The sequence below is a fragment of the Stappia sp. G46H5W genome (assembly GCF_058448995.1).
Window position 1 is genome coordinate 169,129 of the sequence record NZ_JBZFLL010000004.1, and the last position, 113,310, is coordinate 282,438.

At 67.0% G+C, this 113,310-nt stretch carries 100 protein-coding genes, 1 tRNA gene and 1 other RNA gene (2 of these 102 cut by a window edge); 55 read left to right on the top strand and 47 right to left on the bottom strand.

The genetic code is table 11. The annotated features are described in order from the left end of the window. From ACVJ6E_RS13715 to tkt, 5 genes are all read right to left on the bottom strand, one after another. Nucleotides 1-262, bottom strand: partial view of a class I fructose-bisphosphate aldolase gene (locus ACVJ6E_RS13715; RefSeq protein ID WP_120269598.1) — the start only. It extends 770 nt beyond the left edge of the window; the window shows 262 of its 1,032 coding nt (coding positions 1-262); it begins with the start codon at nt 260-262; its stop codon lies beyond the left edge, outside the window. 109 nt (nt 263-371) lie between these two features. Beyond that, entirely contained in the window at nt 372-1,565 is a 1,194-nt protein-coding gene (locus ACVJ6E_RS13720) for a phosphoglycerate kinase (RefSeq protein ID WP_120269597.1), read from the bottom strand. Between the two features lie 66 nt (nt 1,566-1,631). Next, a complete protein-coding gene (gene gap, locus ACVJ6E_RS13725; protein WP_120269596.1) occupies nt 1,632-2,639 on the bottom strand; it encodes a type I glyceraldehyde-3-phosphate dehydrogenase in 1,008 nt (335 codons plus the stop codon). Nucleotides 2,640-2,833: 194 nt separating this feature from the next. Next, on the bottom strand, nt 2,834-4,384 hold the full coding sequence (locus tag ACVJ6E_RS13730; RefSeq protein ID WP_120269754.1) for an adenylate/guanylate cyclase domain-containing protein: 1,551 nt from the start codon (nt 4,382-4,384) through the stop codon (nt 2,834-2,836). Nucleotides 4,385-4,569: 185 nt separating this feature from the next. Continuing rightward, a complete protein-coding gene (tkt, locus tag ACVJ6E_RS13735; protein ID WP_120269595.1) occupies nt 4,570-6,552 on the bottom strand; it encodes a transketolase in 1,983 nt (660 codons plus the stop codon). A gap of 401 nt (nt 6,553-6,953) precedes the next feature. Here tkt and ACVJ6E_RS13740 point away from each other — a divergent pair, with 401 nt between their 5' ends. The 22 genes from ACVJ6E_RS13740 (at nt 6,954) to serA (ending at nt 28,104) form a co-directional block, all read left to right on the top strand. Further along, entirely contained in the window at nt 6,954-7,304 is a 351-nt protein-coding gene (locus tag ACVJ6E_RS13740; RefSeq protein WP_120269594.1) for a DUF4164 domain-containing protein, read from the top strand. A gap of 12 nt (nt 7,305-7,316) precedes the next feature. After that, the gene (locus ACVJ6E_RS13745; protein ID WP_067218725.1) at nt 7,317-7,694 is read left to right on the top strand and encodes a cell division protein ZapA; all 378 of its coding nucleotides are present in this window, start codon (nt 7,317-7,319) and stop codon (nt 7,692-7,694) included. A gap of 94 nt (nt 7,695-7,788) precedes the next feature. Beyond that, nucleotides 7,789-7,944, top strand: a non-coding RNA gene (ssrS, locus tag ACVJ6E_RS13750) — 6S RNA. Between the two features lie 74 nt (nt 7,945-8,018). Next, entirely contained in the window at nt 8,019-8,642 is a 624-nt protein-coding gene (locus ACVJ6E_RS13755) for a 5-formyltetrahydrofolate cyclo-ligase (RefSeq protein WP_491676475.1), read from the top strand. Next, nucleotides 8,639-9,466, top strand: coding sequence for a TIGR00282 family metallophosphoesterase (locus ACVJ6E_RS13760; protein WP_120269593.1), 828 nt, complete (start codon nt 8,639-8,641; stop codon nt 9,464-9,466). Before ACVJ6E_RS13755 ends, ACVJ6E_RS13760 begins: the two co-directional genes overlap by 4 nt. 224 nt (nt 9,467-9,690) lie before the next feature. Continuing rightward, on the top strand, nt 9,691-10,440 hold the full coding sequence (locus ACVJ6E_RS13765) for a YebC/PmpR family DNA-binding transcriptional regulator (RefSeq protein WP_120269592.1): 750 nt from the start codon (nt 9,691-9,693) through the stop codon (nt 10,438-10,440). Nucleotides 10,441-10,593: 153 nt separating this feature from the next. Continuing rightward, nucleotides 10,594-11,112 (top strand): crossover junction endodeoxyribonuclease RuvC, encoded by a 519-nt coding sequence (gene ruvC, locus ACVJ6E_RS13770; protein WP_067218737.1) that lies wholly within the window; start codon nt 10,594-10,596, stop codon nt 11,110-11,112. A 43-nt stretch (nt 11,113-11,155) separates the two neighbouring features. After that, nucleotides 11,156-11,770 carry a Holliday junction branch migration protein RuvA gene (gene ruvA / locus ACVJ6E_RS13775; protein WP_120269591.1) on the top strand — a complete coding sequence of 205 codons (615 nt, stop codon included), beginning with the start codon at nt 11,156-11,158 and terminating at the stop codon, nt 11,768-11,770. After that, nucleotides 11,767-12,813, top strand: coding sequence for a Holliday junction branch migration DNA helicase RuvB (ruvB, locus tag ACVJ6E_RS13780; RefSeq protein ID WP_067218742.1), 1,047 nt, complete (start codon nt 11,767-11,769; stop codon nt 12,811-12,813). Before ruvA ends, ruvB begins: the two co-directional genes overlap by 4 nt. Next, complete coding sequence (gene ybgC, locus ACVJ6E_RS13785) at nt 12,800-13,273, top strand: tol-pal system-associated acyl-CoA thioesterase (RefSeq protein WP_120269590.1); 474 nt, start codon at nt 12,800-12,802, stop codon at nt 13,271-13,273. Before ruvB ends, ybgC begins: the two co-directional genes overlap by 14 nt. A gap of 187 nt (nt 13,274-13,460) precedes the next feature. Next, on the top strand, nt 13,461-14,174 hold the full coding sequence (tolQ, locus tag ACVJ6E_RS13790; RefSeq protein WP_067218746.1) for a protein TolQ: 714 nt from the start codon (nt 13,461-13,463) through the stop codon (nt 14,172-14,174). 4 nt (nt 14,175-14,178) lie between these two features. After that, on the top strand, nt 14,179-14,628 hold the full coding sequence (tolR, locus tag ACVJ6E_RS13795; protein ID WP_120269589.1) for a protein TolR: 450 nt from the start codon (nt 14,179-14,181) through the stop codon (nt 14,626-14,628). A 5-nt stretch (nt 14,629-14,633) separates the two neighbouring features. After that, nucleotides 14,634-15,590 carry a cell envelope biogenesis protein TolA gene (locus tag ACVJ6E_RS13800; RefSeq protein WP_120269588.1) on the top strand — a complete coding sequence of 319 codons (957 nt, stop codon included), beginning with the start codon at nt 14,634-14,636 and terminating at the stop codon, nt 15,588-15,590. A 151-nt stretch (nt 15,591-15,741) separates the two neighbouring features. Beyond that, on the top strand, nt 15,742-17,097 hold the full coding sequence (gene tolB / locus ACVJ6E_RS13805; protein WP_120269587.1) for a Tol-Pal system beta propeller repeat protein TolB: 1,356 nt from the start codon (nt 15,742-15,744) through the stop codon (nt 17,095-17,097). Nucleotides 17,098-17,241: 144 nt separating this feature from the next. Then, nucleotides 17,242-17,727, top strand: a complete 486-nt coding sequence (gene pal, locus ACVJ6E_RS13810) for a peptidoglycan-associated lipoprotein Pal (protein WP_371811427.1) — start codon at nt 17,242-17,244, stop codon at nt 17,725-17,727. Between the two features lie 223 nt (nt 17,728-17,950). Continuing rightward, nucleotides 17,951-18,943 (top strand): tol-pal system protein YbgF, encoded by a 993-nt coding sequence (ybgF, locus tag ACVJ6E_RS13815; protein WP_120269586.1) that lies wholly within the window; start codon nt 17,951-17,953, stop codon nt 18,941-18,943. Then, nucleotides 18,930-20,267, top strand: a complete 1,338-nt coding sequence (gene tilS, locus ACVJ6E_RS13820; RefSeq protein WP_158592719.1) for a tRNA lysidine(34) synthetase TilS — start codon at nt 18,930-18,932, stop codon at nt 20,265-20,267. The genes ybgF and tilS overlap by 14 nt, the downstream gene beginning before the upstream one ends. A 129-nt stretch (nt 20,268-20,396) precedes the next feature. Continuing rightward, nucleotides 20,397-22,325: an ATP-dependent zinc metalloprotease FtsH gene (gene ftsH / locus ACVJ6E_RS13825; protein ID WP_120269584.1), complete on the top strand. Its 1,929-nt coding sequence runs from the start codon at nt 20,397-20,399 to the stop codon at nt 22,323-22,325. A 286-nt stretch (nt 22,326-22,611) separates the two neighbouring features. Then, nucleotides 22,612-23,958 carry a phosphoglucosamine mutase gene (gene glmM / locus ACVJ6E_RS13830; RefSeq protein ID WP_120269583.1) on the top strand — a complete coding sequence of 449 codons (1,347 nt, stop codon included), beginning with the start codon at nt 22,612-22,614 and terminating at the stop codon, nt 23,956-23,958. 270 nt (nt 23,959-24,228) lie between these two features. Continuing rightward, entirely contained in the window at nt 24,229-25,026 is a 798-nt protein-coding gene (locus ACVJ6E_RS13835; protein ID WP_120269582.1) for an outer membrane protein, read from the top strand. Nucleotides 25,027-25,243: 217 nt separating this feature from the next. Continuing rightward, nucleotides 25,244-26,419, top strand: a complete 1,176-nt coding sequence (locus ACVJ6E_RS13840) for a phosphoserine transaminase (RefSeq protein WP_120269581.1) — start codon at nt 25,244-25,246, stop codon at nt 26,417-26,419. Nucleotides 26,420-26,517: 98 nt separating this feature from the next. Further along, entirely contained in the window at nt 26,518-28,104 is a 1,587-nt protein-coding gene (serA, locus tag ACVJ6E_RS13845; protein WP_120269580.1) for a phosphoglycerate dehydrogenase, read from the top strand. Nucleotides 28,105-28,229: 125 nt separating this feature from the next. On the opposite strand, the gene ACVJ6E_RS13850 is transcribed toward serA, so the two are convergent. The 3 genes from ACVJ6E_RS13850 to ACVJ6E_RS13860 all read right to left on the bottom strand — a co-directional run bounded on the left by ACVJ6E_RS13850 (nt 28,230) and on the right by ACVJ6E_RS13860 (nt 32,782). Continuing rightward, nucleotides 28,230-30,002 carry a hypothetical protein gene (locus ACVJ6E_RS13850; RefSeq protein ID WP_158592718.1) on the bottom strand — a complete coding sequence of 591 codons (1,773 nt, stop codon included), beginning with the start codon at nt 30,000-30,002 and terminating at the stop codon, nt 28,230-28,232. Between the two features lie 60 nt (nt 30,003-30,062). Further along, on the bottom strand, nt 30,063-31,352 hold the full coding sequence (locus tag ACVJ6E_RS13855; RefSeq protein WP_120269577.1) for an adenylosuccinate synthase: 1,290 nt from the start codon (nt 31,350-31,352) through the stop codon (nt 30,063-30,065). 161 nt (nt 31,353-31,513) lie between these two features. Beyond that, entirely contained in the window at nt 31,514-32,782 is a 1,269-nt protein-coding gene (locus ACVJ6E_RS13860) for an MFS transporter (RefSeq protein WP_158592717.1), read from the bottom strand. Between the two features lie 177 nt (nt 32,783-32,959). Between ACVJ6E_RS13860 and ACVJ6E_RS13865 the strand changes: the two genes are divergently transcribed. Further along, the gene (locus tag ACVJ6E_RS13865) at nt 32,960-33,904 is read left to right on the top strand and encodes a DMT family transporter (RefSeq protein WP_120269575.1); all 945 of its coding nucleotides are present in this window, start codon (nt 32,960-32,962) and stop codon (nt 33,902-33,904) included. On the opposite strand, the gene ACVJ6E_RS13870 is transcribed toward ACVJ6E_RS13865, so the two are convergent. The 3 genes from ACVJ6E_RS13870 to ACVJ6E_RS13880 all read right to left on the bottom strand — a co-directional run bounded on the left by ACVJ6E_RS13870 (nt 33,901) and on the right by ACVJ6E_RS13880 (nt 38,349). Then, nucleotides 33,901-36,099 carry an adenylate/guanylate cyclase domain-containing protein gene (locus tag ACVJ6E_RS13870; protein ID WP_120269574.1) on the bottom strand — a complete coding sequence of 733 codons (2,199 nt, stop codon included), beginning with the start codon at nt 36,097-36,099 and terminating at the stop codon, nt 33,901-33,903. The two genes, ACVJ6E_RS13865 and ACVJ6E_RS13870, sit on opposite strands and share 4 nt — an antisense overlap. Nucleotides 36,100-36,250: 151 nt before the next feature. Continuing rightward, complete coding sequence (gene rpoH, locus ACVJ6E_RS13875) at nt 36,251-37,153, bottom strand: RNA polymerase sigma factor RpoH (RefSeq protein WP_067218790.1); 903 nt, start codon at nt 37,151-37,153, stop codon at nt 36,251-36,253. 158 nt (nt 37,154-37,311) lie between these two features. Beyond that, the gene (locus ACVJ6E_RS13880) at nt 37,312-38,349 is read right to left on the bottom strand and encodes an RluA family pseudouridine synthase (protein WP_120269573.1); all 1,038 of its coding nucleotides are present in this window, start codon (nt 38,347-38,349) and stop codon (nt 37,312-37,314) included. On the opposite strand from ACVJ6E_RS13880, the gene ACVJ6E_RS13885 reads away from it, so the two are divergent. Together ACVJ6E_RS13885 and ACVJ6E_RS13890 are read left to right on the top strand one after the other, a co-directional pair. After that, nucleotides 38,348-38,707 (top strand): hypothetical protein, encoded by a 360-nt coding sequence (locus ACVJ6E_RS13885; protein ID WP_120269572.1) that lies wholly within the window; start codon nt 38,348-38,350, stop codon nt 38,705-38,707. The two genes, ACVJ6E_RS13880 and ACVJ6E_RS13885, sit on opposite strands and share 2 nt — an antisense overlap. 189 nt (nt 38,708-38,896) lie before the next feature. Further along, nucleotides 38,897-38,972, top strand: a tRNA-Glu gene (locus tag ACVJ6E_RS13890). A gap of 253 nt (nt 38,973-39,225) precedes the next feature. On the opposite strand, the gene ACVJ6E_RS13895 is transcribed toward ACVJ6E_RS13890, so the two are convergent. From ACVJ6E_RS13895 to ACVJ6E_RS13925, 7 genes are all read right to left on the bottom strand, one after another. Continuing rightward, complete coding sequence (locus tag ACVJ6E_RS13895; protein ID WP_120269571.1) at nt 39,226-40,089, bottom strand: CheR family methyltransferase; 864 nt, start codon at nt 40,087-40,089, stop codon at nt 39,226-39,228. Then, nucleotides 40,086-41,231, bottom strand: a complete 1,146-nt coding sequence (locus ACVJ6E_RS13900) for a protein-glutamate methylesterase/protein-glutamine glutaminase (protein WP_120269570.1) — start codon at nt 41,229-41,231, stop codon at nt 40,086-40,088. The genes ACVJ6E_RS13895 and ACVJ6E_RS13900 overlap by 4 nt, the downstream gene beginning before the upstream one ends. A gap of 85 nt (nt 41,232-41,316) precedes the next feature. Further along, a complete protein-coding gene (locus ACVJ6E_RS13905; RefSeq protein WP_067218802.1) occupies nt 41,317-41,682 on the bottom strand; it encodes a response regulator in 366 nt (121 codons plus the stop codon). A 47-nt stretch (nt 41,683-41,729) separates the two neighbouring features. Then, a complete protein-coding gene (locus ACVJ6E_RS13910; protein WP_067218805.1) occupies nt 41,730-42,209 on the bottom strand; it encodes a chemotaxis protein CheW in 480 nt (159 codons plus the stop codon). Beyond that, on the bottom strand, nt 42,206-44,971 hold the full coding sequence (locus tag ACVJ6E_RS13915; protein ID WP_120269569.1) for a chemotaxis protein CheW: 2,766 nt from the start codon (nt 44,969-44,971) through the stop codon (nt 42,206-42,208). The genes ACVJ6E_RS13910 and ACVJ6E_RS13915 overlap by 4 nt, the downstream gene beginning before the upstream one ends. 131 nt (nt 44,972-45,102) lie before the next feature. Beyond that, nucleotides 45,103-45,747, bottom strand: coding sequence for a histidine phosphotransferase ChpT (gene chpT / locus ACVJ6E_RS13920; RefSeq protein WP_120269568.1), 645 nt, complete (start codon nt 45,745-45,747; stop codon nt 45,103-45,105). 161 nt (nt 45,748-45,908) lie between these two features. Continuing rightward, on the bottom strand, nt 45,909-46,349 hold the full coding sequence (locus ACVJ6E_RS13925; protein WP_208996736.1) for a hypothetical protein: 441 nt from the start codon (nt 46,347-46,349) through the stop codon (nt 45,909-45,911). Between the two features lie 215 nt (nt 46,350-46,564). Here ACVJ6E_RS13925 and ACVJ6E_RS13930 point away from each other — a divergent pair, with 215 nt between their 5' ends. Both ACVJ6E_RS13930 and ACVJ6E_RS13935 read left to right on the top strand, forming a co-directional pair. Next, entirely contained in the window at nt 46,565-47,167 is a 603-nt protein-coding gene (locus ACVJ6E_RS13930) for a DUF1134 domain-containing protein (protein WP_120269567.1), read from the top strand. Between the two features lie 159 nt (nt 47,168-47,326). Beyond that, the gene (locus ACVJ6E_RS13935) at nt 47,327-48,556 is read left to right on the top strand and encodes a coiled-coil domain-containing protein (RefSeq protein WP_147421884.1); all 1,230 of its coding nucleotides are present in this window, start codon (nt 47,327-47,329) and stop codon (nt 48,554-48,556) included. A gap of 42 nt (nt 48,557-48,598) precedes the next feature. Here ACVJ6E_RS13935 and ACVJ6E_RS13940 read toward each other — a convergent pair whose 3' ends face one another. The 7 genes from ACVJ6E_RS13940 to ACVJ6E_RS13970 form a co-directional block, all read right to left on the bottom strand. Further along, the gene (locus ACVJ6E_RS13940) at nt 48,599-49,435 is read right to left on the bottom strand and encodes a dipeptide ABC transporter ATP-binding protein (protein WP_120269565.1); all 837 of its coding nucleotides are present in this window, start codon (nt 49,433-49,435) and stop codon (nt 48,599-48,601) included. Then, complete coding sequence (locus ACVJ6E_RS13945) at nt 49,432-50,310, bottom strand: ABC transporter ATP-binding protein (protein ID WP_120269564.1); 879 nt, start codon at nt 50,308-50,310, stop codon at nt 49,432-49,434. Before ACVJ6E_RS13945 ends, ACVJ6E_RS13940 begins: the two co-directional genes overlap by 4 nt. Before the next feature lie 3 nt (nt 50,311-50,313). Next, nucleotides 50,314-51,231: an ABC transporter permease subunit gene (locus tag ACVJ6E_RS13950; protein ID WP_120269563.1), complete on the bottom strand. Its 918-nt coding sequence runs from the start codon at nt 51,229-51,231 to the stop codon at nt 50,314-50,316. A 13-nt stretch (nt 51,232-51,244) separates the two neighbouring features. After that, nucleotides 51,245-52,252 carry an ABC transporter permease subunit gene (locus ACVJ6E_RS13955; protein ID WP_120269750.1) on the bottom strand — a complete coding sequence of 336 codons (1,008 nt, stop codon included), beginning with the start codon at nt 52,250-52,252 and terminating at the stop codon, nt 51,245-51,247. Between the two features lie 125 nt (nt 52,253-52,377). Further along, nucleotides 52,378-53,982 (bottom strand): ABC transporter substrate-binding protein, encoded by a 1,605-nt coding sequence (locus ACVJ6E_RS13960; protein ID WP_120269562.1) that lies wholly within the window; start codon nt 53,980-53,982, stop codon nt 52,378-52,380. A gap of 363 nt (nt 53,983-54,345) precedes the next feature. After that, nucleotides 54,346-56,841 (bottom strand): mechanosensitive ion channel domain-containing protein, encoded by a 2,496-nt coding sequence (locus tag ACVJ6E_RS13965; protein WP_158592716.1) that lies wholly within the window; start codon nt 56,839-56,841, stop codon nt 54,346-54,348. 130 nt (nt 56,842-56,971) lie between these two features. Continuing rightward, nucleotides 56,972-58,558: an aldehyde dehydrogenase (NADP(+)) gene (locus ACVJ6E_RS13970; RefSeq protein WP_120269560.1), complete on the bottom strand. Its 1,587-nt coding sequence runs from the start codon at nt 58,556-58,558 to the stop codon at nt 56,972-56,974. A gap of 180 nt (nt 58,559-58,738) precedes the next feature. Here ACVJ6E_RS13970 and ACVJ6E_RS13975 point away from each other — a divergent pair, with 180 nt between their 5' ends. Next, nucleotides 58,739-59,812 carry a DUF2336 domain-containing protein gene (locus tag ACVJ6E_RS13975; protein WP_158592715.1) on the top strand — a complete coding sequence of 358 codons (1,074 nt, stop codon included), beginning with the start codon at nt 58,739-58,741 and terminating at the stop codon, nt 59,810-59,812. 10 nt (nt 59,813-59,822) lie between these two features. On the opposite strand, the gene ACVJ6E_RS13980 is transcribed toward ACVJ6E_RS13975, so the two are convergent. From ACVJ6E_RS13980 to fliI, 4 genes are all read right to left on the bottom strand, one after another. Continuing rightward, the gene (locus tag ACVJ6E_RS13980) at nt 59,823-60,260 is read right to left on the bottom strand and encodes a paraquat-inducible protein A (protein ID WP_120269558.1); all 438 of its coding nucleotides are present in this window, start codon (nt 60,258-60,260) and stop codon (nt 59,823-59,825) included. A 3-nt stretch (nt 60,261-60,263) separates the two neighbouring features. Continuing rightward, nucleotides 60,264-60,740, bottom strand: coding sequence for an acetyltransferase (locus ACVJ6E_RS13985; protein WP_120269557.1), 477 nt, complete (start codon nt 60,738-60,740; stop codon nt 60,264-60,266). Nucleotides 60,741-60,874: 134 nt separating this feature from the next. Next, nucleotides 60,875-61,285: a flagellar export protein FliJ gene (gene fliJ / locus ACVJ6E_RS13990; protein WP_120269556.1), complete on the bottom strand. Its 411-nt coding sequence runs from the start codon at nt 61,283-61,285 to the stop codon at nt 60,875-60,877. Between the two features lie 29 nt (nt 61,286-61,314). Beyond that, on the bottom strand, nt 61,315-62,640 hold the full coding sequence (fliI, locus tag ACVJ6E_RS13995; protein ID WP_120269555.1) for a flagellar protein export ATPase FliI: 1,326 nt from the start codon (nt 62,638-62,640) through the stop codon (nt 61,315-61,317). A gap of 383 nt (nt 62,641-63,023) precedes the next feature. On the opposite strand from fliI, the gene ctrA reads away from it, so the two are divergent. After that, nucleotides 63,024-63,713 carry a response regulator transcription factor CtrA gene (ctrA, locus tag ACVJ6E_RS14000; RefSeq protein ID WP_067218837.1) on the top strand — a complete coding sequence of 230 codons (690 nt, stop codon included), beginning with the start codon at nt 63,024-63,026 and terminating at the stop codon, nt 63,711-63,713. Between the two features lie 99 nt (nt 63,714-63,812). Here the strand turns inward: ctrA and ACVJ6E_RS14005 are convergent, their stop codons facing one another. Further along, complete coding sequence (locus ACVJ6E_RS14005) at nt 63,813-64,976, bottom strand: pyridoxal phosphate-dependent aminotransferase (protein WP_120269554.1); 1,164 nt, start codon at nt 64,974-64,976, stop codon at nt 63,813-63,815. Nucleotides 64,977-65,127: 151 nt separating this feature from the next. On the opposite strand from ACVJ6E_RS14005, the gene ACVJ6E_RS14010 reads away from it, so the two are divergent. Together ACVJ6E_RS14010 and ACVJ6E_RS14015 are read left to right on the top strand one after the other, a co-directional pair. Then, nucleotides 65,128-65,808: a GntR family transcriptional regulator gene (locus ACVJ6E_RS14010; protein WP_491676476.1), complete on the top strand. Its 681-nt coding sequence runs from the start codon at nt 65,128-65,130 to the stop codon at nt 65,806-65,808. Nucleotides 65,809-66,691: 883 nt separating this feature from the next. Then, a complete protein-coding gene (locus tag ACVJ6E_RS14015; RefSeq protein ID WP_120269553.1) occupies nt 66,692-67,567 on the top strand; it encodes a phosphorylase family protein in 876 nt (291 codons plus the stop codon). A gap of 23 nt (nt 67,568-67,590) precedes the next feature. Here the strand turns inward: ACVJ6E_RS14015 and ACVJ6E_RS14020 are convergent, their stop codons facing one another. Further along, nucleotides 67,591-68,301, bottom strand: a complete 711-nt coding sequence (locus ACVJ6E_RS14020; protein ID WP_120269552.1) for a GntR family transcriptional regulator — start codon at nt 68,299-68,301, stop codon at nt 67,591-67,593. Nucleotides 68,302-68,416: 115 nt separating this feature from the next. On the opposite strand from ACVJ6E_RS14020, the gene ACVJ6E_RS14025 reads away from it, so the two are divergent. From ACVJ6E_RS14025 to ACVJ6E_RS14045, 5 genes are all read left to right on the top strand, one after another. After that, nucleotides 68,417-69,310, top strand: a complete 894-nt coding sequence (locus ACVJ6E_RS14025) for a dihydrodipicolinate synthase family protein (protein ID WP_120269551.1) — start codon at nt 68,417-68,419, stop codon at nt 69,308-69,310. A 68-nt stretch (nt 69,311-69,378) separates the two neighbouring features. Continuing rightward, complete coding sequence (locus ACVJ6E_RS14030) at nt 69,379-70,623, top strand: NAD(P)/FAD-dependent oxidoreductase (RefSeq protein WP_120269550.1); 1,245 nt, start codon at nt 69,379-69,381, stop codon at nt 70,621-70,623. A 29-nt stretch (nt 70,624-70,652) separates the two neighbouring features. Beyond that, complete coding sequence (locus ACVJ6E_RS14035) at nt 70,653-71,684, top strand: 4-hydroxyproline epimerase (RefSeq protein WP_120269549.1); 1,032 nt, start codon at nt 70,653-70,655, stop codon at nt 71,682-71,684. Between the two features lie 78 nt (nt 71,685-71,762). Further along, on the top strand, nt 71,763-72,875 hold the full coding sequence (locus ACVJ6E_RS14040) for an ATP-dependent DNA helicase (protein ID WP_067336400.1): 1,113 nt from the start codon (nt 71,763-71,765) through the stop codon (nt 72,873-72,875). 168 nt (nt 72,876-73,043) lie between these two features. Continuing rightward, the gene (locus ACVJ6E_RS14045; protein WP_120269548.1) at nt 73,044-75,494 is read left to right on the top strand and encodes a Tex family protein; all 2,451 of its coding nucleotides are present in this window, start codon (nt 73,044-73,046) and stop codon (nt 75,492-75,494) included. Between the two features lie 280 nt (nt 75,495-75,774). Here ACVJ6E_RS14045 and ACVJ6E_RS14050 read toward each other — a convergent pair whose 3' ends face one another. From ACVJ6E_RS14050 to bfr, 3 genes are all read right to left on the bottom strand, one after another. Then, on the bottom strand, nt 75,775-76,656 hold the full coding sequence (locus ACVJ6E_RS14050; RefSeq protein WP_120269547.1) for a fumarylacetoacetate hydrolase family protein: 882 nt from the start codon (nt 76,654-76,656) through the stop codon (nt 75,775-75,777). Between the two features lie 94 nt (nt 76,657-76,750). Then, nucleotides 76,751-77,911 carry a lipase family protein gene (locus ACVJ6E_RS14055; RefSeq protein ID WP_120269546.1) on the bottom strand — a complete coding sequence of 387 codons (1,161 nt, stop codon included), beginning with the start codon at nt 77,909-77,911 and terminating at the stop codon, nt 76,751-76,753. Between the two features lie 173 nt (nt 77,912-78,084). Then, nucleotides 78,085-78,570 (bottom strand): bacterioferritin, encoded by a 486-nt coding sequence (gene bfr / locus ACVJ6E_RS14060; protein WP_120269545.1) that lies wholly within the window; start codon nt 78,568-78,570, stop codon nt 78,085-78,087. Between the two features lie 235 nt (nt 78,571-78,805). Between bfr and ACVJ6E_RS14065 the strand changes: the two genes are divergently transcribed. Continuing rightward, the gene (locus tag ACVJ6E_RS14065) at nt 78,806-79,204 is read left to right on the top strand and encodes a DUF2177 family protein (RefSeq protein ID WP_120269544.1); all 399 of its coding nucleotides are present in this window, start codon (nt 78,806-78,808) and stop codon (nt 79,202-79,204) included. A 124-nt stretch (nt 79,205-79,328) separates the two neighbouring features. Then, nucleotides 79,329-80,093, top strand: coding sequence for an SDR family oxidoreductase (locus ACVJ6E_RS14070; RefSeq protein ID WP_199681333.1), 765 nt, complete (start codon nt 79,329-79,331; stop codon nt 80,091-80,093). Nucleotides 80,094-80,105: 12 nt separating this feature from the next. On the opposite strand, the gene urtE is transcribed toward ACVJ6E_RS14070, so the two are convergent. The 9 genes from urtE to ACVJ6E_RS14115 all read right to left on the bottom strand — a co-directional run bounded on the left by urtE (nt 80,106) and on the right by ACVJ6E_RS14115 (nt 89,846). Beyond that, entirely contained in the window at nt 80,106-80,801 is a 696-nt protein-coding gene (gene urtE / locus ACVJ6E_RS14075) for an urea ABC transporter ATP-binding subunit UrtE (protein ID WP_120269542.1), read from the bottom strand. Between the two features lie 25 nt (nt 80,802-80,826). Continuing rightward, complete coding sequence (locus ACVJ6E_RS14080) at nt 80,827-81,345, bottom strand: hypothetical protein (protein WP_067219927.1); 519 nt, start codon at nt 81,343-81,345, stop codon at nt 80,827-80,829. A gap of 87 nt (nt 81,346-81,432) precedes the next feature. After that, entirely contained in the window at nt 81,433-82,179 is a 747-nt protein-coding gene (urtD, locus tag ACVJ6E_RS14085) for an urea ABC transporter ATP-binding protein UrtD (RefSeq protein WP_097174988.1), read from the bottom strand. Nucleotides 82,180-82,183: 4 nt separating this feature from the next. After that, the gene (gene urtC, locus ACVJ6E_RS14090; RefSeq protein ID WP_120269541.1) at nt 82,184-83,368 is read right to left on the bottom strand and encodes an urea ABC transporter permease subunit UrtC; all 1,185 of its coding nucleotides are present in this window, start codon (nt 83,366-83,368) and stop codon (nt 82,184-82,186) included. A 37-nt stretch (nt 83,369-83,405) separates the two neighbouring features. Then, nucleotides 83,406-85,073 carry an urea ABC transporter permease subunit UrtB gene (gene urtB, locus ACVJ6E_RS14095; RefSeq protein WP_491676477.1) on the bottom strand — a complete coding sequence of 556 codons (1,668 nt, stop codon included), beginning with the start codon at nt 85,071-85,073 and terminating at the stop codon, nt 83,406-83,408. Between the two features lie 120 nt (nt 85,074-85,193). Then, nucleotides 85,194-86,486, bottom strand: coding sequence for an urea ABC transporter substrate-binding protein (urtA, locus tag ACVJ6E_RS14100; RefSeq protein ID WP_120269747.1), 1,293 nt, complete (start codon nt 86,484-86,486; stop codon nt 85,194-85,196). 245 nt (nt 86,487-86,731) lie between these two features. Then, nucleotides 86,732-87,967, bottom strand: a complete 1,236-nt coding sequence (locus tag ACVJ6E_RS14105; protein WP_120269540.1) for a CaiB/BaiF CoA transferase family protein — start codon at nt 87,965-87,967, stop codon at nt 86,732-86,734. Nucleotides 87,968-88,263: 296 nt separating this feature from the next. Beyond that, nucleotides 88,264-88,509 carry a hypothetical protein gene (locus ACVJ6E_RS14110; protein ID WP_147421883.1) on the bottom strand — a complete coding sequence of 82 codons (246 nt, stop codon included), beginning with the start codon at nt 88,507-88,509 and terminating at the stop codon, nt 88,264-88,266. Between the two features lie 497 nt (nt 88,510-89,006). Continuing rightward, nucleotides 89,007-89,846: a hypothetical protein gene (locus ACVJ6E_RS14115; RefSeq protein WP_147421882.1), complete on the bottom strand. Its 840-nt coding sequence runs from the start codon at nt 89,844-89,846 to the stop codon at nt 89,007-89,009. Between the two features lie 244 nt (nt 89,847-90,090). Here ACVJ6E_RS14115 and acuI point away from each other — a divergent pair, with 244 nt between their 5' ends. From acuI to ACVJ6E_RS14160, 9 genes are all read left to right on the top strand, one after another. Then, on the top strand, nt 90,091-91,083 hold the full coding sequence (gene acuI / locus ACVJ6E_RS14120) for an acryloyl-CoA reductase (RefSeq protein WP_120269538.1): 993 nt from the start codon (nt 90,091-90,093) through the stop codon (nt 91,081-91,083). 135 nt (nt 91,084-91,218) lie between these two features. Beyond that, complete coding sequence (gene aepX / locus ACVJ6E_RS14125) at nt 91,219-92,838, top strand: phosphoenolpyruvate mutase (RefSeq protein ID WP_199681288.1); 1,620 nt, start codon at nt 91,219-91,221, stop codon at nt 92,836-92,838. A 24-nt stretch (nt 92,839-92,862) separates the two neighbouring features. After that, nucleotides 92,863-94,005, top strand: a complete 1,143-nt coding sequence (gene aepY / locus ACVJ6E_RS14130; protein ID WP_120269537.1) for a phosphonopyruvate decarboxylase — start codon at nt 92,863-92,865, stop codon at nt 94,003-94,005. Then, nucleotides 94,002-95,120 (top strand): 2-aminoethylphosphonate--pyruvate transaminase, encoded by a 1,119-nt coding sequence (locus tag ACVJ6E_RS14135; protein WP_120269536.1) that lies wholly within the window; start codon nt 94,002-94,004, stop codon nt 95,118-95,120. The genes aepY and ACVJ6E_RS14135 overlap by 4 nt, the downstream gene beginning before the upstream one ends. A 606-nt stretch (nt 95,121-95,726) precedes the next feature. Next, the gene (locus tag ACVJ6E_RS14140) at nt 95,727-96,968 is read left to right on the top strand and encodes an aminotransferase class I/II-fold pyridoxal phosphate-dependent enzyme (RefSeq protein WP_120269535.1); all 1,242 of its coding nucleotides are present in this window, start codon (nt 95,727-95,729) and stop codon (nt 96,966-96,968) included. Nucleotides 96,969-97,028: 60 nt separating this feature from the next. Next, entirely contained in the window at nt 97,029-97,706 is a 678-nt protein-coding gene (locus ACVJ6E_RS14145; RefSeq protein ID WP_120269534.1) for a DUF4833 domain-containing protein, read from the top strand. 121 nt (nt 97,707-97,827) lie between these two features. Then, nucleotides 97,828-98,940, top strand: a complete 1,113-nt coding sequence (locus ACVJ6E_RS14150) for an inositol-3-phosphate synthase (RefSeq protein ID WP_120269533.1) — start codon at nt 97,828-97,830, stop codon at nt 98,938-98,940. Nucleotides 98,941-98,942: 2 nt separating this feature from the next. Beyond that, the gene (locus ACVJ6E_RS14155) at nt 98,943-99,782 is read left to right on the top strand and encodes an SDR family oxidoreductase (RefSeq protein WP_120269532.1); all 840 of its coding nucleotides are present in this window, start codon (nt 98,943-98,945) and stop codon (nt 99,780-99,782) included. An 11-nt stretch (nt 99,783-99,793) separates the two neighbouring features. Next, a complete protein-coding gene (locus tag ACVJ6E_RS14160; RefSeq protein ID WP_120269531.1) occupies nt 99,794-100,579 on the top strand; it encodes a phosphatidate cytidylyltransferase in 786 nt (261 codons plus the stop codon). 7 nt (nt 100,580-100,586) lie between these two features. Here ACVJ6E_RS14160 and ACVJ6E_RS14165 read toward each other — a convergent pair whose 3' ends face one another. Further along, nucleotides 100,587-101,066: a phosphatidylglycerophosphatase A family protein gene (locus ACVJ6E_RS14165; protein ID WP_120269530.1), complete on the bottom strand. Its 480-nt coding sequence runs from the start codon at nt 101,064-101,066 to the stop codon at nt 100,587-100,589. 308 nt (nt 101,067-101,374) lie between these two features. On the opposite strand from ACVJ6E_RS14165, the gene ACVJ6E_RS14170 reads away from it, so the two are divergent. Further along, nucleotides 101,375-102,598 carry an LptF/LptG family permease gene (locus ACVJ6E_RS14170; RefSeq protein WP_158592714.1) on the top strand — a complete coding sequence of 408 codons (1,224 nt, stop codon included), beginning with the start codon at nt 101,375-101,377 and terminating at the stop codon, nt 102,596-102,598. A gap of 3 nt (nt 102,599-102,601) precedes the next feature. After that, nucleotides 102,602-103,825, top strand: a complete 1,224-nt coding sequence (locus ACVJ6E_RS14175) for an LptF/LptG family permease (RefSeq protein WP_120269528.1) — start codon at nt 102,602-102,604, stop codon at nt 103,823-103,825. Nucleotides 103,826-103,906: 81 nt separating this feature from the next. Here the strand turns inward: ACVJ6E_RS14175 and ACVJ6E_RS14180 are convergent, their stop codons facing one another. After that, nucleotides 103,907-104,662, bottom strand: a complete 756-nt coding sequence (locus ACVJ6E_RS14180; RefSeq protein ID WP_120269527.1) for a phosphocholine cytidylyltransferase family protein — start codon at nt 104,660-104,662, stop codon at nt 103,907-103,909. 81 nt (nt 104,663-104,743) lie between these two features. Here ACVJ6E_RS14180 and ACVJ6E_RS14185 point away from each other — a divergent pair, with 81 nt between their 5' ends. Both ACVJ6E_RS14185 and ACVJ6E_RS14190 read left to right on the top strand, forming a co-directional pair. After that, nucleotides 104,744-105,517 carry a CDP-alcohol phosphatidyltransferase family protein gene (locus ACVJ6E_RS14185; RefSeq protein WP_120269526.1) on the top strand — a complete coding sequence of 258 codons (774 nt, stop codon included), beginning with the start codon at nt 104,744-104,746 and terminating at the stop codon, nt 105,515-105,517. After that, on the top strand, nt 105,514-106,632 hold the full coding sequence (locus ACVJ6E_RS14190) for a glycosyltransferase family 4 protein (protein WP_120269525.1): 1,119 nt from the start codon (nt 105,514-105,516) through the stop codon (nt 106,630-106,632). Before ACVJ6E_RS14185 ends, ACVJ6E_RS14190 begins: the two co-directional genes overlap by 4 nt. Nucleotides 106,633-106,636: 4 nt before the next feature. Here the strand turns inward: ACVJ6E_RS14190 and ACVJ6E_RS14195 are convergent, their stop codons facing one another. Beyond that, nucleotides 106,637-107,626, bottom strand: a complete 990-nt coding sequence (locus tag ACVJ6E_RS14195; protein ID WP_158592713.1) for a stealth conserved region 3 domain-containing protein — start codon at nt 107,624-107,626, stop codon at nt 106,637-106,639. Nucleotides 107,627-107,753: 127 nt separating this feature from the next. Here ACVJ6E_RS14195 and ACVJ6E_RS14200 point away from each other — a divergent pair, with 127 nt between their 5' ends. Both ACVJ6E_RS14200 and ACVJ6E_RS14205 read left to right on the top strand, forming a co-directional pair. Then, a complete protein-coding gene (locus tag ACVJ6E_RS14200) occupies nt 107,754-109,349 on the top strand; it encodes an FGGY family carbohydrate kinase (protein ID WP_120269523.1) in 1,596 nt (531 codons plus the stop codon). 29 nt (nt 109,350-109,378) lie between these two features. Beyond that, nucleotides 109,379-110,008 (top strand): CDP-alcohol phosphatidyltransferase family protein, encoded by a 630-nt coding sequence (locus ACVJ6E_RS14205; RefSeq protein ID WP_120269522.1) that lies wholly within the window; start codon nt 109,379-109,381, stop codon nt 110,006-110,008. A 43-nt stretch (nt 110,009-110,051) separates the two neighbouring features. On the opposite strand, the gene ACVJ6E_RS14210 is transcribed toward ACVJ6E_RS14205, so the two are convergent. Next, entirely contained in the window at nt 110,052-110,810 is a 759-nt protein-coding gene (locus tag ACVJ6E_RS14210) for an FKBP-type peptidyl-prolyl cis-trans isomerase (RefSeq protein WP_120269521.1), read from the bottom strand. A 182-nt stretch (nt 110,811-110,992) separates the two neighbouring features. On the opposite strand from ACVJ6E_RS14210, the gene ACVJ6E_RS14215 reads away from it, so the two are divergent. Further along, entirely contained in the window at nt 110,993-111,820 is an 828-nt protein-coding gene (locus ACVJ6E_RS14215; RefSeq protein ID WP_120269520.1) for a fumarylacetoacetate hydrolase family protein, read from the top strand. 114 nt (nt 111,821-111,934) lie between these two features. Then, nucleotides 111,935-113,310 carry the 5' portion of a 3-hydroxyacyl-CoA dehydrogenase NAD-binding domain-containing protein gene (locus ACVJ6E_RS14220; protein ID WP_120269519.1) on the top strand. The gene runs 742 nt beyond the window's last position, so 1,376 of the gene's 2,118 nt are visible here — the first part of the coding sequence; its start codon is at nt 111,935-111,937; its stop codon lies off the right edge, out of view.

Genomic DNA, 113,310 nt, shown 5'->3' on the forward strand with positions numbered 1-113,310 from the left:
GGATCATCTCGACGAACGGGGTGCCGTCGGCCGCCTTCTGGCGCAGCGTCTCGTCGAACAGGATGACGCCGGAGATGTAGTCGTTCATCGCCTCGGAGCTGGAGAACAGCATCTCGCGATAGGCGCGACGGTTGTCCTCGCTGTTCTCCGTGCCGATCTGGTCGAAGCGCTTCTTGATCGTACCGGTGCTTTCGTCGGCGGCAAGGATGCCCTGACCGGTGGCCACCATGGCCTGTGCGATATCCTCGAGACGTTCACTCATCCGATGAGACCCTCTTCTTGCTTGCAAGCATCGCCGCGTTGCGTTGGCGGCTTTCTACCAAAAGCGCCGCGCTTTTGAAGGCGCGGCGCAAGCTGTTTCGTCGAAAGGATTAATTCTCGAGCGCGACGACGCCCGGAAGGGCCTTGCCCTCGAGCCATTCGAGGAAGGCACCGCCGGCGGTCGAGACATAGGAGAAGTCGTCGGCAACGCCGGCATGATTGAGCGCAGCGACGGTGTCGCCGCCGCCGGCGACCGTCGTCAGCGAGCCGTCACGGCTGCGCGCGGCGGCGTGGCGTGCCGCGGCGACCGTGGCCGTGTCGAAGGGCTCGATCTCGAACGCGCCGAGCGGGCCGTTCCATACCAGGGTGGCGGCCGCGTCGATCTTGGCGCGGACATTGTCGATGGAGGCAGCGCCGACATCGAGGATCATGGCATCGGCCGGCACTGCATCGACCGAAACGGTCTCGCTGGCCGCGCCCGCCTTGAACTCGCGTGCGACGACGGCGTCGACCGGCAGGACGATCTCGCAGCCCGCAGCGGCTGCCGCATCCATGATCCGCCGCGCGGTGTCGGCCAGATCGTGCTCGCATAGCGACTTGCCGACCGACTTGCCCTGTGCGGCCAGGAAGGTGTTGGCCATGCCGCCGCCGATCACCAGCATGTCGACCTTCTTCACGAGGTTTTCGAGCAGGTCGATCTTGGAGGAGACCTTGGCGCCGCCGACCACGGCGAGCACCGGACGAACGGGCGTGGTCAGGGCGGAGGCGAGGGCCTCCAGCTCCGCCTGCATGGTGCGGCCGGCATAGGCGGGCAGGCGGCGGGCCAGCCCTTCGGTCGAGGCATGCGCGCGGTGGGCGGCGGAGAAGGCGTCGTTGACATAGAGATCGCCGAGCGCGGCCAGCGCGTCGGCGAAGGCGCCGTCGTTCTTTTCCTCGCCCGCGTGGAAACGGGTGTTCTCAAGCAGCGCGACATCGCCGTCCTTCAGCCCGTCGATGACGGAGGCGGCAAGATCGCCGATGCAGTCGGCGGCGAAGGCGACCGGCCGGCCAAGCCGCTCGGTCAGGGCCGCGGCGACGGGCGCCAGGCTCATCTCCGGCATCACGGCGCCCTTGGGACGGCCGAAATGGGCGAGCAGCACGACCCGAGCGCCCTTGTCGGCGAACTCGCGGATGGTCGGCAGCACCCGGTCGATGCGGGTCGTGTCGGTCACCCGGTTGCCGTCCATCGGCACGTTCAGGTCGACGCGCACCAGCGCGCGACGGCCGGACAGGTTGCCGAGATCGTCAAGGGTCTTGAAGGTCATGGATCGCTCGCCTGACTGTTTCATGTGCGACGGCCGGCGCGAAGGGCGCCGGCCGCTGCTGCCAACTCAGATGGTCTTCGCGAAGGCCACCGCGGTGTCCGACATGCGGTTGGAGAAGCCCCACTCGTTGTCGTACCAGGACATGACGCGGACGAGGTCGCCGTCGATGACCTTGGTCTGGTCGAGCGCGAAGGTCGACGAGGCGCCGTTGTGGTTCAGGTCGATGGAGACCAGCGGCTCGTCGGTGTAGGCGAGAATGCCCTTGAGGGCGCCGTCGGCGGCCGCCACCAGCGCGGCGTTGACCTCGGCAACCGTGACCTTGCGCTTGGGTACGAACTTGAAGTCGATGACCGAGACGTTCGGCGTGGGGACGCGGATCGACACGCCGTCCAGCTTGCCGTTCAGCTCCGGCAGCACCAGGCCGACGGCCTTGGCGGCGCCGGTCGAGGTCGGGATCATCGACATGGCCGCGGCGCGGGCGCGGTACAGGTCCTTGTGCATGGTGTCGAGCGTCGGCTGGTCGCCCGTATAGGCATGCACCGTCGTCATGAAGCCCTTCTCGATGCCGAAGGCGTCATTGAGGACCTTGGCGACTGGAGCCAGGCAGTTGGTGGTGCAGGAGGCGTTGGAGACGACCTTGTGCTCGCTGGAGATCTGGTCGTGGTTCACGCCGTAGACGACCGTCAGGTCGGCGCCGTTGGCCGGCGCGGAGACCAGCACGCGCTTGGAGCCGTTCTCCAGGTGCAGGGCGGCCTTGTCGCGGTCGGTGAAGATGCCGGTGCACTCCATGGCGATGTCCACGCCGAGCGCGCCCCAGGGCAGCTCCTTCGGGTCGCGCAGGGCCGTGACCTTGATCGGGCCGGTGCCGACGTCGATCGTGTCGCCGTCGACGGTCACCTTCGCCGGGAAGCGGCCATGGACGGAATCGTAGCGCAGCAGGTGGGCATTGGTCTCGACCGGGCCGAGATCGTTGATCGCTACGACCTGGATGTCGGTACGGCCCGACTCCACGATGGCGCGCAGCACGTTGCGTCCGATGCGACCAAACCCGTTGATGGCAACCTTCACGGTCATGCTTGTCTCTCCTGTGGCGGCGAACCGCATTCCTTGGGCGATTGATCTGGTCGAGCCGGTCGATCCAAGGATGTGTTGTCCGGCTCCCGTGGTCTTTGGAGCGCCGTTTTGCGGCGCCCGATGGCTGGTTACCGAAGCCTCGTCACGGATGCAACGGGGTCCGGCAACATATCTCGCCGATGCGTCTGCATGGCTCAGGTCTTGTCGTCCTTCCCGTGCTCCCGCATCCGCACCGCGCCGAGGGCCTTTTCGAGCACGGCCTCGGCCTTGCGCCGGGCTTCCGCATCGAGTTTTGCAATGTCGAGATGCAGGACGAGGCCTTCGTCTTCCTCGTTGATCGTCTGCGGGGCGGCGGCCTCCACCTGGTGCAGGCCCTCGACCGCATAGGGCACGATCTCGCCGGGAATGCCCTTCAGCGTGATCGGGTCCAGCCGGCGCACGCGCACCCGGTCCTGCACATGGGCCCAGGTCTCGTAGGAGATGACGATGCCGCCCGGCTGGGCAATGCCCTGCAGGCGGGCGGCCAGGTTCGCCTCGGCGCCGATGATCGTGTAGTCCATGCGGTCCGCCGAGCCGAAATTGCCGACATTGCAGTAGCCGGTGTTGATGCCCATGCGGACCTCGAAGGGCTTCTCGATCCCGCGCCGCCGCCATTGGGCCTTCAGCTCCGCCATGCGCTTTTGCATCGCGATGGCCATGTCGAGGCAGGCATTGGCGTCCTCGCGCGCGCCGCGCGTCTCCGGATCGCCGAAGAAGGCGAGGATCGCATCGCCGATGAACTTGTCGACGGTCGCGCCATAGGCCTGGGCGATGGCCGACATTTCGGTGAAATACTCGTTGAGCAGGCTGGTCAGCTCTTCGGGCTGCAGATGCTCGGCCGTCTCGGTGAAGTCCTTGATGTCGGAAAAGAAGATCGTGAGCTTCTTGCGCTCGGTGGAGATCACCACGTCCTTCTCGCCGGAGAAGATCGACTTGTAGATCTGCGGCGAAAGGTACTTCGAGATCTTCATGGAGATGGAGGCGAGGAAGCCGTTCGCCTCCTCCAGTTCCGTGTTCATCCGGCGGAAGTCGTTGGCCTGGCGCCACTGCAGCCCGGCAAAGGCGGCGCCGAAGGCTCCGGCCCCGGCGAAGTACAGGAACAGGTACTTGAAGGAGAAGAGGTTCCTGGCGATCGGCTGATGGACCGTGATTTCCTGGATGCCGCGCACGTCGCCGACCTGCCAGTCGCGCTTCGGGCTCTCGGGATGGGTGTTGTGGCAGGAGACGCAAGCCTGGCCCATCACCACCGGGACGGCCATGCGGATCTGCCGCTCGAACAGCGAGCCCGAGAAATCGGTCGCGATCGCATCCGGCGCCCGGCTCTGGCGGAAGCTCGCCAGTGCGGCGGTCTCGAACGCATCGAGCTTGTGCGGGCCCCGGTTGGCGAAGGCAAGGTCGGAGATGAAGCGATAGTCGACATCGCCGCCGCCCCTGCCGGCGATCACGCCGCCGAGTTCCAGCGACAGCGTCGCCGGAATGGGAATCGCCCCGGCGACGTCCTCGTAATTGTGAACGGCAACGGAATCCCCCGTATAGCCCTGGACGCGGCCGACGACATTGGCGCCGTAATAGGCGCGGATCTCCGACACCATTGCGTTGAGGGTGCGGGCCTGGGTCGTCAGGCCTGCGTCGGAGAGGTTTCTGAGGTCGAGCCAGACGGCAATGGGCAGCAGCACGAGGGCCGCAACGACCGCGAGAGCGAGAATCCACGGCCGCTCGGCGACGGAGCGCCAGAGTGCGTGGGTGGAACGGTGCTTCCCGGTATTGGGCAACACGTCGGCAATCTCCCGCTAATCGACACCTCTTCAAGCCGATCGCCGCGCAAGCGCGGCGGACAGGAGAGGGCGGCGCCGGTGCGCCGCCCCATCCGGATCTTGCCGGAAACCGCCGCTTACAGGCGGGCGTTGACCGCAGCGACGACCGCTTCCGGCGTGATGCCGAAGTGGCGGTAGAGCTCCTGGTAGGGGCCGCTCGCGCCGAAACCGGTCATGCCGATGAAGATGCCGTCCGAACCGATGATCGCGTCCCAGCCCATGCGAATGCCGGCCTCGATGGCGACCTTGACCTTTGCCGAGCCGGCGATGTCGGCCCGGTAGTCGGCCGACTGGCGCTCGAAGCGCTCCATGCAGGGCACGGAGACGACGCGGGTCGCGGTGCCGGCGGCTTCCAGGGTCTCGCGGGCCTTGAGGGCGATCTCGACCTCCGAGCCGGAGGCAAAGATGGTGACCTCGGGCGCCTCGTCGCTGTCGGCGACCACATAGGCGCCGCGGGCGGACAGGTTCTCGGTCTCGTAGCTCGTGCGCACCGGCGGCAGGTTCTGACGCGTCAGCGCGAGAACGCTCGGCGTTTCCTCGGCTTCCAGCGCCAGCTGCCAGCATTCCAGCGTCTCGGTGACGTCGGCCGGGCGGTAGAAATCGAGGTTCGGGATCGCACGAAGCGCCGCGTAGTGCTCGACCGGCTGGTGAGTCGGGCCGTCCTCGCCGAGGCCGATGCTGTCATGGGTCATCACGTGGATGACGCGCTGGCGCATCAGGGCCGCAAGGCGGATGGCCGGGCGGGCATAGTCGGAGAACACCAGGAAGGTGCCGGAATAGGGAATGGTGCCGCCATGCAGCGCCATGCCGTTCATCGCGGCGGCCATGCCGTGCTCGCGGATGCCCCAGTGCAGGTAGCGGCCGGTGAAGTCGTCCGGCGTGATCGGAGCAGTGTCGGCCGTCTTGGTGTTGTTCGAGCCGGTCAGGTCGGCGGAGCCGCCGATGGTCTCCGGCACCACCTTGGTGATCGTGCCGAGCACATATTCGGAGGCCTTGCGGGTCGCCATGGTCGGCTTGTCCTGGGCGATCTGCTTCTTCAGTTTCGCCATCGCGTCGGCGAAACCGGACGGCAGGTCGCCGCGCAGACGGCGCTCGAACTCGGAGCGCAGCTCGGTGTCGGCGGCGGCAAGACGCTTTTCCCACTCCTTGCGGGCCTGGCCGGAACGCAGGCCGGCAATGCGCCAGGCGTCGAGAATGTCGCTGGGAACGTCGAAGGCCTCATGGGCCCAGCCGAGCGCCTTGCGGGTCGCGGCCAGTTCCTCGGCGCCGAGCGGCGATCCGTGGACCTTCTCCGAGCCGGCCTTGTTCGGGGCGCCGAAGCCGATGGTGGTCTTGGCGGCGATCAGGGTCGGGCGGTCGTTCTCGCGCGCCTTGGCCAGGGCGGCGGCGATGGCCGCCGGGTCGTGGCCATCGATGGCGACGGTCGCCCAGCCGCTCGCCTCGAAGCGCTCCAGCTGGTTGGTGCTGTCGGTGAGCGAGACCTTGCCGTCGATGGAGATGCCGTTGTCGTCCCAGATGACGATCAGACGGTCGAGCTTCAGGTGACCGGCGAGCGAGATCGCCTCCTGGCTGATGCCTTCCATCAGGCAGCCGTCGCCGGCCAGCACATAGGTGTAGTGGTCGGTGAGGTCTTCGCCGAACGTCTCGCGCAGATGACGCTCGGAGATCGCCATGCCGACGGCATTGGCAAGGCCCTGGCCGAGCGGTCCGGTGGTCGTCTCGATGCCGGCGCCGTGGCCGAACTCGGGATGGCCGGCGGTCAGCGCGCCGATCTGGCGGAACTTCTTCAACTGGTCGAGGGTGAAATCCTCGGAGCCGAGCAGGTAGTGCACCGCATAGAGCAGCATCGAGCCGTGGCCGGCCGACAGGATGAACCGGTCACGGTCCGGCCAGTCCGGGCGGGTTGGGTCGTAGTGCATGACCTGGGTGAACAGCACGGTCGCGATGTCGGCCGCGCCCATGGGCAGGCCGGGGTGGCCGGACTTGGCCGCTTCCACGGCATCTGCTGCGAGGAAACGGATCGCATTGGCCATGCGATTGTGCTTTTCGAGATCGATCATCTGATTCCGTTCGTCCCTGTCGGCGGCCCACGCGGGCTACTCGTCCGTGATGCGGGCACCGCACGGGCCCCGGTTCCGACATCCGGCCTGTCCCTGGCTGGCGCTGCGGGGAGGTGCTGCGCCCGCTCGGGACGGGTCGGTGCGGGTCGTGTCCGGGCCGCCGGCGATATCGGTTTTTCGGCGGTTGCGACCGGTTTTCACCGGACCCCGCCGAAGCGGCTCGACAAATATCAGGAACCTTGGGCGAGTCAACAAAGCGGATGGCCGGAGACCCGGGGGGAAGGGCGCGCATCCGTCGATCTCGCATCGGGCGGCAAGGAATGGTATAGCGGCAGAGGGCGGATGCGGGTATTCCGCCCGCGGGCGCCATTGAGCGCACAGCGAATCCACAAGGGGGTGGAATGGACGATACGTCGGGACTTTCCGGGGGGCAGTCGGGCGGGGACGAGACCCGGCCGGTCGCGTCCGCGGCAGGGTCCGGCGCCAGCGTGGATGCCGCGCTCGAGCGGCTGGCCCGTGCCGTTTCGCGGCTCGACGCGGCGGTGCAACGGCGGCTGGAATCCGACATGTCGCTGGGCGGACTGCAGGAAGAGCTGCAGCGGCTGGGCGAGGACCGGTCCTCGCTGGCCGCGACACTGGACACGGCCGAGGCGCGTGTCGCCCGGCTGGAGGATGCCAATCGCGAAGTGTCGCGACGGCTGGTGTCGGCAATGGAATCGATCCGCTCCGTGCTCGAGACGCATGGCGGCTGAGGCGACGAGGCGATGGCTCAGATAATCGTGACGATCAACGGACGCAGCTTCCGCATGGCCTGCGACGATGGCGAGGAAGAGCGGCTGACCGCGCTTGCCCGCCGCTTCGACAGTGCCATCGACAGCCTGCGCGGCAGTTTCGGCGAAATCGGCGACCTGCGCCTGACCGTGATGGCCGGGATCATGGTCACCGACGAACTGGCGGAGCGCGAGCGCCGGCTCGCGGCGCTGCAGGACGAGGTCGACAGCCTGCGCGAGGCGCGGCGGGCGGCACTGGACAGCGCGGCGCGCAACGACGCGGAACTTGCCGGCAAGATCGTCACGGCGGCCGAGCGGATCGAGGCGCTGGCCGACGGCCTGGCGCGATCCATGCGACCGGCGGATGCCTGACCGCACACGGTCGCAGGCACGCTTCAGCCCTGCCGGCCGGCCATGCGAAAACGTGTGTTGTATTTCACGGCAAAGCGACCCTATATCGGGGTTGGCGTGGCTGCGCGGTGCGTCAGGAGACATATCCCCGGGGCCTTACGCATCCCTAGGGAGCTGTTCCTGCTCCGGCCCGTGGGCTGGAGTATACGGCGCCCACCTACTCTGTAGGTTTCCCGGGATTGCAACCTCCAACGGCCGAGGTGGCCACGTCATCTTCCTCGTTCGCCGTCGCCCTGGACGGAGCGTCGGCAGCCCCTTCGGCCGCCGCATCCGGGAGCGCGACGCTTGATCTTTCCCGACACCGATCTTCCGCAAGACATCCGCGCGCTGCGCGAGCGCAAATCCCTGTGCCGCAAGGAGGCGCTCGGACGCCGCGCTGGTCTCGCTGTCCAGGCGCGCATCGAGGGCGGCCTGGCGCTGGCCGATGCAGTGGATGCGCTGGGCTTTCCGCCCGGTGCCATCGTCTCCGGCTTCTGGCCGATCCGCGACGAGATCGACCCCCGGCCCCTGATGGACGCGCTGCGCGCACGCGGACATGCGCTGTGCCTGCCGGCCATCGTCGACGGCGACCTGGTGTTTCGCCGGCTGACCCGCGAGACCGTGCTGGTGCCGGCCGGATTCGGCACGGCCGAACCGCCCGCCGACTCTGATGTCCTCGTGCCCGACTGCATGTTGGTGCCGCTGGCCGCCTTCGACAGGCGCGGCGGCCGGATCGGCTACGGTCGGGGCTATTACGACCGGGCCATCGCGCGCATCGGCGCGGAACGCGGAGGGCCGCCGGCCACCGTCGGTATTGCCTTTTCGTTGCAGGAAGTGGAAAGCGTGCCGGAGGAAAACCACGACCGCCGTCTCGACAGGATCCTGACCGAGCGCGGCTTCGTCAAACTGGAAGGACCCGATCGGGCATGAGGCTGCTGTTTCTGGGTGATCTCGTCGGCCGCAGCGGCCGGCAGGCGGCGACCGACGTGCTGCCGGGACTGGTTGAGCGCCATTCCATCGACTTCGTCATCGTCAACGGCGAGAACGCCGCGGCCGGTTTCGGCATCACCGAGGAGATCCTGCAAGACGTGCTGGACGCGGGGGCGGATGTCGTCACCACCGGCAATCACGTGTGGGACCAGCGCGACACGCTCGTCTATATCGAGCGGCAGGACCGCCTGTTGCGGCCGCTGAACTTCCCGCAAGGGGCGCCCGGGCGCGGCGCCAACCTGTTCACCGCGCGCAACGGCGCAAGGGTGCTGGTGATGAATGCCATGGGCCGGGTGTTCATGGACAGCCTGGACGATCCTTTCCTGGCGGTGGAGCGGGTGCTCGACGCAACGCCGCTCGGACAGGTGGCCGATGCCATCGTCATCGACATGCATGCGGAGGCGACCAGCGAGAAGCAGGCGCTGGCGCATTTCGTCGACGGACGGGCGACGCTGGTCGTGGGAACGCACACGCATGTGCCCACCGCCGACCATCAGATCCTTCCCGGCGGCACCGCCTACATGAGCGATGCCGGCATGTGCGGCGACTACGATTCCGTCCTCGGCATGGAAAAGGACGAGCCGATCTCCCGTTTCCTGCGCAAGATCCCGTCCGGCCGCTTCACCCCGGCCACGGGCGATGCGACGGTCTGCGGGGTCGCGGTCGAGGTGGATGATGCAACCGGCCTTGCCACGGCGGTGGAACCGGTGCGGCTGGGAGGCCGGCTCGCCCGGGCATTGCCTTCGTTCTGGACGGCGGGTTGAGGCAAAAGGCTTTGCCGGGGTCGCCAGCGGATGCTGGATTTTCTCCCTGCTGCAGCCTATAACGCGCCGATCTTTTGAGATTGCAGGCAGACCCGGTTCGGCTGCGCCCGATCCGCTCCGCCCGCCCGACATCAATCCAGGAGGAACGCGCCTGGAGACCGCGTCCGGGCCGCGCGCGATCGCGGCCGAGACCGCCGGCGTTCCCGACAAGACCAGGAAGCGACATGGCCGGACATTCCCAATTTAAGAACATCATGCATCGGAAGGGCCGTCAGGACGCCGTCCGCTCGAAGATCTTCTCCAAGCTGTCGAAGGAGATCACGGTCGCGGCGAAGATGGGCGGACCGGACATCAACTCCAATCCGCGCCTTCGCCTGGCCGTGCAGAATGCCAAGGCCCAGTCGATGCCCAAGGACAACATCCAGCGGGCCATCAACAAGTCCCAGGCCGGCGACGGCGACAATTACGAAGAGCTCCGCTACGAGGGCTACGGCCCGGCGGGCGTCGCGGTGATCGTGGAGCTGCTGACGGACAACCGCAACCGCTCGGCCTCCAACGTGCGCTCCTACTTCTCCAAGTGCGGCGGCTCGATGGGCGAGACCGGTTCGGTCGCCTTCATGTTCGACCGTATCGGCGAGATCGTCTATCCGGCCGCGGCCGGCACTGCAGATGCCATGCTCGAGGCCGCCATCGAGGCCGGCGCGGAGGATGTGCAGTCCGACGAGAACAGCCACGTGATCACCTGCGCCTTCGAGGACCTGGGTGAGGTGTCCAAGGCGCTGGAAGAGACCCTCGGCGAGGCCGAGACCGTCAAGGCCGTTTGGAAGCCGCAGACGCTGACCCCGGTCGATGCCGACAAGGCCCAGACCATGCTGAAGCTGATCGGCCTGCTGGAAGACGACGACGACGTGCAGAACGTCTACTCGAACTTCGACGTGGACGAGGAAACGCTGGCCCGCCTCACGGCGGCCTGAGCGAGGCGTTTCTCCCTGGTGCTGATGCAAGAGCCCGGCAGGCTGTCCTGCCGGGCTCTTGCCGTTTCCAAGGCCCGGTTTTCTGCTGGTTTGCGGCCCCTCGGGCATGTCCGTGCTGGTCAGGCGCGGCGAATGGCGTTACCGATTTGTTCCATGGCACTCCCGATTCGCATACTCGGCATCGATCCCGGTCTCCGCCGCACCGGCTGGGGCGTGATCGTCGTGGAGGGAAACCGCATGACGTTCGCGGCCAGCGGCACGGTCGTTTCCGACAACCGCCTGCCGCTGTCTGATCGTTTGCGCCAGTTGCATGACGGGCTGCAGGAGGTTGTCGGGCAGCAGGCACCGCACGAGGCGGCGGTCGAGCTGACCTTCGTCAACAAGGATGCGGGCGCGACGCTCAAGCTCGGCCAAGCGCGCGGTATCGCGCTGCTCGTGCCGGCGCTGAACGGCTTGGACGTGGCCGAGTATGCGCCGAACCTCGTCAAGAAGACCGTGGTCGGCACCGGTCACGCGGAAAAGGACCAGATCCGCATGATGGTGAAGGTCCTGATGCCGAAGGCGACGTTCAACTCGGACGACGCTGCCGATGCGCTGGCCATCGCCATCTGCCATGCCCAGCACCGGGTGACGCCGGCCGCGGCGCGCATTGCCGAGAAGCTGGCACGATGAGGCTTTCGACGGGTGCCGCGAAACAGGGAGCCGGGAAACGGGCATGATCGGCAAGCTAAAGGGCGTGGTTGACGAGATCGGCGACGATCACCTGATCCTCGACGTGCATGGCGTCGGCTATCTGGTCTTTGCGCCTGCGCGCGTGCTGCAGGGGCTTCCCGGACGCGGCGAGGCGGCGGTGCTGCATATCGAGACCCTGGTGCGCGAGGACCTGATCCGCCTTTACGGGTTTTCCAGCGCCTCCGAAAAGGCCTGGTTCCAGCTTCTGATGACGGTGCAGGGGGTGGGCGCCAAGGTGGCGCTTGCCGCCCTCGGCGTGATGCGGGCGTCCGAACTCGCCAATGCCGTTGCTCTGGGCGATACGGCCCAGATCGCCCGCGCGCCGGGCATCGGCAAGCGGGTGGCCGAGCGCATCGTCACCGAACTGAAGAGCAAGGCGCCGGCTTTCGCCAGCGTCGATGCGGGCACCATCGCAGCCTCGCAGCAGGCCTCCGCCGCCGTACCGACGGCGGTGGGCGATGCGGTGTCTGCCCTCGTCAATCTCGGCTACCAGCAGGCGCAGGCGAGCGCCGCGGTGGCCGCCGCCGTCAAGAGCGCAGGCGAGGGGGCCGAGGCCGCCACGCTGATCCGCCTCGGCCTCAAGGAGCTTGCCAGATGAGCGAGGACGCCGGCCGTCTCGTCTCGCCCGAACTGCGCGGCGACGAGATCGACACGACGATGCGCCCGCAGGTGCTCGACGATTTCGTCGGCCAGGCGCAGGCGCGCGCCAATCTCAAGGTCTTCATCGGCGCCGCCAAGGCGCGGGGCGAATCGCTCGACCACGTGCTGTTCGTCGGGCCTCCGGGGCTCGGCAAGACGACGCTTGCGCAGATCATGGCGCGAGAGCTCGGCGTGAATTTCCGCGCGACGTCCGGGCCGGTCATCGCCAAGGCCGGCGATCTCGCCGCGCTGCTGACCAATCTGGAAGAGCGCGACGTGCTGTTCATCGACGAGATCCATCGTCTCAGCCCGGCCGTCGAGGAAGTGCTCTATCCGGCGATGGAGGACTTCCAGCTCGACCTGATCATCGGCGAGGGGCCGGCGGCGCGTTCGGTGAAGATCGATCTGGCGCGCTTCACCCTCGTGGCGGCAACGACGCGGCTCGGCCTATTGACGACGCCGCTGCGCGACCGGTTCGGCATTCCGGTCCGCCTGCAATTCTACACCTCCGAGGAGCTGGAGCTGATCGTGCGCCGCGGCGCGCGCATTCTCGGCATCGGCATGAGCGACGACGGCGCGCGGGAGATCGCCCGGCGCGCACGCGGCACGCCGCGCATCGCCGGCCGCCTGCTGCGGCGGGTGCGCGACTTTGCCGTGGTCGGCGGGCAGGAAACGGTGGATGCGGCGATTGCCGACCGGGCGCTGACCCAGCTGGAGGTGGACAGCGCCGGCCTCGACCAGCTCGACCGGCGCTATCTGAACCAGATCGCGCTGAAATTCGGCGGCGGTCCCGTCGGCATTGAGACCATCGCCGCCGCCCTGTCGGAACCGCGCGATGCCATCGAGGAGATCGTCGAGCCCTATCTGATCCAGCAGGGCTACATCCAGCGCACGCCGCGCGGCCGCATCCTGACGCCGCAGGCCTTCCAGCATCTCGGCCTTGCGGTGCCGCAGGGCTCCAACGTGCCGCAGCTCGGGCTGTTCACCGATGACGACGCGTGAAGATGCGCCGCGCTGGCCGGATCTTGCCGGCCGGCTGGAGGCCGGGCGCCATGTCCTGCCGGTGCGGGTCTATTACGAGGACACGGATTTCACCGGCGTGGTCTATCACGCCGCCTATCTGAAATTCGCCGAGCGGGGACGCTCGGATTTTCTGCGCCTTTGCGGCATCCACCACAACGAACTTGCGAGCGGGGCGCACGGCGAGCCGCTGGCCTTTGCCGTCCGGCACATGGAGATCGATTTCCATGCCCCGGCCCGGATCGACGACCTGCTCGAGGTCGAAACGCACCTCAGGGAAGCGCGCGGTGCGCGCATCGTCCTGGCTCAGGAAGTCCGCCGCGAGGGGGTGCTGCTTTTCGCCGCAGCGGTGACGGTGGCCGTGATCTCTCCGGAAGGACGCCCACGTCGCCTGCCGGAGGCGCTGGCCGCGCGCCTTGCCGGTGACATGTCGCCGTCTTAACGGGACAGTAACCTTAACGCTGGCTTAATGCCGCAGGTTATCGGCGGAAACAGTCCCAGTTTCGCCAAAATCGCTCGTCATTGAGGCGATCGATCAGCGGACAAACCGACTGGCCCGATCGATACGGGCAACCGGCAACCGATCCGGCATGTGCGCCAATGGTATCGGGCAAGAGGTCCTGAATTAGATGAATCCCGTGGAACTTGCACAAACGACCCTCGCGGCACCGCAGGGCGACATGTCTTTCTTCGCGCTGTTTCTTCAGGCGCATCTGGTCGTCAAGCTGGTGATGCTGGGCCTGGTCCTGGCGTCGATCTGGTGCTGGGCGATCATCGTCGACAAGTGGCTGCTGTTCACGCGCACCAAGCGCCAGATGAACCGCTTCGAGACCGTTTTCTGGTCCGGCCAGTCGCTGGAAGAGCTGTACCGCACCCTTTCGGGGCGGGCCAACCATTCGATGGCGGCCCTGTTTATCGCCGCGATGCGCGAATGGAAGCGCAGCCACGAAGGCGCGCGCCCGGCCATCGCCAGCCTGCGCCAGCGCATCGACCGGGTGATGGATGTGACCATCGCCCGCGAGGCGGAGCGGCTGGAGGCAAGGCTTCTGGTGCTGGCGACCGTCGGCTCGGCGGCCCCCTTCATCGGCCTGTTCGGCACCGTCTGGGGCATCATGACCAGCTTTCAGGCGATTGCCGCGTCGAAGAACACCAATTTGGCCGTTGTGGCGCCGGGCATCGCCGAGGCGCTGCTTGCAACCGCGCTCGGCCTGCTCGCGGCCATTCCGGCGGTGATTGCCTACAACAAGCTCTCCGCCGATGCGGGCAAGCTGTCCGCCCGCATGGAAGGTTTTGCCGACGAGTTCTCCGCCATCCTGTCGCGTCAGATCGACGAGAGGAGCTGACCCCATGGGCATGCAGTCCGCCGGTGCGGCGCCCGAGGAGGCCGGTCGCCGCCGTCGCCGAAAGCGCCATCAGCCGATGAGCGAGATCAACGTCACGCCCTTCGTGGACGTGATGCTCGTGCTGCTGATCATCTTCATGGTCGCCGCGCCGCTGCTCACTGTCGGCGTGCCGCTCGACCTGCCGGAGACCCAGGCCAAGCCCCTGGAAGGGGCAACGGAGCCGATCACGATTTCGGTCGCTGCCGATGGGCGCATCTATATCCAGGACACGGAGATCGCCGCGGACGAGGTGGTGCCGAAGCTGGAGGCGATCGCGCGCAACGGCTACGAGGAGCGCATCTTCGTGCGCGGCGACCGGGATGCCGACTACGGCACGATCATGGGGGTGATGGGGCGCATCAACGCGGCCGGCTACAAGCGGCTCGGCCTTGTGACGCTCGAGGAGCAGCAGTAGGCAACATGCGTGTCGGGCTCATCGCATCGACTGCGGGCCATCTGGCCGTGCTGCTTTGGGGAGTGGTCTCATTCCCCGATGCGAAGCCGTTCGACATCGCCCCGGTCGATACCCTGCCTGTCGATCTGGTTCCGGTCTCCGAGCTGACGCGTCTGCGCATCGGCGAGAAGACGGCGGAAGTGCGCGAGGTCGAGGCGACCCGTCCGACGGAAAAGCCCGTCGAAGAGCCGAAGGCGGAAGAAAAGCCGGCCGAAACCGAGGCCAAGCGACCGAACCAGGCAGCGCCCGAGCCGACGCCGGCACCCACCCCCGAGCCGACCCCGGCGCCCGAGCCGCCGACACCGGAGCCTCCGGCGCCTCAGCCTGAGCCGCCCGCGCCGCAGCCGGAGCCGCCGGCACCACGCGCGGAGCCCGAGCCGGCACCTGCCCCGACGCCCGAGCCCGAGAAGAAGGTGGCGGAAACACCGCCGCCGCCGACCGTGCGCCCGCGTTCCAAGCCGACCCCGCCGCCGCAGCCGCGGCGCGAACCGCCGCGCGAGAACTTCAATCCGAACGAGATCGCCGCGCTGCTCAACAAGGTGGAGCCGGCGGGCGGGTCGAGCTCGAATTCGACGCAGCCGGCCTCGCTCGGCAGCCGTCGCGGTCAGAGCGGTGTGACGATGAGCCAGTCGGAAATCGATGCGCTGCGCGGACAGATCTCGCGCTGCTGGAACCCGCCCGCGGGCGCGGCCGGCGCTGGCGATCTGACTGTGAAGCTGAAATTCTCCCTGACCATCGCCGGCGAAATCGACCGCGAACCCTCGGTGATCAACTCCAGTTCCAACCCGACCTTCGGCATTGCGGCCGAGAGTGCTCGCCGGGCGGTTCTGCGCTGCGCACCCTATTCGCTTCCCGCAGCGAAATACGAGGCTTGGCGGGAGGTGGAAATCGAGTTCGATCCACGCGAACTGCTCGGCGGTTAGGCATGGGTCGGGACGTGCTGCAGCCTTTGCGGATGTGCCAAGATCCGCAAGGGACGCGAAAATGACCAATTCTCAAGCAACGGATGGGCCGGACATCGGCGCCACCGCATTCGCGGTACGCCGCGACACAAGGACCGACGGAGCCTAGAGTATGATCAGACAGGCATCTGCCAGCATTGCACGCTCCTGCTCGCGAACGGCCGCCCTGCTGCTTGCAGCGGTCGTGCTGAGCTTCGGACTGCTTCCGGCCGAGCGCGCGTCGGCAGCTTTGGAGATCGTCATCAACCAGGGCAATATCGAGCCGCTGCCCATCGCCCTTCCGGCCTTTTCGGGAGCTGGCGGCGAGGCGAAGCTTGCGTCCGAGATCACCGACGTGATCAAGGCCGATCTTGCCCGGTCCGGTCTCTTCCGGCCGCTCGACCCGGCCAGCTTCATCGAGAAGGGCGTCAACGTGAACACGCCGCCGGAGTTCGGCTCCTGGCGCCCGATCGGCGCGCAGGCGCTGGTGGTCGGTGCCATCGAGCGGCAGTCGGACGGACGTATCCGCGCCGAATTCCGCCTTTGGGACGTCTTTGCCGGCCAGCAGATGCTGGGCCAGCAATTCTACACCACGGCCGACAACTGGCGGCGGATGGCCCATATCATCGCCGATGCGATCTATGAGCGGCTGACCGGCGAGAAGGGCTATTTCGATACCCGTATCGTCTACATCGACGAGACCGGCACCAAGGACAAGCGCGTCAAGCGGCTGGCCATCATGGACCAGGACGGCGCCAATGTGCGCTACCTGACCAATGGCAGCGACCTGGTGCTGACGCCGCGTTTCTCGCCCTCGCGGCAGGAAGTGACCTACATGGCCTATGCCGGCACCGAGCCGCGCGTCTACCTGCTCAACATCGAGACGGGCCAGCGCGAGATGGTCGGCAACTTCCCGGGCATGACCTTCGCTCCGCGCTTTTCGCCGGACGGCCAGCGGGTGGCGATGAGCCTGCAGCAGGGCGGCAATGCCAACATCTTCGAGATGGACCTGCGCTCGCGTCGCACCACGCGGCTGACCAACACGCCGGCCATCGACACCAGCCCGTCCTATTCGCCGGACGGCAACCGGATCGTCTTCGAGTCCGACCGTGGCGGCACGCAGCAGCTGTACGTGATGGACGCCAATGGCGGCAATCCGCAGCGCATCAGCTTCGGGCCGGGCCGCTATTCGACGCCGGTCTGGTCGCCGCGAGGTGATCTCATCGCCTTCACGAAGATGAACCAGGGGCGCTTCATGATCGGCGTGATGCGTCCGGACGGCTCGGGCGAGCGCGTGCTGACCGAGGGCTATCACAACGAGGGTCCGGCCTGGTCTCCCAACGGCCGCGTGCTGGTGTTCTTCCGCGACACGCCGGGCGCCAATGGCGGGCCGCAGCTGTGGACCGTGGATCTCACCGGCTACAACGAGCAGCGCGTGCCGACCCCGGCCTTCGGTTCGGACCCGGCCTGGTCTCCCTTGCTGGAATAGGCAGCCGGGGCTAGGCTGGGGGCAGCCCCCCAGCTTTTGCTGCGCGCAAGATTTCATTAACCACGTTGATGAACGCGCGCTTAACCGGTTTCGCTGTAGAAGTGTTTACCCTGTCGGGGTGGTGGGGATCAGGAGTGTGATTGGATGATGAATTTCGGGATGCGAGGCCGCGGCGCGCGCATTGCCTCCGTTGTCGCAGGCGCGATGCTTCTGGCAGCCTGCGCGCAGACCAAGCCGGACGGGCTGACTGGTAACGTCCAGCCCGGCACCGGTCAGGACTTTGTGGTGAACGTGGGCGATCGCGTGTTCTTCGGCAACGACCAGACGACGCTCTCGCCGCAGGCGACCGCGACGCTGGACAAGCAGGCCCAGTGGCTGAACAGCTACAGCCGCTACACGGTGACGATCGAAGGTCATGCGGACGAGCGCGGCACGCGCCAGTACAACATCGCTCTCGGCGCAAGGCGCGCGGATGCGGTGCGCAACTATCTGGTCGCGCGCGGCATTCCGGGCAACCGCATCAAGACGGTGTCCTACGGCAAGGAGCGTCCGGTCGCAGTTTGCAACGACGAGAGCTGCTGGACGCAGAACCGTCGTGCGGTGACCGTGCTCGACAACGCCGGAAGCTGACCGGCTTACCTGCCGGAACGGCGATGACCTGCCTTTGGGGCGGCCGGACGGGAAACCGTCGCGGCCGCCCTTGCGTTTCTGCCCGGCGGGCGGAGCGATGCCCCGTGCGGCGTCAAAATTTGGCCGAAGTCGCAGCGCCCTGTGCTATTGCGTTCAGGCGGATGGTCAGGCACTCGCCCGGCTGCCGCGCGGGCGGAGGACAGGCATGAAGCGATTGAAACCCATGGCTTTCAGAAATCTACCCGGCGTGTTCGCGCTGGTGATGCTGCTTGCGTTGCCGCAAGGGGCATCCGCGCAGCTTTTCGGCTCGCGCGACGACAGTGATGCTGCTGTACGGATCAACCAGGTCGAGGAGCAGATGCGCAACCTCACCGGTCAGATCGAGCAGCTCAACTACCAGATCCGGCAGCTGCAGGAGCAGCTGCAGCGGATGCAGGAAGACAATGAGTACCGTTTCCAGCAGCTGGAGCAGGGCGGCCGCAAGCGGTCTGACGCAGCGCCCGGCCAGCCGGCCGGCCAACCGTCCGGTCAGCCTGGCGATCTCGCCGGTCTCCAGGGCAGCGGCGAGAGCTACGGCCCGGCGTCCGGAACGCTCGGCCAGCTGCCTGCCGATGGGTCCGGCGACGCCGAGTTTGGTGCGGAAGGCGGCTACTCCCAGGACGGCTCCGGCGCACCCGGTGCCGGCCCGCTGGATCTGTCTGCGCTCGCGCGCGGTCAGGCCGGCTCGGGCGGTTTTGCAGCCGGCGGAGGGCAGGGCGACCTGCCCCCCGGCGTCTCCGGAGGACAGTCGCAGGACTCGTTCGGCATGGCGTCCGCGCCCTCGACCGGCAGTTCGCCGCGGGCGTCCTACGACAGCGCCTATTCTATGATCATGGCCGGCGACTATGCCGGGGCGGAGGCCGGCTTCAAGGACTTCCTCCAGCAGCATCCGAACGACCCGCTGGCGGCGAACGCGCAGTTCTGGCTGGGCGAAAGCCTCTATGCCCGCAAGCAGTACCGGGATGCGGCCGACGCTTTCCTGAAGAGCTACACCGACTATCCCGACAGTTCCAAGGTGACCGACAGCCTGCTGAAGCTCGGCCTGTCGCTCAAGGGCATTGGCCAGAAGGATGCCGCCTGCGCCACCTTCAGCGAGCTCTTGACCAAGTATCCTGGCGCGCCGACCTCGATCCGTGCCGAAGCTCAGGCCCAGCAGCAGAGCGGTGGCTGCGTCTGACCGCGTGCGGCCCGTCTGTGAGACGCAGGCCGACGCCCTCCTTGCTCTGCTGACCCCCTTTCGCCGCCTCGCGCTTGCCGTGTCGGGCGGCCCGGATTCCACGGCCCTGTTGCTGCTTGTCGCCGCCTGGCGCGCGCGCAGGACCGCCCCCCCCCACATCCACGTCCTGACCCTCGATCACGGCCTGCGCCCGGAGGCGGCAGGCGAGGCGCGTGCCGTGGCCGCTCTCAGCGACCGGCTGGGTCTGCCCTGCCGGATCATGACATCGACCTTGCCCAAGCCGTCCGCCAACCGGCAGGCCTCAGCCCGCGAGCTGCGCCGGGAGTTGCTGGTTGCGGCTTGTGCCGAGCTTGGAGCCGAGGCGCTGGTGCTGGCCCACCATCAGGACGACCAGGCCGAGACCCTGCTTTTGCGCCTTGCCCGCGGCAGCGGCGTTTACGGCCTTGCAGCGATGCCGGCGCAGGGCCTCTGGCACGATGGCAAAGGGGCTTGCGCGACCGTGTTGCGGCCTCTGCTGACGGTCAGCAAGGCAAGCCTCGTCGCGACTTGCTCGGCGGCGGGCGAGGCCTATGCCGAGGATCCGTCGAACGAGGATGCCGCCTATGCGCGGACGAGAATTCGACAGCTGATGCCCGCACTGGCCAGCGAGGGGCTGGATGGCGCCACGCTCGCCGCGACCGCAGCCCGGCTGGCTTCGGCCGCTGCCGCCATCGACGATCAGGTCGATGCGGCACTGGCCTCTGGCGCCGTTCGACATCCGGCCGGCCCGGTGCGGCTGCGCGTCGAGACGCTGTCCGCGTTGCCGCGCGAGACGATGCTGCGCCTCCTTGCAAGACTGCTGGCGGAGGTTGGGGGGGAGCCATATCCGCCGCGCTTGGTGCGGCTGGAGGGGCTGGTGGAGCGGCTGGCGGCAAGCGAGCGCGTTCAGGCGACGCTTTCGGGAGTGGTGGCGCGCCGGCGCGATGGCGAGATCGTCTTCTGGCGCGAGCCGGGGCGGACCGGGCTTGCGTCCCTGGAGCTTGCCGGGCCCGGCCGGGGCCTCTTCGACCGCCGATTCCTTCTGGAGGTCGAGCGAAACGGGCCGTATCGCGTGGTGCCGCTCGGCCGGCTTTCGGAACACGGCATCGACCGCAAGGCGGCGGGCGACTGGCCATGGCAGTCCTTTGCCGGCGCGCCGCTTCTGCTTGGTCCGGCCGATGCGGCCTATTGTCCCGGCCTCGCCGGCGAAGCGCCTGTCGGTGTCCGGCTCGTCCCGATTGCACGGCGGGAAAGCCTGTGGCAGCCGGAGCTTGGGACAAATCCCTTCGGCCGGCGGGAAATTTAAGAAAAATGAGACCTGTTTCGTGTGAATCTCCTTCGTCGCCTTGGCAGCCCGTTCCTGCGGACCTATCTTGGCTTAGAAGGACTTCTTTCCAGCGCAGACCGCCGCCTTGCCGCGGTGAAGGAACCGCTCATGAACGCCAATTTTCGTAATTTTGCCCTCTGGGTGATCATCGGCTTGCTGCTGATCGCCCTGTTCCAGCTCTTCCAGAGCCCGGGACAGCGCACGGTGTCGAACGACATCCCCTTCTCGCAGTTCCTGAATCAGGCCGAGCAGGGTGACGTGCGGGAGGTGACGATCCAGGGCCAGCAGATCATCGGTACCTACAACAGCGGCGGCTCTTTCCAGTCCTACGCGCCCGAAACGGCTGGCGAGTATGTCGAGATGCTGCGGTCCAAGGACGTGCGGATCATCGCCCGCCCGCCGCAGGAGAGCTTCTCGCTGCTCGGCGCGCTGATCTCGTGGTTCCCGATGCTGATCATCCTCGGCATCTGGATCTTCGTGATGCGCCAGATGCAGGGCTCGGGCGGCAAGGCGATGGGCTTCGGCAAGTCCAAGGCCAAGCTGCTGACCGAGGCCCATGGCCGCGTCACCTTCGAGGACGTTGCCGGCATCGACGAGGCCAAGGAAGACCTGCAGGAGATCGTCGAGTTCCTTCGCGATCCGCAGAAGTTCCAGCGCCTGGGCGGCCGTATTCCGCGCGGCGTGCTTCTGGTCGGTCCTCCGGGCACCGGTAAGACGCTGACCGCGCGTGCCGTCGCCGGCGAGGCCAACGTTCCGTTCTTCACCATCTCGGGCTCCGACTTCGTCGAGATGTTCGTCGGCGTCGGCGCCAGCCGTGTCCGCGACATGTTCGAGCAGGCGAAGAAGAACGCGCCCTGCATCATCTTCATCGACGAGATCGACGCGGTCGGCCGTCATCGTGGCGCCGGTCTTGGCGGCGGCAACGACGAGCGCGAGCAGACGCTGAACCAGCTGCTCGTGGAGATGGACGGCTTCGAGCCGAACGAGGGCGTCATCATCATCGCGGCGACCAACCGTCCGGACGTGCTCGACCCGGCGCTGCTGCGCCCGGGCCGTTTCGACCGGCAGATCGTCGTGCCGAACCCGGATGTCACCGGCCGCGAAAAGATCCTCAAGGTCCACATGCGCAAGGTGCCGCTGGCGCCGGACGTCAATGTCCGCACGCTGGCACGCGGCACGCCCGGCTTTTCCGGCGCGGACCTGATGAACCTGGTCAACGAGGCGGCGCTGCTGGCGGCTCGCCGCGGCAAGCGGCTCGTCACGATGTCCGAGTTCGAGGATGCCAAGGACAAGGTCATGATGGGTGCGGAGCGCCGCACGCTGGTCATGACCGAGGAAGAAAAGAAGCTCACCGCCTATCATGAGGCAGGTCACGCGCTGGTGGCGCTGCACATGCCGGCTTCCGATCCGATTCACAAGGCGACGATCATTCCGCGCGGCCGCGCGCTGGGTATGGTCATGCGTCTGCCGGAGAAGGATCAGGTCTCGCTGACCCGTGCCAAGTGCAAGGCCGACCTTGCGGTGGCGATGGGCGGCCGCGTCGCCGAGGAGATGATCTTCGGCTACGAGAAGGTGACTTCGGGCGCCTCGGGCGACATCCAGATGGCGACGCGCCTCGCACGCGCCATGGCGACCCAGTTCGGCATGTCCGACAAGCTCGGCCCGCTGCTCTATGGCGAGAATCAGGAGGAGGTCTTCCTTGGCCACTCCGTCGCCAAGAGCCAGCACGTGTCGGAGGACACGCAGCGGATCGTCGATGCGGAGATCAAGTCCTTCGTCAACACCGGCTACGAGACCGCCCAGCGCGTCCTGTCGGAGCACGAGGATCAGCTCCACATCATCGCCAACGGGCTGCTGGAGTACGAGACCCTGTCGGGCGACGAGATCCGCGACCTGCTCGACGGCAAGCCGCCGGTGCGCGAGACGGATGACGACCAGCCGACGGCCCGCGCTTCGGCAGTGCCGAAGACCGGCGCCAAGCGCCGGGGCGAGGGCGATGCCCCGACCGGCGGCATGGAGCCTCAGCCGCAGGGCTGACCGCATCCTCAAAAGGTCAAGCGAACGGCCCGGCAGGCGACTGCCGGGCCGTTTTCGTGCCGGGCGGCGGGGCCCGGCCTGTAACGAACGAAAACAAATTTTGAACTCCTTTGTGGCAGCTTGGTGCTACATGGAGGGGCCGTCGGCGAGGCAGGAGTGTCTGCCGGCGGGCGACAAGCGGGACCGGCGGAAAGGCCGGGCGCAACTGGCGCGGCGGACACCGGTTCGCGGGGCGGTTGCACGGCTGCCGGTCGGCACGCCTCCTGCCGCAGAAGACAGGGTCGACATGACGCGCAAGTATTTCGGAACCGACGGCATTCGCGGCACGGCCAACCGTGCGCCGATGACGCCCGACATCGCACTCAAGGTCGGCATGGCCGCCGGCCTGTCCTTCCGCAATGGCGTTCATCGCCACAGGGTGGTGATCGGCAAGGACACGCGTCTGTCCGGCTACATGATCGAGAACGCGCTGGTCGCGGGCTTCACCGCCGTCGGGCTCGACGTGCTGCTGCTCGGGCCGATGCCGACGCCGGCGGTGGCTATGCTGACACGCTCGGTGCGCGCCGATCTCGGCGTCATGATCTCCGCCTCGCACAATCCTTATCACGACAACGGCATCAAGTTCTTCGGCCCCGACGGCTACAAGCTGTCGGACGAGGTGGAGAGCGAGATCGAACGGCTGATCGAACAGGATCTGTCGCGCCAGCTCGCCTCTCCTTCGGAGCTCGGCCGGGCCAAGCGCATCGACGGCATGCGCGACCGGTATGTGGAATTCGCCAAGCGTACCCTGCCGCGCGAGATGAGCCTTGCGGGCCTGAGGATCGTCGTCGACTGCGCCAATGGCGCCGCTTACAAGGTCGCCCCCGAGGTCCTGTGGGAGCTCGGTGCGGAGGTGATCGCCATCGGCGTCGATCCGGACGGCTACAACATCAACCTGAAATGCGGCTCCACCGACACCGATGCGCTGTGCCGCAAGGTGCACGAGGTGAGGGCGGATATCGGCATCGCGCTGGATGGCGATGCGGACCGGGTGATCATCGTCGACGAGAACGGCAAGGTGGTCGACGGCGACCAGCTGATGGCCGTCGTCGCCCAGTCCTGGCTCGAGGACGGCCGCCTGGCTGCTTCCGGCATCGTTGCGACTGTGATGTCCAACCTCGGGCTGGAGCGCTATCTCGGCGGTCTCGGCCTGACGCTCGCGCGCACCAAGGTCGGCGACCGCTATGTGGTCGAGCACATGCGCCAGCACGGCTACAATGTGGGCGGCGAACAGTCCGGCCACATCGTCCTGTCCGACTTCGCCACCACCGGCGACGGCCTCGTCGCGGCGCTGCAGGTGCTGGCCTGTGTGTCCAAGCTCGGCCGGCCGGTGTCGGAGGTCTGCCGCCGGTTCGATCCGGTGCCGCAGATCCTGCGCAACGTGCGCTATTCCGGGGCAACGCCGCTCGATGATCCCAGCGTCCAGGCCGCGATCGAGGATGGCCGCAAGACGCTCGGCAACAGCGGGCGCCTGCTGATCCGCGCTTCGGGAACCGAACCGCTGATCCGCGTCATGGGCGAGGCGGACAACGAGGATGTGCTGACCGGTGTCGTCGACCGGATCGCCGAGGCCGTGGCTCGCGCCGCCGCCTGAGCAGCTTGCCCCCAGTTTTTCAGTGACGAGGCCGCTTCCCGAATGGGGGGCGGCCTTCTTCATATGGTTAATGATTTGCAAAGACCGGGGGAGAACTATTGCCGATCGCAATGGGTATTCGCGATTGTTTACTCTTCGTTAAGGTAAAAAAAGACGGTTAAATTTTACGGTTAAGCCAGCCTTAAGCATTTTATACAAATCTAGCCTCGTGTTTCACGTGCGCGGCCGGCAAAGGATGACTGTTCGGACGCACCCTACGAGGACCGAGACATGAGCAGCCATATCAAGAAAATGTGCCTGGCTGGCGTCGCGATAATCGTCTCGTCAGCCGTCCATGCAGCGGATATGCCGATCCCGGTGATCGAACATGTTCCCGAAGTGCCGGTTGTTACGGGCGGTTGGTATCTGCGTGGCGACATCGGCTACAAGATCTACCAGACCCCGAGCGTTGCCTACGGGCCGTCCAACTTCGCCAATGAGAAGATGGACCGAACCGGCATGGTCGGCGTCGGCGTCGGTTACAAGTTCAGCGACTATCTGCGCGCGGATGTGACGGTGGACTATGAGTTCCCGGCCAAGGTCACCGGCTATGCGCCGTGCCCTGCACCGTGCGGCGGCCCCGGCGTCGGCGGCTTCTCCACGGAGACGGCCGACATCGACGTGCTGACCTTCATGGTCAACGGTTATATCGACCTGGGCACCTGGGCGGGCTTCACCCCGTATGTCGGCGCCGGTGTCGGTACTTCCTACGTCACCTCCAAGGACGTGAAGTTCGTCAACCCGAACGGCACCTCCGGCTCCTATCCGGGCGACAGCAGCTGGAACTTCTCCTGGGCCCTGATGGCCGGTGGTTCCTACGAGCTGAGCCAGAACTGGGCCATCGATGCGGGTTATCGCTACCTGAACATCGGCAACGCCTACAGCAAGAGCTTCAGCACGGGCGGCGCCAACCCGTCCTACAAGATCCGCTACGAGGATCTGGCTGCGCACGAGTTCCGCGTCGGCATGCGCTACACGTTCAACTCGGGCCCGGCCTTCCTGCCGGAGCCGATCATGGCGAAGTACTAAGCCGATCTTCCTGCGCGGCGTCGTGCCGCACGGGCTGTCGTCGAGTTTCGAGGGACCGGGCGATTACGCTCGGTCCCTTTTGTTTGTCCGTCCCGTTGCGGGCACGAGCGGACCGTCTCCGTTGTTTTGACCGCTTGCGGGCGGGCCGCCCTTCGGATATCTCCGTCAGTGGGCCACTCCTCCCCAACGAGGAGCACCTATCTGAAAGGGTAGTCAGATGACGCAGCATGCAGAACCGGCCGTTCGGCCGGAAAATCCCCAATTCTCCTCTGGTCCTTGTGCGAAGCGCCCCGGCTGGTCGGCTGCGGCGCTTGCCGACGCTCCTCTGGGCCGCTCCCATCGCGCCAAGCCGGGCAAGGCCAAGCTTGCCGAGGCGATCGAGCTCACCCGTGAGGTCCTCCAGGTCCCGGCGGACTACCGGATCGGCATCGTGCCGGCTTCCGACACCGGTGCGGTCGAGATGGCCATGTGGTCGTTGCTCGGCCCCCGCGGCGTCGACCTGCTGGCCTGGGAAAGCTTCGGATCCGGCTGGGTGAGCGATGCGATCAAGCAGCTTCGCCTTGCCGACACGCGGGTCCTCGAGGCGCCCTATGGCGCGCTGCCCGATCTGTCGAAGGTCGACTTCTCGCGCGATGTGGTCTTCACCTGGAACGGCACCACCTCGGGTGTGCGCGTGCCGAATGCCGACTGGATTCCGGCCGACCGCGAAGGCCTGACCATCTGCGATGCGACCTCGTCCGCCTTCGCCCAGCCGATGGACTTCTCCAAGCTCGATGTCGTCACCTTCTCCTGGCAGAAGGCCCTTGGCGGCGAGGCCGCGCACGGCATGCTCATCCTGAGCCCGCGTGCCGTCGAGCGCCTGGAAAGCTACACCCCCGCCTGGCCGATGCCGAAGATCTTCCGCATGACCAAGGGCGGCAAGCTGATCGAGGGCATCTTCAAGGGCGAGACGATCAACACCCCGTCCATGCTCTGCGTCGAGGACTATATCGACGCGCTGAAGTGGGCGAAGGAGATCGGCGGCCTCAAGGCGCTGATCGCGCGTGCCGATGGCAATGCCAAAGCCATTGCCGACTGGGTGGAGCGTACCGACTGGGTGGACTTCCTGGCGAGCGACCCGGCGACCCGCTCCAACACCTCCGTCTGCCTGCGGATCGTCGATCCGCGCGTGACCGGGCTCGATGCCGATTTGCAGGCAGCCTTTGCCAAGGCGATGGCCGCTGCTCTCGACACGGCCGGCGTTGCCTATGACATCGGCTCCTATCGCGATGCTCCGTCCGGTTTTCGCATCTGGTGCGGTGCGACGGTCGAGCAGTCGGATGTCGAGGCGTTGCTGCCCTGGCTTGACTGGGCTTTCGAGCGCCAGCTGCAGGCGCCCGGCAAGGCCGCCTGAGCCTCTTTCCCACACGAGAGACAGACATGACCGGCTTCCCTCCCTTTGCGAGATCGCTCGCAAGGGGAGGCGAACCGGCAAGCCAGGGAAACTAGCCAATGGCCCCCAGGGTTCTGATTTCCGACAAGCTGTCCGAAGCCGCTGTCGAGATTTTCCGCTCGCGCGGCGTCGAGGTCGATTACCGCCCGGATCTGGGCAAGGACAAGGACGCGCTTCTCGCCGCCATCGGCGAGTATGACGGCCTTGCGATCCGCTCGGCCACCAAGGTGACGGCGAAGCTGCTCGAGGCTGCCGACCGGCTCAAGGTGGTCGGCCGTGCCGGCATCGGTGTCGACAATGTCGACATTCCGGCGGCCTCCGCCAAGGGCGTCATCGTGATGAACACGCCCTTCGGCAACTCCATCACCACGGCCGAGCACGCCATCGCGATGATGTTCGCCGTTGCCCGGCAGATTCCCGCCGCCGACACCTCCACCCAGGCCGGCAAGTGGGAAAAGTCGCGCTTCATGGGCGCGGAGCTCACGTCCAAGACCTTCGGCCTGATCGGTTGCGGCAATATCGGCTCTATCGTCGCCGACCGTGCCATCGGCCTGAAGATGCGGGTGGTGGCGTTCGATCCGTTCCTCTCCGACGAGCGGGCCATCGATCTCGGGGTCGAGAAGGTCGATCTCGACACGCTGCTGGCGCGGGCCGATGTGATCTCGCTGCACACGCCGCTGACCGACAAGACGCGCAACATCATCGATGCCGCGGCGATCGAGAATATGCGCCCGGGCGTCATCCTCATCAATTGCGCCCGCGGCGGACTGGTCGACGAAGTGGCGCTGCGCGCGGCGCTCGAGAGCGGCAAGGTCGGCGGGGCCGGCGTCGATGTGTTCGTCGACGAGCCCGCGACGGAAAACGTCCTCTTTGGCGCTCCGAACCTGGTTTGCACCCCGCATCTGGGCGCCTCAACCACCGAAGCGCAGGAAAATGTCGCCCTGCAGGTTGCCGAGCAGATGTCGGACTACCTGATGAAGGGCGCTGTCTCCAACGCGCTGAACATGCCCTCGATCACGGCCGAGGAAGCCCCCCGCCTGACGCCTTTCGTCAAGCTGGCGGAACTTCTGGGGTCGTTTGCCGGTCAGCTGACCGAGACGGGTCTCAGCAGCATTCGCCTCGAATACGAGGGCGATGTCGCGGAGATGAACATCAAGGCGCTGACGGCGGCCGCCCTTACCGGCGTGCTGCAGCCGCTGCTGCAGACCGTCAACATGGTCTCGGCTCCGGTGATGGCGCGCGAGCGCGGCATCCTGGTGGAGGAAGTGCGCCGCGCCCAGGCCGGCGCCTACGAGAACTACATCCGCCTGACCGTGAAGACCGAGCGTCAGGAACGCTCCGTCGCCGGCACCGTCTTCTCCGACAGCAAGCCGCGCATCATCCAGGTGAAGGGCATCAACATGGAGGCCGAGCTCGGCCCCCACATGCTCTACGTCACCAACGAGGACAAGCCCGGCTTCATCGGCCAGCTCGGCACGCTGCTCGGCGAGGCGGACGTGAACATCGCGACGTTCAATCTCGGCCGTACGGCACCGGGCGAGGATGCGATCTGCCTGGTCGAGGTGGATGGCGAGGTGCCCCAGGCGGTGCTGTCGAAGATCGTGGCGCTACCGCATGTGAAACAGGCGAAGCCGTTGAAGTTCTGAGCGGGCGGCGCCTTGCGGCGCCCGTTGCCACACGAAAGAAAGGGCCGGAGCGGCATCGCCGCTCCGGCCCTTTTCTCATTCGCCGATAAAGGATCATGCCGCTCGCGATTGCGCGCGGCGGCCGATCAGCCGGCGCGCCAGGCGTCGGTCGCCTGCTGCACCGCGCGGGTGCCGGGCGTGCCCTTTTCCAGCGTCAGGATGGCGCGCTTGCCGTTCTCGTACAGCATCGGGATGTCGATCCAGCCGCGCTCGCGCAGCAGGCTCAGGTTGCGCTCCTGCTCATCCGGCAGGTTGGACAGCGCGACCCAGAAATAGCCGTCGGCGACCTTCACCGAAGCGCCGATCAGCGCATCGCCGCGGGCTTCCTCGGTGGTCTTCATCACGAGACCGGGAACCTCGGCGACGCCCTGTCCGGAAAAGCCTTCCGGCAGTTCGAACTGCACTTCGAGCAGGTGGCTCGCCGGCAGCGTGCTGTCGCGGTTCGGCTTCAGCGTCAGATTGGCCGCGATGTTGCGCTCGGGAACTTCGACGCGCATCCGCAGCACCGTCTCGGCGCGGCCGTCGATGGTCTCTTCCGCCACGCTCCACACGGCGCGACCGGCGGAGGCCTGTCCGGCGCTGCCCCCCGTCTCGCCTTCCTCGTAGAGGATGGCACGCTGAGCCACCGGAGCATCGCTGCTGGCGGTCGGATCGGGCTGGGCCGGCGTCGCGGCGGCGGTCTGCGTGTCCTGCTGCGGCGTGGCATCGGCCGGCGTCTCGGCCGGGCCGTCCAGCGGCGTCTCGACGGCATCCGGCTCTTCGGTTGTGTCGGCAGTGTCGGTCTGGGCCGCAGGCTCCTGCGGCTCCACCGTGCGCACTCCGCCGCTGTCCTGGCCGGACGGAGCGGCCGGGGCCAGGGTGTCGGTCTGCGGGCCGTTGGGCGTGATGCGGGTCGTGGTGACCGCGCGTGCGTCGGGAGCCGGGCCGTCGAGCAGGCGCGCGGTATCCTTGCGCGAGGAGGGCGCCGCATCCGAACCGCTGTCGGCCGGGGTGTCGGTGGTGCTGGTCGGAGCGGCCGGCTGGCTCGTCGCGGTCTCGCTCTCGTCGCCGGAGAACAGGCCCATCAACGCGTCGCGCTGCGAATAGCCGACGGCGCCGACGCCAACGACCAGCATCAGGAGAGCAACGCCGCCAAGGATGGCGGGAAGGCGGGAGGGACGCATGTCGCCGCCATAGGGCAGCGGCCGGCCGGTATCGCGCGCAGACGAGGGCAGGCGATTGCCGCGGGCAGACGATCCGCGTCCGGTCTCGCCAAACCCGGCGTCGCCGGCGTCCATGGCCGGTTCGGCGCCAAGGGTCGGCTCGCGCTTTTGCGGCGCGGTGCGGGCGGGCTCGCCGTCCAGCGCGCCACGGGCGGAACGCCCTGCCTGATCGGCGGCATCGCCCAGCTTGCGGGCTTCGGCGATGGCGCTTTTCAGCGTGTCGCGCGGCGGCTCGGTGGCTGCCGGGGTGCGTGCGGCGGGCGTAGAGGAAGGTGTCGGCGCCGGCCGAGCGGCAGCCGGTGCCGCCGGGCTTGCAGCTTGTGCGGGAGTTTCCGGCGCGGCCGGCCTGGCGGCGGGTTGCGGCGGCTTGGGAGCTGCTGCCGGCTGCGGTGCGGCCGGACGAGGCGTTGCGACAGGCTGCTGCGCGGCGGAGAACCCGAGGGTTTCGCGCGCGGCTTCCGCCTCCACCTTGCGGATGGATTCCTCCAGCCGCAGCTGTTCTGCGGTGATTTCCGAAGGCGACAGCGGCGGATCATAGGCCTTGAGCTGGGCGACGATGGCCTTGCGCGCACGCTGGTAGATCTCGCGCCGGGCTGCTCCGGTGTTCTCTGGAAGCGCTGCGACGGTTTTTTTCAAAACCGGGTAGTAATCTGCCATATCGCCACTCGTGATCGCCGCACACAGGACCGCGCCAGGGCGCGGTCCACGGTTTAAGGCTTAATCCTGAAACGGATTCTGGACAAGGATTGTGTCATCCCGCTCCGGCGAGGTCGAGAGCAGGGCGACCGGAGCGCCGATCAACTCCTCGACATGGCGGACATACTTGACCGCCTGCGCCGGCAGGTCGGCCCAGCTGCGGGCGCCTTCCGTCGATTCCTTCCAGCCCGGAAGGGTTTCGTAGATCGGCTTGACGCGGGCCTGCGCGCCCTGGGAGGCGGGCAGGTGGTCGATGCGCTGGCCGTCGAACTCGTAGGCGACGCAGATCTTGATCTCGTCGAGGCCGTCGAGCACGTCCAGCTTGGTCAGCGCGATGCCGGTGATGCCGTTGATGCTGCAGCTCTGGCGCACCAGAACGGCATCGAACCAGCCGCAGCGGCGCTTGCGCCCGGTCACCGTGCCGAACTCATGGCCGCGGGTGCCCAGGAACTCGCCCACCTCGTTGTCCTGCTCGGTCGGGAAGGGGCCTTCGCCGACGCGGGTCGTGTAGGCCTTGGTGATGCCGAGCACGTAGCCGATGGAGCTCGGGCCGAGGCCGCTGCCGGCCGCCGCCTGCCCCGAGACCGTGTTGGAGGAGGTCACGAAGGGGTAGGTGCCGTGGTCGATGTCGAGAAGCGTTCCCTGCGCGCCCTCGAAGAGGATGCGCTTGCCGTCGCGGCGGCAATTGTCGAGCAGCGACCAGACGGTCTGCATGTAGGGCAGCACCTGGCCGGCGACGCTTTCCAGCTCGCCGAAGATCGTCGCCGGATCCACTTCCGGCTCGCCGAGGCCGCGGCGCAGCGCGTTGTGGTGCGCCAGCAGCCGGTCGATCTTGGCCGGTAGGCTCTTCAGGTTTGCCAGATCCATGATGCGGATGGCACGGCGGCCGACCTTGTCCTCGTAGGCCGGGCCGATGCCGCGCTTGGTGGTGCCGATCTTGGTACCGGTGACGGCGTTTTCGCGCAGCGCGTCGAGCTCGCGGTGCAGCGACAGGATCAGCGTCGCGTTTCCGGCGATGGCCAGCGTTTCCGGCGACACCTGGATGCCCTGTTCGGCCAGCCGGCCGATCTCGGCCACCAGCGCATGCGGATCGATCACGACGCCATTGCCGATCACCGACAGCTTGCCGCGCACGACACCCGAGGGCAGCAGCGAGAGCTTGTAGCTGACACCGTCGATCACCAGAGTATGGCCGGCATTGTGCCCGCCCTGGAAGCGCACGACGACGTCTGCCTGCTCCGACAGCCAGTCGACAATCTTGCCCTTCCCTTCGTCACCCCATTGAGATCCGACGACGACGACATTGGCCATTCGAGACGTTCCTTCGATCAGGCAAACCGGCTGGCAGCGGCACCAGCGCACACGAAAAACCCCGGTTCAGCCGACCGGGGCAATGCGAGGCGGACTATAGCGGCGGTGATCCGCATTTACGAGCCCCTAGACCCGCTTTCCACGCCGGCGCGGCGGAAAAGTCACTCCCGGTCGGGCTTGTCCTGCCCCTTCTGACTGCTTGCCAGGCGAAAGATCGCCGGCGAGGTGCGCAGCAGCCAGACAAAGCGGCCCCGGCGACTCGCCGGAGCAGCGCCCCGGATGAAGAGCCGCAGGCCGACGAAGGCGACGAAGGCCAGATGCAGGCCGCCGGTATAGACGAAGAAGGCGGTCGGGCCGAACCGGTCCATCACCGCCGAGGCAATGAGCGGGCCGACCATGGCGCCGAGCGCGAAGAACATGGTGAGCCCGGCGGCCAGCTCGACATATTGCCCGGGGCCGGCATGGTCGTTCGCATGGGCGGCCGAGAGCGAATAGAGCGGCAGCGCGAAGCCGCCGAACAGGAAGGCGCCGAGGAAGATCGCCGCTTCCATGGTGACGCCCGACAGGAACAGGCAGGAGAGCCCGGCGCCCAGCGTTGCCATGATCAGCACATAACGCCGGTCGATGCGGTCGGAGGCCCAACCGAGAGGGAACTGGAAGATGGCGCCGGCGATCACCCACAGGCTGATCAGGAGCGCCAGCCCGTCGGCATCGAGACCGACACCTTCCGCATAGACCGGCCCGACCGTCCGGAAGGCGCCGTTGGTCAGGCCGATGGTCAGGCAGCCGACGGCGGCGACGGGAGAAATGACCCAGATGGACAGGTAGTTGATGCGCGTCGTGTCGGAGACCGGCGGATTGCCCTCGCGGGCGAGCGAGACCGGGATCAGCGCGGCACAGAAGACGAGGCCGATGACCACCAGGATCTCGAAGCCGCCGGCGCCGAAAGCGGGCAGCAGGAACTGGCCGCCGGTGACGGCGCCAAGGTCGACGATCCGGTAGATGCTGAGAATGCGCCCGCGCTCGGCATTGGACGACAGCGCGTTGAGCCAGCTTTCCAGCACCATGGCCGTGCCGCAAAAGGCGATGCCGCTGACGAAGCGCAGGCCCGCCCAGTACAGGCCCGGCGCGGTGAGCAGCAACAGCAGCACGGCGATGGCGCTCAGCGCCGCAAGGGCGGAGAACACCCGGATATGCCCGACCCGCTGGATCAGGATCGGCGTGACCAGGACCCCGAGAATGAAGCCGGCATAATAGGCGGAGCCGAACAGGCCGATGGTCGTGTCGGACAGGCCGTTCAGCCGGCCGCGCACCGCGATCACGGTCATCGCGACGCCGTTGGCACCGAGCAGCAGGCCGGCGGCAACGAGCAGCGGCACGAGACGGTAGAGCAGCGGGCGTGAGGCGAGGGAGGTCAGGGTGTCGGGCATTCGGGCCAGCATTCCTGGCAGCGGCGGGAAAAATGATCCTGACCCCGCTTGCCGCCCGCTACAAGCCCTTGTTTCGACTTTTCAACCTTGGATGGCGGGCGGCGTCTCAAATCGGGTGGGCGCGCGGTAGCACGCGCGTTAGGCATGGACGGCATGTGCGCGCGTAGGGGGAAGACGATGTCCTGGAAGAACTGGCTGCTGCTTGTCGCGCTCGCGCTTGTTTGGGGCGCGACCTTTCCCTTCGGCAAGATTGCGCTCGTGGAGATTCCGCCCTTCGTTCTTGCCTTCCTGCGGGTGCTGCTGGCCGCGCTCGTCCTGCATGGGCTGCTGGCGATGCGCGGACTTGTGTTTCCGCGCGATCCTTCCACGCTCGCTGCCTTCCTGGTGATGGGGCTGCTCAACAATGCGATCCCCTTCTCGCTGATCCTGTGGGGCCAGACGGGCATTTCGGCGAGCCTTGCCTCGATCCTGAATGCGACGACGCCGATCTTCACGGTGCTGGTTGCCTCCGTGCTCTTTCGCCAGGAGGTCCTGCGGGCGCACCGCGTCGCCGGCATTGCGGTGGGCTTCGCCGGCGTGGCGCTCCTGCTGCTTCCCGGGTTGGAGGCGGGGGCGCTGGCGGGTCTTTCGGGCGAACCGGTCTGGGCTCAGGCCCTGTGTCTGGGCGCCGCGCTGTCCTATGCCTTTGCTGCCGCATTCGCCCGCCGCTTTCGCGGTGTCCCGGTCATGGTCGCTGCGACGGGACAGCTGACCGGATCCAGCCTGTTGCTGCTGCCGCTTGCCGTCTGGCAGGCAAGCTCCATGCCGGGCGGCTGGACCCCGGCCATGGCGGGGCCAGCGGCATGGGCTTCGGTCGTGGCCCTCGGCACGGCCTGCACTGCGCTCGCCTATCTCATCTACTTCCGCCTGCTGGCCGACGCCGGAGCCACCAATGCCTCGCTGGTCACGCTGCTGATCCCGGTCTCGGCGGTGCTGATGTCCGCGAGCCTGCTGGGCGAGGCCCTGTCCGTGTTGCAGATGGCTGGAATGGGGGTGCTGATTTTCGGGCTGCTGCTGCTCGATGGGCGCGTGCTGACGCTTTTTGCCCGGTCGCGCCGCCCGGTCGGAGGCGGGCTTTCCTAAGCCGGCGTGCGCTGGGGCATCACCTCGATGCGTTCGGCGAAACGGTCGTAGACGTCGGACAGCCGTTCAGGGGCCTTCTCGCGGCAGGCGGCAAGGCCTGTGCGGGCCGCCTCCAGGTCGCCGGCGTCGATTGACGCGACCATCGCCGCGTGGGTTTCCGACAGTACCTTGAATTCTTCTCCGGCGGCATAGTCGGGGTCGCCGACCAGGGCGAACAGGCGGATCGGCACGCTCTTGCCCTTCAGCGGGATCGCGCCGGCCTCCAGGAAGGCAAACCCCTCGGCCGCGCGGGCCGTGTCCTCGGAGACGACGCAATCGGCGCCGACTGCCTTGCAGCTGGACTCGATCCGCGCCGCGACATTCACCGCATCGCCGATCACCGAATAATTGAAGCGGCGGTCGGAGCCCATGTTGCCGACGCAGGCCTCTCCGGTGTTGAGCCCGACGCCGATCCGCACCGTCTGGGTCGGCAGGCCGCGCTCGCGGAAGCGGAAGGCATCCTCGGCATTCAGCCGGTCCACGATCCGCACCATCTCCAGCGCCGTCCGGCAGGCCTTGGCCGCATGGTCGTCCACGTCCATCGGCGCGTTCCAGAAGGCCATGATGCTGTCGCCGATATACTTGTCGATGGTGCCGCTGCGCGCCTGGATCTCGTCGGAGAGCGGCGACAGCAGCGCGTTGAGGAAGGCGACGAGATCCGTCGGCGTCAGCTGCTCGGAGATCGGGGTGAAGCCGCGCACATCCATGAACATGATGGTCATGTCGCGCATCTCGCCGCCGAGCCGCAGCGCGTCGGGCGCCGTCTCCAGCCGCTTGACCATTTCCGGTGCCAGATACTGGCCGAAGGCGGCCCGCACGAAGCGCTTCTCGCGCTCGGTGAGGAAATATAGCAGCGCGGTCGCCGCCGCGTAGACGACAAAGAGGTTCACGGCGGTCGGATAAAGCGGATCGAGCAGCAGCCCTTGCGTGCGGAACAGGTGGATGGCGCCGGCATAGAGCGAGAAGGCGATCACGCCGCCGACCACCGCCGCCCAGATCGAGCCGAAGGCGATAATCAGCGCGATGACGATCAGGCCGAGCAGGAAGGTGGCGATGATCTCGGCGCCGTCCGCCCAGTCCGGCCGGCTGAGGAAGGTCCCGGCGAGGATCTGCTCGGCGGCCTGCGCGTGGACCGAGACGCCCGGCACGAGATCGCCGAGCGGCGTGGCCCGGATATCGTAGAGCCCGACCGAGGACGTGCCGATGAAGACGATCTGCCCCTCGATCTGCGGCGCAAGGCTCGCGCGCGTCTCGGGATCCAGCACGTCGGCGGCCGAGACGTAGCGGTCCGGCCGATCCTCGTTGAAATACACCCACAGCTCGCCCTGTGCGGTGGTGGGGAAGGGCAGGGCGCCGACCTTGATGTCTGTTACGGCCGCAGCGCCGGCCCCCAGTTCACCGCTCGCATCGGCGGAGCGGATGATGAAGGTGCCCGCGCCTTGGGCGACTCTGAGGGCTTCCATTACCAGGCTGGGGAAGAGGCCCGTGCCGTCGGTGAAGACCATCGGCACGCGGCGCACGATGCCGATCGTGTCGCGGCTGGAAAGACTGACGCCGCCGCTGCCGGTGGCGGCCTCCTCCAGCACCGGCAGGCTGACCAGCGCGGAGGCGAAGGAGGGAATGCTGCCGGTCGGATCGCTGCCGGCATGGGCAAAGCCGGCCTTGGCCGCCGGCTTGCCGCCATTGGCGTTGGGCAGCGTCGCGAAACCGAGCACGACGGGGGCCTCGGCAATCGCCTCGGCGAAGACCTTGTCCGTGTCGGGCAGGCGCTCGGCCAGCCCTTCCAGCGCCGCATCGTTACCGATCTTCAGGTCCGGGACATAGCGATGCGGCGAGAGGCGGTCGGGTTCGGCGAAGATCACGTCGTAGGCGATGGCGGCAGCGCCGAGCTCCGTGAGCGCGCGGGTCAGCTCGGCCAGCGTGTCACGGCGCCAGGGCCACTGGCCGTGAACGGCCAGCGAGCGTTCGTCGATGTCGACGATGCGGACGGGGAACTCGCCCTGCGGACGGGGCCAGAAGCGCTGATATCCGTCGAACCCCATCAGGCGGATGGCGGAAACGAAGGAGGGGTCGTAGGCCCGCAGCGCGGTGACGACGAACAGGAACAGGCATCCGATCGCAGCCACGAGCAGGTGCTTGCGTTGCGTGATGCGCATGTGCTTGTCCGCCTCCCCCTGACGCGGTCCGTTGCGTCGCGGGAAGGTTAGAGCATCGGGCCTGAAAGGGGAATCCGCATTGCGGGAGGCTCGCGTCCCGCGCGATGGGCGCGGGACTGCGATCTGGCGGGCGAGACGGGCCGGGTGCCCGTCAGGCCTGGCCGGCGATCTGGGCCTGCGGCTGTTCCAGCTCGCGGGCGCCGCGGCGCACCGCCTTCTGCACCTTCTCGAAGGCGCGAACCTCGATCTGGCGCACGCGCTCGCGGCTGACGCCGAACTCGGTCGACAGGTCCTCGAGCGTGATCGGATCCTCGGACAGGCGGCGGGCCTCGAAGATCCGCCGTTCGCGGTCGTTGAGGACTTCCATCGCATCGCCGAGCAGCTTACGCCGCTGATCCAACTCTTCCTGCTGGGCGAAGATCGCCTCCTGGCTGTCGCTCTCGTCGACGAGCCAGTCCTGCCACTCGCCGCTGTCGGCCTCCGCGCGGATCGGCGCGTTGAGCGAGGCGTCGCCGGCGAGCCGGCGGTTCATCGAAACGACCTCCTCCTCGCTGACGCCGAGCTTGGTGGCGATCTCGGTGACATGCTCGGGACGCAGGTCGCCCTCGTCGAGCGCCTGGATGCGGCCCTTGAGCCGGCGCAGGTTGAAGAAGAGACGCTTCTGGTTGGCGGTGGTGCCCATCTTCACGAGCGACCAGGACCGCAGGATGTATTCCTGGATCGCGGCCTTGATCCACCACATCGCATAGGTGGCGAGACGGAAGCCCTTGTCGGGCTCGAAACGCTTCACCGCCTGCATAAGACCGACATTGCCTTCCGACACGACCTCGGAAATCGGCAGGCCGTAGCCGCGATATCCCATGGCGATCTTGGCAACGAGGCGCAGATGCGAAGTTACCAGCCGCTCGGCGGCGGCCGGGTCGCCATGCTCCTTGTAGCGCTTGGCGAGCATGTATTCTTCCTGCGGTTCCAGCATGGGAAACCGCCGGATTTCGTCCAGATATCGGCTGAGACCGCCTTCGCCGGAACTCAGCGCCGGAATGTTCTGGGCCATGAATGCACCCTTTCTCCCAACGATCCCTCCGGGGTCGCGTCGGCCCGGGCCGGATGCGCAACCGCCATCGCAGGGCATTCTGTTTCGGCGCCCGAATGGCACGCCGGACTTCCCAATATAGGGTTCATTTCGGCAATATCAGGACATAATTTTGCAAATTATGCCGGCGAAAGCGTCCGGATTGCCTTGAGCAGGGTGTCCATGTCTTCGGGAAGGGGGCTTTCGAAGCGTAGCGTCTCGCCGGTCGCCGGATGGGCGAAGGCGAGCAGGCCTGCATGCAGGGCCTGGCGCGGGAAGGCGTCCACCACCTCGCGGACCTCCTCGGGCAGGCGCGCGGACTTGGTGCGGAAATGCGCGCCGTAGTCGGCATCGCCGACCAGCGGGTGGCCGATATGGGCCATGTGCACGCGGATCTGGTGGGTGCGCCCGGTTTCCAGGCGGCAGGCCATCAGGGCAGCGATCGGGGGGGCGTCCTTCGCGCCGAAGCGCTCGCGCACCTGCCAGTGCGTGATGGCGTGGCGGCCGCCGGATTTCGTCACCGCGATCTTCTGCCGGTTGGCGGAGGAGCGGGCAAGATCCGCATCGACAGTGCCGCGCAGCTGCATGGGCGCGCCCCAGACCAGCGCGACATATTCGCGCTCCAGCGGCCCGGTGCGGCCGTGGTCGGCGAACTGTGCGGCGAGCCCCTGATGCGCAAGGTCGGTCTTGGCAACGACCAGCAGGCCGCTGGTGTCCTTGTCGAGCCGGTGGACGATGCCGGGGCGCTTGACGCCGCCGATGCCCGACAGGCTGTCGCCGCAATGGTGCAGCAGCGCGTTGACGAGCGTACCGCTCCAGTTTCCGGGACCGGGGTGGACGACGAGGCCGGCCGGCTTGTCGATCACGACAAGGTGTTCGTCCTCGTAGACGATCGTCAGCGGAATATCCTCGGGAGTCGGCTCGGCCTCTTCCGGCTCGGGCAGCTCCAGCGCCAGTTCCTCGCCCGAATTGACCCGGTATTTGGGCTCCATTATGGTCCGCCCGCCGACGCGCGCCCGTCCCTGACGGATCAGGGACTGGATGCGGCTGCGGCTGATTTCCGGCAGGTGGCGGGCAAGGCAGGCGTCGAGGCGGCTGCCGGCATCCTCATCGGAAACGGCAAGGGCTGCGATCGCGACGCCATCGGCATCGCCTTCCTCTTCAATGGACATAGACATGACACATCCGGCAATGGACGACGAAGACCGCGACGCGGAAGCCCCGCTGGATCCGGCGATGGAACGGGTTCAGAAGAAGCTGAAGCGGCTGCTCGCCGTCTCTAGCCTCGTCATGGTGCTCGGCTTCATGGCCGTTCTCGCGGCCATCATCTACAAGCTGTCCGAAAGCGGCAAGCGGGCGGACGGAAGCGATATAGCCGCAACGGTGGCCATCGGCAAGGACGGGCGGGTGGAAAGCATGGTCCTGTCGGGCGATCGGCTGATCCTGCTGGTGCGCGACGGCACCGCCAGCAAGCTTCTGCATCTGGAAGCGGCGACCGGCCGGCTCATCGGCGAGACCACGTTCGTCGCGCAATAACGGCAGCACTGCCCGGCCTCGCGGCGGCTCTCCGGGAGAGCGCCGCCGCGGGCGAGGGCGCCTTCGGACAGGCGAGCGGGCAAAATGCGCCTCTTTTTTCACTGTCCACAGGCTTTGCGAAAAATGGGGCTTGCATTCGGCGCGCGAGCGTTCTATCCACGCCTCCTGTTCGCCACTGACCGGCCCGACGCCCCCATCGTCTAGCGGTCTAGGACGCCGCCCTCTCACGGCGGAAACAGGGGTTCGAGTCCCCTTGGGGGTGCCAATCTTCCGGCAGTCGCTTGAAAGACAAGCGACTTGCCTCCGGTGCTGCGAAACCATCCAAAAATCGCGACGACCTGTCACCCTCACGGGCTGATCCATTGCGTCCGCGGTCCAGCATTCGCCCGGTCATCCGGCCCGGTGAGCTATTGCTCCGCCCGGGCTGTCGCGTGCTGTCCTGTGTCCGGCGCATTGCCCCAATGCAAAACGCCGGCGCGTTGGCGCCGGCGTCTCGTGTTCGTGCGGTTTGCCGCGTGTCAGCCCGCCACCTGGAAGCGCGAGCGGGATGCAAGTCCCTGCGTGCCGGTGGCAGCCGTCGGCTGGTAGAGGCCCCGCAAGTCCGGAACCGGCCGGAAGGCGTCGGTGAGGCCGACGACGGTCTCGGCCGCGCCCAGCACCAGGTAACCGTCGGCAGGCATCTGCTTGGAGATGCGCTGGAGCACGTCCACCTTGGTCGGCTGGTCGAAATAGATCAGCACGTTCCGGCAGTAGACGATGTCGAAGGAGCCCAGCGTGGAGAAGCTCTCCAGCAGGTTGAGCTTTCGCCACTGCACCATGGAGCGCAGCTCCGGGTTGACCTGCCACAGGTCGCCCTTCTGGGTGAAGTACTTCAGCAGCATCTGGATCGGCAGGCCGCGCTGGACCTCGAACTGGCTGTAGATGCCGTTCTTCGCCTTCTCCAGAACTTCGGTCGACAGGTCTGTGCCGATGATCTCGACACGGAAGCCGGCGAGCTTCTGTGCTGCTTCCTTCAGGCAGATGGCAAGCGAGTAGGGCTCCTGGCCGGTGGAGGCGGCCGCGCACCAGATGCGGATGGTCCGGCGGTCGGCACGGGCCTTCAGCATGGCGGGCAGCATCACTTCCCGGAAGTGCTGGAACGGCATGCCATCGCGGAAGAAGAAGGACTCGTTGGTGGTCATGGCCTCGACCACCTCGGTGCACAACTGCGCGCCGGTCGGCTTCTGCATCGCCTGGACGAGCTCCGACAGGCCGGCGAGGTTGTGACGCCTTGCAACCGGCAGCAGCCGGCTTTCGACCAGGTACTGCTTCTCGTTGGTCAGGACCAGTCCGGACTTGGCCTTCAGGAACTGCTTGAGATACTCAAACTGTGACGCAATCACCTGGGGCCTCCACTCAACAATCCGGAGATCTTGGGGCCGATACGGGTGATCGGCAGGATCTCGCAACACATGCCCGTCTGCGCTGCCGCACCGGGCATGCCCCATACCACGCTGGTCGCCTCGTCCTGCGCGATGACGCTGCCGCCGCCGGCGGCGATGGTGCGCACGCCGGCTGCACCGTCATGCCCCATGCCGGTCAGCACCACTGCCAGGGTGGCGGAGCCGTAGATCTTGGCGACGCTGTCGAACAGCGGATCGACTGCGGGCTTGCAGAAATTCACCGGCGGGCTGTCGTTCAGGCGTGCCACGACCTGGCCGCCGTCCTTGTCGATGACCATGTGCAGTCCGCCCGGCGCCACATAGATGTGACCGGGCTTCAGCACCTCGCCGTTTTCCGCTTCCTTGGCCGGGCGCAGCGCCGCCTTGGCGATATGCTCGGCCAGAATGGCGGTGAAGGTCGGCGGCATGTGCTGGGTCACGACCACCGGCACTTCGCGGATCGCGGTGCCGATGTCGGTGAACAGCTGCTGCAGCGCCTGGGGACCGCCGGTGGAGGAACCGATGGCAAGGATGCGCGGCCGGGCGCTGGAATAGGCGCGGGTGCGGATCGCGGGAGCTGCGGCGGGTGCCGCGGCGCCGGCGGCCAGACGCGTGTAACCGGCCGGTGCCGAGCCGGCCGGGGCCTGCGATGCGGTGCGGCCGGCTGCGGTCTGGGCGCGCATCATGCGTCCGCCTGCGGAACTGCTTCCGCGGCGGCGCTGACCCAGAGCCTTCACCTTGTCGATGAGCTCGCGGCGGAAATCGATCGAGGTCGTGACCTCGCTGGTCGATTCCGGCTTGGGGACGTAATCCTGCGCTCCGAGCGAGAGGGCGCGCAGGCTGACTTCGGCATTGCGGCGGGTCAGCGTCGAGGCCATGACGACGACGAGATCGCGCTTCTTGCGCAGCATCAGGGGAAGGGCGGTCAGGCCGTCCATCTCCGGCATCTCGATGTCCAGAACCACGACATCGGGGTTGGAACGTTCGATGTCGTCGACCGCGAGCTTGCCGTTGCGATGGGAGGCGACGAGCTCCAGAGCCGGGTCTGCCTCGACCCAGCGGCTGAGCAGGCCGCGGATGACGACGGAGTCGTCAACAACCATGACGCGGATGCAATCCGCCCTGGCGCCGTCCCGGGGGGCCGGCGCTGAAGAACTGGCGTTCATGTGGTACAGCCCTGCAGAGGGGTTAGAGCAGCCCGGCCTCTTGGAACTTCGCTTCCACGATGTCCTTGTCGAACGGCTTCATGATGTACTCGTTGGCGCCCGCGCGCATGGCGCGGGTGATATGGGCCACGTCATTCTCTGTGGTGCAGAAGACCACGATGGGCTTCTCGCCGCCATATTCCTTGCGCAGCGCCAGCAGGAACTCCAGACCGTCCATCTCGGGCATGTTCCAGTCCAGCAGGATCGCGTCGGGCATGCGCTCGCGGCAGGCCTGCAGGGCCTTGAGACCGTCCTCGGCCTCGGAGATCTCGAAGGAGAGGTCCTCGAGAATGCGGCGAGCGACCTTGCGGATGACGCTGGAGTCGTCGACGACCAGACAGTGCTTCATATCTTGTTCTCCCGAGTGCCGGGTTTCTCTTCGCCGGTTTGGTCGCGTCAGGCCGCCGCCATGGGCTCGAACATCGCTCCGAAGAGGCGGGTGACGTCGAGAATGATCATCAGCTTGCCGTCCAGCCGGTGCACGCCGCCGGAAATCTCCGCCCAGCGCTTGTCGAGGTTGGACGGGTTCGGCTCCATCGAGTCGTTCGACAGGCGCAGCACCTCGCCGACCTGGTCGATGACGAGGCCGTAGCTCTCGCCCTTGTGCTCGATGCCGACCGCCATGACCTGGGCATTCGCGTCCCTGGCCGGCAGGTGCAGGCGCTTGCGCATGTCGATCGCCGTGACGATGCGGCCGCGCAGGTTGAGCACGCCTGCCACTTCCGGAGCGGCCAGCGGCACGCGGGTCACGCTCTCCGGAACGAAGACGTCGTGCACCTGGCTGATCGGCAGCCCGAAGAGCTGGCCGCCGATGATGACGGTGACATACTGGATGGTATCGTCGATACCGGCCGCGAGATTGTCGTTGTGCCTCATGCCGCAATTCCCATTTCACCGGCGAACAGGTCCTTCAGCGAGGCGATCAGCCCCGGACGGTCGAACTTCGCCACATAGTCGTCGAAACCGGCCTGACGGCCGCGCTCGATGGAGGCCGGGGAGACCACGGCCGACAGTGCCAGAACCGGCATCTTGCGGAAGCGCGGATCGCGACGCAGGGCCTCGCAGAACTCGAAGCCGTTGATTTCCGGCATCTCGATGTCGCTGACGATCGCCTGGAACGTGTCGCCGTTCTCCAGCAGCTCGAAGGCCTGGCGCGCGCCGTTGACGGCGGTGACGTCATAGCCGGCCGCCTTGAGGACGGGCGTCAGCATGTTGCGGAAGAAGGCGCTGTCGTCGACCAGAAGGACCTTCTTGGTCAGCGCGGCGATGTCCATCTCCTTGCGCATGAACCAGTCCTCGAAGGCCTGCGGCAGGTAGTAGCCGAGGTCGATGATCTCGGTCGCCTTGTCCTTGATGACCGCCGATCCGAGGATGCCGGCCCGGTCGGAGCCGACCTCGATGTGCATGCGATCCTCGACGATGTCGACGATCTCGTCGACGACGAGGCCCATGGAGCGGCCGGCGTCGGAGAAGACCAGCATCGGCTGGGTGCCTTCGCCGCGGCGTGTCTGGGAGGCCTCGATGTAGACCAGCGGCATCAGCGAGCCGCGATACTGCACCAGGTCCCGGCCGTTGGAATGCTCGATCTTGGAGACCTCGAACTCCTCCAGGCGGGTGACCAGCGACAGCGGCACCGCCTTGGGCTCGGGCGAGCCGGCACGGAACAGCAGCATCGACACGGTCGACTGCCCGTCGAGGGCGGAGGTCATGGCGTCCTCGGCTTCCTTGCGCTCGTTCTCGGCGACGACGCTGGAGGCATGGCTTGCCATGGCCGAGGCGACGCCGTTCGGATCGATGATCATGATCACCGCGCCATCGCCCAGGATGGTGTTGCCGGAGAACATGGTCAGGTTGCGCAGCATGGAGGACATCGGCTTGACGACGATTTCCTCGGTGTGGAACACGCCGTCGACGACGACGCCGAAGGTCTGGCTGCCGACCTGCATCACCACGATGAAGCCGGTGTCGGACTCGATCTCCTGATCGCCGCCATTGGGACCGACGCCGAGCAGCTGCGACATGTGCACCAGCGGCAGCAGCTTGTTGCGCAGGCGCAGGACAGGCGTGTCTTTGATGCGCTCGATACGGTGCTCGGAGTTGGACTGAACGCGCACCAGCTCGACCACCGACAGCTGCGGGATGGCGAAGCGGTCGCCGCCGGCCTCGACGATGAGCGCCGAGACGATGGCGAGCGTCAGCGGGATCTTGATGATGAAGCTCGAACCGCGGCCCGGAACCGAGCGCAGATCGATGGTGCCGCCGATCAGCTCCACGTTGTTGCGCACCACGTCCATGCCGACGCCGCGGCCGGAGACGCTGGTGATGTTCTGCGCCGTGGAGAAGCCTGCGTGGAAGATGAACTTGTGGATCTGCTGATCCGTCATCTTGTCCAGCTCGGCCTCGGAGGCGAGCCCGCGCTCCAGCACCTTGGCCTTGACCCGGTCGACATCGATGCCGCGACCGTCGTCCTTGACCTCGATGATGATGTGGCCGCCTTCATGATAGGCGGACAGGGTGATCGTGCCCTTCTCCGGCTTGCCGGCAGTGCGGCGGTCGGACGGCATCTCCAGCCCGTGATCGGCGGAGTTGCGGATCATGTGGGTGAGCGGATCCTTGATCAGCTCGAGAACCTGACGGTCGAGCTCGGTCTCGGCGCCGATCATTTCCAGCTCGATCGGCTTGTCGAGTTCCTGGCTCAGATCGCGGACGATGCGCGGCAGCTTCTGCCAGGCATTGCCGATCGGCTGCATGCGCGTCTTCATGACGCCTTCCTGCAGCTCGGCAGTGACGTTCGACAGGCGCTGCAACGGCACCTTGAACTCGGAGTCCTCGTGGCGGCGGACGATCTCGAGCAACTGGTTGCGGGTCAGGACCAGCTCGGAGACCATCGTCATCAGATGTTCGAGCGTCTCGACCGCAACGCGAATGGACTGGCTCGAAACAGATGCCTTCTTCTCGCCCTTCTCGGCGGTCTCGCGCGGTGCCGAAGCTTCGTCGCGAGCGCGGTTGCGCGGGGCGAGCGGCGCCGGCGGGGCGGCTTCCGCCTCCATCTCGGCATCGGCCTCGATCTCGGTCAGGGGAGCGGAAACGGGGAGTTCGACCTCGACCTCGGCTTCGCGGAAGGCACGCTCCAGCTCGTCGAGGGAGACTTCGCCGGGACGCAGCGGGCGCTCCAGCACCTGCTCGACCAGCTCGCCGCGGGCCATGCCGTCGTCTTCGGCCTCGGCCGTGTCATCGGCTGCTGCATCGCCGCGGGTGTCGGCTTCCAGCGCCATGCGCTCCAGCTCGGAGATCAGGTCGTGGTCGCTGCCGGCGGGCTCGGTGCCGTTGGCGGCCTCCAGCTCGGCCAGGATTTCCTTGATCCGGTCGATGGAGGAAAGAATGAGGGAGACCGCGTCGGGCGTCACCTTGGCGCCGTCGCGGAACTTGCCCATCAGCGTTTCGCCGGCATGGGCAAGGGCTTCCAGCCGCGGCAGGCCAAGGAAGCCGCACGTACCCTTGATCGTGTGAACGAGCCGGAAAACGTTGTCGAGAATCTTCGCGTTGTTCGGTTCCTGTTCGAACTTGACGAGCTCGACGTCGACGACATCCAGGCTCTCGTTCGTTTCTGTGAGGAACTCGCTAAGCAGGTCGTCCATGGCCACACTCACCCGACTGGTTACTGGTACACGATCCGGACCCTGTATCCGGACCACCCATCCCTGCCAGAGACAATGCGGCTTAAACAGTTAAGATAGACTGAAACAGCCTGGGGTGCTTTTGACGCAGTTTAACCTATCGAGGCTGCAGTAATGCTGACTCCGTCGTCTTCCTTAACGACTTCTAAATCCATGCCCGACTCCCGAGCCAAAAGCACTGCATAGACCGGCTGGACGGTATGCGCGTCGATCCTCTCCGGCTCCTTGCCGGATGTCATCTCGAGGACAAGAGCAGGAACCTTGGTTGTCGATCCGGTTACTTTCAACCGGAAGGTAGGCGCCTGCGCATCGCCGTCCATGGTGACGGTGATCAGGCCGCCGCGCGGGACACATTGATTGGCCAGCAAGATCAGGTTGAGCAGCAGCTTGACCCGGTTCTTGGCCATCAGCAGACGGGGCACCTGCCAGTCCAGATCCGCCTTCTCGTTGGCCAGGAAGCCGGCCGCGACCGAATGGGCATCGCCGAGGTCGATCTCCGCGCCGGCCGATCCGGCAGCGCCGAAGGCAAGGCGCGCGAACTGCAGCTTCGCCGAGGCCTGACGCGCACTCTTGCGGATCAGGTCCATGGCGAATTCCTTCATGTCCTCGTTGTTCTCCTCGTCGAGAACCTCGAGGCCATTGGTAATTGCGCCAACGGGAGAAATGATGTCGTGGCAGACGCGGCTCGCCACCAGGGCGGCAAGATCGAGGGCGCTGAGTTCGTCGATGGCGGTCATGCGATGTCCTTGCGGATGTCCTGGCAGTGAGCGTGACGGTCTTGCCGGTGGCCGTGGCCGAAGCGGTGCTGGCACAAACCCGCCGCGCGGCACGATTCGGCCCTTGCGAAAGGGTTACACCGCCCTTCCCATGCTGCCAAGCCATCCGGCGATGGCGGAATTCAGCGGCTGCACCCTTGCGCCCGCGCCCGGCTCTCCGCCTCGGCGAGCAGGCTGGCCGGGTCGGAGAGGAAGAGGAAGCGGTTGATCTCCGAATGGAAGAGCAGCAGGCGACCTTCATGCAGCGCGAAGATCAGCGGGTTGCCGATGGTGACGAAGCCTTCCGCCAGAGCCAGCGGATCGCAGCCTTTCAGATGCGGGGCATAGATCTGCGGGTCCTTCTCGAAGGCGGCGCGGTTGCCCTCGTTGACGAACATCCACACGGTGTCGTCCCAGCGCAGCTCCTGGCGCCGGTCGCCCTCGCGCGGCATGCGGTCGATGAAATAGGCGACCGGGTCGCGGCCGCCGAGCGCATAGCCCGAAACCGGGTCGGTGGCGTAGTCGAGGCCATGCGCGGGACCTGCCAAAAGGGCGAGCGCCAGCACGGCCGGGAGGGCGCGCAAGTATCGGTGCGCCGTCCACCATAATCTTTTCCGATTTCGACTACACTCTGACATCGAATCAGTCCCGCGATCCCCGGACGATGACTGTGCCCGCAAGGCGGGCCCGGGGGCAACCGCGGAGGTTTCCGGCGCGGCCCGCGTCCGGCGCCGGTCGTGCCGGCCGCCCGCAAGGCTCGCGCCGTTCCCTTGCATGAGAGCGTTGAGGACGGACCATCATGACGCGACTTTCCCATCTTCGCACCCGTCGTTCCGCGGCTGCCTTCGCCGCAACGCTGGTTCTCGGCCTCGCCGCGCTGCTTTCCGCGGGCGTGCCGCAGGCGCGGGCGCAGCAGCCGGAGCAGTACAGCCAGGGCGAACTGGTCGATGCCGGCCACCGCTTCTTCGGCCAGCTGTCGGGCGGACTTGCCTCGGTGGTGGAGCGCGCGGTCTCGCAGTACGGCCAGCCGAACGGCTACATCCTCGGCGAGGAAGGGTCGGGCGCGCTGCTGGCCGGTGCTCGCTACGGCGAGGGGCAGCTCTACACGCGCAACGCCGGTAACCACAAGGTGTTCTGGCAGGGGCCGTCCTTCGGCTGGGACATCGGCGGCGACGGCGCCCGGGTGATGATGCTGGTCTACAATCTGCCGGACACCTCGGCGATCTACCGCCGCTATGTCGGCGTCAACGGCTCCGCCTATCTGATCGGCGGCTTCGGCATGACGGTGCTGTCCAACCACGACATCTACGTGGTTCCGGTGCGGGCCGGCGTCGGTGCGCGTCTCGGCGTCAATGTCGGCTACCTGAAGTTTACCGACCAGCCGACCTGGAACCCTTTTTGACAGCTGACCTTGCGAGATGCTTGGCGCATGACCCTGCGTCTTGTATCAGAAGGCATGGTAAAACTTGCAGGCGTGCCGATGCGGCCGCCTGCGGCGGCCGGGCTCCAGGCGCGCATGCGGGCCTGCGAGGTTTCAGGGGCCAGACGGTGGTGAGCGGTCTTGATTGAAGCGGCAATGTATGTGGCCCTCGGCTTCTGCCTGGCCGGCCTGCTGTCGGTGGCGCTCATGCCGACCGTGTGGCGCCGTGCGGTGCGGCTCACCCGTGCCGCCGTCGAGGCGACGACACCTATGACCCATGCGGATGTGCGCGGCGAGATTGCCGGCCTGCGCGCCCGGCATGCGGTCGACTACCGGAAACTGGAGGCGGGGCTGGAGCGGCTGCAGCAGCAGGCGACGGAAAACCGCATCGCGCGGGACCGTGCCGAGGCGGTGGCGGACGACCTGCGCGCCGAGTTCCGCGCCAAGGATCAGGCGCTGGGCGATGCGATGGCGCGCGAGGAAGACCTGCGCCGCGAGATCCATGACGGCGGCGAGGCGCTGGCGCGGGCGAAGGCCCGTATCCGCGAGCTCGAGCGCAGCCTCAAGCGGTTGATGGCGGCGGCGGAGACAGCGACGGCCGGCAAGGCCGACGGCGAGGAGGCGGCTGCCGAGGGCGGGATGCCGACGCTGGTCGCCGTGCCCTCTGCCGTCGTTGTGCCTCAACCGGTTCCGCAGGCCGGCGATCCGACTGGCGATCAGGCTGGCGAGGATCCGATGGGCCGCGCCTCCGAGCTTGCCAAGGTGACCGCGCTGGAAGTCGAGATCGCCGCGCTCAAGCGCAGGCTGAAGCGCGCCGAGGAGCGTGCCGCCCAGTCGGGCGAGGCGGGCGATGCGGCTGCGGAGCCGGCATCGGGGGGAGCCCGGAGCGCCGGTCTCAGCCGTCAGGAGTTGCGGGCCAGAGACGATCGGCTTTTCGAGGCGGAGTCGCGCCTGATCGCCGCACAGGCGGAGATCACCCGCCTGTCGGTGCTGGCGGAGGGCGCCCAGGGCGACGAGACGCTGGCCGGGGAGACTGCGCGCCTGCGCACCGAGAACGAGCGCCTGCGGGCGGAACTGCGCGGCAACGACGATTTCCTTGCCCTTCGCTCCGAGCTTGCCGGTCTGGCCGCTTCCGTTGCCGCTTCTCTTGGAACCGACGAGGATCTGGCTCCGGTTCTGCAGGCCGTCGCCGATGCGGAGCAGGTGTCCGCCGCCGAGGGCGAGCGCGCCTCGGGCAGCGCGGTCACCCAGTCGCTTGCCGCGCGCATCCGTGCGGTGCGCGAGCGCAAGTCGCAGGCGGGGGACGGCGCGCCGACACCACCGGAGGCGCCCAAGCGGGCGACGCGCAGCAAGGCCAAGGCCGGCGGCTGATCACCCGATCCGACGCAGATACCCGGGCCGCCGCCCCGGCACTCAGCCGGCGGCGGCCTTCTTCTTTTCCAGACGGGCACGGATGCTTGCGACATCGGCCTTTGGCGTCGCCGCGAAAAGCGTGCGCGTGTACTCGTGCTGCGGGTTCTCGAAGACCTCATCGCGCGTGCCGTATTCGACCGCCTCGCCGAAATACATCACCATCACCTTGTCGGCGATGTAGCGCACCACCGACAGGTCGTGGCTGATGAAGACGTAGGTGAGGCCGAATTCGTCCTGCAGGTCGGCGAGCAGGTTGAGGATCTGCGCCTGCACCGAAAGGTCGAGCGCGGAGACCGGCTCGTCCAGCACCAGCAGGCGCGGGCGCAGCATGATCGCGCGTGCAATCGCCACGCGCTGGCGCTGGCCGCCGGAGAACATGTGCGGATAGCGCCCGTAATGTTCCGGCTTCAGCCCGACCTTCTCCAGCATGGCAAGAGCCGCATCGCGCCGTTCGGCCGCGCTCATGGAGGTGTTGAGCAGCAGGGGCTCTTCCAGCACGGCGCCGATCTTCTGGCGCGGATTGAGCGAGCCGTACGGGTTCTGGAAGACGATCTGCACCGCCTGGCGCATTTCGCGGGTGACGCCGTGGCGGGCGATGTCGATCGCCTTGCCGTCGATCTCGATGGAGCCGGAGGTCGGCTGGTCGATCATCGTCAGCATGCGGGCGAGGGTCGACTTGCCGCAGCCGCTTTCGCCGACCACCGCCAGCGTCGTGCCGCGTTCCACGTCGAAGCTGACGCCCTTGACCGCGTGCAGCAGGCGGGGGGCGGAAAACAGGCCGCCGCCGATCTCGTAGTCGCGCTTGAGATCGCGGACTTTCAGGATCGCATCGCTCATGAGCGCGCCTCCCGTCCGGTATCCGCCCCGTTGCCGGCACCCGGCGTGAAGTCCCTGCCGAAATCGGCGACGGTCGGCAACCGGTCGCCGGTGGCGTTCTCGGGCAGGGCCGACAGCAGCGCCTTGGTGTAGGGATTGCTCGGGTTCTCGAACAGGGTGAGCACGTCGGCGGTTTCCATCTGGCGCCCCTGATACTGGACGACCACCCGGTCGGCGGTCTCGGCGACGACACCCATGTCGTGGGTGATCATGATGAGGCCCATGCCGTGGTCGCGCTGCAGGCCGGTCAAAAGGTCGAGGATCTGCTTCTGGATGGTGACGTCGAGCGCGGTGGTCGGCTCGTCGGCGATCAGCAGCTTCGGATTGCAGGCGGTGGCGATGGCGATCATCACCCGCTGGCACTGGCCGCCCGACATCTGGTGCGGGAACGCGCCGACGCGGCGTTCCGGCTCGGGAATGCCGACGGCGGTGAGCAGTTCGATCACCCGGTCGCGGCGCTGCCGGCGATCGAGCTTCGTGTGGGTCTTCAGCGCCTCGTCGAGCTGGAAGCCGACCGTGAAGCACGGATTGAGGCTGGCGATCGGCTCCTGGAAGATCATCGCGATGTCCTTGCCGATGACCTGGCGCCGACGCGCCGCGGACAGGGACCGGAGGTCTATGTCCTCGAAGGTCATCTTGTCGGCGGTGACCGTCGCCGTGTCGGGCAGCAAGCCCATCAGGGCCAGCATGGCGACCGACTTGCCGGAGCCGCTTTCGCCGACGATGGCAAGCACCTCTCCGGCCTCGACCGTGTAGTCGACGCCGGCAAGGGCGCGGAACGGGCCGGCGGCGGTGTCGAATTCGACGCTGAGATTGCGGATTTCGAGCAGGCTCATGGGTCAGCTCCGCTTCAGCTTCGGGTCGAGGGCATCGCGCAGGCCGTCGCCAACCAGGTTGATCGCCAGAACGGTGATCAGGATCGCAAGGCCCGGGAAGGTCACCACCCACCAGGCGCGCAGGATGAACTCGCGCGCCTCGGCCAGCATGGTGCCCCATTCGGGGGTGGGCGGCTGTGCGCCCATGCCCAGGAAGCCGAGAGCCGCCGCATCGAGGATCGCGTTGGAGAAGGACAGGGTTGCCTGGACGATCAGGGGCGCCAGACAGTTCGGCAGGATCGTCTTGAACATCAGCCGCAGCTTGCCGGCGCCGGCGAGCCGTGCGGCCACCACATAGTCGCGGTTGCGCTCGGCCAGCACCGCAGCACGGGTCAGGCGGACGAAATGCGGCTGCAGCACCAGGGCGATGGCGATCATGGCGTTGACGAGGCCTGGCCCGAGCACGGCGACCAGCACCAGCGCCAGCAGCAGCGAGGGGAAGGCGAGGATCACGTCCATCACCCGCATGATCACGGTGTCGACCCAGCCGCGGAAGAAGCCGGCGACGAGGCCGAGCACGATGCCGCCGCTGAGCGCGATGGTCACCACGACGAGGCCGATGAACAGCGAGAAGCGGGCGCCGTAGATCAGCCGCGAGAGAATGTCGCGGCCGACCGCATCCGTGCCGAGCAGGAAGGCCGTCTTGCCGCCTTCCGACCAGAACGGCGGGGTGAGGAAGCTGTCGCGGTACTGCATGTCGGGATCGTGCGGCGCGACGAGCGGTGCGGCGAGCGCGACGAGCACCAGGGTGGCGAAGACCACGAGGCCGATGACGGCGCCGCGGTTGCGGGAGAAGTAGAACCAGAACTCGGCGAGCATCTGCCGCGTGGCATTGCGGCTTTCGGCCTCGACGGAGACGGCGGAAGTGGGGGTGTCGGTCATGGTCGGCTCCGGCTCAGGTGTGGCGGATGCGCGGATTGACAAGCCCGTAGAGCATGTCGACCGTCAGGTTCACGATCATCACGATGAGGGCGATCATCAGCAGGCCGCCCTGCACGACGGGGTAGTCGCGGCGGGAGATGCTGTCGATCATCCACTTGCCGATGCCCGGCCAGGAGAAGATCGTCTCGGTGAGAATGGCGCCGGCGAGCAGCACGCCAACCTGCAGGCCGATGGTGGTCAGCACCGGGATCATGGCGTTTCTGAGCGCATGCAGGCCGACGACGCGCAGCGGCGCCAGGCCCTTGGCCCTTGCGGTGCGCACATAGTCCTCGCCCAGCACTTCCAGCATGGCCGAGCGGGTCTGGCGGGCGATGACCGCCAGCGGGATCGTCGCCAGCACGATGGAGGGCAGGATCAGGTGGCTGAGGGCCGAGGTGAAGGCGCCCTTCTGCCCCGACAGGAGACTGTCGATCAGCATGAAGCCGGTGACCTGCGGGAAGAAGTACATCAGCGAGATGCGGCCCGAAACCGGTGTCCATTGCAGGATGCCGGAGAACAGGATGATCAGCAGCAGGCCCCACCAGAAGATCGGCATCGAATAGCCGATCAGCGCGGTGCCCATGATCGCCTGGTCGGCGACGGAGCCGCGCCGGACGGCGGCGAGGATACCTGCGGGGATGCCGAGCGCCACCGCGATGATGATCGCGCACAGGGCCAGTTCGACGGTCGCCGGGAACAGCGCCATGAATTCGTCGAAGACCGGTTTCTTGGTGACGATGGAATTGCCGAGATCGCCGGTGAGAACGCCGACGATGTAGTCGAGATATTGCTGCCAGATGGGCTGGGAGAAGCCGAATTGCTCCATCAGCTGGTTGTAGCGTTCGGGGCTGAGGCCGCGCTCGCCGGCCAGCAGCAGCACGGGATCGCCCGGCAGCAGGCGAATGAAGCCGAAGGCGATGATCGTCACGCCGATGAAGGTCGGAACGAGCAAGGCCAGACGGGCGAACAGGAAACGGATCATCGGATGCGTCCAAAACGACCGCACCGGCCCCGGACTGGATCCGGGCCGGTGCGGGATGGCGTTGGCCGGGCCGGTCGGCCCCGGAAGGTTACTTCCGGAGCGTTCCGGCCGCGGCGGCGCGCGGTTTACTCGGCAATGTCGACGCCGTCAAACCAGTGGCCGCCGAGCGGGTCCATGACATAGCCGGACACCTTGGCCGACATCGGCATGAACACGACCGAATGGGCGATGGTGGCCCACGGCGCCTGCTCCTTGAAGACCACCTGGGCCTCTTCGTAGAGCTTGGTGCGCTCGGCCTTGTCCGAGATGGTCTTGGCCTTCTGGATCAGGTCGTCGAAGGGCTGGTGGCACCACTGGGCGCGGTTGGCGCCGCCGACGCCGTCGCAACCGAGCAGCACGGCGAGGAAGTTGTCCGGATCACCGTTGTCGCCGGTCCAGCCGAGCAGGATGGCGCCGTCGCGGTCCTTCTCGCTCGAGCGCTTCAGGTACTCGCCCCACTCGTAGGAGACGATCTCGACCTCGACGCCGACCTTGGCGAAGTCAGCCTGGATCAGCTCCGCCATGCGGCGGGCGTTCGGGTTGTACGGGCGCTGCACCGGCATCGCCCAGACCTTCATCTTCAGGCCCGAGACGCCGGCTTCTTCCAGCATCTTCTTGGCTGCGTCCGGATCGTACGGATCGTCGACGATCTGGTCGTTATAGGACCACATGGTCGGCGGGATCGGGTTCTTGGCCGCCTGGCCGGCGCCCTGGAACACCGCGTCGAGGATCGCCTGCTTGTTGATGGCCATGTTGAGGGCCTTGCGGACCTTCGGGTTGTCGAAGGGGGCCATCTGGGTGTTGTAGGCGAGGTAACCGACGTTGAGGCCTTCCTGCTCCATCAGGTTCAGGTTGGAATCGGCCTTGATGTCGGCGATGTCGGCCGGTGCCGGATACGGCATCACGTGGCACTCGCCGGCCTTCAGCTTCTGCAGGCGCACCGAGGCGTCCGGCGTGATCGCGAAGATCAGGTTGTCGATCGGCTGCTTGCCGCCCCAGTAGTCGGCGAAGGCCTGGTAGCGGATGACCGCGTCCTTCTGGTAGCCGACGAAGGAGAACGGACCGGTGCCGACCGGCTCCTGGTTCATCATGTCCATCTTGCCGTCCGCGGCGAGCTTGTCGGCATATTCGGCCGACAGGATCGAGGCGAAGTCCATGGCGAGATTGGCGATCATCGGCGCTTCCGGCCGGTTCAGCACAAACTTCACCGTGTAGTCGTCGACCTTGACGATCTCCTTGATGAGATCGGGCATCGACATGCCGTTGAAATACTCCCAGGACGCGCCGGCGGTGTAGGCGTGCCACGGGTGGTTCGGGTCGCGCTGGCGCTCGAAGGAGAAGATCACGTCGTCGGCGTTGAAGTCGCGGGTCGGCGTGAAGAAGGACGTGGTGTGGAACTTGACGCCCTTGCGCAGGTTGAAGGTGTACTCCAGCCCGTCGTCGGAGACCGACCAGCTCTCGGCGAGGCCCGGCAGGACCTCGGTGGTGCCGCGCTTGAACTCGACGAGGCGATTGAACACCGGCTTGGACGAGGCGTCGAAGGTGGTGCCGGCGGTGTACAGCGCGGAGTCGAAGCCTTCAGGCGAACCTTCAGAGCAATAGACGAGGTTCTTGGCCGAGGCCGCACCGGTCGCGAACAAGGCAAGGCTGACGCCCAGAAGGGCGGCCTTCATGCTGCGGCTAATGATCATGGATACTCTCCCGTTTGAATATTCGGCATGTCGCGGCAGTGCTTCCCTTTGGGAAGGTTGTTTTTCCGCAAGCAGCCTTGATGGCACAGTAGTCGCGCCTGAAACGGGTTACAACAGGATGATGCTTTCTATTTTTGGTCCGTTTCGGGAGAAAAAACCTGCCCGGCAGGCGGGCCGGGAATTTCCTCGTCACAATTGGCAAGTGTACCGAATGCTTGGCCCCAGGCGCCAATGCTGCCCGAACATGGTGGGCCGGTTGTGCCGGGGGCGCAATGCGTTGCGAGGGGGCGTGCGCCCCTTACCGGCTGCGACCGGGCGCAGGTCGCCCGGCCGTGCCTGATCGGCAGTGACGCTTGCGCGGGATCACACCTCGTCTTCGGAGGGAATGTCCTGCGGCTTCTTCTTGCGCCGGCGGCGCGGGGCCTTGGGCTCGGCGTCGTCGGGCTGGGCTGCCTGGCTGTCCGTCTCGCCGGCCTCCGCCTTCGCTTTCGCCTTTGCCGGCTTGGCGGTCGCCTCGATCACCTTTTCCTCGTCCTCGCTCGCCGCGAGCTTCGGCGGCATGTGATAGGTGACCTGCGGGAACGGGATCTCTATTCCGCGCTCGTCGAACACGGCCTTGATGTGCTCGTTGTAGGCGCGGCCGACCGACCACTGCGATCCCGGGCGCGTCTTGATGCGGGCGCGCACGGTGATGGCGCTGTCGCCGAACATGGTGATGCCGTGCATCTCCAGCGGCTCCAGGATCTCCGACTTGTAGTCGGTCTGCATCAGCCGGTCGAAGGCCGCATGCATGGCCAGCTTCACTTCCGTGAGGTCGCTGTCGTAGGCAACGCCGATCGCCGCCACGTGATAGGCCCAGCCGCGCATGAAGTTGGCGACCCGGTCGACCGTGGAGAAGGGGATCATGTGGGCGGTGCCGTCGATGTCGCGCAGGCGCACCGAGCGGATGGTTAGCTTCTCCACCGTGCCGGTGACGCCGCCGAGCGTCACGACGTCGCCTTCGTTCATGGCGTTCTCGAACTGGATGAACGCGCCGGTGATGATGTCCTGCACCAGCTTCTGCGAACCGAAGGAGATGGCGAGACCGAAGACACCGGCACCGGCGATCAGCGGGCCGATGTTGACCCCGATCTCCGACAGGGCGAGCAGCGTGATCATCACCACCAGCAGGATCGAGAAGGCGTTGCGGAACAGGTTGAACAGCGTCTTCTCGCGCGAGGTCGGCAGGCGGCCGCGCGGATTGAGGCGCAGGTCCACCCAGCTCATCACGGCAAGCCAGATCAGGAAGCCGATGCCGATGATGATGCCTGCGGATGCAGCGCGGCTCGTCCAGTCCTGCCCGTCGCTGGAGCTGAACCACGACAGGGCGTCGATCATGTCCCAGGCCTGCAGGATGCCGATGATCACGCAGACGAAGACGCCGAGGCGGACCAGCGAGAGCACCCGCGGCACGAAGGTGTTGAGGCGCCGCTCCAGCATGGGCAGGCGCTCATGCACGTTCTGCGGCAGGCGCACGCCGCCGGCGATGGCCCGGGTCAGCGCCAGCGAGACGATGGTGCCGACCATCACCGTCAGCACCGACAGGGCGGTGGCGCGGACCATGAACGTGACCGCGTCGAAGGGCCGGGACAGCCACACGCCGAGCAGCATCAGCACGTAGATGATGGCGACGATGTGCCAGGTGCGGGCGACGATCTCCACCAGGCCGGTGGTGACGACGTTCGACTGGCGTTCTCCATAGGCGAGGATGCGTTCGCGCGTTGCCAGCCGGTTGCGCATGATCGCGGAGATGGCGATCAGGACGCTGGCCAGCACGATCATCATGCGCACCGAGTCGGCGAGCAGGAACGAGATGTTGTTGGCGATCAGCGGCACCACGACCATCGTGCCGTAGCCCAGCACGTTGTAGATGGTGAACAGCCAGCGGCGCCAGTACAGCGCCTGCTCGTCGTCGAGCGGCACCAGGCGCAGGGCGGCAAACTCGGGGCTCAGTGCGAACCGCGTCAGCACCTTGGCGATCTGGATGAAGAAGAAGGCGTTGAGGAAGAGCGATTCCACCAGCTCGACATGGCGCAGGTTCTCGCCCGTATAGAGCGCGACGGCGTAACCGGCGCCCAGCGCGATGGCCACGATCAGCGCCTCTGCCACCAGATGCAGCACCAGAAGCGTGACGCGCTTGACCACCGTCATCGACTGGTCCCGGCCGATCAGTCGGGCGAACAGCCGGTAGGCGAGCTTGTGCAGCAGCACCACGATGGCGAAGGCGACGAAGGCGATGATCACCAGCTGCAGCAGGATGCTCTGGACGCGATCCCAGTTGGCTCCGGCGCTATAGGACAGTGCCGTCGGCAGCGAGGTGAAGGAGCGGGCAATCCGCTCCACATAGACCATGCCTTCGCTGACCACATTCTGCGTGGCCATGGCGATGCGCAGAGCGATGTGGCTCGGCTGGCGCTCCGCCTCGGTCTCGGCCGGGGTTACTTCCCCTTCCGCGGCGGCCGGAGATGCGTCCGAAGGCGCGCCTTCCGCCGGTACGGGCGAGGAGGAGGAAGGCGCCGGAGCGGCCGTGCCCGGGGCGTTGGTTGGAGCGGTGGCCGGGTCGCGCTGCAGATAGTCGATCAGCGCGCCGCGCGCGCCGGGGTCCTGCAGCAGCCGGATCAGCGCTTCCGCATCCTGGCGGGTCTGCGCAACGGACTGCGCCGCTCCTGCCGGGCTTCCTGATGCCTGTTCGCCGGATTGCTGCGGTGCCGGTTGGCCGGACTGGGCGAGAGCCGGTCCCGGCAGGCCCGAAGGCAGCAGCAGGAGGGCGGCAAGCAGGAGGGGGAAGAGGAGACGGGCGAAGCGTCCGTTGCAGGGCATGCGGAATCCTTCTTTTTGCCGCATCGGCGATCCGCGCCGACCGCAAGCAGGAAGGCAGGATGCAAGACAGCGGTTTGGGAAACGGCCGGCATGTCGACCGTCTCCTGGAGGTTTCCCCTAACTACCTACCCTATCGGGGCGTGCCGTCAACCAGACGGGGCCCTTCGGCGTCCTCGCCAAGACCCTCCGGCAGCAGGCCCGCCGGCAGGTTCTGATAGGCGACCGGCCGCAGGAACCGCAGGATGGCACGCGACCCGACCGAGGTGGAGCGGGTGTCGGTGGAGGCAGGATACGGACCTCCGTGCATCATCGAATGACAGACCTCGACGCCGGTGGAAAAACCGTTGACCAGCAGGCGGCCGGCCTTGCGCTCCAGGACGGGAACGAGCTTGCGGGCGGTTGCCATGTCCTCGGCATCGTCCGGCTCCATCAGCAGCGTCGCGGTCAACTGGCCTTCCAGCGCGGCGGCAACGGCGAGCCGCTCCTCTTCGCTGCGGCAGCGCACCACGACGGCCGCCGGCCCGAACACCTCTTCCTGCAGGGCGTGCGAGGCGAGGAAGGCGGCCGCTGTCGTCTCGAAGACCGCCGGCGTGACGTGGCAGCTGCCCGGTTTCCCGCTTGCAGAGGGGGAAGCTGCAGATGTGCGCTTCGAAAGCGCGGCATCTTGCGTGCGCCCCTCGACGGCCCGGCGATAGGCGCCGGCAATGCCGGGGGTCAGCATGGCCTGAGCCGGCACGTCCGCGAGTACCGCGTCGGCAGCATCCAGGAACGCCTCCAGCCCTTCACCCTCCAGCGCCACCACGACGCCGGGATTGGTGCAGAACTGGCCGGTGCCCAGCGTCAGCGAGCGGGCCCAGTCGGCGCCGAGCGCCGCCGCGCGTGCGGCAAGGGCCGCCGGCAGGGCGAAGACCGGGTTGATCGAGCCGAGCTCCCCGTAGAACGGGATCGGCTGCGGCCGCGAGACGGCAATGTCGAAGAGCGCGCGGCCCCCGCGCAGCGACCCGGTGAAGCCGACAGCGGAGATCAGGGGATGGGCGACGAGCGCGGCGCCGGACGCATGGCCTGCGCCCTGCAGCAGCGAGAAGGTGCCGGCCGGCATGTTGCAGGCGCGGATCGCGGCGGCTACCGCGCGCGCCACCAGCTCCGCCGTGCCGGGATGGGCAGGGTGTCCCTTGACCACGACCGGGCAGCCGGCGGCCAAGGCCGATGCGGTGTCGCCGCCGGTGGTGGAGAAGGCGAGGGGGAAATTCGAGGCGCCGAACACGGCGACGGGCCCGAGCGGGCGCAGGATCGAGCGGATGTCGGGGCGCGACAGCGGCTTGCGGTCCGGCTGGGCGGTGTCGATGCGGGCATCGAAGCAGTGGCCGGCCTCGATCCAGTCGGCGAAGAACCGGAGCTGGCCGGTGGTGCGGCCGAGCTCGCCGGTCAGGCGCGCTTCCGGCAGTCCGCTTTCGCGCATGGCACGCGCGACGATGGCCTCGCCGTCGATCTCCATCTCCCGGGCGATACGGCGCAGGAAGGCGGCGCGCTCGGCGACCGGACGGGCGGAATAGTCGGCAAAGGCAGCCTCCGCCGCGCGCGCGGCCTTGTCGACCAGCGCCGCGTCGGCCTCGGCGAAGGCGGGGGCAAGCTGCTCGCCCGTTGCGGGATCGAGGGCGTGGAAGGCGCCGGTACCGGCGATCCAGTCTCCGGCGACGAGGTGATGACCGTTCGGCATGGGCGTCTCCAGCGCGTCAGGAACGAAGGATATCTGGCCGGCCAGCGTAGCCGGATGTCTACTCGACTACTGATATATCAGAATGGAATCAAGTCCGGGATCCGGTTGCATCCGATCCTCTCCGGCAAGGGATTGGTAACCGGAACGTGTCAGGTTGCAAGAGCCGCAAAAGGACACCGGATGCTCAACGAACTGTTGAAGCTCGCTCGCAACCCGACCCGCGAGGCGCGCTGCAGGTTGCTGCAGCGCGTCGCCGATCTTTTTCTGGATCGCGTGGGCGAGCACAGCGACGAGGAACTGCGGCTGTTCTGCGACATCATCATGAAACTGCTCGACGGGGCGGAGCTGAAGGTGCGCGCGCATTTGTCCCAGCGCATGGCGCCGTGGAGCCAGACGCCGCACCAGATCGCCTACCGGCTTGCCACCGACGAGATCGTCGTGGCGACGCCGATGCTGGAGCTGAGCCCGGCCTTGACCGAGGCCGATCTCGTCAAGATCGCCCGGCGCATGCCCGAGAGCCATCTTCTGGTCGTCGCCCGGCGCGAGGGCTTGCCGGGCCGGGTGTCGGATGCGCTGGTGGAACGGGGGCCGACCAAGGTCTGGCGGGCGGTTGCCGAGAACCGGCGCACCGGCCTGTCCGACTGGGCGCTGCGAACGCTGGCCAAGCGCTCCTTGTCCGATACGCGCCTGCGCTCCAGCGTGGCGGCGCGGGGCGACCTGACGCCGCTGATCTGCGAGTGGCTGATCCCGCATGTGAACGCGGCGACCCGCGTCCGCCTGGAGGCGATCCTCAGCGGAACGGATCCGGGCGACCTGACCATGCCTGAGGCGGACAGCGACGAGCTGCGGCGCCGGTACAACCTCTTCATGGAATCCTGCGATGTGGACGAGGCCTGGCGCCTGGTGCAGGAGGGCAAGTACAGCTTCGGTTCGATCCTGCTCGTCCTGCTGGCGGAAGCGCGCACGGGCGATGCGTTCGAGCTGTTGGCGCGCCAGACCGGCGAAAGCGTCGCCTCCGTCCAGCGGGCGGTGTACCAGTCCGGCATCGACGAGTTGATCGGCCTGTGCCGGGTTTCCGGCACGTCCGACCAGGTGTTCCTGGCTCTGGCGCATCTGCGCTGCAAGCATCTGGGCATCCCCGAGACCCAGGCGATGCGCTGGCTCGATGCCTATCGCCGGACCCGCGCGACAAAGACCGGCAGCGGGCCGAGCCAGCTGCGCAGCCATCGTCCGAACGGCGCGCCGCTGTCCTGAGCTTGTCCGTTCAGCGGTTGCGGGAGACGATGGCGGCGGCCAGTGCGGTCATCACGGTGGCCGAAGCGTAGAACCACAGGCCCGGCAGGCTGGTCGCCGAGGCGAGCCCGCTGGTCTTGGCGGCGAAAACGACCAGCGCCACCAGCATCACATCCATCATCGACCACTTGCCGAGTGCGTGCATCAACGCATGGCCGATCCCCGAGCGGCCGGCGATGGCCGCCACATGCAGGGCCAGGATCTTGGCCGCCGGAAAGGCGATGGAGAAGAGGCCGACCACGACCGCCAGCAGCGTTTCCTGTTCCCGCCACAGGCCGGCGACGAGCGCGAGCAGCGCCGGACGGTCGGTGAGGAAATAGAGCCGCTCCAGTTCGAGCAGCGGCAGCGTCAGGCCGAGGATGAAGCAGGTGGTGGCGGCCGGCAGCAGCAGGGCGAGCAGAAGGCGCATGGCTCAGCCGCCCCGCATTTCGGCGCTTGCCGCCGGACTTGCGCCTGCCTCGTGCACCAGGTGCAGCAAGGGGTAGGGGCGGCCCTGGTCGTCGCGCTCCGAGCGGCCGGTGACGGTGAAGCCGAGGCGCTCGTAGAAGGCGGCAGCGCCCGCGTTCTGCTCGTTGACGTCGGTCACGAGGCGCGGGAACTGCGCCAGCGCATGGGCAACGAGCGCACGTCCCGCACCCCGTCCATGGGCAGCCGGGTCGATGAACAGCGCATCGAGATGGCCTTCGCTCAGCACCATGAAGCCGGCCACCGTGCCGTCCCGGTCGACGGCGAGGGTCAGCGGCACCTCGGGCAGGAAGCCGCGCACCATCTCCTCGATCTCCGCGAAGTCCTCGGGGGAGAGGAAGTCATGGGTGGCCGCGACGGCGCGCTGCCAGATCGCGATGGCCGTTGCGCTTTCGCCCGCGCCTGCGTTTCGTATCGTCCACATGGGCGCTGCTATCCCACGCAAAGAGGGCCTGCGCAAATGCAAAAGGGCCCGCGCTGCGGGCCCCTTGGAATGGGTCGAGGAGAATTGGCGCCGACCCGCCTCGTCCCGCTTGCACGGACACGAAAAGGCGACGGTCAGATCCGGGTCTTGCGGCGCGCCGCCACTTCGTCGAGGGCGTCCTGCTCGGCGGCATCGCGCTCCTGGCGCTCGCGAATCTGGTCGCGCTCTTCCAGCAGCTCGAATTTCTTCAGCTCTTCCAGCGCCTCGCGCAGGTCCTCGCGCGCGGCCTCCAGCTGGCCGTTCAGCTCCTCGGCGGAGTTCAGCAGGTTGTCGCGGCGCTGGGCCGCGGCCTTGGCAAAGGTCGGGTACGCGAAATGGCCGACATCGGTGATGCCGACACGCTCCTGCTCTGCGAGGATCTGGTCGTCCAGCTCGCGGGCCATGCGCTTGAACTCGTCGACCATCGACTCGATCTGTGCCAGTTGGCGACGGCGCTCGTCGACCTGAAACTGCTTCAGGCGAATGAGACTCTCACGCGACTTCATTACTCAATACTCCCGTTGCGCAGGCCAACTTAAGCGAGAGTCATTTCCAAAAGGTTGGCAAGTTCACTATAGCCGGCTCCGATCGTGCTCGCATCGCCTTTCGACTGGCCGAGGAAGGTCTCCAGCCGGTCGTGGCGGGCGATCGCCTCGTCCACCACCGGGTCCGACCCGCGGCGATAGGCGCCGAGGCGGATCAGTTCTTCCATGTCCGAGTAGGTCGCCATCAGTGCCCGTGCCTTGCGCAGGATCGGCTGCACCTCTTCCGGCACGCAGCGCGGCATGGTGCGCGAAACCGACTTCAGCACGTTGATCGCCGGATAGCGGCCGCGCTCGGCGATGGCCCGCTCCATGACGATATGGCCGTCGAGAATGCCGCGCACCGCGTCGGCGACCGGCTCGTTGTGGTTGTCGCCTTCCACCAGCACTGTGAAGAGACCGGTGATCGAGCCCGATCCGGGTCGGCCCGGTCCGGCACGTTCCAGCAGCTTGGGCAGCTCGGTGAAGACGGTCGGCGTATAGCCCTTGGAGGTCGGCGGCTCGCCGATGGACAGGCCGATTTCGCGCTGGGCCATGGCAAAGCGGGTGACGGAATCCATCATGCACATGACATTGCGCCCGGCATCGCGGAAATGCTCGGCGACCGTCATGGTCAGATAGGCCGCCTGACGCCGCATCAGCACGCTTTCGTCGGAGGTGGCGACGACGACGACCGAACGGGCAAGGCCTTCCGGTCCCAGGTCGTCCTCGATGAATTCCTGCACCTCGCGGCCGCGCTCGCCGATCAGGCCGATCACCGCGACATCGGCCGCCATGTTGCGGGCGATCATCGACATCAGCACCGACTTGCCGACGCCGGAGCCGGCGAAGATGCCCATGCGCTGGCCCTCGCAGCAGGTGACGAAGGTGTTGAGCGCACGCACGCCGAGATCGAGCGGCGGGCCGACCCGGCCGCGCTCGCCGGCAGCCGGCGGGTTGGTGCGCAGCCGCCGCGGTTCGCCGCCGGCGGGCAGGGGGCCGAGCCCGTCGATCGGCTCGCCCATGGCGTTGACCACGCGCCCGAGCCAGCCATCGCAGGGATGGGCCAGGCTCTCGCGCGCGGTCAGCACGGCGCGGCACCCGAGGCGCACGCCCTCCAGCCCGGCAAAGGGCATGCACAGCGCGCGTTCGTCGCGGAAGCCGACCACCTCGGCCGGCACGGCCGGACCGTTTTCCCCGCTCTCCACGGCGAGCACGGCACCGACGCTCATTTCGTGTACGGGGCCGGCAACTTCCACCAGGAGACCCTGCACGGCGACCACGCGGCCGTAGATCTCGGCGGGCATCAGGGCTTCGAGTTCGGCGAAGAGTGGGTCCATCTGATCCTCAAGGGTCGGTAAAGAAGGTCCCAGAAAGCGAAGATATGGTAACCTATCGTTTACAAGTTTGGTTAATCTTAATGTCGAGGGTTCTGGATGGCGAGCCATCCTGGGTCCCGCGTCCGGCGTAGAGGTTGAGTCACCTGAGTCGTTTGCCGCGGCTTGTTAATGTGACACTTGAAGATTTTATGGAAAGGATTTCCATTGAATTTTCAAGGATTTGGAAAAGTTTTCCAAACTGGCCTCATCGGCGCTTGCAGGTGTGAATCAGAATTTGTTAACCATTGTCTCACACACTGAGTCGAGGTTAACCGCAGTCCTTAGCACCGGGAGCGTACTGGCCGGCGCGGCTTGCCCAGGATAGGCAGACATAGGGGATTGGCATGCGTGTCCTGTTGATCGAGGATGACAGCGCAACGGCGCAAAGCATCGAACTGATGCTCAAGTCCGAGAATTTCAACGTCTACACGACGGATCTTGGCGAGGAAGGTATCGACCTCGGCAAGCTATACGATTACGACATCATCATGCTGGATCTCAATCTGCCCGACATGTCGGGTTACGAGGTCCTGCGGACGCTGCGCGTGTCCAAGGTGAAAACTCCGATCCTGATCCTGTCCGGTCTCGCCGGCATCGAGGACAAGGTTCGCGGGCTCGGCTTCGGCGCCGACGACTACATGACCAAGCCGTTCCACAAGGACGAGCTCGTGGCGCGTATCCATGCGATCGTGCGCCGCTCGAAGGGGCATGCCCAGTCGGTCATCACCACGGGCGACCTGGTGGTCAATCTCGACACCAAGACGGTCGAGGTTTCCGGCCAGCGCGTGCATCTGACCGGCAAGGAATACCAGATGCTGGAGCTGCTTTCCCTGCGCAAGGGAACGACGCTCACCAAGGAGATGTTCCTGAACCATCTCTATGGCGGCATGGACGAGCCGGAACTGAAGATCATCGACGTGTTCATCTGCAAGCTGCGCAAGAAGCTGGCAGCCGCCACGTCGGGCAAGAACTACATCGAGACCGTCTGGGGTCGCGGCTACGTGCTGCGCGAGCCGGAAGAGAAGGCGGCCTGAGCCGGCCTTTCCTGCGATTGATGTCTTGAGTTTTGATCGAAGGCCCTGCCATGCGGCGGGGCCTTCGTCGTTTCTGGCTGTGTCGTTTTGCGCCGTGCCTCACATCCCCCAGGCGGCGCGGAAGCGCTCGCGGATGCCGGCAAGGCGGGCGCGCGGCTCGTTGGCGAAGACGAGGCGCAGGTAGCGCCCGGCCTGGTCAGGCGCGCCCCAACCGGTCATCGCCGTGGCGGCGATCCGCCCCTTGTCCAGCAGCAGCGCCGAGGCCCGCTCCGGCGGCAGGTCGAGCGCGGCCGTGTCGATCAGCAGCGACCAGCCGCCGTCGGGCCTGACGCAGGGCAGGTCGGCAAGCTCGGCAAGGATCAGGTCGCGCCGGGCGCGCCAGCGTCCGGTCGCCTGCGCCACGCCGTCGTCATTGGTGGTCAGGGCGGCAGCCGCGCCCGGCATGCCGATGCCGACCTGGCAGACCACATTGGACAGGCTGACGAGGCCGACATCGTTCATCAAGGCGCGCGGGCCGACGATCCAGCCGACGCGCCAGCCGATCATCCGGTATTCCTTGGAGACGCTCCCGATCGTCACGGTGCGCTCGCGCATGTCCGGAAACTGCAGCGGATGCAGAACCGGCGCATCGGTATAGAGGATCCGCTCCATCGCCGCGTCATGCACCAGCCAGGCGCCCGTCTGCCGCACCAGATCGCAGATCGCCTGCCATTCCTGGTGGCTATGGACGATGCCCGAGGGCATCGACGGGCTCATGGTTAGCACCGCGCGCGTCTTGTCGGAGCGGGCGGCGGCAAGCGCCTCAAGGTCCAGCCGCCAGCCGCCATCCGTCACCTTCAAGGGCACCAGGCGCGGCACGCCGCCGGCAAGGCGGATGCGGTTGAGCAGGCCGGCATAGGCCGGATCGGTGATGATCACCTCGTCGCCCGGCTCCAGGATCGCCAGCAGTACGTTGAGAATGCCGGAGAGGCCCCCGGCCGAGACGATGCATTCCGCCTCCGGATCATACGCGACGCCCGTGTCGGCCTCGATCCGGGCGACGGCCGCCTCTCGCAAGGCGTGGATGCCGAGGAACGGCAGGTAGCTGTTGGCCGCGTCCGCATCGACAGAGGCGCGGGTCGCCTCCAGCGCGGCGCGCGGCGGTGCGATATCCGTGTCGAGGTTCTCCAGCCGCAGCATGTCCGGATCGCCGAGCGCGTCGGCGGCATTGCCCATCTTGTCGACATTGATGCCGGGGATGTGGCGCAGGCGAGAAACTGTCATACGATTCTCCTTATTGGATCCAATTTAAGATATTGAATGCAACAGGCACTGGCTTATGTCAATTGTCGAGGGCGTCGGAAGAGGAAGCCTGAGTCGCGGCAAGACCCGCGTTCCGCACCTCGCGGCGGGCAAAAGGACAGGCAAGGGGATCATGACCGTGAGCGGATCGGGAGACAGCGGGCAGGGGATGCAGACGGCGGGCGCCAAGGGCCGCGACCAGACGCAGTCCGTCGCCGACCGGCTGCGCGAGCGGATCATTTCCGGGGAGCTTGCCGCCGGCCAGCCGCTGCGCCAGGAGACGATTGCCGAAGCCTACGGCGTCAGCCGCATGCCGGTGCGCGAGGCGCTGCGCCTGCTGCAGGCGGAAGGCTTCGTGGAGATGGTCCGCAATCGCGGCGCCAGCGTCGCCGCCATCGACGCGCGCGATCTCGCCGAGATCCACGAGATGCGGGTGCTGGCCGAGTGCCTTGCCCTGCGCCATGCGATCCCCGAACTGACCGAAAGCCGGATCGACCGGGCGGAAAGCATCCAGGGCGAATTGGAAACCGCGCCCATCGAGGCGTTCGGCGCGCTCAACAAGCGCTTCCACATGACGCTGTACGAGGCCTGCGCCCGCCCGCGCCTGCTTGCGCATATCTCATTGCTGCACGATGCGGCGGACCGCTACCTGCGCATCGCCATCCGCCAGCTCGACTACGCGGTGCGGTCCGACCGCGAGCACCGCGAACTCCTCGCTGCCTGCCGCCGCCGCGATGCGGCAGCCGCGCAGGAGATCCTGCGCACCCATATCGAGGAAGCGGGCAAGGCGTTGCTGGGGGCGTTGCCGGGGTAGGGGGGGGCTACCGCTCCAACCCTCCCGTGAGCGTCATCGCCTGGCGGCGGCAGAAAGTGTCGGTTCAAGACCATCGACGAGACGCAGCAGGCGCTCGACGCCTGGCTGGTCACGGACAGTGCAAGCGCCGGCACCAGGGCCGCGACATGAACGGGCGAACCCCGCTTCGGGCCTCCATCGCCGGTTTGTCTGGCCGCGCGGCACAGCAACCGAGGAAACCTAAAGAAAACAGGCTGACAACCGGCCAAAAACACGCTTCAATGACCTTAGAAATTCGCTCCCTTGAACCCGCTTCAAAAACGCGGTGCTGTCCGGGACAAACCGTCTCTGTATAGTCTAGGCCGCGAAAAAAGCGGGCTCCCAAGCTTCGCGCTCGCAAAGCTCATTTTGACACAATTTTTGTTTGATTTACTGTTAGATAAAGTGATTCATGGATCATGATTCCATGGTGGATACATACGCAACATTGAAAGCGGCGATCTCTCGGCCCAATCGATCAAGTCCTTGGTCGTCTGAGCTTTTGGGTAAGCCGTCAATAAAGTTCATTTTAGCTAGAAATTTTGATCGTTATTCTCGATTACTTGCGTACGATTTTGTTACTGCGCTCTATGAGGTCTCTGGCATCGAAATAGTTGATGTGCACATCTCAGATGGTTGTATCGACGTTGCACTTCGACTGAAATCACATTTGGACTTCAAAGGTCGAGACCTGAGAACGCAGATCGTTGGATCAAGCCAGTATCATGATATATTTTCAAGATTTGATGTGAGGGCAATATATTTGCACTGCTTCCCAGATTCATCTAATTTTGACAGCCATTTGATCCTCGGCTCCGCTGGCCGCCCATATCGACCCGACTAACGCACCCAAGTGAGAGCAAGCATGAACGATAGTGCGCCGGTGCGCGAAACCCAAGTTATTTCAATCGGATTACTTGCTGCGCTCGTATCTCCCGAGCTTGAGTCTTTCTCATCCGCTCTCCTTGCGGGCGGCTGGAAACAGGTCAAAGTTGAGCCTCGGCTCTCAGTTGCTCAGATTGAGCGATGGGAGAAAGTAGTTGCTGACTGCACGGTTGCTATCCACACTGGAGTTATTGGAAAGCCAGGCCAAGCACATGCTGCTATCGAGACATTTGCATTTCTCGAAAGGGCCAAGCCATCGATCGTATTTCTGTGCGGAATAGCAGGCTCGTTGGACAAGGAGAATATCAAGAAAAAGGATGTTGTTGTCGGTAAGCATGTCTATTGGAAAGGGGAGGATAGAAAAAAAGATGGCAATCCTTGCTTCGAATATCGTCCAGTAGATCATAAGCCGCCAAATTTTGATGCCGATATTATGAATCGGCTTGAAATGTCCGTATCAAGACTGAATGCAGCTGGAGAGCTTTCTAATGGGGCTTTTGGTGTCCATGTGGGGGAAATTTTCTCCTGGGACTATGTTACCAATGGGCCAATGGTGACGGCAAGTATATTGGCTAATCACGATAAGGCGGTTTGCGTTGAAATGGAAGCCGGTGGGTTTCTTAGCGCTCTGGCTCGGTACAAAAAGATAAATTCAGATAGGCCGATGGCCGGTTTTGTCGTTCGTGGCATCTCGGATTACACTGAACAAAAGGACAAGGATAAAGAAACTCGTAAATTAGCAAGTCGTAATGCTGCGGCGGTATGTGCTAAACTCGCCGAGGACGCATTTGATCCATCTGGATCAAATTTGATGGCGCAGTTAATGCCAGTAGCAGTGGCAAGTGTCTCTTTGTAGAAAGAAGAACCTTCCGCTTACCACTACCTCTCCAACCCTCCCGTCAGCGTCATCGCCTGGCGGCGGAGGTAGTGCATCAGGTCGTCGGCGCGGGAGCGGGCGAGGGCGACGTCGCCCGACGCGATGGCCTGCATCAGTTCCATGTGGTGCCAGGCGGCGGAGTTGAGGTCGCTCTCGCCGAAATAGCGGAACCAGAACCGCCGCGAATGGGTCTGCAGCGGCGCCACCACGCGGGCGGCGAAGGGATTGCACGCGGCCACCGCGACGATCTCGTCAAAGGTCTTGTCCTCGCGCAGGAAGGCATCGACATCGCCGGCGGCGGCGGCGTCCCGCATGGCGCGGGCGCATTCGCCCAGCCGGTCGCGCTCGTCGCGGCTCGCCAGATGCGCGGCCGAGCCGGTCAACAGGATCTCCAGCGCGTGGCGGGTTTCCAGCACCCGGGCGAAGTCGGCCGGGTTGATGTCGGCAACCAGAATGCCGAGGCGCGGGCGGATCGTCACCAGCCCCTCCCAGGCCAGCCGCTGGATCGCCTCGCGGATTGGCGTGCGGCCCATGTCCAGCAGCGCGGCGATGCGGCTTTCCGTCATCGCCGTGCCCGGCGCCAGCCGCAGGGTGACGATCTGCTCCTCCAGCGCGCGATAGGCGCGGGCCGCCCGGCTTTCCTCGCCCTCCTGGCTGGCGGGTCCGAGCTCGGCAGGTCCGGCGCGTTCGCCTCCGGCGGGGCTGGCGGTCATGGCGGTCTCCTCTCGCTTCCTCCCCTTGATATATCAGTCGTTGACAGAAGGGAAGGTGCGTGGGAATGTGCGCTCGACAACTGATATATCAGATGGCGGCAAGGGAGTTTCGATCATGTGGCGCGGTGTGTTTCCGGCGGTAACGACCAAGTTCACCAGCGACGACCGGCTGGACATGGCCGAGATGGAGCGCTGCTTCGCGCTGCAGGTCGAGGCGGGTGTCGACGGGCTGATCGTCTGCGGCTCGCTCGGCGAGGCGATGGCGCTCGAGGGCGAAGAAAAGCTCGAGATCCTCAAGCTGGCCAAGTCCGTCGCGGGCAGCCGCCCCGTCCTGATGACCGTGTGCGAAAGCTCGACGCGCCGCGCGGTCGCCGCCGCACAGGCTGCGGCCAAGGCCGGCGCCGACGGCCTGATGGTCCTGCCGGGCGTGCCCTATCGCTCGGCCCCGCACGAGACGCTGGCGCATCTTTTCGCGGTCGCCCGCGGGTCCGGCCTGCCGATCATGGTCTACAACAACCCGGTCGCCTACGGCGTCGACGTGACGTTGGACATGTTCGATGAGCTGGCCGGCGAGCCGCTGGTCGTGGCGATGAAGGAATCCACCGACGACATCCGCCGCGTCAGCGAGGTGATCTCGCGCTTCGGCGATCGGTTCGACGTCTTCACCGGCGTCGACAACCTGGCGCTGGAAAGCCTCGTCATGGGCGCCACCGGCTGGGTCGCCGGTCTCGTCGTCGCCTTCCCGAAGGAGACAGTGGCGATCTGGAAGCTGGCGCAGGCCGGCCGCATCGAGGAGGCGCGGGCGATCTACCGCTGGTTCCGCCCCTTGCTGGATCTCGATGTCTCGACCAATCTGGTGCAGAACATCAAGCGCGCCGAAGTGCATGCCATCGGCTCCAACGACCGCTGCCGTGCACCGCGCATGGCCCTGTCCGGCGCGGAAGCCGAGCGGGTCGACGGCATCATTCGCGCCGCGCTGGACACGCGGCCGCAGCTGCCGGCGCTCTGAGGCGAGAGCGGCGCCGGTCGGGTTCGGCCAAGGTTCGGCGACAGGATCTATTGGGGCGTGAAGGACGCATGGGCGACAGGTCCGAAGTGACCATCATCGGGGCCGGCATCATCGGCCTCGCCACGGCGGCGGCGCTGCTGGAACGCGGCCATGCGGTGACCGTGATCGACCGGGACGAGCCGGGCAGCGGCACCTCGCGGGGCAATGCCGCCGGCATCGCCTGGACGGATGTCGCCCCGCTCGCCTCGCCCGGCATCTGGCGCAAGGCGCCGGGCTGGCTGCTCGATCCGCTCGGGCCGCTCGCCATCCGTCCCTCCTATGCCCTGTCCATCCTGCCGTGGATGCTGCGCTTCGTGCAGGCCTCGCGGCCGGCTGCCTGGCGCCGCTCCATCGGCGCCATCGCCGCGCTGAATGCCGCCGCGCTGCCTGCCTGGGAGCGGCTGTGGCGGGAGAGCGGCACGCTTCACCGAGTGAAGCGCGAGGGCTGTATCGACGTTTTCGACAAGCCGGCCGAGATCGCGCGGGCACAGGCCGGCTGGCAGCTGCAGCGCGACCACGGCATCGAGGTCCGCGAGCTGAGCGGTCCCGAGCTGCGCGACATGGAGCCGGATCTCGGGCCCACGGTGGCCGGTGGCGCCTTCCTTCCCGGCTGGGTGCAGGTCGACGACCCGCACGGGATGTGCCTCGACCTTGCCGCCCATGTGCGCGCCCGCGGCGGCACCATCGAGCGCGGCGAGGTGGCGGCGATCACCCGTTGCAGCCAGGGTGTCGTGCTGCGCATGCGCGAGGGGCCGGTGCGCCGCGCGCCGCATGTGGTGCTCGCCTGCGGGGCCTGGTCGCGCCGGCTTGCCGCCGGCATCGGCGAGGACGTGCCGCTCGACACCGAGCGCGGCTACAACATCACGGTTCCCGACCCGGGCGTCTCCTTCCGCCGCTTTATCATGCTGGCCGGCTACGGCTTCGTGCTGTCGCCGCTGGCCAAGGGCCTGCGCATCGGCGGGGCGGTGGAGTTCGGCGGGCTTGAGGCCGCGCCCGACTGGCGGCGGGTCGATGCGCTGGTGGCGCGCGCCGGCAAGGTGGTGCCGAAGCTGAAGGCTGAGACCGGCGAGCGCTGGATGGGCTTTCGTCCCTCGCTGCCCGACAGCCTGCCGGTGATCTCGCAAAGCCGCCGCGTGCCGGGCCTGATCCACGCCTTCGGCCATGCCCATCACGGATTGACGCAGGCGGCGGTGACGGGCGAACTCGTCGCCGCGCTCGTTGCCGGCGAGCAGCCGGCCATCGATCTTGCCCCTTATGCGGTCGACAGGTTCTGACAGACGGTTCTTTTCTCGAGGAGGCAGCCGTGGCGCGGCATACGTTCTTCTGCATCGACGGACATACCTGCGGCAATCCGGTGCGGCTCGTCGCCGGCGGGGGACCCAACCTTGCCGGCGACAGCATGCTGGCGCGGCGGGCGGACTTCCTTGAGCGCTACGACTGGATTCGCACCGGCCTGATGTTCGAGCCGCGCGGCCACGACATGATGTCCGGCTCGATCCTCTATCCGCCGACGCGCGAGGATTGCGATATCGGCGTGCTCTATATCGAGACCTCCGGCTGCCTGCCGATGTGCGGCCACGGTACCATCGGCACCGTCACCATGGCGATCGAGGAGGGGCTTCTCGTGCCCCGCACGCCGGGCCAGGCGCGGCTGGAAACGCCCGCCGGCCTGGTGCTTGCCGACTACGAGATGGAGGGCGAGCATGTCCGGTCCGTGCGGTTGACCAACGTGCCCTCCTTCCTTGCCGCGCAGGATCTCGAGATCGATTGCCCGGAGCTCGGCCGGCTGACCTTCGACGTTGCCTATGGCGGCAACTTCTACGCGATCATCGAGCCCCAGGAGAATTTCCCCGGCGTCGGCGCCATCGATGTCGATCGGTTGGTGGCGATCAGCCCGGCGCTTCGGATCGCGCTCAACGAGGCGTACGAGATGGTGCATCCGGAGGACGGGCGCATCCGCGGCATCACCCACATCCAGTGGACGGGCCCGGCGACCCAGCCAGGGGCGGATGCGCGCAACGCGGTCTTCTACGGCGACAAGGCCATCGACCGCAGCCCCTGCGGCACCGGCACCTCCGCCCGCCTTGCCCAGCTGCATGCGCGCGGCCGGCTGAAGGTCGGCGACCGTTTCGTGCACGAGAGCGTCATCGGCTCGCTGTTCACCGGCGGGGTGAAAGCCGAGACCACCGTCGGCGGCCGGCCGGCCATCGTGCCCACCATCGAGGGCTGGGCGGTGAAGACCGGCACCTCCACCATCACGCTGGACGAGCGCGACCCCTACATGACGGGCTTTTCGGTCACCGGCACGGGGGTGAAGCTCTACCCGCGCCCGTGAGCCCGGCTTAAGCGGGTGCACAGGCGGGCGCGAAGACTGTAGGAAGGAAGCGAACCAACTCGGGATCCGATTCGCTTCATGGACTGGTCGCCCCAGCAGCAGCACGCGCTCGACGAGACGGCGCGCTGGCTAAAATCGAAAGACAAGCAGGTCTTCCGCCTGTTCGGCTTCGCCGGCACGGGCAAGACGACGCTCGCCCGCCATCTGGCGGAGGGCATCAACGGCGATGTCGCCTTCGGCGCCTTCACCGGCAAGGCAGCCCATGTGCTGCGCCAGAAGGGCTGCGACGACGCCACCACCATCCACGCGATGATCTACCGGCCGCGCGGGCGCAAGGACGAGACCGAGGACGACGAGGAAAGCCTCAGCTTCTCGATCAACCGCGACAGCATCGCCTCCAAGGCCAAGCTGATCGTCATCGACGAATGCTCGATGGTCGACGAGGATCTCGGCCGCGATCTCCTGTCCTTCGGCACGCCGGTGCTGGTGCTCGGCGATCCGGCGCAGCTGCCCCCGGTCAAGGGCGGCGGTTTCTTCACCGAGGCCGAGCCCGACGTGATGCTGTCGGAGGTGCACCGCCAGGCGCGCGACAACCCGATCGTCCACATGTCGATGCTGATCCGCGAGGGCGGCGAGCTTGAGGCAGGCCGTTATGGCGACAGCCGCATCATCTCGCGCCGTGAGATCGACGCCGCCTCGATCCTGGCCAGCGACCAGGTGCTGGTCGGCACCAACCGCACACGGCGGCTCTACAATGGCCGCATCCGCGAGCTGAAGGGCTACACGACACCGATGCCGGCGGTTGGCGACAAGCTGGTGTGCCTGCGCAACGACAAGGCCAAGGGCCTGCTCAACGGCGGGCTGTGGACCGTCGAGCGGCTGCGGCCGTCCAAGGGCAACACGCTGCGCTTCGACGTGCGCCCTGAGGACGAGGCCGCCGGCAAGGGCCGGGTGCAGGTCAAGGTGCTGCCGGGCCTGTTCGAGGAGGGCGCGGACCAGATTCCTTACGCCCTCAAGCGCCGCTCCGACGAGTTCGACTACGGCTACGCGCTCACCGTCCACAAGGCGCAGGGCTCGCAGTGGGACGACATCGTCCTCTTCGACGAGAGCTGGGCCTTCCGCGAGTATCGCGACCGCTGGCTCTATACGGCCGTGACCCGCGCCGCGCAGCGCATCACCGTGGTGCGCTGAGCGCGAGCCTCAGCCTGGGCCCCAGTCCCGCCTCACTCGCGTGGTTTTCCACTTCCGGCCGTGTGTTGTCGCGCCTCACACTGGCGCGAGGCGCACGGCGCGCGTAAGGTTCGCGCCCCGCCGGCCGGCCCCGTGCCGGCGGCCCGATTTCGTCGACAGGCACGCAAAATGACCGATCTTTCCTCCTTCGCGCCGGACGTTCCGGCCTCCCGTCCCGCGTCCGCGAAGACGGCGCTGCCGCCGGAGATTTCCGCCCGCATCGCCCGCACCATCGCGGCGGAACTCGTCTGCCGGCCGGAGCAGGTCTCTGCGACGGTGGAGCTGCTCGACGGCGGGGCGACGGTTCCCTTCGTCGCCCGCTACCGCAAGGAGGCGACCGGCGGTCTCGACGACACGCAGCTGCGCCGGCTCGAGGAGCGACTGACCTACCTGCGCGAGATGGAGGAGCGGCGCGGCGCGATCCTGCGCTCCATCGAGGAGCAGGGGAAGCTGGATGACGCGCTGGCCGGCCGCATCCACGCGGCCGAGACCAAGGCGCAGCTGGAAGATCTCTACCTGCCGTTCAAGAAGAAGCGGCGGACCAAGGCGCAGATCGCCCGCGAGGCGGGGCTGGAGCCGCTGGCCGACCTCTTGATCGGCGATCCTTCGCATGACCCGCAGGAGACGGCGGCGCGCTTCGTCGACGCGGAAAAGGGCGTTCCGGACACCAAAGCGGCGCTCGATGGCGCGCGGCAGATCCTGATGGAGCGCTTTGCGGAAGACGCGGCGCTGGTCGGGCGGCTGCGCTCGCACATGACGTCGGGCGCGGTGCTGCGCTCGCGCGTGGTCGAGGGCCAGGAGCAGGCGGGTGCCAAGTTCTCCGACTATTTCGATTATCGCGAGAAATGGGCCGACGTGCCGAGCCACCGGGCGCTGGCGCTGCTGCGCGGGCGCAACGAGGGCGTTCTGGCACTTGAACTCGCCGTCGACGAGGACGCTCAGGGCACCTTCAAGCCGGTCGAACTGATGGTGATGAGGGCCGCCGGCATCGAGGACCGGGGCCGGCCGGCCGACCGCTGGCTGGCGGAGACGGCGCGCTGGGCCTGGCGGGTCAAGCTGGCGCTGCATCTGGAACTCGACCTGATGAACGCGCTGCGCGAGAAGTCCGAGGAAGAGGCGATCCACGTCTTCGCCCGCAATCTCAAGGACCTGCTGCTGGCCGCGCCCGCCGGTCACAAGACGGTGCTGGGTCTTGATCCCGGCATCCGCACCGGCGTCAAGGTGGCGGTGGTCGATGCCACCGGCAAGCTGGTCGAGACGACGACGATCTACCCGTTCCAGCCGCGCAACGACATCGTTGGCTCGACGGCGGCGCTGAAGGCGCTGATCGCCCGGCACGGCATCTCGCTCATCGCCATCGGCAACGGCACGGCGAGCCGCGAGACCGACCGGCTGGTCGCCGATCTGCTCGGCGAGATCCCGCCGGCGAACCGCCCGATCAAGGTGATCGTCAACGAGGCCGGCGCGTCGATCTATTCGGCGAGCGAGCTGGCCGCGCGCGAGCTGCCCGGCGTCGACGTCTCGCTGCGCGGTGCGGCCTCCATCGCCCGCCGCCTGCAGGATCCGCTGGCCGAGCTCGTCAAGATCGAGCCGAAGTCCATCGGCGTCGGCCAGTACCAGCACGACGTCAACCAGACGAAGCTGGCGAAGGCGCTGGATGCGGTGGTCGAGGATGCGGTGAACGCGGTCGGCGTCGACCTCAACACCGCCTCTGTGGCGCTGCTTGCCCGCGTCTCCGGCCTTTCCGCCGGCCTTGCCGAGTCCATCGTGGCGCACCGCGAGGCGGAAGGCGCGTTCCGCGACCGCAAGGCGCTGCTCAAGGTTGCGCGGCTCGGGCCCAAGGCCTTCGAGCAGTGCGCCGGCTTCCTGCGCATTCCCGGCGGCGACAATCCGCTCGATGCCTCCTCGGTGCACCCGGAAGCCTATCCGGTGGCGAGCCGCATCGTGCAGGCCTGCGGCCGGCCGCTGTCCGAGGTGATGGGCAATGCGTCGCTGCTGAAGGGGCTCGATGCCTCGCGCTTTGCCGACGACACGTTCGGCCTGCCGACGGTGCGCGACATCCTGGCCGAGCTGGAGAAGCCCGGCCGCGATCCGCGTCCGGAGTTCAAGACCGCAAAGCTTGCCGACGGCGTCGAGACGATGAGCGACCTGCGCCCCGGCATGATGCTGGAAGGCACGGTCACCAACGTCACCAATTTCGGCGCCTTCGTCGATATCGGCGTCCATCAGGACGGCCTGGTGCATGTCTCGCAGATCGCAGACCGTTTCGTGCGCGATCCGGCGGAGGTGGTGAAGGCCGGCGACATCGTGCGGGTGAAGGTCGTGGAGGTCGACATGGCGCGCAAGCGCATCGGCCTCACCATGCGCAAGGACGGCGGCGCGGATGCTTCTGACCGGCCGCGCGGCGGTCCCGGTGGCGGCGGCGATCGGCCGAAGGGCGGACCCGGCGGCCCGCGTCGCGGCGGACCCGGCGGTGGTGGCTCCGGCGGTTCTGGCGGTTCGCGTCCCTCGCAGGGCGGTGGCGGCGACGGGGCCATGGCCGCAGCCCTTGCTGCCGCCTTCAACAAGAAGAAGCGCTGACAGGGGAGGCGGTGCATTCTCTCGGGATGTCGCCTCGCCTTCCTATGCGCCACTCTCTCCCCGGGTCTTCCCGGACGAGGCCGAAGGCCGAAGATCCGGGACCGGGGAGCCATAAAGGTAGCCTTCCGTGCCTGAGCGCTTCTGCAATCGCCCCGGCTCTCCGGCCCCGGCTCGGCGCTTGCGCGCCGTCCGGGGTGACGAAGGGAGAGGGCGGTGCGCTGGAGGACGCAAGAAGGGGCTGGCGTGACGAAGGAAGGGGCTCCCTCCTCTCGCGTTGCCCTTATTCGAACCGGGCGCCGATCTTCGGCGTGCCGGGCAGTCCCTCATAGGTGAGCGTGACGCTCAGGCCCGGCTTCATCGGATGCAGGGGGCCGATGGAGCCGACGGAGACGAGATCGCCGGGCTTCAACGCCTTGCCTTGCGCCTTCAGCACGCCGGCGATCCAGGTGACCGCGTTCAGCGGGTGGCCGAGCACGGCCTTGCCGGGCGCCGCCGACAGGGTCTCGCCGTTTGCGTCATTCGTCAGTTTCGCGGTGAAGTCGGCGAGCATGGCAACGCCCTCGGCCCCTTGCGGGATCTCGATCAGCTCTCCCATCGCGCCTTTCCACGCCCCGACATTGATCGAGGTGATGGCGGGGCCGTCGAGCTTGTCGTCCTTGCCGACGACGAGCGCGGGCAGCTCCAGGAACGGGCGCACGCCGGCGATATGGGCCAGCACCTCTTCCGGTGTCGTCGCGTCGTTGACGGCGGCATCGGCGATCTCGACCACCAGGTCCGCCTCGAACAGCGCGCGCACCGCCTCCGCCGGGCGGGCGGTGGCGTTCCCCTTGACGATCATGCCCTCAAGCAGCGTGCCGAAGACCGGCTCCGTCACGCCGAAGGCTTCCTGCGACTTGGGCGAGGTGAGGCCGGCCTTGTAGCCGACCACCGGGCCGAGATCGGTTTCCAGGCGGGCGAGGATCTTGTCTTGCGCGCACAGGGCATCCGCCATCGATCCCCCGGCAGCGACCGGCGGCGGTGTCGGGGCAGCGCTGGCACGCGCGGCCAGGAAGGCGTCGATTGCGGCATCGTCGGGACAGGCGGCCTGCGCGCTCCCGGCGACAAGAACGGTGGAGACGAGAAGCGAGGCACCGAGTGCCAGTGCCGAACGATGGGCGTGCATGTTTGATGATCCTCCCGAAGGCGCGAGTGCGCCGGGCGCAAGAGTGCCGGTGCATGGCCCGCCTTGCAAGCGCCGGGGAGGGGTCCAGCGCGGTTCACACGCCGCCGTATTGCTCCTGCAGGTAGATCCAGTAGTTGCCGAGATGGTGCTGCCAGAAGAAGTCCTTCGGGTCGGCGGGGTTGCCGCCGGGCCGGGCGAACAGCGGCACCAGCGATCCGGCCGGCGCGTAGTCGAGGGAGCGCTGCACCCGCGACAGCACCGTGTCGAGCGTCGGTGCCAGAACGGTCCCGGAAACCGGGGGCAGCACCGTACCGCCGGTCATGAACGGCTCGGGCGCAAGGCGGATGGTCCCAAGCCCGGCCTTCAGCACCGCGACCGTCTCGTGCGCATGGGCGAGCGCCGGTTCCAGCGCAGCGTCGGAAGCCATCGCCGCGGTGAGCGCCATCGCCGCGACCCGCGGATCGCTGTCCGGCATCGGTTCGCCGGCATAGGCGCGCAAGGGATTGGGCGTGTTGAGGTCGCCCGGTCCCTGCAGCGTGAAGGGCACCTGCGGCACCCATCCCTGCGCGCTGGCGATGGTCCAGCCGAAGCCCGCCATGCCGGCAATGCCGGCATAGTCGGCGGCATAGTGGTCGTTGCCGGGCTTGGCCGGGGCTAGCACGTAGGTCTTGGTAGAAAGGGATGCGAAGCCGGCAAAGGGACCGCCGGCGTGGCGCAGGAACGAGGTCAGCAGCGTTGCGATGGAGGCGCCCTGGCTGTGCCCGGTGACGAGCAGTTCGGTCCCCGGCAGCAACGACAGGCGGGCAAGGCTCGCCAGCAGCGGCCGGTCGGTGGTCAGCAGCATCAGGAGCAGGCTGAGCGTGAAGCCGAGATGGGTGCCGGCGACGACCGCGCTGCCCGTCTCGTCGCGGGCGAGATGGAAGGGAATGTCGAGCTGCGATCCGCCGATATCGAGCTTCAGGTCGAGCCGCGCATCGACCAGCGGAAACAGCAGGTCGGCGAGGATGCTCGCCTTCGTGTCGACCGTGCCGCGCACCACCACGGCGTAGCGGTTCGGATGCGCGCTGCTTCGCCAGACCTGCCACAGGTTGTCGAGCAGCGTTGGGCTTGAGGGCGACAGCTCGTCGACCCTGGACCAGCCGAATGCGGCCGGGTCCGGCGTCGGCACCGGGATCGCCGGCTCGCCGTAGATCGCCTGCGACAGCGCCAGCGCGTCGCGTGCCTCGGAAAAATCGAAACCGGAAGCGAATGCCATGCCGTCCTCCCCTGGGGTGACCACGGGTAGGATAGGGCAGAACCTCTATCTTCGGTTGCATTATTTTGTGCGAACACGCATCCGGGCGCGGGTAACAAAAAAGCCGCCGCGCCGGCGGGGCGAGGCGGCTTTCGTGCCGTGAGGGAAAAGGCCCGCAGGCCCGCCCCTTGCGCTTATTCGGCGTCGTCGGCCGAACCGGAATTGAGCAGCGAGTAGCGCTCGACGCCGATCTTCTCCAGCAGCTCCAGCTGGGTCTCGAGGAAGTCGATGTGACCCTCTTCGTCGGCCAGGAGCTCCTCGAAGAGCTTCATGGAAACGTAGTCGCCCTCGTCGTGGCAGATGTCGCGCGACTTGGCGTAGGAGGCGCGGGCGTCATGCTCGCCGGCAAGGTCGGCTTCCAGCACTTCCTTGACGTCCTGGCCGATGCGCAGCGGTGCGACCTTCTGCAGGTTCGGGTGGCCTTCGAGGAACAGGATGCGCGCGATGAGCTTGTCGGCGTGCTGCATCTCCTCGATGGACTCCGCGCGCTCCTTCTTGGCGAGCTTGGTCAGACCCCAGTCGTCAAGCATGCGGTAGTGCAGCCAGTACTGGTTCACCGCGCCGAGCTCGAGGAACAGCGCCTCGTTGAGCCGTTCGATAACCTTTGCGCTGCCTTTCATTCGATGCTCTCCTTGTCTTCCGCGTGCGCCACTGCGGCCGCACCGTCACGGTCGCTTCGGCCTTCGCGAAGCGATCAATTGCACGCAGTTTAGAATAATTCCAATCCTGTGTGAAGAGGGCTGCGGGCAGTTTGCGCGAGGAACTTGCGATTGAGCCCCCGCATTGTGGCCGCAAGGTGAACCGGTCGCACCAATCCTGCGTTTAACGCCATGTGGAAAACAGGAAGGCCCGGACATGTCGTACGCGATCGCCTATGGCGCCACGGCGCTGATCTTCTTGACGCTGGACTACATCTGGCTGGGGCACGTGGCCGGCTCCTTCTACCGCGAGCGCCTTGCCGGGCTGATGGCGGAGCAGGTGAATTTCGCGGTCGCAGGCGCCTTCTACCTCGTCTACGTCGTCGGCATCGTCGTCTTCGCGGTGGCCCCGGCGCTGCGTTCGGGCAATTGGCAGGACGCAGCGCTCTACGGCTGCCTGTTCGGCTTCTTCGCCTATGCGACCTACGACTTCACCAACCTTGCCACCTTGCGCGACTGGCCGGTCGTGGTGACGGTCGTCGACATCGCCTGGGGGACGGCCGTAACCGGCGTTTCCGCGACGGCGGGTTATCTCATCGCCCGCAATTTCGCGTAAGGCACCGCCACCCGCCCGCGCCAAACCGTCTCGCCAAGTGCCCTTGCTGCTTGCCTTTTCCGTCTCTCCCCGGCCATTGTTCCTGCAATGACGCAATGGCTTGCAGCGGAGGAACGACATGGCCATGACGGGAGATCGGGCGGGAAACGTGGCGCTGGTGACGGGCGCGAGTGCGGGTGTGGGCCGCGCCTGCGCCATTGCCTTTCTCAAGGCGGGCTATCGCACGGTGCTGACCGGGCGCCGGGGTGACAAGCTGGAAGAGACCGTGGCCATGTCCGGCGTCGATTCGGCCGGTGCCCTCTGCGTTCCCTGCGATGTCAGCGAGCCGGCGGCGGTGGACGACCTGTTCGGCGCCTTGCACGATGCGTTCGGGCGGCTCGACGTCGTCTTCAACAATGCCGGCACCACCGTTCTCGGCAAGCCGATCGGCGACCTTTCCTTCGAGGAATGGCGCAAGCTGATGTCCGTCAATCTCGACGGCGCCTTCCTGATCGCGCGCGGCGCCTTCAACATGATGCGCGCGCAGGACCCGCAGGGCGGGCGGATCATCAACAACGGCTCGATTTCCGCGCATGTGCCGCGTCCCGGCTCGGCCGCCTATACGGCGTCCAAGCACGCGATGACCGGTCTCACCCGCTCCATCTCGCTGGACGGGCGCCCGTTCAACATCGCCTGCGGCCAGATCGATATCGGCAATGCGGCGACCGACATGACGGTGCGCATGCAGGAGGGCGTCGCCCAGCCGGACGGCAGCGTGCGGGCCGAGCCGGTGATGGCGGCCGAGAATGTCGCGAGCTCCGTCCTGCACATGGCCAGCCTTCCGCTCGATGCCAATGTCCAGTTCATGACGGTGATGGCAACGACCATGCCTTATATCGGCCGCGGCTGAGCGGAGCTCTGGTCAGACGGTGAGGTGGGCGCGGACCGCGCTCTCCTCCAGTTCGTCCCGGGTGCCGGCGAGCACCACCTCGCCGCGGTCCATCACGGCGAAGCGGTCGGCCAGGTCCCGGGCGAACTCGAAATACTGTTCCACCAGCACGATGGCCATTTCGCCGGTGTCGCGCAGGAATGAGATCGCGCGGCCGATATCCTTGATGATCGAGGGCTGGATGCCCTCGGTCGGCTCGTCGAGGATCAGAAGGCGCGGGCGCATGACGATGGCCCGGCCGATGGCGAGCTGCTGTTGCTGGCCGCCCGACAGGTCGCCGCCGCGCCGCGACAGCATGTCCTTGAGCACGGGAAACAGCTCGAACACCGTGTCGGGCACCCGCCGCTGGCCGCTTGGAAGCACGGCAAAGCCCGTCTCCAGGTTCTCGCGTACGCTGAGCAGCGGAAACACGTCGCGCCCCTGCGGCACCAGGGCGATGCCCTTGCGGGCGCGCTGATAGGGCGTCATGCGGGAAATGTCCTCGCCCTCCCAGCGCACGCTGCCGGCCGAGATCGGCTGCTGGCCGGCGATCGCCCGCAGGGTCGAGGTCTTGCCGACGCCGTTGCGGCCCATCACGCAGGTGACCTTGCCGACCTCCGCGCTCAGGCTGACATCTTTGAGCGCCTGTGCGGCGCCGTAATGGAGGTCGATGGACTCAACGTTCAGCATGCAACCTCCATTACGGTCTTGCGCGTCAGTTCAGCAGCTTGCGGTTCAACAGCTGCAGCACCCGCGCCTGTTCCTCGTCCGGTCCCCCGCCCACGTCGCAGACCGCCCGGGCGATGGTGATCAGCTGGTGCAGCTCGCCCTGGTCGAGACGGCTTCTCCAGAGCTTGTGGAACCGCTGGACCGGGTCGTCGGCATTGATGACGTTCTGGGCGATCCAGTCGCAGAAGATCAGCAGCTCGTCCATGTCGCCGGGCGGGACGATCCCCTGCATTCCTTCGCGGATGACGGCCTTCGCCTCGTCCTTGTGGGCGGGCTTTTCCTTCGCCAGGCAGAAGTAGAAGGTCACCGCGGCGATCACCGGGTCCTCGATGGAGGCCAGCGGCGCGTCCTCGACCTTCTTGCGGAACTGCTTGCGCTTGTAGGCGCCGCGCATCCGCTCGACGGAATCGATCACTTCGCTCCCCGCCTCGCGGAGCATTTTCAGTCGCCAGTACCAGACCGCCACACCCACGGCGATCGTTGCGAGAAGGCCCAATAGAGGCATCATCCGTCTCCTGTCCGGTTCCCTCGACCGAGGGATACATAAACGGCAAGACGGTTGCAGTGCCACAGTTCATTGCGCGTTCCACGATCAACGGCCCAGATAGACGTCGATGACCTTCTGGTCGGACGAGACGTGGTCGAGCGAGCCTTCCGCCAGCACCGAGCCCTCGTGCAGCACGGTGACCTTGACGTCGAGCGCCCGCACGAAGGTCATGTCGTGTTCGACGACGACGACCGAATGGCTCTTAGAGATGTCGCGCAAAAGATCGGCGGTCGCCGCCGTTTCCGCATCGGTCATGCCGGCGGCGGGCTCGTCGATCAGCAGCAGCTGCGGGTCCTGCGCCAGCAGCATGCCGATCTCCAGCCACTGCTTCTGGCCGTGGCTGAGGTCGCCGGCAAGGTCGTCGCGGCGGCTGTCGAGGCGCACCAGCTCCAGCAGCGCGTCGATGCGTGCGCTCTCCTCGCGCTCGCGGCGGTGGAACAGCGTGGCGAAGGGCCCGCGCGGGGCTTTCAGCGCCAGCGCGATATTGTCCTCCACCGTGTGGCTTTCGAACACGGTCGGCTTCTGGAACTTGCGGCCGATGCCGAAGCCGGCGATCTCCGCCTCGTCGTGGCGGGTGAGGTCCAGCTTCTCGCCGAACAGCAGCGTGCCGGTGTCCGGCCGGGTCTTGCCGGTGATCACGTCCATCATCGTCGTCTTGCCGGCGCCGTTCGGGCCGATGATCGCGCGCATCTCGTTGCGCCCGATCAGGAAGGACAGGTTGTTCAGCGCCTTGAAGCCGTCGAAGGAGACGCTGACACCGTCGAGATAGAGCAGGGAGCCCGTGGCGGTCATCGTGTCACTCCGCGGCCTGGTTGCGAGCAAGAGCGGGGGCGGGGGCGATGGGCGCACCCGCCGACACGTCCGCCGGTGAGGTCTTGTCCTTGCGCTTCGGCAGGCGGGCGCGCAGCGATGCGGCAAGGCCGAGAATGCCCTTGGGCAGGAACAGCGTCACCGCGACGAACAGCGCGCCGAGCGCGAACAGCCAGATCTCGGGCAGGGCGGCGGTGAACCAGCTCTTGGCGAAGTTGACCAGCACCGCGCCGATGATCGGGCCGACAAGCGTGCCGCGGCCGCCGACCGCCACCCAGATCACCGCCTCGATGGAGTTGGCCGGGGCGAACTCGCCCGGATTGATGATGCCGACCTGCGGCACGTAGAGCGCGCCGGCAAGCCCGGCCATCATCGCCGAGACGGTCCACACGAACAGCTTGTAGTGCTCCACCCGGTAGCCGAGGAAGCGGGTGCGGCTTTCCGCGTCGCGCACCGCGATCAGCACCTTGCCGAGCTTCGAGCCGGTGATGGCGATGGCGAGCACCAGGCTTGCCGCCAGCGCCAGCGCCGAAGCGGCGAAGAGCCCGGCGCGGGTGGCGTCCGACTGCACCGAGTAGCCGAGGATGTCCTTGAAGTCGGTCAGGCCGTTGTTGCCGCCGAAGCCCATGTCGTTGCGGAAGAAGGCGAGCAACAGCGCATAGGTCATCGCCTGGGTGATGATCGAGAGATAAACGCCGGTGACGCGCGAGCGGAAGGCGAACCAGCCGAAGACGAAGGCGAGCAGTCCCGGCACCGCCAGCGCCATCACAATCGCGAAGGGGAAGGCGTCGAAGCCGCTCCAGTACCAGGGCAGTTCCTTCCAGTTGAGGAACACCATGAAGTCGGGCAGCACCGGGTCGCCATAGACGCCGCGCGTGCCGATCTGCCGCATCAGATACATGCCCATGGCATAGCCGCCGAGGGCGAAGAACGCCGCGTGGCCGAGCGAGAGGATGCCGCAATAGCCCCACACCAGGTCGAGCGCCAGCGCCAGCAGTGCATAGGTCAGGTACTTGCCCATCAGCGTCACCGCATAGGTGGGCACGTGCAGCGGGTGATCGGCCGGCAGGGACAGGTTGAGGACGGGCACCAGCACGGCGGCGGCGAGAAGCAGCGCCAGCATGGCGAGGCGGGTGCCGGTCAATCCGCCGGCAAGGAAACGAACCATCATGACGGGCGGCTCCGCGGGATGCGGGCGGGACGGGGGCTCATGCCTCCACCGCCCGGCCCTTCAGCGCGAACAGGCCGCGCGGACGCTTCTGGATGAACAGGATGATGAAGACGAGCACCAGGATCTTGGCCAGCACGGCGCCGGCGAAGGGCTCCAGGAACTTGTTGGCGACCCCGAGGCTCATCGCCGCGACCAGCGTGCCCCACAGGTTGCCGACGCCGCCGAACACCACGACCATGAAGCTGTCGATGATGTAGGACTGGCCGAGATTGGGCGAGACGTTGTCGATCTGCGACAGCGCCACCCCGGCGATGCCGGCGATGCCGGAGCCGAGGCCGAAGGTCAGCGCGTCGACCAGCGGCGTGCGGATGCCCATGGAGGCGGCCATGCGCCGGTTCTGGGTGACGGCGCGCACGTTCAGCCCGAAGCGGGTGAATTTCATCGCGGTCAAGAGCGCGGCGAAGACCGTCAGCGCGAAGACGAGGATCCACAGCCGGTTGTAGGTGATGGTCAGCTGGCCGATCTCGAAGGCGCCCGACATGAAGGCCGGGTTGCCGACCTCCTGGTTGGTGGGGCCGAAGATCGAGCGCACCGCCTGCTGCAGGATCAGCGAGACGCCCCAGGTGGCGAGCAGCGTTTCCAGCGGGCGGTTGTGCAGGAAGCGGATGATGCCGCGCTCGATGCCGACGCCGACGAGGCCGGCGACGAGGAAGGCGGCCGGCAGCGCCACCAGCAGCGAATAGTCGAAGAGGTCGGGCGCGTGGGTGCGGAACAGGTTCTGCACCATGAAGGTGGTGTAGGCGCCCAGCATCACCATCTCGCCATGGGCCATGTTGATGACCCCCATCACGCCGAAGGTGATGGCAAGGCCGATGGCGGCGAGCAGCAGCACCGAGCCCAGCGACAGGCCGAACCAGACGTTGCGGGCCGTGTCCCAGGCCGCCTGCAGCTTCTCGATGCGGGCAAGGGCGGCACCTGCCGCCTCGTGCAGTTCGCTCGCGTCGCTGTTCTGCACTGCCGTGATCATCGACAGGGCGTCGCGGTCGCCGCGCTCGGCCAGCGTGTCGATGGCGGCGATCTTGTCCTCGGTGGGGAGGTCGGAGGCGAGCACGGCGGCGGCGCGCGCCTCGCGCATCAGCTTGGCAACGCCGGCATCGGTCTCGGCGGCAATCGCCGCGTCCAGCGCCTCGATGCCCTCCGCATCCTGCGCCTTGAAGATCGCCTCGGCCGCCTGCCGGCGAGTGGTGGCATCCGCGGCGCGCAGGGTCAGTCCGCCGAGCGCTGCGCGGATCGTGCGGCGCAGGCGATTGTTGACGCGGATCTTGTCGAGCGCGCTGGAAGGGGCGCTTTCTAGCGCCTCGCCGGTCAGCGGGTCGGTGAGCGCAAGGCTGCCGCCGGCCCGCTTGCCGATGACCACGGATTTGTCGGCCTTGCGGACATAGAGATCGCCGTTGGTGAGCGCTTCCAGCGCCGGCACCACGGCGGCATCGCCGGTGGCGGCGAGCGCGGCGATCTGCTTTTCCGTATCGCTGAACGAACCTTTCCCGAGCGCATCGACGAGCGGGCGCAGGGTGGCATTGTCCTGCGCGCCCGCTGACGAGGACAGCAGCGCCAGGGGCAGCAGGGCCAGCAGCAGGGCCAGCAGCAGGGCCGGGAGAGGGCGCTTTGCGCCGGCAGGGCTCGGGGCGTGTGCGTTTACGTTCACCGATGCGTTCACTGGGGACCGTCCGGGCTGGGATGCGCAATGCGCGCTAGGAGAGGAGGGGTAAGGAGGAGGCGGATCTGCGCCCGCCTCCCTCCCCCTCTGGATGCGACGGACGGGAGCTTAGCTTCCCGACCCGCCGCACTTGCCCGTGGCCGTGTTGAAGTTTCCGCAGTTCAAGGGCTTGCGCCAGTCGGCGATCAGGTCCTTGGAGCCTTCGAGGAAGTCGGACCAGGCGTCGCCGACGACGAGGCCGGAGGTCTCCCACACGGTCTCGAACTGGCCGTCTTCCTGGATCTCGCCGATCAGCACCGGCTTGGTGATGTGGTGGTTCGGCATCATCGCCGAATAGCCGCCGGTCAGGTTCGGCACGGACACGCCGACGATGGCGTCGATCACCGCATCCGGATCGGTGGTGCCGGCCTTCTCGACCGCCTTCACCCACATGTTGAAGCCGATGTAATGGGCCTCCATGGGATCGTTGGTGACGCGCTTGTCGTCGCCGATATAGGCCTTCCACGCCTCGATGAACTCGCCGTTGACCGGCGTGTCGACGGACTGGAAGTAGTTCCAGGCGGCGAGGTGGCCGACCAGCGGTCCGGTGTCGAGGCCGGCCAGCTCTTCCTCGCCGACCGAGAAGGCGACGACCGGGATGTCCTCGGCCTTGATGCCGGCATTGCCCAGTTCCTTGTAGAAGGGAACGTTGGCGTCGCCGTTGATGGTGGAGACCACGGCGGTCTTCTTGCCGGCCGAGCCGAAGGCCTTGATGTCGGACACGATCGTCTGCCAGTCGGAATGGCCGAACGGCGTGTAGTTGATCATGATGTCTTCCTCGGCGACGCCCTTCGCCTTGAGGTAGGCCTCGAGGATCTTGTTGGTCGTGCGCGGGTAGACGTAGTCGGTGCCGGCCAGCACCCAGCGCTCGACGCCTTCCTCGTTCATCAGGTAGTCGACGGCGGGAATGGCCTGCTGGTTCGGAGCGGCGCCCGTGTAGAAGACGTTGCGCTGGCTTTCCTCGCCCTCGTACTGGACGGGGTAGAACAGCAGCGAGTTCAGCTCCTCGAAGACCGGCAGCACGGACTTGCGCGACACCGAGGTCCAGCAGCCGAACACGGCGGAGACGCCGTTCACCTGGATCAGCTCGCGGGCCTTTTCGGCGAACAGCGGCCAGTCGGACGCCGGATCGACCACGACGGCCTCGAGCTTCTTGCCGAGCAGGCCGCCCTTCTTGTTCTGCTCCTCGATGAGCATCAGCATGACGTCCTTGAGGGTCGTCTCGGAAATCGCCATGGTGCCGGACAGCGAGTGGAGGATGCCGACCTTGATGGTCTCCTCCTGGGCGAAGGCGCCGGTGACGGCAGTGGTGGCCATCAGGCCCGAAAGCGCCATGCCGGCGAAGAATTTCTTGCTGAACATCGTCATTTGTTTCCCCTCTGTCGCGTCTCCCCCGGAGGAAGAGCCACGGCACTGAGGATCAAGATGCGTGCCAGTTTTGCGCGAAGGCCGTTTGCAGCGGAAAAACGCCGGATTCGTCGCAGCTTGCGGGGGACGCAGCGTCAGTCACGCTGCGCGCTGCCCGATTTCGCGGCGCACAATGAAATTGCACAATTGTGCATCGCGGCAAAAATGTGCTCAAAATTTGTTCAAGGCGTGAGCGTGCGTCAGCCCTTGCGCGACTGCACGGCCCCGCCCGCCTCCAGCGCGTCGAGCTCGGTGTCATCGAGGCCGAGGACTCGGGCCAGCACCTCGCGGGTGTGCTCGCCCAGCATCGGCGGGGCGACCTTGTCGTTCACCGGCGTCTTGGAAAACCGCAAGGGGCTGGCGACGCCCGGCACGGTGCCGCCGCTGCCATGCGGCAGGGCCGGGTTCATCAGCCCGCGCGCCTTGGCCTGCGGCTCCTCGAACACTTCGGCGATGGTGTTGATCGGGCCGCAGGGCACGGCGGCGGCCTCCAGGTCGGCGATCCACTCGCGGGTCGTGCGCGTCCTGATGATCTCGGCGACCATCGGCGCCAGGATCTCCCGGTGGGCGACCCGGTCGCGGTTGACGGCAAAGCGCGGATCGGCGGCCAGCTCCGGCCGGCCGGCGACCTCGCAGAAGCGGACGAACTGGCCGTCGTTTCCGACGGCGAGGATCAGGTGGCCGTCGGAGCTGGCGAAGACCTCGTACGGCACGATGGCGGTGTGGGCGTTGCCCATGCGCACGGGCGAGGTGCCGGAGACGAGATAGCTCAGCGCCTGGTTGGCCAGCGAGGCGACCTGCACGTCGAACAGGGCGATGTCGAGATGCTGGCCCTCGCCGGTGCGCTCGCGGTGGGCGAGGGCGCCGAGAATGGCGATGGTGGCGTTCAGCCCGGTCAGGATGTCGGCAAGCGCGACGCCCGCCTTCTGCGGTCCGCCGCCCGGCAGCGCGTCGCGCTCGCCGGTCACCGACATCAGCCCGCCCATGCCCTGGATCATGAAGTCGTAGCCGGCGCGCTGGGCATAGGGCCCGGTCTGGCCGAAGCCGGTGATCGAGCAGTAGATCAGGCCCGGATTGATCTTGGACAAGCTATCGTAGTCGAGGCCGTATTTCTTCAGCCCGCCGACCTTGTAGTTCTCCACCAGGATGTCGGACTTCTTCGCCAGCTCGATGATCAGCGCGCGCCCCCTCTCGCTGGCGATGTCGACGGCGACGGACTTCTTGCCCCGGTTGGCGGCCATGAAATAGGCGCTTTCGCCGGCCGCCGGCCCGTCCGCGACGAAGGGCGGGCCCCAGCCGCGCGTGTCGTCGCCGCTGCCGGGGCGCTCGATCTTGATGACGTCGGCGCCCATGTCGGCCAGTGCCTGCGTCGACCAGGGGCCGGCCAGGACGCGGGAGAGATCGAGCACGCGCAGATGCGACAGCGGGGCGGTCATGATCGGGAAACGCCTTCCTTCCTGAACGTCTGTCCTGCTTTCCTCAATGCGAAGAGCAGCAAGCTTCCCCCGGTCATAGCCCCGGCATCGCCATGCGTCCAATGACTTGGCGTGAGAACATCATTCCGGTGGGTGGGGATCGGCTATTCAAGTAATGTGGCGAACTTCCGTTTCATCTTCTCCCATTTAGTGTTGATGAAGGCATATTTGATTTCGATATCTCTTAGTATTAACTACCTTTATTTGAATATATTAATTTTTATTTTCAGAAAAGTAATTCGGGTTTCCTAATATTTTTAGGAAAAATTATCCCAAATCTTCTTTGCTGTCTCTAGTTGTTCCCTGAAATGACTATCAATTCCTAATTCGTTATATTCTTTATATAGATGCCAGAGCATTTCTTTCTGTAAATCTTCAACCGAAGCTCCTTCGGCTTTTGCTTTTTGGATGACTTCCTTGGCGCGCCCCTCGTCTGCCGGGTGATTAGCAAACTTGGCGTCTGCTGCGCCGAAGCACGCCGGAACTGCTTCTTTCCAAGCCATACCTTTCCCTTCAAGTTTGAGCTTGTGGTCCGCCTTGTGGCAACTGAAAGTTAACCAAAATTAACCATTGTGATGCAATACATCTTTTCGAACGTAATTGAAAAACGGTGGACGTGGTCCCGCGGCCGCACTTAACTTCGCTGAACATTGTTGCAGCATTCCTCAGCGCGGCAGGAATCCGCCATCTTGGCCAATTTTCTGCCTTTCGCACTTAAGCCCTTTCAGATGGGGGTAGGTTCATCCGCGTAGCTGCGCGGATGATGTAAGCAATCATCATCTGCTATCGATTCTCTTGACGCGGAAGTTTGGAGGCAAGGCGATGTGGGCATCGATTGTGGAGCAGGGCAGGGCACTCCTCGCAGCTTGCCGGTTGACGCCCACAGCTTCATTCAAAACGAAACATCTTGAAATCAAGGGGGCGACAGCCGCTGAGGTGAACAAGATGATGCAGGAATATTATCGGCTTACGCAGCAACAAGAACATCTCGGTATTTCCGTTACGCGCCGCCTTTAGAGACCTGCTGTAGCCGCCACATTACGAAGTTATTCTCGTTGCACTCGTCGCACGTGAAATGAAGCGCCTGCTTTCGCTCGAGGCCGAGCATCACCTTTTCTGGAAAAGCCGTCTCCGCTGAGCAGGAACGACAGGGAACGCTGATTTCCTTCCTCAGGAAACTGATTTCGTCGCCCTCTAACCGAACGCTCCAACGTTCTAAGCAATTCGGGTTGATGCAGCTGACGGTCTGACCGTCTTTCAACAACGAAACGCGGCGCTTATTTGCCGCGCCACACTCGCATTTGAAGCTTACTGTTTCACCTAGCCCACTCGCAATTAGCGTGCCTTCAGAAAGGCGCTCTAATTCGACTAGAACTTCGTCGATCTTCTTCGCCAGCGTGTCCGGTTCGCCATACTCGGTAACCGATTCGTGTTTTTGCTTCGGGACTTTCACATGCAGGAAATAGGATACTGCATTCCAGAGCTTACCCATTTTCTTCGGGTCGAAGCCGACGTGAGTGCCGATTTCCACATAATCAATGGCCTCGTAGTCTTCTTTTGTAAGGTCGTCCTCCTTGCTGATGGGCTCCTTGCTAATTGAAAACGTATAGGAGGCGGCAATCTTGCCATCAACTTCTTCTATTAATTTGTTTACAATATCCTTCGGTTGCCACTTCCGGATATCGTCGTGGGATATATAGTCGTGCGCGAGGCTGAGTCGTTCATAGCAGACGCGCTCAATCGCTAACCGGCACTCCAATGCAGCGTAGGTGAGGCTTTCCGGCGAGCCATTTGCTTTCAGTTTGGATATTCTTTCAATATTTGTTTTTAGCCACCGCATAATATTATCATCCTAATTATAATTGGCTTGCCATCTTGCTATATTAGCTCTGCTGGTGTGCCGTGGTCACGGTTGAATCCGAAATTTTTCCATTAATTTGACTAGATGAATATTTACCCGGCCCGCTCCGTCGCGCAAGCCGGCAGGTAGAGGCTTGCCCCATCGCCGCGCCGCTTTTCATCCTTGCTGTGGGCCGGTACCAATGGGCGGAGAGATGAAGGCTAGGTTCGAGGGGAGGAAAGCCATGAGCTTCAACGCGCTGGTCGTCGACAAGGACGAGGCAGGGGCCGTATCGGCTGGGGTCCAGGCGATCACGGAAGACCGTCTGCCGGAGGGCGACGTCACCGTGGCGGTCGAGTATTCGACGCTGAATTACAAGGACGGGCTGTGCCTCGGTTCCGGCGGCGGGCTGGTGCGCGCCTGGCCGCATGTCCCGGGCATCGATTTTGCCGGCACGGTCGAGACCTCCTCCGATCCGCGTTATGCGCCCGGCGACAAGGTGGTGCTGACCGGCTGGCGCGTCGGCGAGGTGCGCTGGGGCGGCTATGCGCAAAAGGCGCGGGTGATGGCCGACTGGTTGGTGCCCCTGCCGCAGGGCCTCACCACCCGCGATGCCATGGCGGTCGGCACGGCCGGCTTCACCGCCATGCTCGCCGTGATGGCGCTGGAGGATCACGGGCTGAAGCCGGGCAATGGCCCGGTGCTGGTCACGGGCGCTGCCGGCGGCGTCGGTTCGGTCGCGACCGCGATTCTTGCCAAGCTCGGCCACGAGGTCGCGGCGGTGACCGGCCGGCCGGAGACGGAAGCCTATCTCAAGGGGCTGGGCGCCTCGCGCATCGTCGCGCGCGAGGAGATCGCGGAAACGGTCAAGCGGCCGCTGGAGAGCGAGACCTGGGCGGGCTGCGTCGATGCGGTCGGCGGGGCGATGCTGGCGCGGGTGCTGGGGCAGATGAAATACGGCGCCTCGGTCGCCGCCGTCGGGCTGGCCGGCGGGGCGGGCCTGCCGGCGAGCGTCGTTCCCTTCCTGCTGCGGGCGGTCAACCTGCTCGGCATCGATTCCGTCATGCGCCCCTATGACGACCGCGTGCGGGCCTGGTCGCGGATCGCGGCCGACCTGCCGATGGACAAGCTCACCGGGATGGTGGTGCCGGCGCGCCTTGCCGACCTGCCGGAGCTCGGCAAGGCGATCCTTGCCGGCGAGGTGCGCGGGCGCGTCGTCGTCGACGTCAACGCCTGAGGCGTCTTTCCCGACAGACGGTCCGGTGCAGAAACGGACGGGGCCTCTCGCCCCGTCTTTTCTTTTGGCGGGCGCTTCGCTACCAATGAGCCGCCTTACGAACGGGCGCCGGCAGGCCGGCCGAAAGGAGTTGTTTTGCAAAAGCACGTCGCACTCGACCGCGCATCGGCGCCGGTCTCCAGGTTCACCCGGTTGCGCGAGCTGTTGCAGCGTCCGGATCTCGCCTTCCTGATGGAGGCGCATAGCGGCCTGTCCGCCAAGATCGTCGAGGAAGCCGGCTTCGAGGGCATCTGGGCCTCGGGCCTGTCCATGTCGGCGGCGCTCGGCGTGCGCGACAACAACGAGCTGTCCTGGACCCAGGTGCTCGACATGCTGGAATACATGTCGGATGCCTCCAGCCTGCCGATCCTCGTCGACGGCGACACCGGCTACGGCAATTTCAACAATTTCCGCCGCTTCGTCGCCAAGCTGTGCGATCGCGGCATCGCCGGCGTGTGCATCGAGGACAAGATCTTCCCCAAGACCAACTCGTTCTTGGGCGAGAACCAGCCGCTCGCCGACATCGACGAGTTCTGCGGGAAGATCAAGGCCGGCAAGGACACCCAGAGCCATCCGGACTTCCAGATCGTCGCCCGCGTCGAGGCGCTGATCGCCGGCCGGGGCCTCGAGGAGGCCTTGAAGCGCGCCCATGCCTATGCGGATGCGGGGGCGGATGCCATCGTCATCCACTCCAAGAAGAGCACCGCCGACGAGATCATCGAATTCTGCCGCGAGTTCGGCGACCGGGCGCCGGTGATCCTGATCCCGACCAAGTATTACCGCACGCCGACCGAGAAGCTGCGCGAGGCCGGCGCCTCGATGATCATCTGGGCCAACCACAACCTGCGCGCCTCGATCCGCGCCATGCGCGACACCTGCGCGGTCCTGCGCGAGCACCAGACCCTGCTGGAGGTCGAAAGCGACGTGGCGCCGCTCGGCGACGTGTTTTCGCTCGCCGGCTCGCAGGAGCTGGAAGAGGCGGAGAAGCGCTATCTTGCCGCCACCGCGCCACGCCGCGCCATCGTTCTGGCCGCAACGCGCGGCGAGGAGCTCGGCGACCTGACGCTGGACCGGCCGAAATGCATGCTGCCCGTGCGCGGCACCTCGCTGCTCGGCCGCCAGGTCGAGGCGCTCACGCGCCACGGCGTTGCCGATATCCGCGTCGTCGTCGGCTACAAGGCCGATGCGGTCGAGGCGCCGGGCATCTCGCTGGTCGAGAACACGGAGTACCAGACCAGCGGCGAGGCGCAGTCCCTGTCGCTGGCGCTCGGCGAGGGCGACACCATCGTCTCCTATGGCGACATTCTCTACCGTCCGTTCTTCCTGGCGATGCTGGAGGACCGGGAGGAGGACATCGTGCTTGCGGTCGACCCGCGCGTTTCGGGCCGTGCGGGCCGCGACGCCGTCGCCTGCACGCTTCCCTTCTCCGACGATCTCGACCCGGAGGCCGAAACGCCGCTGCTCAAGGGCTTCGTTGGCGAGGGCGGCGACGGCGAGTGGGTCGGCCTGATGCGGGCGAGTGCCGCGGGCGCTGCCCGCCTGCGCCGCACGCTGGACGAGATGGCGGCCGAGGGCAGCCTTGCCAGCGCCGATCTCGGCGCGGTGCTGACCCGCATGGCGGCGGCCGGCGAGCGCATCGGCGTCGTCTATGTCACCGGCTTCTGGCGCAATGTGAACGACCTCATGGACCTGGCGCAGGCGCGCGATGCGGTCTGAGCGGAGAGCCTGGAGGCAAGGGCGATGATCGAGGCGGGCGACTTTCTCTCCGCGGCCAAGCGCCAGGGCATCGACTTCTTCACCGGCGTGCCCTGCAGCTTCCTGACGCCCTTGATGAACGCGGTGATCTCCGACCGCGAGGCCCGCTATGTCGGCGCGACCAGCGAGGGCGAGGCGGTGGCGATTGCCGCCGGCGCCTGGTGCGCGGGCCGCGAGACGGTGGTGATGTTCCAGAACTCCGGGCTCGGCAACGCGGTCAATCCGCTGACCTCGCTCAACCATCCCTTCGCCATTCCGACGCTGGTGATCGCCACCTGGCGCGGCGAGCCGGGGGTGAAGGACGAGCCGCAGCACGAGCTGATGGGCCAGATCACCTCGCAGCTCCTTGCGCTTGCCGGGGTCCATGGCGAGCCGTTCCCGCTTGCAGCCGCCGACATCGAGCCGGTGCTGTCGCGCGCGATTGCCCATATGCGCGCGACCGGCCAGCCGGTCGGGCTGGTGCAGCCGAAGGGCGCGATCGCGCCGCGTCCGCTCGACGAGGTGCGGGCCGAGCCGGCACCGCGCGTTGCGCCGGTCGACTTCGGCGGCGGGGCGAGCCTGCCGCGCCGCATGGACGTGCTGGCGCTGCTGCGCGACAAGCTGCCCGAAAGCGCCGGCCTTGTCGCCACCACCGGCCATACCGGGCGTGAGCTCTTCACCCTTCAGGACCATGCCGGCCATCTTTACTGCGTCGGCTCCATGGGCGGGGCCAGTGCCATCGGCCTTGGTGCTGCGCTCAACTGCGAGCGCGAGATCGCCGTGCTCGACGGCGACGGTGCGGCATTGATGAAGCTCGGCAACATGGCGACCATCGGCGCCGAGGCGCCGGCCCGCTACACCCATGTGCTGCTCGACAACGGCCGGCACCTGTCGACCGGCGGCCAGGCGACCGTCTCCGCGCATGTGGACTTCGCTTCGGTCGCGGCGGCCTGCGGCTACCGCTTTGCCGCCCGCGCCAGCGGCCTTGCCGAAGCGGGAGCTGCGCTCGATGCGGCGCTCGCCGTGCCGGGACCGCGCTTCGTGCATGTGAAGGTCGCCGCCGAGGAGGTCGCCGGTCTCGGCCGTCCGACCGTCGCCCCGCGCGAGGTCGCCCGGCGCTTCCGCGCCCATCTCACCGGTGCCGCATGAGCGCATCCAAAGGTCCCGTCCTGCTGACGCCCGGCCCGCTGACCACCAGCGATCGGGTCAAGGCGGCGATGCTGCGCGATTGGGGCTCGCGCGATCCCGCCTTCACCCGCCTTGCCGGCGAGGTCCTGGCGCGGGTCCGTGGTCTTGCCGGCGGCACGGCGGCGGATCATGTCTGCGTGCCCGTGCAGGGCAGCGGCACTTTCGCGGTCGAGGCGATGCTCGGCAGCATGCTTGCCTCGGGCGAGCGGTTGCTGCTGCTGGTCAACGGCGCCTATGGCCGGCGCATGGCGGAGATCTGCCGCCGGCTCGGCCGTCCCTGCGACGTGGTCGAGGTCGCGGAGACCGAGGCGCACGATCCTGCGGCGCTTGCCGAAAGGCTCGCCGCCGATCCCGGCATTGCGGCTGTGGCCATCGTCCATTGCGAGACGACCTCGGGCCTGCTCAATCCGCTTGAGGAGATCGCCGCCGTGGTCCGGGCCGCCGGCCGGCGGCTGCTGGTCGATGCCATGAGCAGCTTCGGCGCGATTGCCGTCGACATGAGCGGCTGGGGCATCTCGGCGCTCGCGGCCAGCTCCAACAAGTGCCTGCAGGGCGTTCCCGGCCTTGCCTTCGTGGTCTGCCGGTCGGATGAGCTCGCCGCCCGTCGCGGTGTCTCGGTCTCGCTGGCGCTCGATCTGGAGGATCAGGCGCGGGCGCTTGCCGGCGACGGACAGTGGCGCTTCACGCCGCCGACCCATGTGGTCGCGGCCCTTCACGAGGCCTTGCAGGAGCTTGCCGAGGAGGGCGGTCCGGCCGCCCGGCTCGCCCGCTACACGGCGAACCGCGACACGCTGATCGCCGGCATGGCCCGCCTCGGCTTCGTCCCGGCGCTCGACCCTGCGCTGCAGGCGCCGGTGATCGTCTCCTTCCTGGAGCCGCAGGAGGATTGGTACGACTTTTCCGCCTTCTACGATGCGTTGGAATCGCGTGGCTTTGCCATCTACGCGGGCAAGATGAAGGCGCTCGGAACCTTCCGCGTCGGCACGATCGGGGCCATCGATTCTCTCGTGATCGAGCGCTTCCTCGCGGCGGCGGAAGCAGTTGTGACAGACCTGAAACAGAAATTGATCCGCTGATCGGGCGGGCGGAGTGAACCGGTTGCGCTGCCGTGCGTTATCGACCTCCGGCAGCGCCCGCCCGGCGGCGGCCGGGACCCCGGTGCCGCACCGTCCCGCCGGGCACCGTCCGCACATTTGCTACGGAAACCGGTGGGGACGCGAGGTCCGCTGCTCGTTCGCGGCCGATCCGGCCCGCCGATATTCCGTAAGGTGATGCCGCTGCCGGCGAAGGCGCGCCGAGGCAAGCCCTCAGGCCCCCTTCGACAGGGGCGCGGGGCGCGGAGCACGGGCGCTGCGTCCGTATCACCCCTCTCCCTTCGTCGGCTTACTCGACAGTTTCCCACCTTTCGGCTATTTAGCGATTTCCGTCTGAGTGGGGGCTTGGCGGCAGACTGCTCCTTGCAAGGGGGCTTGCAGGGCAAACAGGCAGTTGCCGCCTTTGTACCACCCGTGCCGGAATGCCGATGACCTCGACGATTGCCCGGATGGTTTTGGGAGCCGGGCTGCCATGTCCTGCAGGTCGCCTTCCCGGGCGCGCCGACTGTGCTGCAGGTGTCGGCTCCTAGTAAATTGAGACAGCTCGAACGGTCTTCGATCCTGGTTCGGGTTTGGGGGTAAGCAAGAATGAAGCCTGATCGGCCGAGCTTTTCCGTTGTCGCTGAGCGCCGCTTTCGTCTGGCCGGCAAGGCGATCATCGAGCAGCACAATCCGTATTTTCTTCCCGTCGACCAGCAGCGCGAGCTCTGCGAGCGCAACGGCATTCCCTTCGTCAGTTTCGCTCATTACGACTATCTCGGGCTGAGCAATCATCCGGACGTGATCGAGGCGGCGAGCACCGAGCTGCACCGGCTCGGCACCGGCGTCGGCGCCTCGCGCCTTGTCGGCGGCGAGCGGGCCGGCCACCGCGCCTTCGAGCGCGAGCTGGCGGATTTCCTCGGGGTCGGCGACGTGATGTCGCTGGTCAGCGGCTATCTGGTCAACGTCTCCCTGATCAACTTCCTCATGGGGCCGCGCGATCTCGTTCTGATCGACGAGCTGGCCCACAACTCGATCTTCGTCGGCGCCAAGAACGGCCGCTACGACCATCGGGTCTTCAACCACAATGATCTCGACGATCTGGAGCGCCAGCTCGAAGAAGTGCGCGGCCAGTATCGCAACGTGCTCATCGTCGTCGAAGGCCTCTACTCCATGGACGGCGACATTCCCGACCTGCCGCGGCTGGTCGAGATGAAGGAAGCCCATGACGCCTGGCTCCTCGTCGACGAGGCGCATTCCTACGGCGTGCTCGGCGCTACCGGTCGCGGCCTGTGCGAGCATTTCGACATCGACCCGCGGCGCATCGAGCTGACGGTCGGCACCCTGTCCAAGTCCTTCGTGTCCTCCGGCGGGTTCATCTGCGCCGAGCAGGGGGTCATCGACTGGCTGCGCTTCACCCTGCCGGGCTTCGTCTACAGCGTCGGCCTGTCGCCGGCGACGCTCGGCAGCGCCCATGGCGCGCTGACGCAGCTGAAGGCCGAACCGCAGCGCGTTACCCGGCTGCACGAGAACTCGCTCTACTTCCGCGATCGCGCCCGCTCGATGGGGCTGAACACCGGCCCGGCCATCGGCTGCGGCGTGGTGCCGATCCTGTTCTCCAGCCCGATGCAGACGATGATCGCCTCGCAGGCGCTGCTGGAGCAGGGCGTCTACGCCCCGCCGATCGTCCAGATCGGCGTGCCGAAGGACCAGCCGCGCATCCGCTTCTTCCTGTCGGCCGCCCATACGCACGAGCAGATGGACAAGGCCATCGCCATTGCCGCCGCGGTGGCCCATGGCGAGGGTTCGGCGCAGGCGGAGCTGCTGCAACAGGCCGTCGCCGGCGCCTGACGCCGGCCCGGCCGGAACAATCGGGGCACGGGGCGCGCACCGAGCGGAGTTGGCATCGCCATGACAGCTGACGAACGGGCCGGCATCCAGCCGGATCAACCGCGGACGACCCTTGCCGGGCGTTCGCTTCGCCTCCCGGGTCTCCTTCTTGCCGCGCTTGTCGCCCTGTCGCCGGCGGCTCAGGCCATCGAGGGGACCCGCATCACACCGGGCAACGCGCAGAAGGCGCTCGGCTCCGTCGTCACGGAGGTCGCCAGCCTGCCGGTGGTGCGGCCGGAGTTTCCGGTGCCAAGCGACCCGGGCCAGGTCTTTTATCTTCAGCGCTCCAGCAACTCCAACACGGTGGTCTACGCCGCCCGCTTCACGCAGGACGGCAAGCTCGACCCGCGCGAGCCGCTCGTCGCCTATTGGCGCCGGTTCAACACGACCGGCGAGCAGCTGCCGCTGAAGATGATCGAGGACAGTTTCGCCTTCGGCGTGCGCTCGCGCGCCACCAGCGATCCGGACGTCTTCCGCATCCATATCGTGTCCTATTCCGAGCGGCCGGCGACCTTGCGGCTGGTCGAGCCCGGCCGGGCCGAGCTTCTGCTTCCCGTCGGCGGGCGCACCATGCGCATGGCCTATGCCTATGCCGATGTCGACGAGAGCGGGCTGATGCCGAGCGTGCGCGAGGTGCTGGTGATGGGGCACGACGCGGACACCGGCAAGCCGCTGGTCGAACGCATCGAGATCGAGTAACGCTTGCCGCGCCGGCCTTGCCGGCGGCAGGCATCAGGCGCGCGGACTTCCGCGCGCGACAGCATCCAGACGAGCGGACGGTCGGTACCGTCCGGGCAGGGTTCGGGGGTAACCAGACAGTATGAGCGCTTCTTCCGCGAAAACGATCCGCACCGCGATTGTCGGTGCCGGCAATTGCGCAAGCTCGCTGGTCCAGGGCGTGGCCTATTGCCGGGCGCTGGGCGAGGAGGCGGTGGGCGTGCCGTTCCCGGTGCTTGGCGGCTACCGGCCGGAAGACGTCGACATCGTGCTTGCCTTCGAGGTCGATGCGCGCAAGGTCGGACGCACCGTCGGCGAGGCGGCCGTTGCCCTGCCCAACTGCACCGAGATTTTCCACAAGGACCTGGGCGGCATGACCGCTCCGGTGCTGCGCGGCCCCGATCTCGACGGCGTCTCCGCCTTCATGCGCAACCAGGCGCCCGACCGCAGCTTCGTCGTCTCCAGCGCGCCGGCGCTCGACAAGGCCGGCATCGTTGCGGCCCTGCGCGAGGCGAAGGCCGACGTGATGATCAACTTCCTGCCCGTGGGCTCGGTCGAGGCGACGCAGTTCTACGCCGAATGCGCGCTGGAAGCCGGCTGCGCCTTCGTCAACGGCATTCCGGTCTTCATCGCCTCCGATCCGGTCTGGGCCGCCCGCTTCCGCGACGCCGGCGTGCCGATCGTCGGCGACGACTTCAAGGCGCAGTTCGGCGCGACGATCACCCACCGTGCGCTCGCCCGGCTGGCCGACATGCGCGGCGTCAAGGTCGACCGCACCTATCAGCTCAATGTCGGCGGCAACACCGACTTCCTCAACATGATGGACATGGACCGCCTCGCGATGAAGCGGGAGTCCAAGACCGAGGCCGTGCAGACCGCGATGAACGCGCGGCTCTCCGACAGCGAGATCCGCATCGGCCCGTCGGACTACGTGCCGTGGCTCAACGACCGCAAGGTCGCCTATGTCCGTCTCGAGGGCCGGCTGTTCGGCGGCGTGCGCACCCATGTCGAGATGCGGCTGGAAGTCGAGGATTCCCCCAACGCCGCGGCCATGGCGCTGATCGCCATCCGCTGCGCCAAGATCGCTGCCGACCGTGGCCTTGCCGGCCCGGTCGAGGATGCGAGCGCGTTCTTGTTCAAGCATCCGCCGCTGCAGATCGAGGATGCCGAGGGCTACGACCGCCTGCTCGCCTTCGCCAACGGCGAGGCGGCCTGACCATGGCGGCCGCCGCGACAGGGGCAGGACTGCTCGGCGCCGCCGGGCGTCCCGTCGCCCTGATCACCGGCGGCAGCAGCGGCATCGGCCGGGCCATGGCCCTGTCGCTGGCGCGCAAGGGCTTCGACCTTGCCCTCGTCTCGCGCGGGGCCGAGCGGCTGGAAGCCGCCCGCACCGAGATCGCCGCCACTGTTCCGCAGGCGCGCATCGCGGTGCGCACTGCGGATGTCGGCGATGCTGACCAGGCAAGCGAGGCCATCGCCGGCATCACCGCCGAGCTCGGCGTGCCGCGCTGGGCGGTGATGAATGCCGGCGTTGCCCGTCCGGGCCGCTTTCTCGAACAGCCGCTCGACGATCACCTCATGCAGATGCGCACCAATTATCTCGGTGCGCTGCATGTCGCCCATGCGCTCGCTCCGGCAATGGCCGATGCGGGCGGCGGGCGGATGGTCTTCGTCTCCTCGGGTGCGGCCTTTTTCGGCATCTACGGCTACGGCGCCTATGCGCCCTCGAAATTCGCCATGCGCGGCCTTGCCGAGGTCCTGCGGGTGGAGCTTGCCGACCGCAACATCTCGGTGACGCTCGCCTATCCGCCGGACACCGACACGCCGCAGCTCGTCGCCGAGAACGAGACCAAGCCGGCGGCCACCAAGGCGATCACCGCCGGCGGCGGCCTCTGGCAGGCCGAGCGGGTGGCGGAAAAGATCATTCTCGCCACCGAGAAGGGCCGCTTCACCGTGGCGCCCGGCCTGCAGATGCAGCTGCTCGCCCGCGGCCACAGCCTGCTGTCGCCCGCCCTGCGCCTGTGGCAGGCGCGCGTTGCCCGCTCGCACCGGGACTGAGCGCAGCTCTCATGATGGTTTCGTCCATGCCGGCCCTCGTTCCCCTCGACATCGCGGCGCTTGCCGTTCTCGTCTGCCTTGCCATCGGCGGCGTGCTGCTGGCGCTCGGCAGCCTCGTGCCGGCAACGGCGCCGCAGGCCCGTCCGCTCTGGCCCGTCTTCGGCACGGAGCTGGTGATCGTCGGCGGCGGGCTCGGGCCCTTCGTTGCCGGTGGGATCGTGCTCTCGCTGGCGCTGGCCGCACTGGCGACGCGCGTTGCCTATGAGGCGGTCAGCGTTGCCTGGCGGCGGCATGCAGACGCTGGAGGCCCGCACGGAACAGTGCGCCTTGCCGGCGAGGTGCTGCTCTTTCCCGGCCTGCCGCTCGCCCTGTTCGTTGCCGCCGGGGTCGATCCGGCCAATGCCGGCGTGCTGGTGCTCGCCTTCCTGCTGGTCGAGACCTACGACAGCTACGCCCTGTTCGGCGGCAAGCTGTTCGGCCGGCATCCGGCCTTCCCCCGTCTCAGCCCGCGCAAGACCGTCGAGGGTCTTGCCATCGGCGCGGCCATGCTGGCGCTGACCGCGGCGGTCGCCGGTCCCCTGCTGCTCGGCTGGTCGCTCGGCCTGTCGCTGGCGGCGGCGGCGGTCATTGCGGTTGCGGCGGTGGTCGGGGATCTCGCCGGCTCGCGGCTGAAGCGGGCGTCCGGCGTCAAGGATTACCCGCAGGTGCTGCCGCGTCAGGGCGGGCTGCTCGATATCGTCGATGCCTGGCTGATCGCGGGTCCCGCGCTGGTCGCCCTGCTGCGCCTTGCGCCGTAACGCCCTGTCAGCCGGCGAGAAGCCAGGCGAGCGGGCACAGGACCAGGATCGCGTAGAGCGCGGCGGCGGCGTCGTCCAGCATGATGCCGGCGCCTCCCTTCACATGGTCCTGGACCCAGTTGACCGGGAAGGGCTTGAGGATGTCGAAGGCGCGAAAGGCGACGAAGCCGGCGATCCACCACAGCGGCTCGGCCGGCAGCGCCAGCACCACGGCGGCGGCGCCGAAGCTTTCGTCGATCACCACGATCTGCGGATCGTCGGTTCCGGTTGCGTCGGCAACGACCCCGGAGGCCCAGATGCCGACGAGCAGAAGCAGCGCAAGACCGGCAAGCTGAATCGCGGCGGAGAAGGGGGCAAGGCCCGCCGCCATGACGAGGCCAACAGCCGCGCCCACCGTTCCCGGCCAGACCGGCGACAGGCCGGCGCCGAAGGACAGGGCCAGGACATGGCCGAGCCGCTGGCTCGGCTTATGGACAAGACGGGACATTGCGGCCGGCCTATGATGAGGATCGGAATCGGAACCACCGGGCGGGATGCCGCGCGGCAGGCCGGGCTATAGTGTGGTGAATTTGAAATACGCCTCGTTTTGCGGCAACCGTCGGAGCGTATTTCAAATTCGAAAACCACACTAGAAACATAAACTTACTAGTCACCCTTTTGAATCTGAAGTTCGTACAGAGCTTGCTGCCAAATGTGACGAACTTCAGATTCGGGTGACTAGCATGAAATACGACGGAGAGCGATGCAGGGCGACATGCGGAACGGGGCGATCTGCCGGACGGAGTGCGGGGTAAGGTGAGACCGCTTGCCTCTCTCGCCGCGCGGTCCCTGTTCGCGCGCGTGCTCGGCCGGGTGGTGCTCGTCGTCGCCATCATCGAGGTCGTGTTCCTCGCCGAGAAGCTGACCGGCATCCTGGAAGAGGTTCTGGGCAACGGCGGCAACCTGCTCTACGCGCTCGCGGTTCTCGGTCTCACCTCGCCGGAGATCTTCGACTTCGCGCTGGCGCTGGCCTGCGTCATCGGCGGCTATTTCGCTTTCGTCGCCGCGCGCGAGGAGCGCGAGCTCGTCGCCCTGTCGGCGGCCGGCGTCTCCTGGGGCCTGCCGGTGCGCGTCGCGCTCTCTCTCGGCGCGCTCGCCTTTCTCGCCAGCCTCGCGGTTTCCGGCGTCATCGATCCGCTGGCGCGCAACGCCACCCGCACCGTGATCTTCCAGCTGAAGAGCGAGCTGCTGTTTTCCCGCATCACCGGGCCGAGCGAGGGCACCCTGGTCGAGACCATTCGCGGTCGGACCTTCGCGGCCCTGTCCGACACTTCCGTCACCCCGCCGCACGAAAGCCTCTTCGTGCATCAGCCGGGTGAGGCGGGCCGCTGGCGCGTCACCCAGGCCGCCGACTGGAAGCTGGCCGGGCCGGACGAGGAGGGCAATTACAGCCTCGGGCTCGGCCGGGTGATTGCCTACGATTTCGTCCGGGTCGAGGCGCGCGAGGGCGCCGGCATGCTGCGCCAGGGGCGCGGGCCGAACCTCTTTGCCGTCGGCCGGCCGGACGTCGCCAACATTCCCGCGCTCCCCCAGGTCAAGGTCGAGAACGTGTCGCTGCCGGTCAGTCTCGACAACATCCTCAACCACGCCCTGCGCAGCGATGTCGCCGAAGAGTGGACCGTGTTCGAGGCCTTGAGCGAGGGCCAGGCCGCCGGCGAGACCGGGCGCGAGGCGTTGAAGATCGCCGGCGAGCGCCTCTCGCGGGCCATTGCCGTCTTTGTCGCGCCGCTGCTGGCGCTCTTGGCGTGCGTCTTCGCCGGGCGCGGCGTCTTCGGCTTTCTGTCGCTGCCGCTCGCCTGCGGCGCGCTGCTCGCCTTCGACATCGTCTTGCGCGGTGCTCTCGGCCGGCTCGCAGCGGACCAGCCGCAGGCGCTGGCGATGATCGGCCTTGCCGCCGCCCTGCTGGTGCTGCTGGTCGCGGTCGCCGGCATTCGGGCCCGCGCCTCCGTGCTGCTGCGCCCGGTCAACGAGCGGGCCTGACCCATGCGTGCGCCCGGCTCCGCCCTTCCTCTGTTCGCGTCCGGCGCCCTGCCGGCAGCCCGGCGGCGCACGCCCGTCTTCGGGCTGATCGGCCGACGGATCCTGGCGACGCACCTGAAGGCGGCGGCGCTGGTCATGACCATGTTCCTGATCGTCGCCTTCGCCATCGACCTGGCGCAGACGCTCGACGGGGTGCTGGCGCGGGCCGACGAGCTGGGGCGCTCGCGCGTTCTTCTGGTCGCGACCTATCTCGGCTACCGCGCGGTCGACATCGCAACGCGGCTGTTTCCCGTCGCCTGCTTCATCGGTGTCTTCGCGGCCGAGCTGATGCGCCTGTTCAACCGCGAGACCACGGTGATCGCCGCGGCCGGCTGGTCGCCGCGCCAGACGCTGCTGGTGGTCTGTCTTTTCGCAGCTCTCACCGGCGCGCTGCAGTTTTCGCTGGAGCGCTGGTGGCGGCCGGCGGCGGTCTTTGCCCAGGCCGAGCTTCAGCTCGGCGGCTACGGCCGGCGCTTTGCCGACGGCGATCTCGGCGAGCCGAGCTGGTTCGTCGTCAACGGCGCGGTGCTGAAGGCGCGGGTGATCCGCAGCGCCGAGCCCGAGCTTGCCGATGTCGAGCTTTATCGCGGGGTGGTCGCCGGCGATCTTCGCGACGTGATCGTCGCGCGCCACGGCGTCCCGGCCGACCGGCCCGGCTTCTGGCGCTTCACCGATGTCGACCTGTGGGCGCGGCTGCCCGGCGAGGATCAGTCGCGCAGCGACGGCGCGCCGCCCGCCTACGCCCAGACCTCGCTCTATCTCATCAGCCAGTATCCGAGCCTGGAGCTGCAGCTCGATATCGTGCCCGAGGCGCTCTCCTATTACGACATCGCCGCCTTCTACCTGCCGCAGGCCCCGCTCGAGGTGCTGGCGCGCGATACCAACCCGCTGAAGGGGCCGGATGTCGACGCGGCGCTGTGGCGGCGCTGGGCGGCGTTCTTCCTTCCCGGCGCCTACGCGCTGCTGGGCGCGAGCCTTGCTCCGGTCGCGGGGGCAGGGCGCGTCGTCGCGCCGCTGCGTATCCTCGTCCTGGCGCTTGCGGGATATCTCGCCCTGGTTGCGACCAAGGTCTCCTGGGCGATGGGGGAGATCGGCGTCCTGTCCGGTTTCACCAGCAGCTGGCTGTCGATCTTCCTGGCGCTCGTCGGGGTGCTCGTGGCGCAGCGGATGCTGTCGCGTCCGCATTGAGCGGTTTGCGCAGGCCGTCTCGAAATTTCGCGATTTCGAGACGGAATTTCGCAAAATCCGTCGCAAAATCTGTCGCGGGGATCAGCCCTTCCGGCGCGCCGCCTCGATGCGGGGATAAACCAGCTCGGCGGCCCGTGCGAGCATCGCCTCGTTATCGACCTCGGCCCAGGCGAGATCGTCGATCCGCGGCACGATGACGGGCTGGCTCTGGGCCAGCTCGACCACGCCGCTCTCGTAGTCGGCCATCGGGTCGAGCGCGATCATCTGCGGCCCGATTTCCTGCATCCGCGCCACCGCCTCGCCGGTCAGGTAGGTCAGGCCGACCAGTTCGCCATAGGGTGCGTCGTGCCAGCGGTCGACCAGCTTGGACATGTCGCGCAGGCAGGGCCGTCCCTCCCGGTCGTCGATCCACACATGCACCTCGTCGCCCGCCCCGGTCTTGCCGGAGGTGAGCAGCGCCGGCGCCTGCGGCTCGGCGATGGCGGCAGCGACCGCGCGCGGTTCGAACACCAGATCGGACTCAAGGACAAGGCACGGGCCGTCCAGCCCGTCCAGCCCCACCATCAGGCTCTGCAGTGAGCCCTTGGTGGTGAAGTTGTCGTTGTGCCGCAGGTCGAGCGAGGGCCGGCGGCTTGCCGCCAGCTCGCGGTAATGCTCGGCAAGATGGCCCGTGACGACGCGGATATCCGTGATGCCGTGCATCGCCAGCGTGTCGATCGCATCTTCCAGGAAACTCTGGGGCCCAAGCGAGATCAGGCCCTTGGGGGTCATGCGGCCGCGCTCGCCCATTCGCACGCCGCGTCCGGCAGCCAGGAAAACAGCTTTGATAGTGGGCATGGATCAACCGGAATGTGATAAAGGCGATCCACTAATAGGGGAGCGCCGGGCCGCGGGCAATAGCCGGCTGGGGGAGGGCCGATGGCGCAGGCAGGCAGGGACTATCTGGACATCATGCAGCCGGATCTGACGTTTCGTACCCTCTGGCGCAGCTATCGGCGCGAGAGGTTCCGCAGCGAGCTCGTCAGCGACTGGGCGGTGGCGGTGCTGTACCGCCTGCCCAGCCTGTGGCTGGTCGCGCGGCTGGCACCGACGGGGGTTTCGCCGACGGCGGTGACGCTCGCCGCCTTTCCGCTGGCGCTGGCGATGCCGCTCGCGGCCTTGCTGCTGCCGCTCGGGTTTGCCGCCCTCGCCACCGTGCTACTTGCGGTCGCCTTCCAGATCCTCGATTGCGTCGACGGCGGGCTGGCACGGGCCACGGGCCGCAGCTCCTCGAAGGGCGCGGCGCTCGATTTCGTCATCGACATGGCGCAGTGGGGCCTGTTCTACACCAGCATCGGCATCCTCGCCGACCGGATGGCCGGGGCAGGGCAGGCCATGGGCCTGTTCTGGACTGTCGCGGCGGTCGCGGCGGCGTGGCTGCGCCTTTATGCAAGGGTGGTGCGGGACGCGCGTCCCGCCTCAGTGGCCCCCGGCACGGCGGCGCCCCTCGGGCAATCGGCGCAAGGGGGATTTGTCGTTCTCGCCGAGCGCACGGTGGCGGGGATGAGCGGTGCCTTGCCGATTTTTCTTGGAATCGCAGCTCTCGCAGGCGTTCTGCCGGCGATGGTGATCTTTGTTCTGGTCTATGCCCTGCTCGATGTCGGGGATGCGGTGTGGACAAGTTTCCGCAACTGGCCGGGCGAGGGCGCATGAGGATCGTCCAGATCCTTCCTTACGCGATGGCCCGGCCCGGCGGCGTCCAGTCGCATGTGCGCGACCTTTCGCAATGGCTGCGGGGCGAGGGGCACGAGGTGCGCATCGTCGCGCCGCCGACGCCCGATGGAATTTGCGCTTACGGAACAGAGTGTTGCGGCAAGTCCCGGATGGTGTCGATGTTCGGCACCCGCTTCGAGGTGAGCTATGCCTTGCGGGCCGAGCGGCGCCGGCTCATCGCCGACCTGCGCGATTGGGGCGCCGATCTCGTTCATCTGCACACGCCCTGGACACCTTTCGTCGCCTGGCAGGTCTGGCGGGAGCTGCGCCTGCCGACGGTGACGACCTTCCATGCGACGCTTCCGGCAGCGGATGTCTCCGGACTCGCCGCGCGGGTGCTGCGTATTGCCGCCCGCCACTTCCTCTCGCACTCGCGGATCGTCGTCGTTCCCTCGCCGACACCGCTGCCGCATCTGGGCGCGGCCGCGCGCGATGCGCGGGTGGAGGTGGTGCCGCCCTCGGTCGACCTTGCGCCCTGGCGTCAGGCGCGAAAGATAAAGCAGAATCAGGGTCTTGAGATCGTCTTTCTGGGCCGGTTCGAGGCGCGCAAGGGTCTCGATGTGCTGCTGGCCGCGTGGCCGCAGATCGCCTCGGCACTGCCGGAGGCCCGTCTCACCATTGCCGGTGGCGGGGAGTTGCGGCCGCTCGTCGAGCAGGCGCTTGTCCTCCCTCGCGGTGAGCGTATCCGCCTTGTCGACCAGCCGGACGATGCCACCGCGCGTGCCCTGGTCGGGGGGGCGGATATCTTTGCCGCGCCTGCCCCTTACGGCGAGAGCTTCGGCCTTGTGCTGGTCGAGGCGATGGCGGCGGGCGCCCTGCCGGTCGCGGCGGCGAATGACGGCTATGCCAGCGTCATGAACGGGGAGGGCGCGGAGCTCCTGGTGCCGCCGGGCGATGCCGGCGCGCTGGCGCAGCGCATCGTCTCCCTTGCCGGGGACAGGCCGGCCCGCGATCGCCTCACCGCCTGGGCCGATGCCCGCGCGCAAGACGCCGACATTCGCGGCACGGGTCCCGTCTTTGCGAGGCTTTACCGCGAGGCGCTCGGCCTGCCGTGAGCCCCTATCCCCGCTTCTCGAAGCGGGAGGGGACGGGGAACCAGCGCTCCAACGTGCGGCGCATATGGGCGACGACGCGCGGGTTCGGCGCTGTGCCGAAGCTGTCGTTCAGCGTCACCGCCAGCGGTTTTGCCCATTCCAGATAGCGAAGCTGCGCGAAGGTCCAGGGCAGGAAGTTTTCCAGCGAGGCATAGCCCATCGCGCGCCGGGTCTCGGCCGGGGAAACGGCGTGAGCGTGGCCGCTTTCCGCGGCGAAGTGCGGGTAGAGGTATTCCGGCGGGACGTTATGGCCGGCGCGGAAGCGGCTTGCCCGCGTCGCCTCGATCACCTCGCCAAATTCCTCGCACATCTTCTCGAACAGTGCGGCGTCGATCAGCTGTGGTCCGTGGGCGAGATAGCGCCGCCGTCCGGGGCCGAAACGCTGTTCCAGCAAGCGGTTGGCATTGGCCATGGCCAGGTTCCAGGGGCTTGCGCGCTCCGGGTCGAGGCCTGCCAGCACCGGAGAGGCCTTCCCTGTCAGGAACGCTTTCGCCCGCCCGTCCGGTCCGCGGAAATCGGCCAGCTTCAGCGGGGAAAAGGCGAGCATATCGTCTTCGAAGTAGAGGAAAGTCCTCGACAGGCCCGGCAGCTTCGCCAGATGGCTGACGATGGCGAAGGAGTTGAAGGTCGGCAGGATCTCCGGCGCCATGATGTCATCGTGATGTACCACCACGAGGTCGGGGTGATCCGTGTCCAGCCAGGCGGGGATCTGCGGCCGGCAGCTCAGCAGGTAGATCTTGCGAGCGAAGGGGACATGTGCGTCGAGCGAGCGCAGCGAGTAGCGCAAAAGCTCGAGATTGTCGCGGGTGCGGTTGGGATTGCTGTCATGCGCGGTGCCCGCATGAGTGGCCAGCAGCTCGCGATAGCCGGGGAAACTGTCGTCCACCCAGGTGTAGACGATGTCGACCGTCTCGCCCTTGTCCTCGCCCTGTCCCCGCCCCGTTGCTGCGATCATCCGGCCCTCGAGGCACGCGGTTGCGGGAGCGCACTGCGCGCGTTTCCCGGTTCTCATTTGGTCGCGAACTCTATAAACCCGATGCCGGCGAAGGGGCAATTCCCCGCATGAGGCTTGGGGCAGACAGGTGATCGGCGACAACGCAGCAGGGGGAAAAGGTTCGGGCTCCAATGAGCGCGGCCTGATCATTTCCGCCGATTTCGGCACCTCGGGCGTCAAGATCGCGGCGCTCGACCGCAGCCTTTCCGCCATCGCGACGGCAACGCGTCGCTACCCCTTGAGCCTTCCCGGGCCTGACCGCGCCGAGCAGCAGCCCGAGGATTGGTGGTCGGCGCTGCGCGAGGGGATCGCCGATCTTGCCGCGCAGATCCCCGATCTATCCTCGCGCGCCTCCGCCCTCGTCTTCTGCGCGCAGATGTGCGGCGTCATTCCGGTCGAGCAATCGGGGCGCCCCTTGCGCCCGGCCATCGTCTGGCTGGACAAGCGGGCAGGCTCTCTGTCGCGCGCCATGAACGGGGGATTTCCTTCGCTCGCCGGCTACCGGCTCGACAAGTTGTACACCTGGACGCGCATCGCCAACGGTGCGCCCTCGCACAACGGCATGGACCCTCCGGCCAAGATGCTCTGGCTGAAGCAGCACGAGCCGGAGGTGTGGGAAGCGGCGGCCCGGTTGCTCGACGTCAAGGACTGGCTTTTGCACCGGGCGACGGGGCGTTTCGTCACCACGGCGGACAGCGCCAACCTGACCTGGATGATGGATACGCGGCCCGGCCGGGAAGGGTGGTCGCCCTATCTCGCCGGCCGGCTCGGCATTCCGCTCGACCGGCTGCCGGAGATCGTCGACGGAACTTATACCGTCGGCGGCCTGTTGCCGCAGGCGGGGACAGAGCTCGGCCTTGCCGCCGGCCTGCCGGTGATCGCCGGGGCGGGCGACGTGGTGGCAACCGCCATCGGCTCGGGCGCGACCGGAGACGGGGAACTGCACGCCTATGCCGGCACCAGCGCCTGGCTCAGCGGCTTTTTCCCCTCCAGAAGGATCGATATTTTCCACTCTTACGCAACGATATCCTCCAGCGTGAACTATCGGCCGCTCTTGATCGCGACGCAGGAAAGCGCCGGGTCCGCCTTCGCCTGGGCCGCACGGCTGTTCGGCGGCGGGGAGAGCGGCGCGGCGCGCGACGACGACGCCTCGCTCGAGGCGCTCTATGCCGGCATCGGTCCCTTGCGCGACAGCGATCCGCTCTTCGTGCCCTGGCTTGCCGGCGAGCGCGTGCCGGTCGATGACGACCGCTTACGCGGTGTTTTTACAGGGCTTTCCGTCAGCCACGACCGCAATGCGCTGCTGCGTTCGGTGCTGGAGGGCGTTGCGCTGAACATGCGCTGGGCGCTCAGCAAGGTGGCGCGGCAGAAGGGGCTGAAGGCCGGCCTGCCGCTGCCTTTGGTCGGCGGCGGTGCGGTCAACCCGCATTTCGCGCAGATGCTGGCCGACGCCTTGAAGCTGCAGGTCGTGGTGCGCCAGCCGCGCCTTGCCGGCGTGCGCGGGGCAGGTGCCATCGCCGCGGCCGGCCTCGGCTGGTATCCGAGCGTCGAGGCGGCCGCCGCGGCCCTCACCCAGGGCGAGGCGCTGACCTACGACCCTGAGGGCGAGGGCGTGGCGCGGGCCGACCGGCGGGCGGCGCTGCTCGACCGGCACAGGCCGAAGCTGATCTCGCTTTATCGCTGATTTTTCTTGGAAAAAACGGAACCGCGCCAATGATCGACGGCTTGTTCAAGCGCCATATCGACCCGCTCTGGGAGAGCATGGCGACCCCGCTGGTGCGCATCGGGATGACGCCGAACCAGGTCACGGCGACGGGGCTCGTCCTGATCTGTGTGACCTCGGCGCTCTACCTGTGGCACGGCAATCCGGCCGTCTTCGGCCTGACGCTGGCCTTTGCCTTCGCGTTCGATGCGCTGGACGGGGCGGTGGCGCGGCGCCGGTCGATGTGCACCAAGTCCGGCGGCTATTTCGATGCGATGGTGGACCGCTACCAGGAGCTGGCGGTGCTGGCCGCCCTTGCGGCGGTCAACGACCTTTGGGCGCTGGCGCTGCTGGCTTTCTCCGGCGGTGTTCTGACCAGCTACGCCAAGGCGCGCACGGCCATCGAGATCCCGATCCGCAACGAGGCGTGGCCGGACTTCTTCGAGCGGCTGGAGCGGATCATCTTCCTGAGCGCGATGCTACTGGTTGCCGGGGGGCTGTCGCTTGCCGGGATCGCGCCGGCGTCGACGATTGCCGTCGGGCTCGGCATCTATGCGCTGCTGGCGCATCTGACGTCGGTGCAGCGAATGCGTCGGGCTGTCGCCCTGTTGCGGGCGGCGGATGGTGCGGGAAAAGACTGAATTAAAACGATAATCCGGAAATTCGGGGCGGCTCCGGCGGAGCTCAGCAGAGCCAGCAGGTTTCGGGCATTTTCGCGTCGGTGACCGGATTGCCCGCGGCGATCCAGCCGACCATGCCCTGGCCGACGCTGTCGATGGCGGTATAGCCGGCCCGTTCGCTGAGGAACCGCGCCAGAACCTCCGAGCGGTTGCCGCTCCGGCAGACGAAGACGATCCGGTCCTCCTTTCCGGCGACAGCTGCCAGTTCGTCCATGAAGCCGGGGTTCACCTTGCCCTCGCGGTCGAAGAAGGTGATGAGCCGGGCGCCGTCGATGACGCCCGTCTCCTTCCATTCGTCGGGTCGGCGGATGTCGACCAGCACCGCACCGGATGCCAGCCGCTCCTTCAGCTGCGAGTTGTCGAGCGTGCCGAAATTGGCCTTGGAAACGCGCAGCAACTCCACCTCGAAGCGCAGGGTCGAGTTGGGCGGAATGACGCCGCCGGCACCGCGCGCGCCATAGCCGAGCTCCGGCGGAATGATCAGTTCGCGCTTGCCGCCGACGCGCATGCCTTCGACGCCCTGGTCCCAGCCGCGGATGACGCGGCTTGCGCCGAGCGGAAAGGAGAAGGGTTCGCCGCGGTCGAGGCTGGAATCGAACTTGGTGCCGTCCATCAGCCAGCCGGTGTAGTGCACGGTCACGGTGGCGCCGGGCACGGCTTCCTCGCCGGTGCCGGTAACGAGATCGCGGATCTGGAGTTCTTCCGCATGCGCTGCAAGGGTCAGCGGCAGCAGCAGGAGGAATGCCTGGAGAAGTCGCAGCATGAGGGGGCCTTTCGCTGGCGGTTCCGGGGTCTGGCGAAAGCTGGTTTCGCCGCCGCGAAGATAGCGCGGGGACAGCCATGCGGAAAGGCGAGCGCTTCGCGAGCCGACGAGGCCACTTGCCACAGGGTCGGAGCGCGGCCATCGTGTCGCGCGACCAACGAGGATAACCGGGAGGAACGGCTTTGCAGATTTCGGATGGCGACAGGCACCACGCGGCAGCGCTCTTGAAGATCGCCGGCGAGGCAGGCTCCTGCGCACCGATCACCGACGGGGATAACGCCTTCGGCCTTGCGCGCGCCTATCAGGTCTCGGCGGAGATCCGCGCGGCCCGCATCGCCCGCGGCGAAACTCCGCGCGGCTGGAAGATCGGCTTCACCAACCGGACCATCTGGGACGAATACGACGTGCACGCGCCGATCTGGGGGCCGGTCTACGACACGACGCTGGCCGAGGCGCCTGCGCAAGGGGCGGCGGAGACTGACATCGGGCATCTGGTGGAGCCGAGGATCGAGCCGGAAATCGTCTTCCGGATCGCTGCGCCGCTCGAGGCGGGCCTTTCCGAAGCGCAGTTGCTGGAGCGGATCGACGGGGTGGCGCTCGGTTTCGAGATCGTCCAGTCGGTCTATCCGGACTGGCGGTTCCAGGCGGCCGATACGGTTGCCGCCTTCGCCCTGCACGGCCTGCTGCGTCATCGCCCTTTCGCGCCGGTCACAGCAGTGAACCGGGGCGAGTGGCTGGACCGGCTCTCCTCCTTCACGCTGGATCTCCACCGCAACGGCGAGCGGGTCGACAGCGGCCGCGCGGAAAACGTGCTCGGCGGGCCGCTGAGCGCCCTGAAGGCGATGGTGGACGGGCTGCCTGCGACTGCATTGGCGAGCACGGTCTCCACTGGGGAAGTGGTGACGACGGGCACGCTGACGCGGGCCTTTCCGGTCGTGCCCGGGGAGAGCTGGGAGACGCGCGTTGCCGGACTGCCGCTTGCCGACATGGCGATCGCCTTTACGGGGTAAGGTGCGCGCGCGGCGCGGTTGCCGCCAAGATATTTTAGGATTGAAACAGTTGGGCCGCTCCCTAAACTGCGGCCCAAATCCGCCGGCTGAAAAGGGACGCCGGACTCTCGCCACATGCCAAGGAGTTGCCTCGTGACCGATCCCGTTCGCTATTCCGTTCAGGACGGCATTGCCGTGATCGCGGTCGACAATCCGCCGGTCAATGCCCTGTCGCAGGCGGTGCGGGCCGGCCTTGCAGAAGCCGTCACGCGGCTGTCCGGCGACGATCAGGCGCGTGCAGGCGTGATCTACGGCGCTGGCCGCACCTTCATCGCCGGCGCGGACATCCGCGAATTTGGCAAGCCGATGGCGGAACCGTTCCTGCCGGACGTGATCGCGGCCATCGAGGCGTGCGAGAAGCCGGTGGTGGCCGCATTGCACGGCACAGCGCTCGGCGGCGGGCTCGAGGTGGCGCTCGGCTGCCACGCCCGCGTGGCGCTGGCCTCGGCCAAGGTCGGCCTGCCGGAAGTCACGCTCGGCATCCTGCCCGGCGCAGGCGGGACGCAGCGCCTGCCGCGCATCGCGGGCGCAGCCGCCGCGCTAGACCTGATCACCAGCGGTCGCCATGTGGCAGCGGTCGAGGCCCTGAAGCTCGGCATCATCGATGCGGTCGTCGACGGGGACGACCCGCTGGTGGCCGGCCTTGCCTATGCCCGCCGTCTTGCCGATGGCGAGGCGACCGGCCGGCGCTCGGGCGAGATCGATCCGGGAGCCAAGGACGAGGCGCTGTTCGCCGACTGGCGCGCGAAGACGAAGAAGTCGGCGCGCGGGCAGATGTCGCCGATGGTGGCCATCGACGCCATCGAGGCGGCCTACGACTTGCCGTTCTCTGAGGGAATGGCGCGCGAACGCGAGTTCTTCAAGGAGCTGATGGCCTCCGACCAGCGAGCCGGCCTGATCCATGCCTTCTTGGCCGAGCGGGCGGTCGCCAAGATCCCGGAAGCGGAGGCGGCGAGTCCGCGCGAGGTCGCCTCGATCGGCGTCATCGGCGGCGGCACGATGGGGTCCGGCATTGCGGTTGCTGCGCTGAATGCCGGCCTACCCGTGACGCTGGTGGAGCGCGACGAGGCGAGCGCGGAGCGCGCCCGCGGCATCGTCTCCAAGCTGCTCGACGACGGCGTGCGGCGCGGCAAGCTGAGCGAGGCACGGCGGGACCAGATCCTGTCGCGCGACTTTTCCACCGCGACGGACTACTCGGCGCTCGCCGAGACCGATCTCGTGATCGAGGCGGTGTTCGAGGACATGGACGTCAAGAAGGACGTGTTCAAGCGGCTCGACGGGATCGCCAAGGCAGGGGCGATCCTGGCCACCAACACGTCCTATCTCGACGTCAACGAGATCGCAGCGGCGACCTCGCGGCCGCAGGACGTGATCGGCTTCCACTTCTTCTCGCCCGCCCATGTCATGCGCCTGCTCGAGGTGGTGGTGGCGGACAAGACCGCGGCGGATGT

Coding starts and splice junctions, on each gene's coding strand:
- ACVJ6E_RS13720 (WP_120269597.1), bottom strand. CDS start 1,565: ATGACCTTCAAGACCCTTGACGATCTCGGCAACCTGTCCGGCCGTCGC.
- gap (WP_120269596.1), bottom strand. CDS start 2,639: ATGACCGTGAAGGTTGCCATCAACGGGTTTGGTCGCATCGGACGCAAC.
- tkt (WP_120269595.1), bottom strand. CDS start 6,552: ATGATCGATCTCGAAAAGCACAATCGCATGGCCAATGCGATCCGTTTC.
- ACVJ6E_RS13740 (WP_120269594.1), top strand. CDS start 6,954: ATGGACGATACGTCGGGACTTTCCGGGGGGCAGTCGGGCGGGGACGAG.
- ACVJ6E_RS13745 (WP_067218725.1), top strand. CDS start 7,317: ATGGCTCAGATAATCGTGACGATCAACGGACGCAGCTTCCGCATGGCC.
- ACVJ6E_RS13760 (WP_120269593.1), top strand. CDS start 8,639: ATGAGGCTGCTGTTTCTGGGTGATCTCGTCGGCCGCAGCGGCCGGCAG.
- ACVJ6E_RS13765 (WP_120269592.1), top strand. CDS start 9,691: ATGGCCGGACATTCCCAATTTAAGAACATCATGCATCGGAAGGGCCGT.
- ruvC (WP_067218737.1), top strand. CDS start 10,594: ATGGCACTCCCGATTCGCATACTCGGCATCGATCCCGGTCTCCGCCGC.
- ruvA (WP_120269591.1), top strand. CDS start 11,156: ATGATCGGCAAGCTAAAGGGCGTGGTTGACGAGATCGGCGACGATCAC.
- ruvB (WP_067218742.1), top strand. CDS start 11,767: ATGAGCGAGGACGCCGGCCGTCTCGTCTCGCCCGAACTGCGCGGCGAC.
- ybgC (WP_120269590.1), top strand. CDS start 12,800: ATGACGACGCGTGAAGATGCGCCGCGCTGGCCGGATCTTGCCGGCCGG.
- tolQ (WP_067218746.1), top strand. CDS start 13,461: ATGAATCCCGTGGAACTTGCACAAACGACCCTCGCGGCACCGCAGGGC.
- tolR (WP_120269589.1), top strand. CDS start 14,179: ATGGGCATGCAGTCCGCCGGTGCGGCGCCCGAGGAGGCCGGTCGCCGC.
- ACVJ6E_RS13800 (WP_120269588.1), top strand. CDS start 14,634: ATGCGTGTCGGGCTCATCGCATCGACTGCGGGCCATCTGGCCGTGCTG.
- tolB (WP_120269587.1), top strand. CDS start 15,742: ATGATCAGACAGGCATCTGCCAGCATTGCACGCTCCTGCTCGCGAACG.
- pal (WP_371811427.1), top strand. CDS start 17,242: ATGATGAATTTCGGGATGCGAGGCCGCGGCGCGCGCATTGCCTCCGTT.
- ybgF (WP_120269586.1), top strand. CDS start 17,951: ATGGCTTTCAGAAATCTACCCGGCGTGTTCGCGCTGGTGATGCTGCTT.
- ftsH (WP_120269584.1), top strand. CDS start 20,397: ATGAACGCCAATTTTCGTAATTTTGCCCTCTGGGTGATCATCGGCTTG.
- glmM (WP_120269583.1), top strand. CDS start 22,612: ATGACGCGCAAGTATTTCGGAACCGACGGCATTCGCGGCACGGCCAAC.
- ACVJ6E_RS13835 (WP_120269582.1), top strand. CDS start 24,229: ATGAGCAGCCATATCAAGAAAATGTGCCTGGCTGGCGTCGCGATAATC.
- ACVJ6E_RS13840 (WP_120269581.1), top strand. CDS start 25,244: ATGACGCAGCATGCAGAACCGGCCGTTCGGCCGGAAAATCCCCAATTC.
- serA (WP_120269580.1), top strand. CDS start 26,518: ATGGCCCCCAGGGTTCTGATTTCCGACAAGCTGTCCGAAGCCGCTGTC.
- ACVJ6E_RS13850 (WP_158592718.1), bottom strand. CDS start 30,002: ATGGCAGATTACTACCCGGTTTTGAAAAAAACCGTCGCAGCGCTTCCA.
- ACVJ6E_RS13855 (WP_120269577.1), bottom strand. CDS start 31,352: ATGGCCAATGTCGTCGTCGTCGGATCTCAATGGGGTGACGAAGGGAAG.
- ACVJ6E_RS13860 (WP_158592717.1), bottom strand. CDS start 32,782: ATGCCCGACACCCTGACCTCCCTCGCCTCACGCCCGCTGCTCTACCGT.
- ACVJ6E_RS13865 (WP_120269575.1), top strand. CDS start 32,960: ATGTCCTGGAAGAACTGGCTGCTGCTTGTCGCGCTCGCGCTTGTTTGG.
- ACVJ6E_RS13870 (WP_120269574.1), bottom strand. CDS start 36,099: ATGCGCATCACGCAACGCAAGCACCTGCTCGTGGCTGCGATCGGATGC.
- rpoH (WP_067218790.1), bottom strand. CDS start 37,153: ATGGCCCAGAACATTCCGGCGCTGAGTTCCGGCGAAGGCGGTCTCAGC.
- ACVJ6E_RS13885 (WP_120269572.1), top strand. CDS start 38,348: ATGACACATCCGGCAATGGACGACGAAGACCGCGACGCGGAAGCCCCG.
- ACVJ6E_RS13880 (WP_120269573.1), bottom strand. CDS start 38,349: ATGTCTATGTCCATTGAAGAGGAAGGCGATGCCGATGGCGTCGCGATC.
- ACVJ6E_RS13900 (WP_120269570.1), bottom strand. CDS start 41,231: ATGGTTGTTGACGACTCCGTCGTCATCCGCGGCCTGCTCAGCCGCTGG.
- ACVJ6E_RS13905 (WP_067218802.1), bottom strand. CDS start 41,682: ATGAAGCACTGTCTGGTCGTCGACGACTCCAGCGTCATCCGCAAGGTC.
- ACVJ6E_RS13910 (WP_067218805.1), bottom strand. CDS start 42,209: ATGAGGCACAACGACAATCTCGCGGCCGGTATCGACGATACCATCCAG.
- ACVJ6E_RS13915 (WP_120269569.1), bottom strand. CDS start 44,971: ATGGACGACCTGCTTAGCGAGTTCCTCACAGAAACGAACGAGAGCCTG.
- chpT (WP_120269568.1), bottom strand. CDS start 45,747: ATGACCGCCATCGACGAACTCAGCGCCCTCGATCTTGCCGCCCTGGTG.
- ACVJ6E_RS13930 (WP_120269567.1), top strand. CDS start 46,565: ATGACGCGACTTTCCCATCTTCGCACCCGTCGTTCCGCGGCTGCCTTC.
- ACVJ6E_RS13940 (WP_120269565.1), bottom strand. CDS start 49,435: ATGAGCGATGCGATCCTGAAAGTCCGCGATCTCAAGCGCGACTACGAG.
- ACVJ6E_RS13945 (WP_120269564.1), bottom strand. CDS start 50,310: ATGAGCCTGCTCGAAATCCGCAATCTCAGCGTCGAATTCGACACCGCC.
- ACVJ6E_RS13950 (WP_120269563.1), bottom strand. CDS start 51,231: ATGACCGACACCCCCACTTCCGCCGTCTCCGTCGAGGCCGAAAGCCGC.
- ACVJ6E_RS13955 (WP_120269750.1), bottom strand. CDS start 52,252: ATGATCCGTTTCCTGTTCGCCCGTCTGGCCTTGCTCGTTCCGACCTTC.
- ACVJ6E_RS13960 (WP_120269562.1), bottom strand. CDS start 53,982: ATGATCATTAGCCGCAGCATGAAGGCCGCCCTTCTGGGCGTCAGCCTT.
- ACVJ6E_RS13965 (WP_158592716.1), bottom strand. CDS start 56,841: ATGCCCTGCAACGGACGCTTCGCCCGTCTCCTCTTCCCCCTCCTGCTT.
- ACVJ6E_RS13970 (WP_120269560.1), bottom strand. CDS start 58,558: ATGCCGAACGGTCATCACCTCGTCGCCGGAGACTGGATCGCCGGTACC.
- ACVJ6E_RS13975 (WP_158592715.1), top strand. CDS start 58,739: ATGCTCAACGAACTGTTGAAGCTCGCTCGCAACCCGACCCGCGAGGCG.
- ACVJ6E_RS13980 (WP_120269558.1), bottom strand. CDS start 60,260: ATGCGCCTTCTGCTCGCCCTGCTGCTGCCGGCCGCCACCACCTGCTTC.
- ACVJ6E_RS13985 (WP_120269557.1), bottom strand. CDS start 60,740: ATGTGGACGATACGAAACGCAGGCGCGGGCGAAAGCGCAACGGCCATC.
- fliJ (WP_120269556.1), bottom strand. CDS start 61,285: ATGAAGTCGCGTGAGAGTCTCATTCGCCTGAAGCAGTTTCAGGTCGAC.
- fliI (WP_120269555.1), bottom strand. CDS start 62,640: ATGGACCCACTCTTCGCCGAACTCGAAGCCCTGATGCCCGCCGAGATC.
- ctrA (WP_067218837.1), top strand. CDS start 63,024: ATGCGTGTCCTGTTGATCGAGGATGACAGCGCAACGGCGCAAAGCATC.
- ACVJ6E_RS14005 (WP_120269554.1), bottom strand. CDS start 64,976: ATGACAGTTTCTCGCCTGCGCCACATCCCCGGCATCAATGTCGACAAG.
- ACVJ6E_RS14010 (WP_491676476.1), top strand. CDS start 65,128: ATGACCGTGAGCGGATCGGGAGACAGCGGGCAGGGGATGCAGACGGCG.
- ACVJ6E_RS14015 (WP_120269553.1), top strand. CDS start 66,692: ATGAACGATAGTGCGCCGGTGCGCGAAACCCAAGTTATTTCAATCGGA.
- ACVJ6E_RS14020 (WP_120269552.1), bottom strand. CDS start 68,301: ATGACCGCCAGCCCCGCCGGAGGCGAACGCGCCGGACCTGCCGAGCTC.
- ACVJ6E_RS14025 (WP_120269551.1), top strand. CDS start 68,417: ATGTGGCGCGGTGTGTTTCCGGCGGTAACGACCAAGTTCACCAGCGAC.
- ACVJ6E_RS14030 (WP_120269550.1), top strand. CDS start 69,379: ATGGGCGACAGGTCCGAAGTGACCATCATCGGGGCCGGCATCATCGGC.
- ACVJ6E_RS14040 (WP_067336400.1), top strand. CDS start 71,763: ATGGACTGGTCGCCCCAGCAGCAGCACGCGCTCGACGAGACGGCGCGC.
- ACVJ6E_RS14045 (WP_120269548.1), top strand. CDS start 73,044: ATGACCGATCTTTCCTCCTTCGCGCCGGACGTTCCGGCCTCCCGTCCC.
- ACVJ6E_RS14050 (WP_120269547.1), bottom strand. CDS start 76,656: ATGCACGCCCATCGTTCGGCACTGGCACTCGGTGCCTCGCTTCTCGTC.
- ACVJ6E_RS14055 (WP_120269546.1), bottom strand. CDS start 77,911: ATGGCATTCGCTTCCGGTTTCGATTTTTCCGAGGCACGCGACGCGCTG.
- bfr (WP_120269545.1), bottom strand. CDS start 78,570: ATGAAAGGCAGCGCAAAGGTTATCGAACGGCTCAACGAGGCGCTGTTC.
- ACVJ6E_RS14065 (WP_120269544.1), top strand. CDS start 78,806: ATGTCGTACGCGATCGCCTATGGCGCCACGGCGCTGATCTTCTTGACG.
- ACVJ6E_RS14070 (WP_199681333.1), top strand. CDS start 79,329: ATGACGGGAGATCGGGCGGGAAACGTGGCGCTGGTGACGGGCGCGAGT.
- urtE (WP_120269542.1), bottom strand. CDS start 80,801: ATGCTGAACGTTGAGTCCATCGACCTCCATTACGGCGCCGCACAGGCG.
- ACVJ6E_RS14080 (WP_067219927.1), bottom strand. CDS start 81,345: ATGCCTCTATTGGGCCTTCTCGCAACGATCGCCGTGGGTGTGGCGGTC.
- urtD (WP_097174988.1), bottom strand. CDS start 82,179: ATGACCGCCACGGGCTCCCTGCTCTATCTCGACGGTGTCAGCGTCTCC.
- urtC (WP_120269541.1), bottom strand. CDS start 83,368: ATGATGGTTCGTTTCCTTGCCGGCGGATTGACCGGCACCCGCCTCGCC.
- urtA (WP_120269747.1), bottom strand. CDS start 86,486: ATGTTCAGCAAGAAATTCTTCGCCGGCATGGCGCTTTCGGGCCTGATG.
- ACVJ6E_RS14105 (WP_120269540.1), bottom strand. CDS start 87,967: ATGACCGCCCCGCTGTCGCATCTGCGCGTGCTCGATCTCTCCCGCGTC.
- ACVJ6E_RS14110 (WP_147421883.1), bottom strand. CDS start 88,509: ATGGCTTGGAAAGAAGCAGTTCCGGCGTGCTTCGGCGCAGCAGACGCC.
- ACVJ6E_RS14115 (WP_147421882.1), bottom strand. CDS start 89,846: ATGCGGTGGCTAAAAACAAATATTGAAAGAATATCCAAACTGAAAGCA.
- acuI (WP_120269538.1), top strand. CDS start 90,091: ATGAGCTTCAACGCGCTGGTCGTCGACAAGGACGAGGCAGGGGCCGTA.
- aepY (WP_120269537.1), top strand. CDS start 92,863: ATGATCGAGGCGGGCGACTTTCTCTCCGCGGCCAAGCGCCAGGGCATC.
- ACVJ6E_RS14135 (WP_120269536.1), top strand. CDS start 94,002: ATGAGCGCATCCAAAGGTCCCGTCCTGCTGACGCCCGGCCCGCTGACC.
- ACVJ6E_RS14140 (WP_120269535.1), top strand. CDS start 95,727: ATGAAGCCTGATCGGCCGAGCTTTTCCGTTGTCGCTGAGCGCCGCTTT.
- ACVJ6E_RS14145 (WP_120269534.1), top strand. CDS start 97,029: ATGACAGCTGACGAACGGGCCGGCATCCAGCCGGATCAACCGCGGACG.
- ACVJ6E_RS14150 (WP_120269533.1), top strand. CDS start 97,828: ATGAGCGCTTCTTCCGCGAAAACGATCCGCACCGCGATTGTCGGTGCC.
- ACVJ6E_RS14155 (WP_120269532.1), top strand. CDS start 98,943: ATGGCGGCCGCCGCGACAGGGGCAGGACTGCTCGGCGCCGCCGGGCGT.
- ACVJ6E_RS14160 (WP_120269531.1), top strand. CDS start 99,794: ATGATGGTTTCGTCCATGCCGGCCCTCGTTCCCCTCGACATCGCGGCG.
- ACVJ6E_RS14165 (WP_120269530.1), bottom strand. CDS start 101,066: ATGTCCCGTCTTGTCCATAAGCCGAGCCAGCGGCTCGGCCATGTCCTG.
- ACVJ6E_RS14175 (WP_120269528.1), top strand. CDS start 102,602: ATGCGTGCGCCCGGCTCCGCCCTTCCTCTGTTCGCGTCCGGCGCCCTG.
- ACVJ6E_RS14180 (WP_120269527.1), bottom strand. CDS start 104,662: ATGCCCACTATCAAAGCTGTTTTCCTGGCTGCCGGACGCGGCGTGCGA.
- ACVJ6E_RS14185 (WP_120269526.1), top strand. CDS start 104,744: ATGGCGCAGGCAGGCAGGGACTATCTGGACATCATGCAGCCGGATCTG.
- ACVJ6E_RS14190 (WP_120269525.1), top strand. CDS start 105,514: ATGAGGATCGTCCAGATCCTTCCTTACGCGATGGCCCGGCCCGGCGGC.
- ACVJ6E_RS14195 (WP_158592713.1), bottom strand. CDS start 107,626: ATGATCGCAGCAACGGGGCGGGGACAGGGCGAGGACAAGGGCGAGACG.
- ACVJ6E_RS14205 (WP_120269522.1), top strand. CDS start 109,379: ATGATCGACGGCTTGTTCAAGCGCCATATCGACCCGCTCTGGGAGAGC.
- ACVJ6E_RS14210 (WP_120269521.1), bottom strand. CDS start 110,810: ATGCTGCGACTTCTCCAGGCATTCCTCCTGCTGCTGCCGCTGACCCTT.